This window comes from Acinetobacter pecorum, from assembly GCF_014837015.1.
Lineage (GTDB): Bacteria > Pseudomonadota > Gammaproteobacteria > Pseudomonadales > Moraxellaceae > Acinetobacter > Acinetobacter pecorum.
On record NZ_JACSPT010000007.1, the window covers coordinates 1 to 115343 of the forward strand.

Here is a 115343-nt window from a genome sequence, read left to right on the forward strand (position 1 = left end):
GGCACGCAATTATAAATCTATGATTCGTATAGCCTGTATATTTATTTGGTGCAAAGCCAAATGAGGACACACCCTAGTAACTTGCTCTCTATAGACTCACCCTTAATACGCTAGTTTTATAGGTAGATATTATGAGTTTGATATATGAATATTTGCGTAAAAAATAAACCAATAAATTCATGTCTTAAGACTAAGAAATAATCAGAAATCTTTATTTTTGTGCAATAAAATAGTATCTGCCCCCGTCCCAGACTTAAGTCTAATGAATTATTTTTAACCTTTGTGTCTAAATTTTACTCATTAATATTCTTTAATAAATTTATATAAAACAGTATTTTAATTTGTTGTTTTGAAACTTTACTAAGACTTTGATCTACTCATTTTTTAAATAAATACTGAAGATTCTTGCAGACTATTGGATTAATTTTCATAAGCCAACTAATCTTTAGTTATCCCAACGGATCGTCGAAAATCTAAACAAGTCATTGAGGGTGTGATTTGAGCGGTTCGTTGCAGAAAAATCCTAATATTATTACAGGAATATATCATGACTACATACCAAACAGCGATTGATGCAATCCGCGAATTAAAAGCGAAATTCGGTAACACTTGGGCAGACATCAGTCCTGAAGATGCTGCGCGTATGCAACTTCAAAACCGTTTCAAAACTGGTTTGGACATTGCGAAATATACAGCGGCAATTATGCGTCGTGATATGGCTGCTTATGATGCCGACTCTAGCAAATACACTCAATCATTAGGTTGCTGGCACGGTTTTATCGCGCAACAAAAAATGATTGCGAACAAAAAATACTTCGGTACAACTGAACGTCGCTACATCTACCTTTCTGGCTGGATGGTTGCAGCACTTCGTTCAGAGTTCGGTCCACTTCCTGACCAATCTATGCACGAAAAAACATCTGTTCCTGCATTGATCGAAGAAATCTACACATTCTTACGTCAAGCTGACGCGAAAGAACTGAATGATCTTTTCCGTGCGCTTAAAAAAGCTCAAGAAGCGGGCGATACTGCTAAAGCAGCTGAAATCACTTCACAAATCGACAACTTCCAAACTCACGTTGTGCCAATCATTGCTGACATCGACGCTGGTTTCGGTAACGAAGAAGCAACTTACTTGCTTGCCAAGAAAATGATCGAAGCGGGTGCTTGTGCACTACAAATCGAAAACCAGGTTTCTGATGCGAAACAATGTGGTCACCAAGCTGGTAAAGTAACTGTTCCACACGAAGATTTCATCGCGAAAATCCACGCACTTCGCTATGCATTCCTGGAAATGGGTCTGGACGATGGTATCATTGTTGCACGTACTGACTCTGAAGGCGCTGACTTGACTCAAAAAATCCCAGTGGTTAAAGAGCCAGGCGACATTGCTTCTCAATACATCAGCTACTTAGACACAACTGAAATCGACATTTCAGAAGCGCAAGAAGACGAAATCCTGATCAAGCGTGATGGTAAACTTCACCGTCCTAAACGTCTTGCTTCTGGTCTATACCAGTTCCGTGAAGGCACTCAAATCGACCGCGTTGTACTTGACTGTGTAACTAGCCTTCAAAACGGTGCTGACCTGCTTTGGATCGAAACTGCGACTCCAAACGTAGCTGAAATTGCTCACATGGTTAACCGTGTTAAAGAAGTTGTTCCAAATGCGAAACTTGTTTATAACAACTCTCCATCGTTCAACTGGACTTTAAACTTCCGTCAACAAGCTTACGACCGTTGGGTTGCTGAAGGTAAAGACGTATCTGCATACGACCGCGCTAAATTAATGAGCGCTGAGTACGATGCAACTGAATTGGCTGCTGAAGCTGATGAAAAAGTTCGTACCTTCCAGGCAGATGCTTCTCGTGAAGCAGGTGTATTCCACCACTTGATCACTCTTCCGACTTACCACACAGCTGCGCTTTCTACACATGAGCTTGCTCAAGGTTACTTCGGTTCTGAAGGTATGTTGGCTTATGTTGCTGGCGTACAACGTAAAGAAATCCGCGGCGGTATCGCATGTGTTAAACACCAGGCAATGGCTGGTTCTGACATCGGTGATGACCACAAAGAAATCTTCGCTGGTGATAACGCGCTTAAAGCGGGTGATGATTCTAAAAACACAATGAACCAGTTCAGCGCTTAATCCGCTCAATTGATTCACCAAAAAACCCTGCAGACGCAGGGTTTTTTGTTTGAAAAAATGCTATTAATTTAGGGATGCGCAACCTCAGGAACGTGTACAGCCAGGATTATCCATAATTTCTCCATGATTGGTTTTTATCGCAGTTTTATGTGTTTAATTCTTGCAATCTGCTGCTATGTCACTGAATATTCAAATATAGACTGCTTGTATTTTGCACGACCTCTATCCCCAATTAATTAAAAGTGACTCGGACTTATGCTGTCTAAATTTTTTATCCACCGCCCGATCTTTGCTGCAGTACTGGCGATTATGGTCATGGCAATTGGCATGTTCGCGGTAATGAACCTGCCAGTGGAACGTTATCCGGATATTGCACCGCCACGGATAACAGTGGCAGCAACCTATAGCGGTGCTTCTGCGGAAACTGTAGAAGAAAGCGTGACTCAGGTGCTGGAACAGCAGATTAAAGGTATCGATCATTTGCTGTATTTTAGTTCGAGTAGTGATTCTTCGGGGCGTAGCCGGGTCAGCATTAGCTTTGAAAATGGTACCGATCCGGATACTGCACAGGTGCAGGTACAAAATGCGATTAATGGCGTTCTGAACCGCTTGCCAGAAGATGTGCAACGCCAAGGCGTTAATGTCTTTAAGTCGCTTGGTGATACGCATATGGTGATCAGCCTGTACGATGAATCTGGACGCAGCAACAATATTGAACTTTCTGATTATCTGATGACCCATCTGGAACAGGATATTTCCCGAATCGAGGGAATTGGTGAGGTGGATGTCTTCGGATCACAGTATGCGATGCGGATCTGGCTGGACCCAAGGAAATTAAAACAATATAACCTGATGCCAAGTGATGTGCGTGCCGCAATCGAATCCCAGAATACCCAGGTCGCTGCAGGTGCAATCGGTGATTTGCCAACAGTGGAGGAGCAATACCTGAATGCCAAAGTCACTTCGGGTTCGCGACTGAAAACCGTGGAAGAATTCCAGAATATTATTGTCAAATCGGATCGTGCCGGCAGCTTTATTTATTTAAAAGATATTGCTCGGGTGGAACTGGGTGCTGAAAATTATCAGTCTTATAGTACCAATAATGGTTATCCATCAGCAGGTCTGGGTATTTCGCTGGCCTCAGGGGCCAATGCCATTGAAACCTCTAATCTGATTAAAGCTGAAATTGCCCGGATTTCTCAGCAATTGCCTGATGGCTACAAAATTGCCTATCCACGGGACAATACACCTTTTGTACAGGAATCAATTAAAGAGGTTGTAAAAACCCTGTTTGAAGCAGTGATTCTGGTGATCATTGTGATGTTTATTTTCTTGCAGAACTGGCGTGCGACTTTAATCCCAACTGTGACGGTTCCAGTGGTGATATTGGGGACGATGGCAGTCCTCTATACGCTTGGGATGAGTATCAATACGCTCACATTGTTCGCTCTGGTTTTGGCAATTGGCCTGCTGGTCGATGATGCAATTGTGGTAGTAGAAAATGTCGAACGTCTGATGCATGAACAGAATCTGTCTGCCCAGGAGGCAGCATTAGAGTCCATGCAGGAAATTAGCGGGGCACTGATCGGGATTACTTTGGTGCTGACCGCAGTATTTATTCCCATGGCTTTCTTTGGCGGTTCTACCGGGGTGATTTACCGTCAGTTCTCTATTACCCTGGTTGCAGCCATGTCTTTGTCCCTGATGGTGGCGCTTGTTCTGACTCCCGCACTGTGTGCCCTCATTCTCAAGCCAAATCCTGAACCAGCCAAATGGGCTGCATGGTTTAACCGGAAACTGGATCATCTGAAACAGCGCTATCTTAAACTGGCTCAGATGACGATCCGGCATCAGGCAGTGTGTCTGGTGATCTTTGCCGGATTGATCTGTGTATTCGGTCTGTTCTACCGGGCCTTGCCGACCAGTTTCTTGCCGGCTGAAGACCAGGGGATTTTAAGTCTGCAGATTAAATTGCAGGAGGGTGCCCCGCTGAAAAATACCATTCAGATCGGAGAGCAAGTCCGCCAATATTTTCTGGATCAGGAACAAGCCAATGTCAACCTGGTGATGATCCGTTATGGTCGAAATTTCTCTGGAACTGGTCAGAATCTGGCGACCGGTTTTGTGGCATTGAAACATTGGGATGAGCGTTCAGGTCAGGACAATACCGCACAAGCGATTCGTGAACGGGCCCTGAAGCACTTTCAAAACAATCGCAATGCACAAATTAACGTGTCCATGCCACCTTCAGTCAATGGTCTAGGACAAACTGATGGTCTGGATTTCTGGATTCGTGATATTAATGGCAAGGGGCGACAATATCTGGGACAGCAGTTTAAAGCACTGGAAGCTCAGACCGGCAATTACACCAGCTTTGAAAATCTGGGCAAACGTTCTAATCCGGACAAAGCAGAGTTACGCGTCAATATCGACCAAAAACAGGCCATGGCCAATGGTCTGACCCAATCGGCAATTAACAGTACTTTATCCAGTGCCTGGGGCGGCAGTTATATCAATGACTTTATTGATCGTGGCCGGATTAAACGGGTGATTATGCAGGGGGATGCAGAATTCCGTTCCAAGCCGGAAGATCTGGCGCAGTGGCATGTACGCAATGACCAGAATCAGATGGTACCTTTTAGCAACTTCTCGCAAGTGGACTGGAGTGGTGGCCCTGAAGTGGTGAACCGGTTTATGGGCTATACCGCGCTGCAAATGGAAGCCGACCGTGCCAAAGATAGCAGTTCCGGTCAGGCTATGCAGGATGTGGAAGCACTGATTGCCGAACAGGAGGGAGTCGATGTGGTCTGGAGCGGTCTTTCCTTTGAGGAGAAACAGTCGAGTAATCAGGCCATCTGGCTTTATCTGATTTCAATTGGTTTTATTTTTCTTTGTCTGGCGGCATTGTACGAAAGCTGGAGTATTCCTACTGCAGTCATGTCTGCGATTCCATTGGGTATTGGTGGTAATATCATTTTTAGTTATCTGGCTGGTTTCCCAAATGATATCTATTTCCAGATTGCCTTGCTGACCACTATTGGCCTGTCCTGTAAAAATGCCATTCTGATTGTAGAATTTGCTTCGCTGGCACAGCAACAAGGCAAATCTGTAGTGGAAGCGGCTCTTGAAGGTGCATCTTTGCGTTTGCGCCCAATTCTGATGACTTCTTTGGCATTTGGCGCAGGAATTTTACCTTTGGTCTTTGCTACTGGTGCCGGCGCGGTAAGCCGTCAGGAAATCGGGGTAAGTGTACTGGGCGGGGTGATTTTTGGAACTGTGCTGGTTCTAATTTTTATTCCCTTTATGTATGTTCTGATTCGTCGACTGATCATTAAAAAATCGCGTGCTTAATATACAGAAAAGACTGCAAAGCTAAAAAATCCCCGTATTGATGGGGATTTTTTATGGCCAATCATTTATCCGATGACTGGTTAATTTTGCAGCATGGTTTAAAAATTGCTATAGAAATCATCTATTGATAACAGAATGCATCGTGAGAATGCATCTGATGGGGATTTCTAGTTTATGTTGTCGCGTTTTTTTATTTACCGTCCCAAATTTGCAGCAGTTATTGCGATTTTCATGATGAGCCTGGGAATATTTGCCTTGCAAAAAATTCCCGTTGAGCATATGCCGAATATGGATGCGCCAGCATTAGGAGTTTATGCAGGCTATCGAGGAGCATCGGCAGAAACTGTTGAGCAATCGGTCACCCAGATTCTGGAACAGGCAGTCAAAGGGATTGAGGGTCTGGAAACCTTTCATTCCAGCAGTTCGGTAGGACGTGCTCAACTTGATTTGCAATTTGAACAAGGGGTCGATCTGGATCAAGCCCAGTTACAGGTGCAAAACGCCGTCAATGGTGTACTGGGTCGCTTGCCGGAAGAAACCCAGCAAGGCGGGGTCAATGTCTATAAGTCAGGTTATGATCAGTTTGCACTGTTAAGTTTATATGATGAGAGTGGTCAAAGTACTGTGACCGAACTTTCAGATTATTTGATGGTACATGTAGAACCTCGTCTGTCACGTATTGAGGGGATGGGGGAGATTGAGCTGTATGGTGCTGGTTATGCCATGCGGATCTGGCTCAATCCCCACAAGTTAAATCAATTTAACCTGATGCCCAGCGATATCCGTAATGCCATAGAAACCCAGAATGCACCATTGGCTTCAGGTGCGATAGGCGGTTTGCCAACCCTCGAAGGTCAATATCTCAATGCCAAGGTAAGTGGTGGTTCACGTTTAAGCAGTGTTCAGGAATTTGAAAAGATCATTGTGAAAACGACTGATTCCGGTTCATTGCTGTATTTAAAAGATGTTGCACGAGTGGAACTTGGTGCAGAAAGTTATAACCACATTAACTATACCAATGGTCAGTTATCTTCAGCTTTATCCATTACTTTGGCCCCTCGTAGTAATGCCCTTGCTGTCTCGGAGCAGATTCAGGCGGTATTAAAAAATGCGCAAGCCAATTTGCCGCCACACTATCAGTTGCGTATGACCATGGATAAAACGCCATTTATTACCGGTTCCATTGAACAGGTGGCCAAAACACTGGTTGAAGCCATTTTTCTGGTGATTATCGTGATGTTTATCTTTCTGCAGAACTGGCGGGCCACCATTATTCCTGCTGTCACCATTCCGATTGTGGTTCTGGCCACGTTTGCCGTGTTGTATGTTTTGGGGATGACCCTGAACAGTTTTACCTTATTCGCCCTGATTCTGGCAATTGGTCTATTAGTGGATGATGCCATTGTCGTGGTTGAAAATATTGAACGGCTGATGCATGAAGAAAATCTGGATGCCAAAGCTGCAGCTTTAAAGTCAATGCAGGAAATGAGCGGGGCACTGGTCGGCATTACATTGGTATTAACCGCAGTATTCATTCCCATGGCATTCTTTGGCAGTATCACCGGTGTGATTTATCGGCAATTTTCTATCACTTTGGTGGTGGCCATGTTGCTGTCATTATTCGTTGCCTTGATTATTACCCCGACATTTGCAGCACAACTGCTTAAACGCAAAACTCATCAAGCACGATGGGCGCGAAGTTTTAATCGTGGTATGGATCGGCTCAATGCAGGCTACCAGAAAGTGTCTGTAGGAAGCATGCGATTTAAATTCGGCATGTTGGCATTGTTCGGTATCTGTATCCTGGGGTTTGGATGGGTTTATAAAAATTTACCTGAAGGTTTAATACCTACTGAAGACATGGGCTTTGTGATGGGACAGATCGTAATGCCCGGTAATGCGCCACGCTCCGAGATTGAGAAAGTGGGACGTGAAGTGCAAGACTATTTAATGGAACATGAATCGGAACACATCAAGAGTATCGGCGTCTGGTATAGCGGAAATAACGTCGGTGTGGGGCCTTATCGTGGTCAGCTCTTTGTGGTATTGAAGGACTGGGCAGCACGTAAAAATCCCGAAGATTCGGTTTTTGCCATGGTAGATCGCGCCCAGAAACACTTTGCCAATCATGCCAATGCCCAGATTTTCTTTATGGCACCGTCCATGTCGAGTAATGGGCGAGTTGTAGATTTCTGGTTACAAGATTTGGATTATAAAGGGGCCGGGTTTTTACAGGAGGCATTTGGCCAGATTGAGTCACGCGCCCAAGGACAAGCATCCATTGAATTTTTACAGTTGGACCAGCCCAAAGAGAGTGCTGAGCTAAATATGCAACTCGATGTTGAGCGCGTATTGAAGCATGCTATTCCTCAGCAAAATGTCAACACTACTTTGGCTGCAGCGTGGGGCGGTACCTATATCAATGACTTTATTGATCGTGGGCAGATTAAGCGTGTCATTATGCAGGGTGAAGCTGAATACCGTTCCAAACCTGAAGACCTAGCCTATTGGCATGTCAGAAATAACCAAGGTGAAATGTTGTCTTTTAACCAGTTTAGCAGCCTTAACTGGCAGGGTGGTCCAAACAGTATTACCCGCTATATGGGTTATAATGCCGTTCCGGTCTATGCCGGTATTCCAAAAGACAAATTCTCCAGTCAGACCATGCGGGATGTTGAAACATTGGTCGATGAACAGGAAGGTGTGAACCTGGCCTGGAGCGGAGCCGCACTGGAAGAAAAGCGCAGCAGTGGTCAGGCCATTTTCCTTTACATTATTTCTATCGCATTTATTTTCCTGTGCTTAACGGCTTTATATGAAAGTTGGACTATTCCTGCGGCAGTCATCAGTGCCATTCCATTAGGGGTAGGTGGCAGTATCTTATTTTGCTGGGCTTTTGGTTTCGCCAATGACATCTTTTTTCACATTGCTTTACTGACGACCATTGGCCTGTCTTGTAAAAATGCCATTTTGATTGTGGAGTTTGCCGCACAGGCAGAGCAGACAGGCAAAACCACCATGGCTGCAGCTTTGGAGGGCGCAAGTTTGCGCTTACGTCCTATTTTGATGACTTCTATAGCCTTTGCTGCCGGTGTACTTCCTCTGATTTTTGCGACAGGGGTGAGTGCAATTAGCCGTCAGGAAATTGGTGCCAGTGTTTTTGGAGGGGTTATCTTTGCGACCATTCTGGTACTGTTCTTTATTCCATTTATGTTTGTCTTGATTCAAAATCTGTTTCGTGTCAAAGCAACAAATAAAGTTATACAAATCAATCAAGAAAATCAGGAATACTCACTCTAGGGCGGGTAGCTTTCATACCTGCAGCAAATAATGGTATGGGAATGCAGCATCAAGAAAAAATACAGCAGTTACATGAGACTCTGCTTACCGGGAACAATAATATTCACCAACTTCTACAGCAGTTAAACATTGCCGATCAGGCCAGAATTTTGTCGGAACTTGGACCTGCGGAACGCTATCTGCAATTTCAGCAACTAGAGCGGCAGGCCGAGGTGCTGGTGTTCTTGCCACTGGCCATGCAAATCCAGTTGGCTTACCAGTTTCCTCCAGATCAGCTGGCCAGTCTGATGGATGCCATGCATTCAGATGATTTTATTGATTTATATAAGCAGATGCCTTATGAAATACAGCAGCAATTACTGGGCAAGCTGTCTACCCAGTCGCTGCAGGTGCTGCGAGAGCTGCATGCCTATCCGGAGGAAACGGCTGGAGCCTTAATGAGTTCGGACTTTATCACACTGGCGCCGGAACTTAATATGCGTCAGGCGATCGAAGTACTACGTGATATTGCCGGAAATCATGACACCTTATATCTGATCTATATTGTAGATGCGCAGCAGCATCTACTGGGTGTAATTTCCTTGCGGCAGATTATCCAGGCAGCGCCGGATGCCACGATTGCCGAAGTCATGACTACGGATGTGGTGTATGCCACAGTCGATGAAGACCAGGAACAGGTCGCCCGTACCTTGGCCTATTATGATTTTATTGCCTTACCGGTAGTCGATGCTGCACAGAAGCTGGTCGGCATTATTACCTATGATGATGCCATGGATATTGCGGAGGCTGAAAGCACCGAGGATATTTTAAAATCTGGTGCCGTCACACCTTTGAATGAACTCAGTCTGAAAACTGCACCGATCTTTAGCCTGTATCAGAAACGGGTATTCTGGCTGGTGATACTGGTTTTCGGGAGTCTATTGTCTGGAATTGGGATTGCGCATTTTGAAGAGATTATCGCCTCCCATATTGTGCTGGTATTTTTCCTGCCTCTACTGGTCGGCAGTGGGGGAAATGCAGGTTCCCAGTCCGCTACCTTGATGGTGCGCGCCCTAGCCACAGGCGATGTGCAGTTTAAGGACTGGTTTAGTCTGCTTGGACGTGAATCTCTGGTTGCCTTATGTCTGGGAGGCACCATGGCGATTGCTGTATCCATCTTGGGGTATATAAGAGGTGACTGGATGGTCGCTGTGGTGCTGGCCTTAAGTATGCTTGGTATTGTACTGATGGGCTGTCTGATCGGCATGAGCTTGCCATTTATACTCAATAAATTAAAGCTGGATCCGGCCAGTGCCTCAGCACCACTGGTTACTTCAATCTGTGATGCCACTGGTGTGATCATCTATTTATTTATTGCATCTAAATTACTATTTTAATCTACAACTGGATACACCTTAAATTAAAAAATACTTTATGCTCAATTACATTGGATTCATTTCTGGAAAAATACATGTCTGATCCTCAACAAAAAACAAAACTAAGCCAGCAAGAAGTGATACGTCTGGAACGTGATCTGGCCAAGTTTGCCAATATGATGGATTCAGTGGTGCGTATTCCGTTTACCAAGCAAGGCGTGGGGGCAGATGCGGCTTTAAGTACGATTCCGGTTGCTGGAGATATTGCCGGTTTTGTGTTGACCTGTTATGCCATTCATAAGGCCAAACAGATCGGGGTACCGAGTGCCAAACTCAATCCGGTCATGAAGCTGGCAGTAATGGATGCAGTGGTTGGATTTATTCCTGTGGCTGGTACCGTCTTTGATATTTTTATCCGGCCGAGTCGCAAGGCGCTGGATGTCGTGCATCTGCATATTCGTGAGGAATATCAGATTAGCAGCGACCGGCATGTGGTACATCCATTTTTGCATGAAAGTCTGGAACGTAAACAGCAGCAATCTGCTTTCTGGCGGAATCGTGTCGTGGCCTGGATCTGGATTCATATCCCGGATATTTTGGGCACTTTATTCCTGATCCTGTTGGTCTTCGCGATCGGATGGGGAATTATGGCGCTGTATCAATGGATCAGCTGATTAAATCGAGTTAAAGAATACGCGAATGAATCCAATAAAAAAGCCTGCAATTACTGCAGGCTTTTTTGAATTAATATGGGTATTACTTGTGCATGTTTTAGATTAAGCACAATCAAGCTGTTGTAATGCAGCGACACGCTGTTCGATGCTTGGATGTGTCTGGAACAATGCAGCAAGGCTAAAACCTTCCTCTTTACCCGCAGAAATCGCAAATGCTTTCATTTCTTTCGGCATGGCATCTGGCATTTCAGATTCTGCCTGTAAGCGTAGTAATGCTGAAATCATGGCCTGTTTGCCAGCCAGACGTGCACCGGCTTCATCGGCACGGTACTCACGGTGGCGCGAGAACCACATCACAATAGACGATGCAAGAATACCGAACACGATATCCAGCACAATAGTAATCACGAAATAGGCAATACCCGGGGCTTCACCTTCTTCACGACCAAAGACATTGCGATCAATAAAATCACCTGCGACACGTGCGAAGAACATTACAAAGGCGTTCACCACACCCTGGATCAGGGCAAGAGTCACCATATCGCCATTGGCAACGTGACCGATTTCATGCGCCAATACAGCACGAAGTTCGTCTTTGTTCATACGCTCAAGCAAGCCGGTTGATACCGCAACTAGGGCATCGTTTTTATTCCAGCCAGTGGCAAAGGCATTGGACTGGTAAGAAGGGAAAATACCCACTTCCGGCATTTTAATGCCTGCACGCTGAGAAAGCTGTGCAACTTCATGGAGTAACCAGGCTTCAGCTTGGTTACGAGGAGCATTCGGGTCAATCAGTTCAGTACCCGTGGTTTTTTTCGCCATCCATTTAGACATGAACAGGGAAATGATTGAGCCGACCATACCGAACACAAAACAGATGACCAACAGGTTGCCTAGATTCAAGCCACCTGCGCCATGGTAACTACCGACACCGAAGAGTGACAAGATAATGCCAGCTACAACCAGTACCGCGAGGTTGGTTAGCAAGAACAAACCAATCCGCATCATTGAGAAATCCTCTTATTACAGAAAAATAATCTGATTATTAAATGTAAATCATTGAAATCAATATGAGGCGAAATCGAGAAGAATTCAAGGAAAAAATAGCATTTGGCTACAAAAAATACAGGGTATTTTTTGTTCGAATTAAAACATAGGTGTTTAAAAACAAAGCTGTTTAGAGATTATTCACTCAAATAGATCTTTGCTGATGCCGTTGCATTTGCAGTGGCATAAGAGCCTGCGGGTGCATCAGTGAAACTACCATCGGCCTGTGCGATGATCTGACGCTGATACTTGGCAGCCTGAATATTGGCAGCGGTGGTGGAGCCCGTGGAGTAATTGTCGGAGCTGGCAATAATACGCCCCTGACTCGACGCAGGGCTAGGTGAAATACTATTGGTGCTCAGGCCTTCGGTATACAGATTCTGATAGCGACTGGTCACACGGCGCACATAGTCCTGGGTTTCACGAAAGGGCGGAATACCACCGTATTTGCTGACATTGCCTTCACCGGCATTATAACCAGCCAGTGCCAGACTGGTATTGCCATTAAAACGTTTCAATAACCAGGCCAGATATTTGGCGCCCGCCATAATATTCTGCTGGGGATCATAGGCATTGCTGACATTAAAACGACGGGCAGTGGCCGGCATGAGTTGCATCAAGCCCTGTGCACCGACTGGTGAACGCGCATGTACATTGAAACCAGATTCAGTATGCATCACGGCTTTAATCAAGCCTTCAGAAACGCCATAAGTTTGGGATGCCTGACGGATAATCGAGTCATAGGCATTTTTATTTCTACTATAGCTCGGCAACACGGAAGCTTCACTAGAGCCCCAGTTGCTATAACTGTGAATATTGCTGTCTGGATAATAAGTCTTCTTTTCTACCTGTAAGTGATTATAGCGACTTTTCTTGTTGGTCAATAAAGTACTGCCATTACTGTCACGTAACTGGTAAATCGTTTGACCGGCATAAACAAAATGACAACAACCTGCCAATAACAAGCTGCTGATCCCATAACGCCCCAAAACATGTACATTTATTTTCATTGTTTATATTAAGTAAACACAATAGAGAAAAATTTAATCAAGAGTTTAACAAAAAATTACGGAATGAAAAGACTTGTGCGCTGCATTTATAAACGAGTTTGTAAATGCAAGTCATTTTTTACATTTTAGCAGTAGAAAAAAAAATATGATTTAATTTAAAACCTTAGGCTTGACAGGTTTAAGTTGTTGATTTTTATATATAATTAAATTGATCAAAAAATGATCAATTTAAAGAAAAGCCTTATCTTTTGAGCCGGACAAGTTGTCAAGCCTGTTTCAATCCACAAAGTTATCCACAGCTTTTGTGGACAACTGTGGAAAAGTCCAAAAGATAAGCATTTTGCCTAAAAATTGAACGCAATCGTTCAATATATCAATCTAAATAAAACATGAAAATGAAATTAATAAGACATTTTCATGAAAATAAATTCTTTTGATGCGATACGGGGCCGAATCGGATAAAATTGCGCGGTATTTTTATTTATGGGTTAATCTCGTCTATGTACTCGCCAGTTGAGTCCGAACAAGGATTTAATTTCAAGCCTGAATTGCCAACAAGCTCAGCCTACTACCGTTTGTTGAAGAAGCTTCGCCGCCAAGTCGGACATGCCATTCGTGACTTCAAGATGATTGAAGAAGGCGATAAGGTCATGGTGTGTATTTCTGGTGGTAAAGACAGTTATACCCTGCTAGATATCCTGCTGCAGTTCAAGCGTATCGCACCGATCAACTTCGATGTCGTGGCTGTCAATCTGGACCAGAAACAGCCAGGTTTTCCGGAAGATGTATTGCCGCGTTATTTAGAAGAAAATAACATTCCTTATTACATTCTGGAAAAAGACACATACAGCATCACCAAGAAGCTGACACCTGAAGGCAAAACCTATTGCGCCGTCTGTTCACGTTTGCGTCGTGGTTCTTTATACGGTTTTGCACAGGAAATTGGTGCGACCAAAGTTGCTTTAGGCCATCATCGTGATGATATCTTGGCGACTTTCTTCCTGAACCTGTTCCATGGTGGCAGCTTGAAGGCGATGCCACCGAAACTGCTGTCTTCGGACAAAAAGAATATTCTGATTCGTCCACTGGCGTATGTGGAAGAAAAAGACATCATCAAATATGCAGAAATGCGCCAATTTCCAATTATTCCATGTAATTTATGTGGCTCTCAGGATAATCTGCAGCGCGCAATTATCAATGACATGTTACGTGATTGGGATAAAGCACATCCAAAACGTCTACATAGTATTTTTGGCGCCTTGCAAAATGTCTCGCCATCGCAGCTGGTCGATCGTGAATTATTTGATTTTGAAGTGCTGGACAGCCAGCGTGAATTCGACTTCAAAAGCAGTGATTCGACTGAAGAAGCCGTAGAAGGAGAGAATCGCCGGATCAATATGGTCAATCTGGGCTTTGCTGCAGAATAGTTTGAGAATTTGCAGACATCGGCCTGCGGGTTGGTGTCTGTGCTGTAAATATAAATAAAACAGAACTACAAAAATTGAACGGCGCGTACAAAATTCGTTAGCCTTTGCGCTAATGATCATGATATAACAAAGCACAAGCAAAATAGCTTCAACATGATGTCGTCTGGATAGCCGACACAAATGAACAAATAATTTGAGGAAAGATCATGCCTGCTTTTTTAACTGATGATTGGTTTTCAACTGTAGAAACTCTAACAGCGCAAGCTGGCGATTTGAATCTGCCACCGGCTTTGGCGAACCTTGCGATTAATTTGGTTGTAGCAGACACTACAGGTAATACTGAACTCTCTTTAGATGGTGGGGCAATCAAAAAAGGTTTGTCTTCAAACGCCAAAACCACGTTGAATATGGATGGCGAAACCTTACGTAAAGTTTTCCTGGAATTTGACATGGCTGCTGCAATGCAGGCGTTCATGACTGGCAAAATCAAAGTACAGGGCGATATGTCACAATTGATGGCACTTCAAACTGCCAAGCCAAGTCAGGAACAGAAAGACTTGTTCAAGAAAGTGCTTGAAAATACTACGGCTTAATTCTTGCTTGGATTGGCTCGAATAAAGACGAAAAAAGCTTACCCTAAGGTAAGCTTTTTTTATGGCATGGTGTTCAATGCGCAGGGTTAACCTAGATATTCACCAATTGCGGTGTGGTCTTGATATGTTCCAGATAAGCACGAATACGGGTTACATATTGTACTGCTTGACGGTAACGACCATTATTGGCTTTATTCTGATCCAGATAGGCATATAGGTTGACCCAGTTATCCGGGTTCTTGCCTTGCGACTGGATACGTTTTTGCAACTGATTCACTGCACCTGGGCCCATATTATAAGCTACTAGTGCAAACCAGTTCCGATCTGGAAATGGAATATGATCATAGCGACTAAGCATTTGATCATAATACTTGGCACCACCCTGAATACTTTGAGCCGGATCAGTACGGTTACTCACGCCCATTGCTTTGGCTGTACTGTTGGTCAGCATCATCAAGCCGCGAACACCTGTTGGAGAAACCGAATTTGGTTTCAGATAAGATTCCTGATAACCAATGGCTGCCAGTAAATGCCAATCCAGATCATATTGCTGTGCGGTTTGTTTAAAGCTGGCTTTATACATCGGCAGTCGGTTGCTCAAGTCACGTTGAATGGTTGTCCAGGATTCCTCTTTCACCACATTCTGATTATAAAATGAAGCAAGCTGCTTGATGGCACCGCTTTGTTTGCCTTTACAGATAAACGCACTGGCAGTCTGGCTTAAAGGATCGGTGGCAGATTTAAATACCAGATTTAAATTGGTATTCAGGCCATTATTTACCAGAATTGACTGATCTCCACACGTGGCTGAAAATGAGGTCAATTTCTTATTTTCAATTGCACTTAAATCGGTCGTGGTCATGGCCAGGTTGGCTTTGCCCTGCGCAACCCACTGTAGGGCGGTCTGATTGTCAGGAACAATCTTAAAATCGAGCTTTACATTCAGGCTGTTGGCATAGTTGCGAACCAGATCATAACCAAAGCCATGCAGATGTTGCCCATCCTGAAATACAGTAGTCGGATTCGCAATCGCAACTACGGTTAACTTATTGCTGTTTACCACATGATCAAACTGGAGTGTGGTCTTACTTGCATTGATACTGTGTAGTGGAATAAATGCAGTGCTCAGTACAAGTACTTTCAAAGGGAGAGAGGAAATTACAGATCTTAGGCAAAGCCTCGACCCAGTGGATGAACTACTGTGCATGTTGTCTCCGCTACAAAGTAATTTATGCCCTAAAAATCACAGCTAAAACAGCCAGAGATTTTAACAGTTTGATAAATTCAATAAGGGTTGGGCAGTCATGACGTCATTCAAAATGACAAGAGATTTAAAGATAATTATGTAGAAAAACTACATAGTTTAAAAAGTAAGCATTTCCGGAAATTGTTGGCATATTAATGATCTGAAAAACGATTGTCAAATTTTGTACACAAATTATTTTTAAAAATAATTTTAAATTATTGAAATATAATAGTAATATTTTTTGAAATTTGGCATTGTTTTAAAATGGTAAATAAAATAAGCTGTTTGTGAGTTAAAACAGTGAAAATATGATCAGCAAGATGTATGAAATCTAACTTAATTACTCGTGGCGGACACGATAAATTGGTGGCAGAACTTAAGAATCTCTGGCATGAAGAACGTCCGGAAATTACCAAAAAAGTGAATTGGGCAGCCAGTCTCGGTGACCGTTCTGAAAATGCGGATTACCAGTACAACAAGCAACTTTTACGCAAAATTGACCGCCGGGTTCGCTATTTGGGAAAACGTCTGGAAGAGCTGAGAATTGTCGATTTTTCTCCAGAGCAGGCAGGCAAGGTCTATTTTGGCGCCTGGGTGGGCATTGAAAATGAAGAAGGTGAACAAAAGACTTTGCGCATTGTAGGAGTAGATGAAATTTATGATCATCATCCGCAGCATATTTCGATTGATTCGCCGATGGCACGCGCCTTACTGGGCAAGCAGATTGATGATGAGGCCGAGGTGCTGACACCCTCTGGAAAGAAGCTCTGGTTCATTAATTCAATTCGCTATGAAAAGCCAGAAAATTCAGAAGATTAATTGAATTGATTTTATTTTGTGCAGTTGATTCGGTAAAAGCATAAAAATATTTGCCAAGCATGATTTTTGTTTATATTATGTCGGCCATGGAAGCGTGGCAGAGCGGTTTAATGCACCGGTCTTGAAAACCGACGAGGGTGTGAGTCCTCCGTGAGTTCGAATCTCACCGCTTCCGCCAAATTTTAAAAACCCAGTCAATTTGACTGGGTTTTTTTATGTCTCAATATTTTTCGATTGTTGATCGGACTGGATGCCGAATGTGGTTATTTCTCTCATCATTCTCTACTGAGTTAAATTCAACTCAAGATCATTTCAAGATTCAAATCTTTGAATGGAAATACTCAGGTTGGCTTTGATTTCGGATGATTTTTAGCTGAATAAACTGCTTTTTATAGAAGTTTCGCTAAATTTTATTGCCAAAAATCTGATTTATTTATATGATGGCGGCCATGGAAGCGTGGCAGAGCGGTTTAATGCACCGGTCTTGAAAACCGACGAGGGTGTGAGTCCTCCGTGAGTTCGAATCTCACCGCTTCCGCCAAATTTTAAAACCCCAGTCGAAAGATTGGGGTTTTTCTTTTTAAGCTGCAAATACTGAATCTTAAATTCCTCAGTTCTGAAATCAAGCTACCAAATCTTGAAAATTGACACATCAGCCAAATATAGAGTCAGAAGCATCAACGCGCTATCATACGCCCAAGCATCATATGGATCTCATTATGAAAATTGTCGCAGATGAAAATCTGGCATTTACCGATTACTTTTTTTCCGAGTTTGGTGATATTCAACATCGTGCAGGACGAACCTTAAGCGCTGATGATGTCAAAGATGCTGATAGCTTGCTGGTACGTTCAGTGACTCAGGTCAATGAAGCACTGCTAAAGAATAGTACGATCAAATTTGTAGGAAGTGCCACCATCGGCACAGATCATTTGGATATTGCTGCATTAGAACAGCATGGGATTCAATGGAGTAATGCAGCCGGCTGTAATGCGCAAGCAGTGGCTGAATATGTGATTACCGCGTTATTGCAGGTGCGTCCTGAATTAATCGATGCCAATGCGACATTTACCTTGGGTATTGTCGGTTTGGGTAATGTTGGAATCCGACTGGCCTACATGGCGAAGCTCTTGAGCTGGCGCGTGATTGGCTATGATCCTTTGGTGCAAAGAGAGCAGGTTGATCAAGTTGAATTTCATGAATTATTGCAGCAGGCGGATGCAATTTCGATTCATGTCCCTTTAACCATAACAGGCGCATATCCAACCTATCATTTATTTAATGCTGCTTCGCTGGCGCACATGCGGCCTGATGCAATCCTGATTAATTCAGCACGTGGGCCAGTCATTGAAGAAGCCGCGCTGATCCAGGATATACAGGCGACACATCGCACCGTGGTTTTGGATGTTTTTGAGCATGAGCCGCTGATTTCAGCAGAACTTCTGGATCTGGTGACTTTGGTCACTCCGCATATTGCCGGCTATAGTCTGGAAGGCAAGGCACGTGGTACCCAGATGATCTACGAAGCTTTTTGTCACACTTTCGGTTTTGCGGCCAATAAACAGTTTGAATCCCAGCTGCCTGTCTGTGAGCAGTTTTTTCAGGGGCAGGATTTAAAAATGGCATTGCAACAGCATTTATCCCAAATTTATGACATTGCTCGTGATGATGCCAATCTACGTGCCTGTCTCAAAGAAGGTAAAGTCGATCAGCAGGCATTTGATCATTTACGTAAAACCTACCCACTACGTCGTGAGTGGGCAGCACATGGTGGGCCGAAGGCATGATGATGACATATCAACCCACTTGTGACCTTCAAGCCATGCATGCGCGTGCGAATTTATATCGTCAAATCCGTCAGTTTTTTGCTGAGCGCGATGTATTAGAAGTCGAAACACCGATTTTATCTCAAGCCGGTGTGACCGATGTGCATTTGACTTCGGTACAGGCCCAGCGTCATGTGCTGGGTAAAGCGCATACACATTATTTGCAGACCTCACCTGAATTTGCCATGAAGCGCTTATTGGCAAGTGGTTCTGGACCCATTTACCAGATCTGTAAAGTTTTCCGTGATGATGAGCATGGGCGTAAGCACAATAGCGAATTCACCATGCTGGAATGGTATCGTCCGGGGTTCAGTTTAAAAGATCTGATGTTTGAAGTATCTGATCTGTTGAATGTGACCTTGAAAGCACGTTTTGGCGAAATCCGTCCGACCATTCTGAGTTATAAGAATGCATTTATGGATCGTCTGGATCTCAATCCGCTTCAGGCAACTATACAAGAACTGAAAGACTGCTGCTGCCGCGTCGGTCTCAATCTGGATTTAGGCGAGGATCGTCTCGCTTATATCGACCTGTTATTTTCACATATGGTTGAACCTAGTCTGGGGTTTGATACCGCAGTATTCCTGACCGATTTTCCCCCTGAAATGGCTTCTTTGGCCAAAACCCGAATCGATGAAGATGGTGAACTGGTCGCCGCACGTTTTGAACTGTATATCGAAGGTTTAGAATTGGCCAATGCTTATGATGAGCTGATTGATGCCGAGGTATTGCGTTCGCGCTTTGAGGCAGATAATGCTGAACGAGCCAAACTTGGCTTGCATGTCATGCCCATCGATGAATATTTACTGGCGGCTTTACCGAAGATGCCGGAATGTTCAGGAATTGCTTTGGGAATTGACCGTTTGTTGATGATTGCAACTAATCAAATGAAACTGGAGCAAGTAATCAGCTTTCCGGCAGATATTTCCTGATGGTACTGATTCAATATTTCTTAATTTTTTTGTGATAAAGAGAAACTAAGCCATTAAAAAAGCACCCGAAGGTGCTTTTTTATTATTCAATCGCTACGGTTTGTTGCGCTTTGAGCTGACCAAGTGCCTGAATCCGTCGTTCAATCAGCATTTCGCCAATATCCGGACCCTGAATATCGGCAGGAAGGTCTTGTGCCTTGATGGCACGTACGGTCTGCATAGCATCAAGAATATACTGTGCTTGTGGATAAGCACGATCTTCCAGACCCAGGCGGCCACGTGAATCACATTCACAAGCCTGTACAAAAGCTTCAACACGTTCAGGGCGACGTAATACATCCAGGCGTTGTAATAATCGCCATAAAGTTCCCGGTTTAAGATTGAAGGCCTGATGACATTTCAGATGTTCTTTGCACACCGCCAAAGCCAGTTGCTTGGTATAAGTCGGCACTTTTAAACGCTCACACAGTTCATTCACTGGTTTAATGCCACGTTCTTCATGCATGATATGTCGCGGTAATTCTTCAAGCGGCGTTAAAGCCTTGCCTAAATCATGCACTAAAACGGCAAAACGTACATCCAGGCTGTAGTTTTGACGGCAAGCTTGCTGTAAGGACATCATGGTATGAATGCCACAGTCAATTTCCGGATGATATTCAGGACGTTGCGGAATGCCATAGAGTGCATCAATCTCAGGGAATAGCACCTTTAAAGCACCACATTGACGTAATACTTCAAAATACACATCAGCATGACGTTCCGATAATGCACGCGAAGTTTCTTTCCAGACACGTTCAGGTATGAGCGCATTTAATTCGCCAGATTCAGTCAAGCGCTGCATCAATGCCATGGTTTCATCGGCAATCACGAAACCTGCACTGGTATAGCGTGCAGCAAACCGGGCAATCCGCAGTACCCGTAATGGATCTTCAACAAAAGCATCGGAAACATGACGTAGAGTCCGGTTTTCCAGATCTTGCTGACCGCCATAAGGATCATAAATCTGACCAGCTTCATCCATGGCCATGGCATTAATGGTCAGATCACGCCGGATCAGATCCTGCTCTAGCGTAACGCTAACATCAGTATGAAACTCAAAACCATGGTAACCATGCCCAGATTTACGTTCAGTACGCGCCAGTGCATATTCTTCTTTTGTTTGGGGATGTAAAAAAACAGGAAAGTCTTTGCCTACCGGCTGATAGCCTAGCTCAAGCATTTGTGCGGGAGTTGCACCCACGACGACATAATCTTTTTCGTGATAGGGGTGTCCGAGCAAATGATCTCGAACGGCGCCGCCTACTAAATAAACTTGCATGAAAAAACCTCTATTCTTAGAAGCATCATGCTACAGAATAGAGGTTTTCTCAAGTTAAGAAACGAGGCGAATGCGTCGTTATCTTGTCATTGGCTTAAAGTGCATCTTGTTCCGCTTGCTGGATTTCTGCCACAGTGAGCGCAGTCATATTGATCACACGGCGCGTAGTTGCAGTCGGTGTCAAGATGTGTACAGGTTTTGCCGCACCCAGAAGAATTGGTCCAATGGTCACATTGTTGCCTGAAGTTGCTTTTAACAGGTTAAACGAGATATTGGCAGCATCCAGATTTGGCATGATCAGCAGGTTTGCAGAGCCTTTGAAACGTGAATTCGGGAATGCAAACTGACGAATGTTTTCATCCAGTGCTGCATCGCCATGCATTTCCCCTTCAACTTCCAGCTCAGGCGCGATTTCAGACAGAATGTCATACACTTTACGCATTTTTTGCGCGCTGGCATCATGCTGGTCTGAACCAAAGCTTGAATGAGAAAGCAGGGCAATACGTGGTGTCATACCAAAACGGCGAACTTCTTCAGCCGCCAGAATGGTCATTTCAGCCAGCTGCTCAGCCGTTGGATTGGTGTTGACATAGGTATCGGCAATGAACAGGTTGCGGTCTTCAAGCATCAAGGCATTCAAGGTAAAGAAAGTGTTATGACCATCTTTCTTTCCAATGATGTTGCTGACGAAATCCAGATGAATATCGTAGCTAGAATACGTACCACACAGCATACCGTCTGCCATGCCATGTTTTACCAACATCGCAGCGATCAGGGTAGAGCGGCGACGTGCTTCACGCTGTGCATATTCAGGCGTTACACCCTTGCGCTGCATGATATTGTAGTAATCATCCGCGAACATTTCATAGTTCGGGTTCTTTTCCTGATCAATGATAGTGATATTTACACCATCTTCAAGGCGTAAACCTAGTTTCTTGATATTGGCTTCGATGACTGCCGGACGGCCTACCAGAATCGGTTTTGCCAGACCTTCATCCACAGCAATTTGTGCAGCACGTAATACACGCAGGTCTTCACCTTCTGCATAGGCAATACGTTTAGGATCAGATTTCGCCTGTTCAAAAATCGGTTTCATGACGAATGCCGAGTTGTAGACAAACTCCGACAGACGTTGACGATACGCCGAGAAATCCTGAATTGGACGAGTCGCAACACCAGAATCCATTGCAGCTTGTGCCACAGCAGGTGCAATCTCCAGAATCAGACGTTGATCCAGTGGACCAGGAATCAGGTATTCGCGGCCAAATGAAGCTGATTTTTCACCATAAGTTGCCGCATCGGCTTCAATATGCGCCATACGTGCAATTGCATGGACACAGGCAATTTTCATGTCTTCATTAATAGTGGTTGCACCCACATCCAGCGCACCACGGAAGATATACGGGAAGCATAGCGCGTTATTAACCTGGTTCGGATAGTCAGAACGGCCAGTCGCCATGATGACATCATCACGAACTTCATGTGCATGTTCAGGCAGGATTTCTGGATCCGGGTTCGCCAATGCAAAGATGATCGGATCTTTTGCCATGACCTTGACCATTTCTTTGGTCAGAATACCGGCAGCAGAAAGACCGAGGAACATGTCTGCGCCTGCAATCACGTCACCTAGCTGAGTAGCTTCGATGTCTTGTACATAGGCTTTCTTGGATTCATCCAGACCTTCACGATGCGTAGTCAGCAGACCGCGTGAATCGGCAACAATGATGTTCTCTTTTTTAGCACCCAGAGCACAAAGCAGATTTAAGCAAGAGAGTGCTGCAGCACCGGCACCTGAAGCTACAATCTTGATCTCTTCAATTTTTTTGCCATTAATTTCCAGGGCGTTAAGTAAAGCAGAACCGACAATGATCGAAGTACCGTGCTGGTCATCATGGAATACAGGAATATTCATGCGTTCACGCAGTTTCTGCTCAATATAGAAGCACTCGGGCGCCTTGATATCTTCTAGGTTAATCCCGCCAAAAGTCGGTTCTAATGCCGCGACAATATCTACAATTTTGTCTGGATCATTTTCAGCAATTTCAATATCGAATACATCCACACCAGCAAATTTTTTGAATAATACGCCTTTACCTTCCATCACCGGTTTAGAAGCCAAAGGGCCAATATTACCCAAGCCCAGCACAGCAGTACCGTTGGTTACTACAGCAACCAGGTTACCCCGTGCTGTATACAATGCAGCAGTTGAAGGGTCGCGTTCAATCTCAAGGCAAGGTGCGGCTACGCCAGGCGAGTAAGCAAGGGCCAAGTCACGTTGGTTGACCAATTGTTTGCTTGGTGTAACGCTGATTTTCCCCGGGGTGGGAAATTCGTGATAGTAAAGGGCCTGTTGCTTTAAAGATTGTTCGTCCATCAGTCTCTCGATCGTTGTAAAGATTACCCAGTCAGTGGGCAAAAAATTTATTTATGTTCCTGAATATACCATTTGTTAACCAGTTCGGACAGACAAAGACGGCCGTTTTTCCAACAAACTTATTGTGGCCAAATATAGACTTAAACTTGATATGTATAAGATTGAGCTGTCTTGTCTCGCACTAAATAAGCGGTTGCTTCTCGTTCAGGTAGGGCTTTGGAAAATAAGAAGCCTTGGGCTATATCGCAGTCTAAATCCCGTAAATATTCTAATTGTTCTTCAGTCTCGATCCCTTCTGCAACCACGGTCATACCCATGGCTTTACCCATGGCCACCATAGCACTGACAATTGCTTCATGTTTGTTTTTTCCGATCTTAGAAACAAAACTGCGATCAATTTTTAAGGTATCAATTGGAAAATCAGCAAGATAGGAAAGGGATGAATAGCCTGTGCCAAAATCATCCAGCGCAATATGAATATGTCGCTGTTTGATCTCGTTCAGCAGGTTTTTGACTGCTTCTGAATTTTCAATTAACGAAGATTCCGTAATTTCCAGTTCGAGACTGTTGCCTGAAATCTGGTGGTCTGCAATGGCCTGATCCAGATCATCGAGCAACTGACCGCGACGCAACTGCTGGGCCACGACATTGACTGATACACAAATATGATTAAAGCCCAGATCATTCCATTGGCGAATCTGTTTAGCAGTCTGCTGAATGACCAGACGGCCAATATCTGAAATCAGGCTGGTTTGTTCGGCTAAAGGAATAAACAGATCGGGTGCAATAATCCCTTTTTCTGGATGGGCCCAGCGAATCAGCGCTTCAAAGCCATAAATGCTGTGATCACTGAAATTGATTTTTGGCTGATAATAGACAATCAGTTCATTATTCTGGATCGCTTTACGTAGATCCCGTTCCAGGAAGATTCCATTTTTCTGCAAGGCATCATTTTCACTTGAATAAAAATGAATGGTATTGCCGCCTAGGTTCTTGGCTTCTTTTAATGCCTGTTCAGCACAGTTATTTAAATAATCCAGCTGGCGGCCATGATCCGGATAAAATGCCACGCCCATAGACAGGGTAATTACATGATCCTGACCGTAAATATTAAATGCTTGGCTAAAGGCTTGAGCAATGCGTTCACAGTGGTGCTGAACGGAAGGGCGAATATGTGAAATTTCATAGAGAATGGCAAAATCATCACCATTCAGATGGGCAACAAACAATGCTTCTGCATTGCTCAAGCGCAGGCGCTGTGCCACCTGACGTAAAAGTTCATCACCGCCATTATTGGACAGGTATTCATTTAATGGCCGGAAACGGTCGATATTAAGTCGAATCACAGCCATCTGCTTAAGAGAGTCTTTTTGTGAAACCAGATATTGGTGCAGCTGATAGTTATAATAGAAACGGTTGGGCAAGTCGGTTAGGGTATCGTAATTTTCCAGATAGGACAGGCGCTGTTCCTGTAATTTGCGTTCAGTCAAATCCGATACGATGCCAATATAATGGGTAATCCGGCCTTCATCATCGGTAACGGCATTGATGTGCAGCCATAAGGTTGACTCCTTGCCAGACAGAAATTTTGTGTTGACCTCTCCATCATAAGAGCCAATTTTCTGGATCTGCTTGACGATGCTGGCCTGAAAAGCGCGTTGCTGGGATTTATTTTTCGCTACAATATCAAATAGGGATTTACCAATAATCTGATGCCGCTCAAAACCGCTCAGGTATTCGTAGTGAGGATTCACATCGATATAATCTAAATCAGGATTCAAAATGAAAATCCCTTCTGCGGCCTGTTCCAGTACACTGGCTACCAGCTTTAAACGCTCTTGAGACAGCCGTTCCTGTTGAATATCACGACGGATACCAACCATTCTTAAGGGTTTATTATTGTTAGGGTCGCGGCTGATTACCCGACCAATGTCATGTACCCAGCTCCATCCACCTTCACTAAGCCTGATCCGGTAGGTAGCATCGTAGCGTTCAGTCTGACCGCGTAGGTGCTGTTTCATATTGCGTTTAAAATGGTCCAGGTCGTCTGGGTGGATCAGATGCTGTAATTGCAGATGATGATCTTTGGAATCACGCAGAATCTTTTCATCTTTATGATTGGTGAGGGTGATATTGCGTGCTTGAATATTCCAGTCCCAAGGGCGGATACCGGCAATTTTATGTGCCAGTTCCAGATCTTGCTGCTTATTCTTCAGATCCTGATTGATCTGCTCGATATCATAGGTGCGTTCCCGTACTTTCTGTTCCAGTAACTGATTGCTGAGCTGTAATTGAAGTTCAATATCTTTAGATTTATTGACTTCTGTTTTGAGTTGTTGACAAAGTTCATCTGTCCAGTGAATCTGCTGTTCTGCATTTTTCACCAGAATATCATTTTCTACATACAGACGTGAGGTACGGCTATGGATGCGGTAACTGCTTGTTGCACATATTAAAATCACAATCATGGAAAAATTTAAAGCCAGTGCAAAGAAAGGATTGGAATCACCTGTCGGATAAATTTGCGACAGTAAAAAGGGCAGTAAAGACGGAAAAAATGCCAGACAGAAATAACTCAGTTTCTGGGTTAAATAGGTTAAACCGAAAGCCTGGCTCACAATCAGCAACAAGGCGGACAAGGTCAGTGCTTCAATATCATTAAAGGCTGGGTTGGCTTGAGGCAAATAATAATAAATGGTAAAAATACCTGCCGCGATACTGATCCCCACAGCCAGACTTTGAAACTGTAACCAGCGATGCGCATTCTTCTGGTTATAGTGCTCAGGTTTAAAGTACAGCGTACTCACCAGCCAGCACATGCTGACAAGGAGCTCTGTCAGAATAAACCAGATATTAAAATAGGTATTAGAAGGTCTGTATTGAATGTGATAAATACAAAAAATATAAAGACAGATCACCATTATGCTGAGCAAAAAATAGCGACTATGACGCAGCGTGTTCGCAATCTGAGCATCATGTAGGTGCTGCTGAATATAATCGTCTGGATTATCAACCATGTGAGTCAATGCCTGTATTCATCCTATACGGTTTTCGTCCTTGTGCATTGTTATTATAAAAACCCCCAGGAAATGTGTGAAAATCAATTAATAAGTAGTTGTTATTCTTTAGTCGAGATTAGTTGTCTTAAAAATAAAAATCAACAAAATTAAAGACAAAATTTTACCTACCCGATGAACTAAAGTACATAATTTAAAATAGACAGGGCTACAACAGGGGCAGTTTCAGTACGCAGTACACGCTCGCCTATACACCAGTTACGAAAACCTTTGTGGTTGGCGGCATTAATTTCCGCTTCACTCAGACCTCCTTCGGGACCAATCAATAAGGCAAGATCCAGGGTCGCATCTGCCAGTACATCTGTTTCATCTTTATTAGGTGCTAAAACCAGTTTGGTGTCTGGCAATTCATTTTCCAGCCATCTTTCAAGGGAAATGGGTGCTAAAATCTTGGGTACAATATTTAGACCACACTGTTCACACGCAGCAATAGCAACACCTTGCCAATGTTCCAGTTTTTTCTGGTCGCGATCATACTTTAAACGCATTTCGCAACGTTCCGAGGTCAACAGCTGAATCTCAGATACGCCCAGTTCGACAGCTTTCTGAATTGCATAATCCATACGGTCGCCTTTGCTCATGACCTGACCGAGCAAAGCCTGAAACTTGGGTGTGCGATTAGCGGGATTGAATGCATTGACCGAGACCGTAGCTGATTTTTTAGCAACTTCAGTAAGGGTCACTTCATATTCACCACCCTGTCCATTAAACAATGTTGCGGTTTCGCCCACTTGAGCGCGTAATACCTTCACCCAATGATGAAAAACGGTTTCTGTTAACTCGACCGCAGTATCAACATTTAAGTCTGCTTCAATATAAAAACGTGGCATGGGGTGATTACTCTCAGGTGGAACAAAACAGGACTGCATTGCTGTTTTCCCTCTTTGAATTTCTTCCAGAGAAAGAAAGAGTGGGGAAACTCAATGCAGCCTAGAAACTTATGCGAGACCTAAGTCTTTCACAAGCTGGCGTGTAGGATCAGTAGTATTCATGGTGTAAAAGTGCAGGCTTGGCGCCCCACCTGCAAGCAGACGCTCACAGAATTTAACCACAACTTCATGGCCAAAGGCTTTGATGCTGGCCGTATCATCACCATAAGTTGCCAGTTGTTTACGAATCCAGCGTGGAATCTCAGCACCGGTACCATCAGCAAAGCGAATCAGGTTGCTGGCATTGGTAATTGGCATGATGCCAGGGGCAACCGGAATATCGACGCCTGCTTTCTGGATACGATCTACAAAGTAAAAGTAAGCATCTGGATTGAAGAAGAACTGGGTTAATGCCGCATTGGCACCCGCATTGACTTTATCAACAAAGTGCTGAATGTCTTTGTCAAAGCTTTCAGCCTGTGGATGCATTTCCGGATAAGCTGCCACTTCAATCTTGAAATGATCACCTGAATGTTCACGAATAAAGCGGACCAGATCCTGTGCATAAGGTAATTCACCCAAACCGACCTGACCAGAAGGTAAGTCACCACGCAGGGCAACAATACGGTCAATACCTTGAGATTTGTACAGGTCTAGAAGTTCTGCAATACGTGCCTTATCATCGCCAATACAAGACAGGTGAGGGGCAACAGGTGCACCTTTGCCATTAAAGTCATTGATAGTAGACAGGGTGCGTTCACGGGTCGAACCACCAGCACCATAGGTCACAGAAAAGAATTCTGGATTTAAGAGTTGTAACTCTTGATGTACAAGCTTGAGTTTTTCCGCGCCTACATCAGTTTTGGTTGGGAAGAATTCAAATGAAATTGGAATCTGTTTAGACATGTTCAAATCCTTTTTATAAATACTTTTTATTCACCCTCTCCCTGACCTCTCTTGCGCTTCACTTTAAAGGAGTCCTTAAAGTTTACTCAAGAGAGGAGCATTCATTACTGAATGGCGCAGGGTTTGACTCATTTTTTACATACTAAGCATGAAACTTGGAATGCAAATAGCTTGAGAGATTCACCCTCTCCCTATGGGAGAGGGATGGGGTGAGGGTTGATTAATATTTATAAGCATCCGACTTGAATGGGCCTTCAACTTGAACGCCCAAGTAATCCGCTTGTTCTTGAGTCAATTGAGTCAAGACACCACCGAAACCAGCAACCATCGCAGCAGCCACTTCTTCATCGAGTTTCTTAGGTAGCAGTTCAACACGAATTTGTGCAGCTTTTTCAGATTCTGGAAGATCAGCAAATTTCTCAGCGAATAAATGCATTTGACCCAATACCTGGTTGGCAAATGAACCATCCATAATACGTGATGGGTGACCAGTCGCATTACCAAGGTTCACCAAACGGCCTTCAGAAAGCAGGATCAGGTAATCATTTTCATTTTCTGAACGATACACTTGGTGTACTTGAGGTTTAACTTCAACCCACTTATAGCCACGTAGGTAAGCTGTATCAATTTCAGTATCGAAGTGACCGATATTACATACAACAGCACCCGATTTTAATGAATCAAGCATTGCGGAATCACAAACGTGGTAGTTACCCGTAGTCGTTACGATCAGGTCAGTGTTTTGAAGAAGGTCAACATTGATGTCTTCTTTCTTGCCAGTTTGCACGCCATTTTTGTATGGAGATACAACTTCATAACCGTCCATACATGCTTGCATTGCACAGATTGGGTCAACTTCAGTTACGCGTACAATCATGCCTTCTTGACGAAGGGATTGAGCAGAACCTTTACCTACGTCACCGTAACCGATTACCAGCGCACGACGGCCAGATAAAAGCATATCTGTACCACGTTTGATTGCATCATTTAGTGAATGGCGGCAACCGTATTTGTTGTCGTTTTTAGACTTGGTTACTGAATCGTTTACGTTGATTGCAGGAACTTTTAAAGTACCGTCACGAAGCATTTCGTACAGACGTTGAACACCTGTCGTTGTTTCTTCAGTTACACCGTGAATTTTTGCAATCACTTCTGGGTATTTTTCGTGAACAAGTAGCGTTAAGTCACCGCCATCGTCAAGAATCATGTTGGCATCCCAAGGCGTGCCATTTACATTGATTTGTTGTTCAAGACACCACATGTATTCTTCTTCAGTTTCGCCTTTCCAAGCAAACACAGGAATGCCCGCAGCAGCGATAGCAGCAGCAGCATGGTCTTGAGTAGAGAAGATGTTACATGAAGTCCAACGAACTTCAGCACCCAATTCAACCAGTGTTTCAATAAGAACAGCAGTTTGAATGGTCATATGGATACAGCCGAGAATTTTCGCGCCTGCCAGTGGTTTTGCTGCCGAGTAGCGTTTACGCAGACCCATTAGGGCTGGCATTTCAGCTTCAGCAAGTTTGATTTCTTTACGGCCGTAATCAGCAAGTGAAATATCAGCAACTTTGTAATCTGTAAATGAAGCAGTAACCGCGTTCATCAGGATCTCCTAGGAAAAAATAGATTGGATCGTTCTGTTCGCGGATGCCGTTGTTGATCAGAACGAATGTCTGACCGATGGTCGAGCCTAGCGATTTTACATTTTTAGTGCCTGTAAAACGTCGCAGCATCCCTCGACTAGCGCCGTATTGTACTTGGAATCTAAACATGAGCCAAGTTGAAAAAGATAATATTATTTATTTTCTGTATTTTGAGCTTTTAATTGATCAAAAGCCTATCAATATAAATACGATAAATTGAATGTTTTCTTTTAAGATTCTTTTGATTCTTCTGCATCATGTAGAAGGGAGTATGAGAGTTAAATAAAAAGCCCATCATCTGACGGGCTTTTCGTTTTATTTAGCTTCTTGCTCAGCAGCATCCGCTTTTTGGGTCCAGAACTCAGCTAGTTCTTCATCGCCATCTACACCTAAACCATTGGCATAAATAAAAGCAAGATCGCGCATGGCCTGAACTTCACCCCATTCCGCAGCCTGTTTGACTAAAGAAATTGATTTCTCAACATCTTTTTCAATCACATCACCGCGACGGTAGAAACCGGCCAGCTCTAAAGTCGCAGCAGGGTGCTTCTCGATATTGGCCTTGCTTAACCAGTAATAGGCTAACTCAAAGTGAGTTTTGGATTCTTCCGGATCTTCTTCTGCTAATTTTTTGGCATAAACGGTATAACCTTCACCTAACCAGTACATCGCATCCACCAGACCGCCATTGGCAGCTTTCAATGCCCATTCTTCAGCAAGAATGATGTCATCATCATGCTCGCTTTGCATATACAGTTCAGCCAGTTCAAATTGTGCTTTAGCATTGCCTGATAAAGCAAGATTAGTCAGGGCAGCAGAGGGAGAAACACGCTGGGTCATATCAACATCTCAAAAATATTGTGCGTAGACTAAAAGGTTTAAAGAAAAAAAGCCAATCCGAAGATCAGCTTTTAAAAAGGTAGTGATGAATCAATCAACTAGATCAAGCAAAAAATCCCTGAGATCGAGGCGATGAATACACAGAACATTACGATCACTTTAATTTTACTTGCCAGATAACTCAGACTTAAACCGACCACCAGTGCTGCAAAAGTCAGACTGCCCAGCCAGTAACTGATCATATTGCTGACAGCTCCTGTCAACAGGCATAGAGTCAGGGCAATTATGAGCAATACCCAGCCGAGAATAGGCGCAAGTTGTGTTTTTGCAGGGTCAAGTTCTGTGTCAAAAATCTGTTTTTGATGTTTGGACATCGACATTGCAAGCGCAAAGAAACCCAGTGAAGTTAAAGCCCAAATCAGTAAGAAGAACATCATGCCTGCTTCTCCTTGAGAGCAACCTTGACTTTTTTAGACGGCAAACCTTTATGGTTTTTCACTTTTTTAAATGAAAACCAGAACAGGATCGCAAGCACCCACATCGCCAGATCAAAAGAAGCAATGACCCATTGACCATGCATGATGCTATTCCAGATCGCCTGACCGCCGGTCATGAAATTCACGATTGGCAGCAAGGCAAATGCAGCAGTGGCAAGCAGTAATAGTTCCAGCCAGGCCTGACGATGACTGCGAATCATGGCATACAGCAATGTCAGTAACCAGACAATAAAGAAGCTACGAATTTCCCAGTTCAAACGCATCTCCATGTCTGCCGGAATAAAACGGTTGGCATAGAAATAGGCAGCACAGGCAATCGGTAAGCCAATAATGGCAGCGATAGTGGTGACTTCCACAAGACGATATCCAAACGATTTATAGCCTTGTTTCTGTTGCTGCGGTGCACGTTTAACACACCATAGAATCAAGCCGGTCGCAATCATCAAGGTGCCGACCACACCTGACATGAACAATAACCAGCGTAAAGCCAGATCCACGCCACGTGCTTCATGCAATGTGGTGAATATATTATAAATACCATTTGCGACTGAAGGTATTTTCAGGGTGGTTTGATCCGGCTCTAAATCACCTGTTACGCCATTAAAAGCCAGACTTGGATAAACATTGCGATAAGCTACGCTGACTCCGTTTAAGGCACGAAGCTCAATTTCAGCTTTTACGGTATTCGGCTGGATAATGGTTATCGTGCCAACCGAGTTGTTTTTCCATTCTTTTTCGGCTGTTGCCAAGATCGGAGCCAGATCGGTTAATGGTGCAGGAGATGCAACTTGCATTTCATCACGAGAGCGGCGACTTTCACCACGTGCAGACATTTCACCGCGCTCGCCACGATTTTCTCTCTCAGCTTGCGGTCGACGTTCTTTACTTTCACTACGGCCATCACGGGATTCAGCTTGAATACTGGTGTTCTGAATCAAACTTTTACGTTGATCCTGAAGGAAAGCACCTCGATTTTCATAAATCTGGTTTACGCCCCAAGGCATCAGGGTAAAGAGTAATAGTAATAAGCCACTGAAGGTAATCATGATATGAAAGGGCAGGGCAAATACCGCAGTAGCATTATGTGCATCCAACCAGGAACGCTGACCTTTGCCGGGACGGAAAGTAAAAAAATCCTTGAAAATTTTCTTATGGGTAATGACACCGCTGATGATTGCCACCAGCATGAGCAGGGTTGCAATACCGACAATCCAGCGCGCCCAGATTCTTGGCAAACCATACAATTCAAAGTGGAAACGGTATAAGAATGAACCGCCGCGTGTTTCACGCGCTTGCAAAACTTCGCCCGTGGCGCTGTCAATTGTCACACGGGTACCACCACGACGGGCACGCGGATCTTCACCGGTACTACGAATAGTCAGGGTGGTGGTATTTTGGCGTGTGGTAGGAAGCTGAATCGCCCAGCTGCCGGCATCCGGATGGTGCTGTTGCAGATAAGCCAGTGCCACACGGGTTTGTTCGATTTGAGTCTTTGGTGGAACTGACTGATGAAATTCCGGTTTCATCCAGACGGTAATTTCGTTCTGGAAAAAACTCAAGGTTCCCGTTAAAAATATCGCATATAAAAGCCAGCCTAAAATCAGACTGGCCCAGGTATGCAACCATGCCATCGATTGGCGCGGACCTTCGGGTTTTGCATCTATTCTCATTTTAATTTCCTAAAAGCTTATAGGCGATATAGAGCAAAACACCGGGAATCGCGATCCCGAGCGTAGCTTTGAGCGTTTTATTCACCATAAATACCCAGATAAATGCAGCAGTATTCAAGCTAAAGCCACTCAGGGTCGCGGACATGGCAGCACTGCTTCCACTGTCGATAAAAAGCTGGGCAATCACGATCGTTGCCAGTGTAGCCAGTAGATAACCGCCCACACCCGCCAGAATAAAGCGATATAAAATCATCCCACGGTAAGCCAGCATATTGGCTTTGACTTTATTTTTGCTTGAGGGATTTGGTGCAGTAACTGTTCCAGTCGCTATGGTTTGCATATTCGGACTATTCATCATCGGAAATTCTATTTACAAATTTATGAAGTAATTAGTGAGAATGATAACAATTATTATTTATATTTAAAATAAGAAATATAAAGCTATTTAAGTGAAAAATATAAAGAACTATTGATAAGTCTAAAAAAAGGGGGGGAGGGGGAGCGTGGATTAAAATATATAGAATTTAAAAATAAAAACAGCGGCTTGAAAGCCGCTGTTTAAAAACAATCTATTACGAATTAGTCTTGCTGAATACCTGCAACCACCCAGTCCTGATTTGAAGCTGCTGGTTTGGTGAAATGCCAGATTTCTGCGAACGGTTGCGGCAAGCTGTTTAAGTCTTCGCTTACCGTACCGGTAAAGCGTACGCTGACAATATACTGGCCATTGTCAGTCGATGAGTCGACAACCATCGCATTCAGATTTAAAAACTCGGCAACATCCTGATCCTGATTACTCATGATGTCGTTATACATTGACTGATAAAGATCAGGAGTCAGATAACGCTGAATTTCAGAAATGTTGCTTGCTGTATTCATGGACTGAATATGGTTAAAACGCTGACGCGCTACACGCAAGAATGCAGCAGGTTCAGTACCATCCGGTAACTGGCTGCCACTTTGGGTATAAGCTGCACCAAAAGGCGCATTATTTACCGGAGCGGAACCAAGCGGAGCATTATTGCTTGACGTTTGACCACCCACGTTCTGGCCAAAAATATTGGTACTGTCACCACCGCGAGGTGCAGTCGGTGCCTGACCAAAAGGTGCTGTATTACCAGCACCGCTATTTGGTGCAAAAGGGTTAGAAGCTACTTTTTTTTTTGCGCTCATTTTACGGAAAATGAAGAAGGCAACAGCAGCAGCAAGAAGGATCCAGATCCAGCCCGGAATACCACCTTTTTCCTCTTCTGCTTGAGCAGCCTGAGCTTCAGATGCTGCTACACTTTGATCATCCGCCAAGGCATTGGCAGCAACTGCACCAATCGCAGCACCGGCTACACCCGCGGCCACCATACCGCCGACACCCGGACCAGATTTTTGCTGGGTTGCAGCACCGGCAACTGGCGCTTGTTGAGCAGGCGCAGTTTGACGAGGTTGTTGATAAGATTGAGTAGGTTGTGCAGAACGTTGCATGCCGTGACTTTTACCGCCACCGGCACGTTTTGCTTCAGCTGCAAAAGGCGCAACCAATAAAACTGCTGTCAAGAGACCTGTGATCAAACCGCGCTGTCGAACTTCCATTCATTTTTCCTATGAGAATAAAACCTGTTTGTACAGTCTATTTATATAGGCTTTGTGTGGAATTTCAATCAAAAATCTGTATTTTTTTGCTCTTTGTACCAAATAGGCCAGTTTACAGTTAGTTGAGTTCATCACTCAGCGCCATCGCCTCGCTTAAGGCTTCATGTAAACGCGCAACTGCAATAATTTGCACGCCTTCAATGGGTTTTTGCGGTGCATTGCCGCGAGGGACAATAATATATTTAAACCCATGTTTAATCGCTTCTTTTAGGCGTTCCTGGCCGTTCGGCACAGGACGAATCTCTCCAGACAGGCCGACTTCACCAAAAACCGCCAGCTGTTGCGGTAAGGCTTTGCCACGAATGCTGGAGGCGCAGGCGAGAAGTACCGCCAGATCCGAACCGGTTTCGGTGATTTTCAACCCACCGACGATATTGACATAAACATCCTGGCCGGAGGTTTGCACACCACCATGCCGATGCATGACTGCAAGGAGCATATTTAGACGGTTCTGATCCAGGCCAAGCGCTACACGTCTTGGTTGGCCATGTGCATCATCGACCAGTGCCTGAACTTCAACCAGGAGCGGGCGCGTACCTTCCCTGCTGATCATAACAATTGAGCCTGGAATGGCTTCATCATAACGGCTTAAAAAGATGGCTGAAGGATTAGATACTTCGCGCAGACCTTTGTCGGTCATGCCGAACACACCGAGTTCATTAACCGCACCAAAACGGTTTTTGACTGCTCGGATCATTCGGTAACGTGAATCCGACTGGCCTTCAAAATACAGCACACAGTCGACCATATGTTCCAGTACACGTGGGCCGGCCAGTGCGCCTTCTTTGGTCACATGACCGACCAGAAACAAAGACGTGCCGCTATTTTTGGCAAAACGGGTCAACAGAGCCGCTGATTCACGAATCTGTGAGACACCACCCGGTGCAGATTGCAGGGTTTCGGTATACAAGGTTTGGATCGAGTCCAGGATTGCCACCGCAGGACGTTGCTGGGCCAGCACTTCACAAATACGTTCGACGCAGGTTTCTGCCATGACTTTGAGCTGGTCGGTCGGCAGATCCAGACGCTGGGCACGTAAAGCCACCTGAGACAAGGATTCCTCACCGGTCACATACAGGGCCGGATTTTTGGCAGATGCCATGTGCGTGGCTGTTTGTAGCAAGATGGTAGATTTACCAATCCCGGGATCACCGCCGATCAGGACCACCGAACCGGTCACCAGTCCGCCACCCAAGACCCGGTCAAATTCGCTGATACCCGTCGGAAGACGGGTTTCATGAGAGACTGAGACCTGATTTAAGGTAGTAATGCTAGACGCCTGGCCGGCGTATCCACCACCAATTTTTGGCTGGGCGCGATGCGTCACTGCCGGTGCAATGGTCACCTCAACCAGGCTGTTCCATTCCCCGCATTCAGAACACTGCCCCGACCATTTGGGATGATCGGCACCACATTGTTCACAACGATACACACTTTTTGCTTTAGCCATATTTGAAGATGAAGCGATTGAAATTGAGTGACAGCATAGCGGTGAATGCTATCGAAAACCAAGCCTTTCACCTGAAAAATCATGGTTTTTACGACAAGGTTTGTCGCTTTTATTTATGCTGATTTGAATACTGTGCGGTAACGCCGTCTATAATGCCCGTCTTGTTATGCTGGAATGGAACAGATCTTGTCACAATTGCTGAAACATATTGATGCGATCGCACGTGAAAAAAACCGTGATGTGTTATTTGTGCATTTTGATCATTATATACATCCAGATCGGAACGCAGACTCGGTTCGCCAAATGTTGATCGGCTGGCTAGAGCAACAGGGGATTGCCTATATGCCGTGTTTAGGTCTGGATCAAACCGTCCATAGTGAAATCTACCTGGGTGGGCTTTATCTGGATGTACCTTTTGATCTGCATCATAAAACCTATCAAAAACTGAGTGGATATCTGGAAGATGAACAGGGCAATATGAAAATTGAAGGCATTCAGTTCTTTGTTTTATCTTTAGGACTGGCACTGGAGCTTGAATCTGAGCGGGACAAGCTCGCCTGTAGTGGTTTACGTTGCTAAAATTTCATAATGAAAAATGGGAAAACTGAAGTATAAAAAAGCCACGATTTACGTGGCTTTTTTATACTTGGATTGAGTATTTACAAAACTTATCTATTAATACAGCTCACCAGATTTACGTTTTGCAATGAAGTCTTTCGATTCTTTGGCAATGACACCAGACAGTAATAATAATGCGATTAAGTTCGGCACCGCCATGAGGCCGTTAAAGGTATCGGCGAATAGCCAGACCAGATCCAGTGTTGCAATGCAGCCGATAAACACTGAGGCAATATAAATAATGCGATAGGGCAAAACGAATTTTTCGCCAAGTAAATAGCTGGTACATTTTTCGCCATAGTAGCTCCAGCCCAAAATAGTGGAATAAGCGAAGAAAATGATTCCGAAAGTCACCACCCAGCCACCAATACCAGGTAGCAGCTTGTCGAATACACCGATGGTTAATACGGCACCGGTTTGGCCTCCGAATGAATTGCCTGCCATGATATAGCCCATGACCAGAACAATACCGGTGATTGAACAGACAATAATGGTATCAATGAAGGTACCGGTCATAGACACCAGACCTTGACGGGCCGGATGATCGGTTTTTGCCGCTGCGGCCGCAATGGGTGCAGAGCCCATACCCGCTTCGTTGGAGAATACGCCACGTGCTACACCATAACGAATCGCCGCACCAATTGCACCGCCCACTGCGGCCTCTCCAGTAAAGGCATAGGTGAAGATGATTTTAAGCGCAGGAACGACCAGTTCGAGATTATTAAAGATGATAATTAATCCCCCTGCCACATAGCCTATAGCCATAATAGGAACAATCAGTGACGCTGCTCTGGAAATTGATTTAATCCCGCCCAAAATCACCAGTGCCGAAAAAGCGGTGATAATGATACCCGTCATCCAGGTTTCGATGCCCAAGCTGTTTTGCACTGCCAATGCTACGGTATTGGACTGTACGGAGCTGCCGATTCCAAAAGAAGCCAGAGTTCCGAACAAGGCAAAAATCAGCGCCAGCCATTTCCATTTGAGGCCTCGTTCGATGTAGTACATCGGGCCACCGGACATTTCACCTTTCTCATTTTTAATTCGGTATTTGACTGCCAGAACACCTTCACCGTATTTGGTTGCCATACCAAAGAGGGCAGTCATCCACATCCAGAACACAGCCCCTGGACCACCAAGAACACAGGCAGTGGCCACGCCGGCAATATTACCGGTACCAATCGTGGCAGAAAGTGCGGTCATGAGTGAAGCAAATTGGGAAATATCACCTGCGTGGTCTGGGTGCTTGCCAAAGACCTGTTTAAAAGCCAGTGGCAACATGCGGAACTGCCAGAACAATAAACGGAAGGTGAGGAATACCCCGGTACCGACAATCAGTACCAACATATAAGGGCCCCAGACCCAGCCGCTTAAAGTTTCCATTAAACTTTGTAAATTTTGCATAAAATTCTTCTTATGGATCCATGTTTGCGTCGTTCGAGATATTGATTAAAAAGCAATTGCTATGCCAGATGCCTTCATCCTGAGTGCATAAAATGGCTGAATAGTGTTCCATTTTTTACATAATTTTAGGGGTTTTACAAGAAATTACTGAAATCTTGCAGGTCAAAAATAAGGCAGAAATGTGTTTGGAGAGCGATATAAGAAAAATAAATTAACTTCTTCAATTAATCAGGAAATACAAATGATGTGATTTTTATTTTTGTATTCAGCATTTTTTACGTTAATTTGTCGCAAGTAAAATTCGAAGTTGTAATTAATAATGTCAGAAAACTATAACAATTCGTCGGCGGAGCACGATGAATTAAAGCGGAGTCTATCCAACCGGCACCTACAGCTAATTGCCATTGGGGGTGCCATCGGAACCGGCCTGTTTATGGGATCGGGTAAAACCATCAGTCTCGCAGGACCTTCGATTCTGGTGATCTATATGATCATCGGTTTTATGGTCTTTCTGGTGATGCGTGCACTGGGCGAACTGTTACTTTCCAACTTGCAATATAAATCATTTATTGATTTTGCCACGGATCTGATTGGGCCTTGGGCCGGATACTTTGTTGGCTGGACCTACTGGCTGTGCTGGATCACCATCGGGATCGCAGATCTGTCCGCCATCATTTACTATCTGCAATTCTTCAATAATGGCTTGCCCTTTAGTCCTGAAGAGGGGGTAATGATCAGTATTGCCTCGATTGTGTTTATCATAGGCTTGAATCTGGTTACGGTAAAACTGTTTGGTGAAATGGAATTCTGGTTTGCCCTGGTCAAGATTATTGCCATTGTGGTGCTGATTGCCGTCGGCCTCTGGATGATCTTTACAGGATTCACTTCTGATGCTGGAACGGTCGCTTCATTTAGTCATATCTGGGATCATGGCGGGATATTCCCTACAGGTGCCATGGGCTTCCTTGCCGGTTTCCAGATTGCCATCTTTGCCTTTGTCGGGGTGGAGCTGGTGGGGACTACTGCGGCTGAAACCAAAGATCCAGAAAAGAACCTGCCAAAAGCAGTGAATTCTATTCCGATCCGTATCATTATTTTCTATGTTTTGGCATTGCTGATTGTGATGTCAGTGACACCCTGGAACCAGATTGACCCGAATGTTTCGCCCTTTGTAAACCTATTCAGTCAGGCTGGCATTGCAGCGGCTGCGATTATCATGAATCTGGTGGTGTTGTCCTCGGTAATGTCATCAATGAACAGTGGTGTATTCTCGACCAGCCGTATGCTGTTTGGCCTGTCACGTGAAAAGCAGGCACCGGTGGCTTTTGGTCGCCTGAACCGTCGTGCGGTTCCTGCCAACGCCCTGTATTTCTCAGCGGTATGTTTGTTGCTGGGAGCAGCACTGCAGTATTTTGTTCCAAATACTGTCCGGGCATTTACCTTGGCCACGACTTTGTCCACGATTCTGTTTATCTGTGTCTGGATCATTATTATCTGGAGCTATATCGTGTATTACAAAACACGTCCAGAACTGCATGCCAAATCAACCTTTAAGTTGCCGGGCGGTCTGGTGACATGCTGGATGGTAATTATCTTCTTTCTCAGCATGATTGTGGTCTTGGCACTGGAAGAAGATACCCGCCAGGCCCTGATGGTCAGCCCGATCTGGTTTATTTTGCTCATCATTGGCTATTTTGGCTTCTATAAACAGAAACATAAATAAACCTTATCAATAAAAACGTCAGCGATCTGCTGGCGTTTTTTTTTGTCTAAAGATACTCTCTAGCGTTTAACGCTTGGGTCATGCTGAATGATCGCGTTATACTTCATCGAAACTATTACATTAGGTGGTCAGATGCGCCAAGTCATTTGCTACATCAGTATCTTAGCGACAGGTCTCGTTCTTGCAGGTTGTGGACAGTCAGGTGCTTTGCACTTGCCAAATGATCCGAATTACGACAAGCGGGCCAAGTATCTGTTATACAAAAATACTGAAAATGAGTCCAAAGCGTCCGATGAAGAACGCGAGATACCCATGCCACAACAGTTTGCTGCACCTGCCGATTCAGACGTTAAAACCACACCATAACGCTTTCACAGAAAGGATACCTTCATGAGTTTCACCCGCATTAATGGGGTATTGCACGCTGAGCAATGTTCATTACAACAGCTCGCGGAGCAATTTGGCACACCACTTTATGTTTATTCCAAAGCCACTCTGGAAAAACATTTTTTAGATATGGACCGTGCTTTTAACTTTATCGATCATCAAATCTGTTTTGCGGTAAAGTCCAACTCTAATCTTGCGGTATTGAATGTATTGGCAAAGCAAGGTGCAGGTTTTGATATTGTGACCGGTGGTGAATTGGCCCGTGTGCTAAAAGCCGGTGGTGATGCATCGAAAATTGTATTTTCCGGTTTGGGTAAAACTGAAGCAGATATCAAAAAAGCTTTGGAAGTCGGGATTGCGTGTTTCAACGTGGAGTCTTATGCTGAGCTGGATCGTATTCAAAAGGTGGCGGCTGAATTGAATGTCAAAGCACCGATTTCATTGCGCGTGAATCCGGATGTAGATGCCAAAACCCATCCTTATATTTCAACCGGCTTAAAAGAAAATAAATTCGGTATTCCATCGGATAACGTGTTTGAAACATATCAATATGCGGCGTCATTGCCAAATCTGGATGTGGTCGGAATTGACTGCCATATCGGTTCACAGCTGACCGAAACCCAGCCATTTGTGGATGCACTGGATCGGGTTATTGTCATGATTGAGCAGTTAAAAGAGCTGGGCATCCATCTTAAACACATTGATATCGGTGGCGGTCTGGGCGTGACGTATAAAGATGAGACCCCGCCGTCGGTTGAAGAATATGCCAACGCACTGCGTCCAGCTTTAGAAAAACTGGGCTTGAAGGTGTATATGGAGCCGGGACGCAGTATTTCTGCCAATGCGGGGGTGCTACTGACCAAAGTGGATCTGCTGAAGCCAACCAGTCACCGCAACTTCGCGATTATTGATGCAGCGATGAATGACCTGATTCGTCCAGCTTTGTATGAAGCATGGATGGACATTCAACCTGTTAGGCCGCGTACTGATGTCGAAAGCAAAGAATGGGATGTCGTGGGTGCCATCTGTGAAACTGGTGATTTCCTGGGTAAAGAGCGCAAGCTTGCGATCAAGGAAAATGATGTGCTGGCAGTGCTTGGTGCGGGTGCATACGGCTTTGTCATGAGTTCAAACTATAACAGCCGTGGCCGTGCTGCTGAGGTGATGGTCGACGCCGATCAGGCGCATCTGATTCGTGAACGTGAAACGATTGAATCCCTCTGGGAACGTGAGCGTTTATTGCCTTAAGGAGTAAATCAGGATGTTATTAGAATTTACCAAGATGCATGGCTTGGGCAATGACTTTATGGTAGTGGACCTGATCAGCCAGCGTGCTTATCTGGATACCCTGACGATTCAACGCCTGGCCAACCGTCACTTTGGGGTTGGTTTTGATCAGTTATTGATCGTTGAGCCGCCTGATATTCCGAGTGCAGACTTTAAATACCGGATTTTTAATGCTGATGGTTCGGAAGTGGAACAATGTGGCAACGGTGTGCGCTGTTTTGCCAAGTTTGTGCATGATCGGCAGTTGACCGCCAAAACCAAAATCAAGGTACAAACCAAGTCAGGTATTGTAGTACCAGAATTGGGCGCGAATGGCTGGGTGCGTGTGAATATGGGCTATCCAAAATTCCTGCCTCAGGAAATTCCATTTGTGGCTGATGCGCCGGAGAGCCTGTATGACATCGATCTTGCTGGCGGTGAAAAGCTGACGATTGATGTGGTGAATATGGGCAATCCACATGCGGTAACGATTGTACCGGATGTGATTGCTGCCGATGTCGCACGTATTGGTCCGCAGGTCGAGTCGCATGCACGTTTCCCTGCACGGGTCAATGCGGGCTTTATGCAAATTATTGATGATAAACATGCGCGTTTACGTGTGTTTGAGCGTGGTGTAGGCGAGACCTTGGCCTGTGGTACAGGTGCCTGTGCAGCCGCAGTGTCTGGTATGCGCCGTGGTCTGCTGTCGAGCAAAGTCGAAATCGAACTTGCAGGTGGAAAGTTGCAGATTGAGTGGAAAGAAGGTGATGTGGTGTGGATGACCGGTCCAACGGCTACCGTGTATGAAGGTCGTCTGGATTTACGTTACTTCCAGAGCTAGATTTCGTGCCGCTTGAGAAAAAGCACTGTCTGATCGATGGTGCTTTTTTTTATGCTAGGATGGGAAAAACTGTAGAATTTGAATGAGATGAATAAGCTTGTTTTCCTGCCGGGTGCTTCAGGAAGCCAGCACTTTTGGCAGCCATTAAGAGCAGCATTAACCGAATATACAGATCAGCAAGTCATTGCCTATCCAGGCTTTGATGGTGTAGCACCAAATTTAGCTATTCAAAACCTGCATGATCTGCAAGAATTCGTGAAAAAGCAAATTGAAGATGATTCCATTCTAATTGCCCAGTCTATGGGCGGGGTCTTGGCCATTGGGTTGGCACTTAAGCATCCACAGAAAGTCAAAGGGTTGGTATTGTTGGCGACATCTGGTGGTCTGAATTTAAAAACATTTCATTGTGCAGACTGGCGAACAGATTATCGTGAACTGTTTAAAACAGCGCCGGACTGGTTTGAACAAGACCAAACTGAATTTAGCCGCCTTCAGCTCGCAAGTCTGGACGTTCCGATCTTGCTGATCTGGGGCGATCATGATCCTTTAAGCACTGTTCAGCTTGGACAATACTTGGCAGGAATTTTTAAAAATGCAAAATTGCATATTATTAAAGGTGGAGATCATTTCTTTGCTAGCACTCATGCAGATCAGGTTGCAATGCTGATTCAAGATTATCTGGAGCAACTCTAAATGGAGCAAGCAGTGATTGTCCCACCTCAACTCTTGCTCAACATGTGGCTGAAAGAACGTGAAATTCAAAACCAGTCCAAACATACCTTGCAAGCTTATGGGCGTGATGTCTCGGATTTTTTAGAGTTTTGCCAGCGTGAACAGCTCAATTTAAACGATGTGGAAGCCACCGATTTACGCCAGTTTCTGGCTGAGAAAGTCGAACAGCATCAACTGAGTCCCAGCAGCATGCAACGTATGCTTTCAGCCATTCGCCAGTTTATGAAATGGGCCGAGCAGGCTCAGCATATGGCTTTTAATCCTGCGGATGATTTTCAGTTAAAACGTCAATCGCGCCCTTTGCCGGGCATGGTGGATATTGAAACCGTCAACCAGATTATTGATCAGCCTGCGCCTGAAAATGAAATACAGCAGCAAATGTGGCTCCGGGACAAAGCGATGTTAGAGTTGCTTTATTCCAGTGGGCTGCGTCTGGCAGAACTGCAAAGCCTGAGAATTAAAGATATTGATTTCAACCGGCAGTTATTACGCATTACTGGTAAAGGTAATAAGACCCGGATTGTGCCTTTTGGCTCCAAGGCCAAAGACAGCGTGATGGCCTGGTTGCAAGTCTATCCCTTATGGAATGGTGATTTTGTGCCGGAGGCGAACGTATTTATTACCCAGAAAGGCAATCCGCTCGGTGCAAGACAGATTGAGAATCGGGTTAAATTTCAGGCGCAGCGTGCAGGCGTCAATGTAGATTTACATCCGCATTTGTTAAGACATTGTTTTGCGAGTCACATGTTATCCAATAGCCGGGACTTACGCGCCGTGCAGGAAATGCTGGGACACAGTAATTTAACCACTACGCAAATTTATACCCATGTCGATTTTGATCATCTGGCTCAAATTTATGATCAGGCTCATCCGCGTGCGCAACATAAAGAAGATTGATCATATGCCAGGTTTTAAGGAATAGAGATCATAAAAAATGTATTTTTGGCATAAAACTTTCATATATAAACCTTAAAATGGAATTCAACTGAACATTGGCGTTGGGATTGGCATTTCACTATTGTCTTATTCGTTAAATGCGCCATTTCAGGTATAACAATAAATACTATTTAATATTTAAAATGAAATATTACTGAGCAGAGTCTCAGTATTTGACCGATGGGAGGCAATATGGACACACTGGTAATTGCGGACATAGAACAAAAATATGCACAGTTAAGTGAGGCTCAAAAAGAAATGTTTGCCGGTTATGGTTTGCGGCAAATCAAGCATTTTGTGGACATTAGCTTACCCAATCTTGAAGCGACTTTGCCTGAAGGTGCCATTATTCAAGGCATTAATGCCGATGGTAAAGTTCAGGCATTTAACGCGAGCACCGGACAATACTATTTATGGATTTCTGACCTGCAATGGCAATTGTCGAATCGTGCGACACAGGCAGTCGACTTAAAAGAAGATGCAGTTGCGATTTGGCAAATTTTTGAGTTGGCAAACTATGAACTGGTGGATTTAAGCCATGTACATCGTGATTTTTTGGCACAAGAAACTCATTAAATGTTCCTACAGCTACCATAATATAAAAAATTAAGACTCGGGCTGTATTCTGGTTTTGCTCAAGAGGAGAGGGTTGTCTTTAAGCATATCAGCACAGGCAACCTCACTTTTATCTTTTAATAAAACTTGCAGCTTAGTTAATTTCAGTCCAGCTTCGGATTAAAGATACTGTTCAGAATTAAAATTAAACCTATGCCAGCGTCGCTACTTGTAATTCATTCTTTTATAGATCTTCTAAAGGCAGCTGGAAACTCTGTTTGATAATCTGGCTGGGTAAATCCGTTTTGACACTGGTAATGCCATTTTTTTTTGTCAGATGAGTCGACTGGAATTTCCGGTAACTTTCCAGATCAGGCACCACGACTTTCAGCATCGCATCACTTTCCCCCAGAATAATGTAGCACTCCATCACCTGCGGCAGTTCTTTCATTGCTTCAATAAAGGTGTCGATGGTTTCGGCATCCTGACCGACCAGCCAGATGCGCGAAAATAGGATCAACTGAAACCCAATTTTTTGTTGATCAACGATAGTGGTGTAATTCTGAATGACACCTGCATCTTCCAGTAATTTTACCCGGCGCAAACAGGATGATGGTGAAAGTCCGATTTCCCGTGCCAGATCATTATTCTGAATACGGCCGTTGGCTTGTAAGTAACGAATGATATTTTTATCAATCCGATCAAGTTTTACCCGCACAGACTTGGTGGATATTTTCATAAATTAGAATAATATTCGAAAAATGAAACTTATTATAGAATAAAAAGAAAGCCAATTTTATAAAAAATCACAGATACTTATTGCATTTTCTGGAGTTTGAAAGGAAAAGGAAATGTCTGTATTTGCACTCTTTGCACTGACCGTGCTTCCCCTGATTTTTACGCCTGGACCCGATATGTTGTTTATCCTGTCTCAAGTGATGGGTAAAGATGCAAAAGCAGGCATGATGGCAACCGTAGGAGTGTGTTGCGGTTATCTGGTGCATTCGATCCTGGTAGCGCTAGGTATTGCCGCCATCATTGTTTCTTTTCCTGTACTGTTTGAAACCATTCGCTGGCTCGGGATCGCGTATCTGTTGTATCTGGCTTTTGGTTTGCTTAAATCGGTATTCAGTAAAAATGCGCTAAATATTGAGAAAAAAACTTCGCCCAATCCGATTCAAAAAGGATTTTTTACTGCCCTGTTAAATCCAAAAGGTATGCTGATCTATTTTGCAATTTTACCGCAGTTTATTGATAAATCAGCCAATACAGTGAGCCAGGGTTTGATTCTTTCTTTTATTTTTATCAGTCTTATTTTTGTGGTGTATTGTGGCTTAAGTATTCTATTCAGCAAAATCAGCCAGAAAACTCAAATAGATGAACGTAAACAAAAATGGGTGGATGGAACTTCGGGTGGTTTACTGGCACTTGCCGCAAGCTGGCTCATCATCAATTAATCGGATCCCGAAAAAGTATACTGTTCGCAGTATGCTTTTTTATGATTGAGAAAATTTGAAAAGAAGTAATTACTTTGTCAGAGTCGGATGAATGTACTGGTTTATTATTTATTCAATTTGTCTATATATTGAGTTTAATTCGCTCTCAATATGATTTCTGTCTAAAATGACAAAAGCTGACATATCTATATTTCGTCTATTTTGCTTCAAGCGGCTTTAAATCAATTTAAATTTAAAGTCATCAATCAAAACTTCTGATGTGATTAATCAGATAAAAAAATAATATAAATCAATGGTTAAAATTTAAGTAAATATTGATAAATTTCATTGTAATAAAACGATAACAATTAATTGTGAACGCATCGTTCAGGGAAAATTACGCATTTTTACAGCTCTTTGTTGAATTGTGACTTGACCGAAATGCCGTACACATTGCAAGATAGGGCACCTAAAAAAATTTAAGTGAAGAGTTACACTAACTTTTCTCAACATTTACATTTGCTAAAACAGCCGAGGATTACATGAAGGCTCTTGTTGCTGTAAAACGTGTGGTTGATGCCAACGTTAAAGTTCGTGTTAAACCGGACAACAGTGGTGTTGACTTAACTAACGTTAAAATGTCAATTAATCCATTCTGTGAAATCGCAGTGGAAGAAGCGGTTCGTTTAAAAGAAAAAGGAACTGTTTCAGAAATCATTGTTGTTTCTATTGGTCCTAAAGAAGCTCAAGAACAAATCCGTTCTGCAATGGCGCTTGGTGCTGACCGCGGTATTCTGGTTGAAGCTGATGACAGCCAACTAGGTGCGCTGGAAGTCGCTAAAATTCTGAAAGGCGTTGTTGATGCTGAACAACCACAATTGATCCTTCTAGGCAAGCAAGCGATTGATGACGACTCTAATCAGGTTGGTCAGATGCTGGGTGCTTTATTGGGTGCAGGTCAGGGTACATTCGCTTCTGAAGTGAAAGTAGACGGCGATAAAGTACAAGTAACACGTGAAATTGACGGTGGTTTACAAACTGTTGAACTGACACTTCCTGCAATCATTACCACTGACTTGCGTTTGAACGAGCCACGTTATGCGGCACTTCCAAACATCATGAAAGCGCGTAAAAAACCGCTTGATACCAAGTCACCTGCAGATTTCGGTGTAACCACTACAACTAAACTGAAAACAGTAAAAGTTGAATCTCCTGCAGAGCGTAAAGCTGGCGTACAAGTGAAGTCTGTAGACGAACTTGTAGAAAAATTGAAAAACGAAGCGAAAGTGATCTAATACAGAAGGATAAAAATCATGAGTATTTTAGTTATCGCTGAGCACGACAACAAAGCATTAAACGCTGCTACTTTAAACGTTGTTGCTGCGGCGCAAAAAATCGGTGGTGATATCACTGTATTGGTGGCTGGTTCTGGCGCTCAGGCAGTTGCTGACCAGGCGGCTAAAGTTGCAGGCGTAAGCAAAGTATTGCTTGCTGATGATGCGGCTTATGCAAACCAGTTAGCGGAAAACGTAGCAAAACTGATTGCAGAATTGGGCAAAGATTATAGCCATATCCTTGCTGCTTCTACCACGACTGGTAAAAACATTTTGCCACGTGCAGCTGCGCTTCTTGACGTAAGCATGATCACTGACATCATTGCGGTAGATGGTCCTAAGACCTTCAAGCGCCCAATCTATGCCGGTAATGCGATTGCGACTGTAGAATCAGGCGAAAACATCGTATTGGCGACTGTTCGTGGTACGGCATTTGATGCTGTAGCTGCGGAAGGTGGTTCTGCTGCGGTTGAAGCTATTGCTTCTACTGGTGATGCCGGTATTTCTAAGTTTATTAACGAAGAAATCGTAAAATCTGAACGTCCTGAACTGACAGCTGCACGTATTGTTGTTTCTGGTGGTCGTGGTGTAGGTTCGGGCGAGAACTATCATAAAATCCTTGATCCGCTAGCTGACAAGCTTGGTGCTGCTCAAGGCGCGTCACGTGCTGCAGTAGATGCCGGCTTCGTACCAAACGATATGCAAGTGGGTCAAACTGGTAAAATCGTTGCACCTGACCTGTACATCGCTGTCGGTATTTCTGGTGCGATTCAGCATTTGGCTGGTATGAAAGAGTCTAAAGTGATCGTTGCGATCAACAAAGATGAAGAAGCGCCAATCAACGCAGTTGCTGACTACTGGTTAGTAGGTGACTTGAATGCTGTTATTCCTGAATTGGTTTCTAAAATCTAATTCCTGAATTAGCTTCAAAAAACGTTCTTGTGCGAATAGTGAAAGTAATCTTTTACTGTTTTGTGCAAGGGCGTTTTTTATTGATTTTTTAAAAATACTCGGTAGTCGAAACTAGAGTATGTCATTTGGAGGAAAAGTGATAAAATCCCGGTTTGATTTTTCTCCTGTTTCTCATCATGTCCTTTTCTAAAACCGCACATATCCTATTCATTAGTTTCCTGCTGATCGCGCTTTATCTGGGGATCTGTATTCATACCGCCCTGAATGCACCGATTCTGGTGACCCAGTATTTGTTTAGTGAATCAGGTGCTTTTGAAGTCATGAGCCCATGGCTCTGGTACTTGCTGGCAGTGCTATGTTTGCTGAATGTTGAAATTAAGCCTGATACCCGGGTGTTTGCAGCTTTAGCGGCAGTATTGCTGGGGTTACGGGAAATGGATTTTCACAAGCGCCTGTTCGACATCAGCTTCATCAAAACGAATTTCTATCGCAGTGCTGAAATTCCGCTCATGGATAAGCTGTTTGGATTTATTTTGTTGATCGGGATTATTTTTGTCTTTCTGGTGCTGGCAAAAAAACTGGTGCAAACCGTACGAAGTATGAAAGATTCCTTAAATATTGCACATTTTTTTATCTTTCTTACCATTGTCTGTGGTGGACTGAGCAAGGTGCTGGATCGCACGACCTCAACCCTGAAAGAAGAATTTGGAATCGAGTTGCTAAAACATAGTCAAGTCATGATTATGACGATCGAGGAAGGGGTAGAGATGTTGTTGCCAATTCTATTGATTGTTGCAGTTTTAAGCTACCGTAGAGTATTGAATCAGCCTCACTAAAAATATAAAAAAACCGTTAAAGATACGCCAGTAAATTGGCGTATCTTTTTTTGTATTATTCTATTTTTGCACAATTTAAAGATTAAAAAGAAGCGGATCGGACTGACTGATTTTTGCTTTTTTAATAATAAGAAAATGATCACTAAAATGAAGATAATTAACAAGGTTAAGCCGAATATTTCGACACAAAAATACAAGTGTGTATGCTATAATTTAGGGCTGTATTTTAGTTTTTAACTCAGTCGTTTGAGTTAATGATTTTGCTAGTTTTACGACATATAAATACAAGCCAAAATTGGCTTGTAGAATAAGGAGTATGCATGAGCGTATCGGAAATTAGACCGATTGCCATTGAGGATGAACTTAAAAGCTCATATCTCGATTATGCGATGAGCGTGATTGTGTCACGTGCATTGCCCGATGTACGAGATGGTTTGAAACCTGTTCATCGTCGTGTGCTTTTCGCAATGCACGAATTAGGCAATGACTATAACAAAGCTTATAAAAAGTCTGCACGTGTAGTCGGTGACGTCATCGGTAAATATCACCCGCATGGTGACTCTGCCGTATATGAAACGATTGTACGAATGGCGCAAGATTTCAGCTTGCGTTACCAGTTGGTAGATGGCCAGGGTAACTTCGGTTCGGTCGATGGCGACAGCGCAGCAGCAATGCGTTATACCGAAGTGCGTATGCGTAAACTGACCCACGAACTGTTAGCGGATCTTGAAAAAGATACCGTAGAGTGGGAAGACAACTACGATGGCTCTGAGCGTATTCCTCAGGTCATGCCAACCCGTGTTCCGAACTTGTTGATTAACGGTGTGACCGGTATTGCAGTCGGTATGGCGACCAATATGGCGCCGCATAACATGACTGAAGTGGTGAATGCATGTCTGGCCTATGCCAATGATCCCCAGATCAGTATTGAAGGGTTGATGGAACATATTTCTGGTCCGGATTTCCCGACAGGCGGCATCATTTACGGTAAATCAGGTATCGTCGATGCATACCGTACCGGTAAGGGCCGTTTGCATATCCGTGGGAAGTACCATTTCGAAGAAGACCCGAAGAATGGCCGCACCACGATTGTCTTCACTGAAATTCCGTATCAGGTCAATAAAGCAAAAACCATTGAGCGTATTGCTGAACTGGTCAAAGAGAAAAAGCTCGAAGGCATTTCAGAGCTTCGTGACGAGTCTGACAAAGACGGTATGCGTATCGCGATTGACCTGAAGCGCGGTGAAAACGCCGAAGTGATCGTGAACAACCTGTTCCAGAACACGCAACTTGAAAACTCTTTCAGCATCAACATGGTCTGTCTGGACAATGGCCAGCCGAAGCTGATGAACCTGAAAGACATCATTGCGGCATTTATCCGTCACCGTCAGGAAGTGGTCACCCGTCGTACCATGTACGAATTACGCAAAGCGCGTGAACGTGGTCATATCTTGGAAGGTTTGACAGTTGCACTTGCCAATATCGATCAGATTATTGAAACCATCAAAACATCTGCAAACCCGGCTGAGGCGCGTGAGCGTTTACAAGCGGGCGAGTGGGCAGCAGGTGGTGTAGCAGCTTTACTTGAAAAAGCCGGTGCTGTTTCTGTACGTCCTGACGAAATTGAAGGCGAAGATCCTAGCCGTCCATTCGGTATTGATGGCGATGTATATCGCTTATCGCCGACGCAAGTTAACGCGATTATGGAACTGCGTCTACATCGCTTGACTGGCCTTGAGCAAGATAAACTTCAAGCTGAATATTCTGAAATTCTTGCGCAGATTGCTGAATACACGGCTATCTTGAATGACTTCAACTTATTGATGAACGTGATTCGTGAAGAGCTGGCCTTGATTCTGCAGCAGTATGGCGATGCTCGTAAAACGTCAATTGTCGAGTCACGTATCGATTTCTCTCGTGAAGATCTGATTCCTGAAGAGCAAATGGTGCTGACGGTTTCAAAAACAGGTTATGCAAAAACTCAACCATTGTCTGATTATGCCGCACAGCGTCGTGGTGGGCGTGGCAAGTCTGCAACCAGCATGAAAGAAGATGATTACATCCAGCATATGGTGGTCACTTCGAATCATGCAACCGTGCTTTGCTTTACCAATGTGGGTAAGGTTTACCGTCTGAAAGTCTACGAAGTGCCACAAGCCTCACGTGGTGCCAAAGGCCGTCCAATGGTGAACTTGTTGCCACTAGACGAAAACGAAACGATTACAGCCATCTTGCCTGTGATTGATGCACCGAAGAAATTCAAGGAACGTCTGGCTGACTTCAAGGCATTTGTAAAAGCAAATGCAGCACAATTGCAAAGTAATGAAGTGATCAACAGTCATTTTGCTGCGCTTGAAGCTGCATTGGCTGAATCTGAAGATGGTGCAGATGATATTTATGATGCACTTCGTGCGCAGCTGAAAGAGTTAGGACAAGCACTTTCAACAACTGAGCTTGATGATGACATCATCAATGAGTTTGTACAGCAGGTGGAAGCTGTACGTAAGAACTTCTATGTGTTTATGGCAACCGAATACGGTACGATTAAACGTGTAGAGCTTGAACAGTTCTCGAATGTTCGTTCAAACGGTTTACGTGCGATTGAACTTAATGGTGATGACACCCTGATTGGTGTGGCGATTACTGATGGCGAACAGCAAATCATGTTGTTCTCAAACGAAGGTAAAGCCATTCGCTTCGCAGAAACGGACGTGCGTTCAATGGGTCGTTCGGCCAAAGGTGTACGTGGTATGCGCGTGACCATTGGTGCAGCAGCACAGCTTGAAGATCAGGACGATAATGACATTGATTCTGATGATGAAGATGGTTCAGATTCAGCAATTGTCAGCCGTATTGTGTCACTGGTAGTTGTGCCTGAAACAGGTGAAGTGCTGTGTGCTTCTGAACATGGTTATGGTAAACGTACCCCAGTAGATGACTTCCCAACCAAAAAACGTGGCGGTAAAGGTGTTATTGCACTAAAAACTTCTGAGCGTAATGGTCAGTTAGTCGGTGCAGTGGCAATTGATGCGACTAAAGAATTGATGCTGATCTCTAATGGCGGTACGCTGGTTCGTACACGTGCATCAGAGGTTGCGCAAACAGGTCGTAATGCACAAGGTGTTCGTCTGATCCGTTTAGGTAATGACGAATTGCTGGTCGGTGTAGTTTCTATTGAAGCTGTTGAAGAAGACGAGTTTGTTGAAGCGATTGAAGGTGAAGACGTTTTAGTGGCAGAAACAAATTTAGTGACTGAAGCTGAACAGCTTGAAAAAGACGGTGAAAATTCAGTAGAAAAATAATTTTCCTACTGATAAAAAGGGCGCTTCGGCGTCCTTTTTTATAAACCTTGACGAGATAGAGGTAAGCGATGAAAATCAAGTTAATGTTGTTAGCAGTAGCGCTGGCATTGAGTGGCTGTAATTCAATGGAAAATATTCCAAATCCGAGTCCTGAGCAGGAAAAGGCGGCACAGCTGGCTTATGAGGATTTACGTGACGGGAAGTATGATGAGTTTCTGGATCAACTCGAACCACAATTACAGGCTTATTTTAAGGACAATGAAAAGTTGATGAAACGCTTTTCACGTTCAATTCCTCAAGGTGAATACAAGTCTAAAACCTTAATGACCAAGCAGATTGAAGAAGCGACCAATCAGCCGAGCCAGTATAAGGTCAGCTATGAAATTGCTTATCCGAATAATCTGGTTCAGTATGATGTGAGTTTTGACAAGCCGAATGGCAGCGCCAAGATCCGTAATTTTAATATTCAAGTGTTTGGCGAATCCAATCCTTAAATCTGAACAGGCCTTAATGGTGATGCCGGTCAGTTTTTAGGAAGCTGAATCAGGCGTTGATAGCCCAGCAAGAAACACAAGCTACCGAATACTCCAAGATAAATTAGTTTTGATACCACTAGTGCGGTAGGAACTCCCATCTGGTTAAGCTGAATGAACATCTGCACAATTTGGGTAGAGGGCAGGATTTCGGCCAGGATTTGCATCCAGACTGGCATAGAAGAGTGGGGCCATGCGATACCCGAGAGTAAGAACAGAGGAATTGAAGTAAATACAATCACATGGCCTGCCCGTTCTGGCATATCCAGAAAGCTGGCGAGCAACCAGGTCATACCAATAATACAGTAGATAAATACTGGAACGGCAATGAGCATGCCGATAAAATTACCGCCACGCGGATAATCAAATAACCAGAATGTAAAACCGAATAAATAAAGACAGCCCAGACAACCGATCGTAAAGATTGCCAGACAGATCCCGATAAAAGCATTGCGGTTTAACTCTACTTTTCTTTCCCGGTACATCAAAATCAGCATGCTCAAACCTAATAAAATAGTTTGATGAATAATTAAGGGGGCAACTGCAGGAAATACATAACTGCCATAACCAGACAAAGTATTAAACAGGGGAATCTGATGTACGGAGAGTGCAGGAGAAAACTCCGATATATGTTCAAATTGTGCAATGTAGTCAGATAGGGTTTGCTCAACTGAAGCAGCCAGGCCCAGACCAATCTGTTTGGTCGCCAAAAAGTTTGCAGCATTTAAATAGAGACCAATTCCTCCAGATTCACCGTGGAGCACAGCTTCAGATAAATTGCCCGGCAGCAGTAAAATTCCGTCTGCCTGTTCAGATTCGACCCATTGCTTGGCTTCCGCGAAATTGCCTGTAATTGCTTTGACATTGACATTTGGGCTTTCCTGCACTTTTTGGATGATCCGCGTGCTTAAATTGCTTTGCTCTTCGTCGACAATAATAATGGGCAAGGATTCTGCTGTCTGAGCCTTATATGCAGTAGGATAAAAAAAACTGTAAAACAGTACAGAAAGAATCAGGGTGGTAAGAATACTTTCGTGCGAAACAATATCTTTAAAGCTGTGCAGATAATAAGACCAGCAGGATTTCATTGGACTATTCCTTTAGCAACTCTTTTTAAAAAAAGATAGGCTAGCAGGGCAAAGATCACGACAAACATGAGCAGGATAAATAAGGGCTGTAGTGAAATATTAACGGGACTACCCATCACCCACTGTTCGGTCTGTAACCTGGCATAGGAAGTATAGGGAATAATGTGAGCCCAGAAATGGGTAAATAAGGGTGCATTATTTAAGGGAAGGGTTACCCCTGCAAAACTTAAAGATGAGCCACCATATACCGCAATTAAACCGAACGATTTGGTTAAATCCTTGGTCACTAGTACGATAACACTACTCAAGAACGCATAGGCACTATAAAACAGCAACTGCGCCAATAAAATCAGACCAAGAGAGCCAGCTATAAACCAGCCGCGGATCTGAATCAGCCAGAACATCCATATCCAGGTCCATATGCTAAAAATAGCTACATAAACCAGATTTTTCGATAGTAAAGCCATCCAGAGTGACTGATGGCTAATCCAGTCTTGTAAGGTTCGCCGTTTGAGTTCCTGACCCACTGAAAATGCCACGCAACAACAGAGCAGTAAATGTAGAACTGCCGGAATGACAAAAGGTTCTAAATAAAATTCATAGTCAAGATCTGGATTATACAGCGGGGATAGTTTGATCTGGGGGATGGGGAAGTCGAGATAAGGCAGCCGATTTTCCAGATAATGCTTTCCTAAAAAATCAGCTATGGCTTCAATGGTGCTGATCAGCATGGCAGATGAAATAGTATTACCAATACTAAAATAACTCTGATTATAAACAATACTGATGCCCGCATCCTGAGCACGAACCAGACGTTGCTCGGCACCCTGCGGAATATGAATATAGCCCCAAATTTTATTTTTATTTAGCAGAAGTTCAGCTTCTTCAGTTTGTCCAGTGACAAGATCTACTTTAAGTGTCTGATTGACTGAAATATAGGTATTAATATTCTGGCTGAGTGCACTTTGGTCCTGATCAATAATTGCAATAGGTAAATGCTCAGGTTTACCCTGTAGAAACATGCTACTGAATATAATAATGACGAAGGCAGGCGCAAGCGTGACTAGGCAGAGATCCCATTTTTCCCGGAGCAGATAGCGCAGTTCGCGCCCTATCCCCCTCCACATCAGGAACCCTCTTTTAATTTAAACAAGACGCTCATGCCAACTTTAAGTCCAGGTATGGCAGGTACAGGCACAAGATGGACTTTAAAACTTCTGATATCGTATCCACCAGTCTGACGTGTCGTTTTAATGGTCGCAAATTCACCTTCGGCACTGATATTCTGGATTCGGAATTCAGATTTCTTATCCAAGGCTGGAATATAACCTTCAATTGTGGTCATGTGCTGGAATGGTGCATACTGGTCTTCGCGAATATTCAGACTCACACGCATATCATCTTTAATCAGGCTCACCACAGGGACCGCAGTTGCTACCAGCTCCGAGACTTCGCCATAGATTTTGGATACAGTTCCATCGATTGGAGCAAGCAGTTTTGTTTCTGCGACCAGTGAATTGGCTTCTTCCAGTGCAGCCCGGGCAATTTCAACCTGTGCATCCGCAGAGGTTTTCTGTTGCGGAGTGCTGCCCCGGTTAGCGCGTAGATACTGTTGATAGGCTGCTTCGGTCATTTGAGCAGCAGACTGACTGGCAGCATAAAGTTCATCACGCCGTTGACGGGAAATGACGCCTTCTTTAAACAGATTCTCACCACGTTGAAAGGAGACTTTGGCTAAATTCTGTTGGGCTTTCAACGCTTGCCAGTTGGCATACAGGCTGGCGATATTCTCCTCTTGAGAACCCCGATCAACAGTCGACTGTAAGGCCAATGCAGATTGCAGGGCAGCAGCAGCCTGCTGTTTTTTGGTTTCCACTTCCGGGCTATATAAGCGGACAAGAATCTGACCTTTCTTGACCTGCTGGCCTTCCTTTACATAAATTTCTTCAATCCGGCTAGGTACCTTGGTGGCGACCTGTATCGTTTCCGCTTCTACCTGTCCCTGTAATTCAAGTGTCGTCGGGTGATAGCTTTTCCATAGACCAAAGGCAATGATGGCCAGTAAAACAGGTATTGCCGCCAGTAACAGATATTTTATGGGTTTAGAAAGTCCAGAGGATGGTTCATGCTCTGCAGAAGTTGCAGCATTTTTTTCTTCTACCGATTCGGACTCAAGCTGTGAGGTGGAAGGGCTACTTTTATTGTTTGAGGAGACTGAGCCATTCACAGGATCATCTGGTTTTTGATCTTCGTTCATGTCTGTCTCCATTAGCGAATATAGTGGGTATTAGTTTGCTGGATATAATTAGAAAACTCGTTAATCGAGCCATAACTTTGTAAAAGGGTGGCGAGGGACATGACATATTTATAGGCATTCAAGGCAGTTTCTGCTTTTAATCCACTCAATATATTCTGTGCATCAATGACCTGTGTCGCCGTACCCATATCTTCTTTAAAGGATAATTGCTGGATACGTAGATTTTCCTGGGCCGCCTTTATATTTTTTGCCAAAAGCGTATCGCTCTGCTGCGCACTCACTGCTTCACTATAGGATTTGTAAATCAGGTTTTCAATTTCTTGCTGAGTACGTGCAGTGAGCAGTTCAGCAGCATAACGTTTAAGTTCAGCAGCCTGAATGTTTTTGTTTTTATCAATCCCGGAAAACAGGTTATAACGGGCAGCCACTCCTACAATCCAGTTTTCGTTACGATCCAGACTGTATTCTCCAAAAGCAAAGACACTCGGTTTTTTTGCCGCTTCCTGAATTTTTACATTGGTTTGTGCCAATTGAGTATCTAACCGCATTTTTTGAATCAATGGCGAGTTTTGGCTGAAAGTCTTCAGCAAATGATTTAAGTCCTCAGATTCGGTCTTATTCACAAATAAAGGAGTGGTCAGTTCAGTCAGGTTGCCTTGCTGAAGCAGGTTATTCAGCTGAAATAGACTCGCATTTAGATTGGCCTGAGTATTTTGCTGGGCACGTTCGGCATCATTGCGTGCCACTTCAAACTGCATGCGCTGGCCTTTGCTGATAAAGCCCTGCTGTTGCATTTTTAAGGCATTCTGATAATGCTGCTGCATGGCATTCAGGTTGAATACAGCCGCTGCATGAAGCTGTTTTTGAAGTTGAACATTAAAATAACTCTGAATGAGTTCAAAACGCTGTATATCTTGCTGTTCTTTGTTGTTTAGCGCACTACGGTTCGCCTGAATGTTGGCAACTTCCTTGGTATTGGCAGTCAGGCCTCCTGTATAAATAGGCATGATGACTGACACTGTAGGGCGAATGACCTGATCTTCAAGGACTACATTGGAGGTGTCCGGAATCAGGCCGACGCCGCTATGAATAGCATTGTTGACTCCTTCCTGAAGAGGGCCGGTAATGTCAGGAGGAAGTACGTTCCCAAGATTATCTTCCCACTGGTTGATCTGCCCCGTGACACCTTGGGACAGTACATTTTCCAGATTGTTTTTAAACTGCTTCAGGGGAATATCTACTTCACTGTGGAAAGCATAGGCACGAACATTGAGATCGACACGAGGCAATCCCAAACCTTTGCTGGCTTCAGCTTCAAGTTGCGAGGCCTGTTCCAGACTTTGATAGGCCTGACTACTATAAGAAGACTGTAATAATTGTTTTTCGGCTTCTTGAAAACTCAAGGCTTGGGCATATAAATTCAGACTCGTACACAACAGTCCTGAAAATAATCCGCACCCCAAAAATAATCTGCTTATATCGTTTATCGTATTCATGAAAGCAAGTTGCCAATTTGAATAAAGTGAAATTTATTTACTGACATTATAAATCAGTGCCTTATAGCTCAGTCAGTGGCATGGTTGTAATATTGTTTATTTTACAGTTGTCTAGGAAAAGTGCAGGTTAGTAGGACCTGAATTAATGTGTTGCTAAACTTTTTAAAATTACCATGATTGATATAAAACGCTCATTACTACTATTTGGCCAGTTTTGCTGAGTTACAGGTTTAACATGCGCAATAGCCAATCTGAAACGATGAACGAAATGATCCATTTTTATCTCACTCATGATTTTCTAATTATTGTGGTTTTATCATAATAGTTTTATTTTTAAACTCAAACATTTAATTAAAATATGCATCATCAGCAGGATTATTCTTATAAATGGTCAACTTATCTTATGAATCTACATTGTTTTTTTGACTGTAATTACAGTTTTGTATTGAAATAATTTTGTGCAAGACCCTGCCAGATATGGTTAAATGCCATCATTTGATTGTGTTTCACTCTGAAAGGAAAAATCATGCGCGCGTACAACTTCTGTGCTGGTCCTGCTGCATTACCGACTGCCGTACTTGAAAAAGCTCAAGCTGAAATGCTCGACTGGCATGGCAAAGGTCTTTCGATCATGGAAATGAGCCACCGTAGTGCAGACTATGTTGCTGTTGCTGAAAAAGCGGAAGCAGACCTACGTAAACTCATGAATATTCCTGAGAACTACAAAGTATTGTTCTTGCAGGGTGGTGCATCACTACAATTCTCGGCAATTCCATTAAACTTGCTCGGCAAAAATAACAAGGCAGACTATATCGATACTGGTATCTGGTCTGAAAAAGCCTTGAAAGAAGCGCAACGTTATGGCGATATCAATGTTGTAAAAGCCGGTATTAAAATTGAGGGCAAACATGCCATCAGTGCACAAAGTGAATGGAACCTGTCTGCAGATGCTGCCTATGTGCACTATGCGGATAACGAAACCATTGGCGGTTTGCAATTCGCATCTATTCCCGAAACAGACAAGCCTCTAGTTTGCGACTATTCATCTAGCATTTTATCTGCACCATTAGACGTATCTAAATTTGGTGTGATTTATGCAGGTGCACAAAAGAATATCGGGCCTGCCGGCTTAACACTTGTGATCATTCGCGAAGATTTACTTGATCAGGCCAAACCTGAAATTCCAAGCATCCTGAGATATGCAGATCAGGCAAAAAACGGTTCAATGGTGAATACACCATCAACCTATGCATGGTACTTATCGGGGCTGGTATTCGAGTGGCTGCTGGACAATGGCGGTGTAGAAGCCATCCACAAAGTGAACCTTGAAAAAGCTAACTTACTTTATGGTTACATTGATCAAAGTGATTTCTATGCTAATCCAATCGCAAAAGCGAACCGTTCGATCATGAACGTGCCATTTACCTTGGCCAATGCAGAGCTAGAGAAACAGTTCCTGAAAGAAGCCGAAGCACAGCATTTATTGAATCTTGCCGGTCACCGTTCAGTAGGTGGTATGCGTGCCAGTATTTATAACGCTGTTCCACTTGAAGGCGTACAGGCACTGGTGAATTTTATGGATGACTTTGCCAAACGCAATGGTTGATCCATGAAACGGAAAAACCCAGCATATGCTGGGTTTTTTATGAATTGAATTACTTTAGAAAATAAAAGTATGCAGGATGAATCCGCAGATGATCATCCCCAACATGAAAAAAAGGCACGACATCATATCAATATTGTAGCGAGAGCTAAGATGATGCTCGGCCTGTTGTAATGTTTCTTCTTGCACGATTTTCATAGATATTTATTGTCCGATCTATTTATCGTTAATACTATTTGTTGTGAGTATTTTTATCATAAAAAATTGATTAAATAAAGTACATTCTTGATTAAAGGTCATAAAGTTTCAATTTTTTTAAAATGTCAGATTTGCACGACAATAAATTATATTGATGATAAATCAATTGCTTATTTTTACGGAATTTTAAAGGTTATTTAAAGATTTAAAATAAGTTATTTGAATTTAAAAATGTGGATAACCGGATTTTTAATCAGTTTAAATACCAGACAGATAAACGAGTAAATCTGTATAAAAAATAGTCATAAATTAAAGTGACAAATAAAAATATAAATAGATTAAAAGAAGATACGCATCTAAATGAGTATCTCCCTTGTAGGCTGAATTCAGGTTGCTTTGCTGTAGATACTGGCCTGGATCCATAAGTTGCCACGGATATACTGGCCAATTTCAAAATTCTTATACTCTGCGTTGCGTGTTGCAATGCGGATCAGGGTTGCAGGCTGGCCTTCGTCATGAATCAGGGTGACATCATATAGGGTATAGTCCTGATCCATAAACTGCATGCTAGTTTTACCGACGATATTGCCTTGGAACCAGGCTTCATCTTCCTGTCCCAGGGTTTCGCCATAGAGATAGGCCACCATTTTAGAAAAATCTACAGTGACAGATTCTTTATCTTCTTCTGATTGCGGCTGCCAGGCATCAATCTGTTCCTGCAAATTATCAGGGGCTATGCCATTATTGCCAGCCAGAATAGCATTCAAGGCGCGGTGATGTTTGATTGAAGCTGGATCATCAACCACCAGATGCTCATGATCTGAGACTGTTTCAAGTTCATAGGCCCAGGCGTTCAGATTTACCACATAGAGCTGATCTTTTTCATAACAGAGATGATTAACGCTATACAGGTTATCGAAAGCATAAATAATGTTGTTAGCACCCAGATTCAAGCGTAATACAGCTTGAGTATTGGATTTACAGCTAATAATCCGGTCAATCGTGGCTTTCACCTGATAAGGGCTATCAAAACAGGGGAATGCAGTTTTTACGGCTTGAGGTTTATTATTTTCAACGGCAATCACTTGACTTAATTGTACTGGTGCTTTGCTCGGTCCCTGGATCAGCCAGGTCTCTGTATCCATATCACATTCTTGTGTACAAAGGCCCATCGGCATGATTGGTTCATCAAGAGCTTTGCCTAACCACTGTGGTACATCTGTGCCAGGATTGTCGGTGAGCAAGGTCCAGTGTTCGACATGACTACCGAAATTTTGATCATCAATGGTGATGATCTCTGGGCTATTCTGATTTTTCATATGCACAATTGATCTTGGATGATATATCTGTAGTTAATCGAGGGTCATTGCAATTTTTCAAGTCAATTGAATGAATTTTAAAATTAAAATAAGCATCTGGTGAATTCAAGCTTTTCCCATATGAATTACAATAGTTTTACCAATCATATACTTATTTAAAATATACAAGCCAGATCTCAGGAAAATGAAGTGATTTAATCATCAACCTGATCCTTCCAATTTGCTAGAATAACCATGATTTATACTTTAATGGAAAGCCCTGTGTTGCCATTTAAACTTTGGGTCGATGCCGATGCACTGCCCCGTATTCTGCGAGATGTAATTATTCGTGCTTCGGATCGCTATCAGCTTGAAGTCACTTTTGTGGCTAACCAGCCGGTAGGTATTACCCCTTCGGTGAGGATTAATTCGATTCAGGTGATGAGCGGAGCAGATGCTGCAGATAAGGAAATTATTTCGCGCATGAAAAAGCATGATATCGTCATGACCCAAGATATTCCCTTGGCTGCAGAAGTGATTGAAAAAGGCGGAATTGCGATTCATCCCCGGGGGGAAATTTATACCACCGACAATGTCAAAGCGCGTTTACATCTGCGTGATTTTATGGACAGCTTGCGCGGCGCTGGCGTGCAGACTGGCGGTCCGCCACCGATTTCAGAACGGGATAAACGCGAATTTTCCAGCGCACTCGATCAGACCATCCAAAAACAAAAACGCAAAACTTCTGCACTTTAAGCCTTATTCAGAGTGACTCACATGCCCACACAAACCAATATGATTGCCACCTATCTTCTATTGGTTTTTATCTGGGCAACGACGCCACTTGCGATTGTCTGGAGTGTGACAGACCTGCATCCGCTCTGGGCCTTGGCATTACGCTTTTTTCTGGCTTTGCCTTTTGCATTTGCTCTATTGTGGCTGTTTAAAACCCGTTTTCCCTTAGATAAATTATCCATGCACAGTTATCTGGCTGGTGCATGCAGTTTTATCGGATCACAGATTTTCACTTATCTTGCAACCGACTATTTGAGTTCAGGTATTATCGCCTTGATGTTCGGTCTGGCACCAATCATGACCGGATTAATTGGCCGCTTTGTGTTTCAGCTCAAGCTGTATGCTTCACAGTGGAGTGGTATGGCGATTGCCTTGCTGGGCCTGGGGATTATCTGTGTCGGCGGGAAGGATCAGCATATTCAGCCGATCGGGATTGGCCTGATGTTGCTCAGTGTTTTTATTTACTGTGCTTCTATGTTCTGGGTGAAAAAAGTCAATGCCCCTTTAGAGCCTATGGCGCAGGCTGCCGGCTCTATTGCGGTTTCAGCGGGCATGGCCTGTGCCATGTTGCCATTTATCTGGCAATTTGCACCGACCCAGATTCCGCAGGCTAAGTCGCTGATTGGACTTGGTTATGCTGTCATCATGGCTTCCTTAATTGCTATGTTCTGCTATTTTAAGCTGGTACAGAAAATCAAGGCGACGACTTTGTCATTGACCACCGTGTTGACGCCGATGCTGGCATTAGTTGTCGGCGTGATTTTAAATAGCGAGAAATTATCGGGTGGAGCGGCCTTGGGTATAGTCATCTTACTGGCTGGTTTGTTGCTATATTTTTCCAGAGAAATTAAAGCGAGCTATAATGCTCGCCTTACATCGTCTCATCGTACTGACTAAAGTAACTGACCTGATGATTTAAGCGAGGTGAGCTTTGACGCATTCGCCCAGCTTGACGCGGTCTTGCGGATGCATGGTAATAAAATAAGCACCGATCCGATATTTGCCATTTTCTTCTTCACGACTGTAAACCACCTGGGCAGTGGCAGCAATATGGAAGAAATTTTCCGGATGGCTTAAAGTCACATGCAGATAGGTGCCTTCAGCGATAGGGCGGTCATTAAAAAAGCTAAAACCGGTTTCCGAAAAATTCACCTGTTCTGGCACAGGTAACATGCTTTGTACAATTGCGTCATACAAAGACCCGGTAATAAGGTTTAATTTTTGATTAAATAAGGATAAGATTCGAGCAATTTGTTGATCTTTTTCAGATAATTGTTCTAATTCGTAGTTAACCGCATGATCAAATTGATCTAGTTCTGCAAGTAGTAGAAAATAGCGGGGCAAGACGAAATTAGGATCGTAAGGATCATTCAAGGCAACATCATCGGAAATAATCTGATAATTAATTCGTAAGGCAGCATCGATTCGAGACATGACGCGTCTTTCCGCAAATCCGTTTGGATGCTGTACATTTTCCATAATTTATTACCTCGGACTAGATGGTTATGTTCAAACCAATCTCGCTGTATATAGGGTTGAAATATACTCGCGCACGGCGTAGTAACCACTTCATTTCTTTTATCGCATTGGTCTCAATGATCGGCCTCACACTCGGTGTGGCAGTTCTCATTACAGTCTTGTCTGTGATGAATGGTTTTGACCGAGAATTAAAGAATCGTGTCTTAGGAATGATTCCCCAAGCGACTGTTTCCTCAACACAAATTTTAACAAATTGGCCAGAACTTGCAAAGCAAATTGAAGGACATAAACATGTCCAGGGGGTTGCACCTTTTACCCAGTTACAAGGAATGCTGACTGCCCAAGGCCAGGTTGCCGGCATTATGGTCAGCGGGATTGAGCCCGAGTATGAGAAAAAAGTATCAATCATACAAAACCATATGGTTGAGGGCAGTATTGACAGCCTGAAAAAAGGTGAATTCGGTATTGTTTTGGGCAAGCAAATGGCTGATGCCATGGGCGTCGGTTTAAACGACAATATTACCTTGGTTCTGCCAGAAGCGACTCCTTCACCAGCCGGTGTGGTCCCGCGTTTTAAACGTTTTAAAGTGGTGGGAATTTTCAGTATCGGGGCTGAAGTTGACTCGATGATGGGTTATATCGCTTTAAATGATGCGTCAACTTTACTGCGTCTGCCGGATGGTGCGCAGGGTGTGCGTCTGAAACTGGATGATATTTTCCTGGCACCACAAGTGTCTCAGGAAATCGTACGCGATTTACCGGCGAATTTCTATGCTTCGGACTGGACTTATACCCATGGTAATCTGTTCAGCGCGATTCAGATGGAAAAAGCCATGGTCAGCCTGCTTTTATTCCTGATTGTGCTGGTAGCGGCATTTAATATTGTGTCTTCACTGGTGATGGTAGTGACGGATAAAAAATCGGACATTGCTATTTTACGGACTTTGGGTGCTTCACCTGCCACGATTACCAAAATCTTTATGGTACAAGGTACCGTGATTGGGGTGATTGGAACTTGCGCAGGAGCGATCCTCGGAATTATTGCCGCAACCAGTATTAGTAGCTTTATTGGCTGGCTCAATAATACTTTCGGTCTGAATATGTTTGATGCTTATTTTATTAACTATCTACCTTCTTATCTGCGCTGGCAGGATGTTCTGGTGATTGTTGGTTTATCACTGGCCTTAAGTTTTGTCGCAACGATTTACCCCGCTTTACGTGCAGCAAAAATTCAACCGGCAGAGGCTTTGCGTTATGAGTAATCTGATTTTAGATGCCCAGAATATTCACAAGTCCTTTACCGATGGTAAAGCCACGGTTGAGGTGATTCGTGGCTTGTCGCTACAGGTAAAAGCAGGCGAGTTTGTCTCGATTGTTGGTTCCAGTGGATCCGGGAAAAGTACCTTATTACATGTTCTGGGTGGATTGGATCGTCCGACTTCGGGTCAGGTCATGGTGAATGGTCGCCGTTTTGATACCTTGTCTGAAGCAGAACGCGGTTATGTACGAAATGAGCATTTGGGTTTTGTTTACCAGTTTCATCACCTGTTGCCAGAATTTACGGCACTGGAAAATGTGGCCATGCCACTGATGTTACGCGACAGCATAAAGTTTAAGGAAGCCAAACAGCAGGCTGAATATTTGCTGGAACGTGTTGGTCTTTCGCATCGTCTCACCCACAAGCCAGGTGAATTATCTGGAGGTGAACGTCAGCGTGTAGCCTTGGCGCGCGCAGTAGTCGGTAAACCTAAACTGATGATGGCCGATGAGCCGACCGGTAATCTGGACCGTAAGACTGCAGCAAAAATTTTTGAACTGCTGACTGAATTACAACGTGAGTTTAATATGGCGATGCTGATTGTGACGCATGATGAACAGCTGGCCCATGCTGCAGACCGGATTTTGCACATGCAAGATGGTCTATGGGTTGCATCCTAAATAACGAGAATATTCGCATTTGATTGAAGCTCACTCTGGTGGGCTTTATTATTGGGCAAAATAATAATAAAGAATAAAATTCAATGTTGCAGTGGCTATGTATCGGCTGGATTTTAGGCCTTGCCTTTATGGGGAAAAATTTCCTGTCTGTCCAACTGAGCGGGACGGCAGTTTTGATCGCTGCGCTGCTCTGGTATCTGTGTTGCCATAAATTAAAGCTCATCTTGAATACACCGCTGCGAAGCCTGTTGATCACTGGGTCCGGCCTGCTTTTAGGACTGTTTTTAGGCCATGCTTATGCCAATCTGCAACTGGCTGAACGTTTATCCAAGCGGGAGCACGAGGTCTCTGAAGAAGAAATCGTGGTGTATATCAAAGAGCTGAATAAACTGGGTGATCAAAATATCCAGCAAGCCCTGCATGTGCTTAATCCTGATGGTACTACAGTTAAGTGGATGGGTTTTCTGCCAGTTTCAGATCCTGCCACTTCATCTAGTTTAATTTCTGCTGAGACCAGGCAGCGAACCTTTAAGTTAGGACATTATTATCTATTACAAGGCCAGATTCGTCCGCATCACAGTTATGCCACACCAGGTACTTTTGATGCAGAAAAGTGGGCATTACAGCAAAATGTCATGGCCGGGTTTAGGATTAAACATATCCAAGAGTTGCAACCGCAAAAACTCTATGCACTAGGTCATGCTAAGTATCTACGTCAGCAGCAAAATTTGAATCAGAGATTTTTGCTATGGGTAGAACAGCAGCGACTGGCCTTAAGAGAGTTTGTGGCCAGACAACCCGTACAGCAGAAAGGCTTGTTACTGGCTCTATTAAGTGGTGATGAAAGTCTACTGGATCAAGCGACGGAACAGCAATTCCAGCGTTTTGGTATGAGTCATTTACTGGCGATTTCCGGACCGCATGTACTGATCTTTGCTTTTATCGTTTGTGGCACGTTGCAATATCTGATTTCAAGGTACGCACCGCAGATTTATCTGAAATGGCCAAGGCAGTATTTTTTGAGTCTGCCTTTTTTATTATGTGTACTGCTGTATTGTGCCTTCGTCGGCTTTGAAATTCCCGCACTACGCACTTTACTGATTTGTGTGATTGTGACTTTTACATTATTGCTCAGGCAAAGCGTGCAGCCATTAAAGCTGTTGATTCTAAGTGCTGCCTTATTGTTGCTCTTTGATCCTTTTAGCATTTTGTCGGCTGCATTCTGGCTGTCTTATGGGGCCTGTTTTGTCTTGCTGCGAATCTACCAGACCATTCAGCAACAGCCTCGTCAGATAGTACACACAGCATTACAACGGCTGTATTTTGCAATGAAAGTTTTGGTAGAGTCGCAGTGGAAAATTTTTCTGGCCCTGTTTCCCTTAATGATGCTGTTTTTTAAGCAGGTGGCCTGGATTACCCCACTAAGCAACCTGGTGGCCATCCCCTGGATTGGCCTGCTGATTGTTCCAGTAGATATTCTGGCGGCTTTACTGTTTTTCATTTCTGAGCCATTGTCGAGTCTGTTGTTTCAGCTCAATGATATTTTTATTCATATGCTGCTGGCATTTCTAGATCTGCTTGATCGGCTGTTTGCACCGCAACTGATTCCGGTGGCCATGAATGTCTGGATGATTGCTCTATGCATATTGGGCTTATTAATTGTCTTTTTGCCGCGGGGCTTAGTACCCAAAAGCTGGACAGTACTTGCCTGTATACCGCTGTGTATTCCTCAGCTCAATCAGCATGCATTTCAGCTGTCTATTCTGGATGTCGGGCAGGGACAGGCAATTTTTATTCGTGACGGACAACACAGCATGATGATCGACATGGGTGGTTATTATAATGAGGAAAAATTCAGTATTGGCCGGCAAGTGATTATGCCATTTTTATCTGTGCAAGGCGTGAGAGAGCTGGATCAACTGATTTTGACCCATCTGGATCAGGATCATAGCGGTGCTTATTTCAGCATTAAAGATCTATTGAATATCAAACAAGTATCATCTAATCAGATGCCTGAGACAGCCGGAACTTCTCGTTTTCAGTTTTGCTATGAAGGACAGCAATGGCAATGGTCTGAAGAGATTAACTTTAGAATTCTGGCACCCCGGCGGCAGCAGTTAAACACGTCAAACTTCAATAAAAACGACCGCTCTTGTGTGGTATATCTGCAAATCAAAAATGCCGGACCGTATCAAAACTTTTTATTGATGGGGGATGCGGGCTGGGAGACTGAATATCAGCTGCTTCAAGACTATCCCGAACTTCAGGTCGATGTGCTGGTACTCGGCCATCATGGTAGTCAGCACAGTTCAGCCTATCAATTTTTACAGGTTTTGCAGCCTAAACTGGCGATTGCCTCGGCTGGGAAATTTAATCGCTATGGCCACCCAAGCCAACTGACTCAGCAACGGTTAAAAGCTCTTAATATTCCTTTATTGACCACGGCAGAACAGGGCAGCGTGCACTTTCAGCAACAAAGCTCAAAGCTGGTACTTTCTGCCGAACGACATGGATGGCAATGGCTGTATCGTCAGCCTTTAAGTGAATGATTCTATTACAGATGAAGCTTCATGAGCATCAGTATCTTGTGTTCTTAAGGCATTTACTTTGCTCAAGGCCTGTTCATGTTCAAGTTTATAAAGATTGCCTAAATCTTGATGTGCGTTAAAGCGTTTATAACTCCAATGGTAATGTTCTGGATGGCGACGAATTAAATTTTCAATACTATTAATAATAACTTGGGTACCCTGATTGGCATTACCACTATAAATTTTTTCATCAACCGTTTCGATAAAGATATCAAATCCATCATCAGTATTACGTAAGGCATATAAAAACAGGGCACGGGCTTTGGTCTTTTGGATCAGCTTGGCACTCAAATTACTCGTAGCCAAGGGCACGCCGAAATAGGGAATATATTCACCGCCAATATTCGGAGTATGATCAGGCAGGATCACAGTCGTACCTCCCTGTTTTAAGGCTTTAAAAATCTGACGGACGCCTGATTCATCGGTTGGTACCAAATGTGCTTTTTCCCGGCTACGGGCGGCACGTACAAATTGATCCGCAGCCTGATTTTTCACAGGTTTGTACATGATGGTCATCGAAGTAAACTGGGCAACATAGGCATTCATAATTTCCCAGGTGCCAAAATGCGGCACAATTAACACCAGGCCTTTATTTTGTGCCAGTGCATCATGAAGTAAATCTTCACCAATCACGCGATGAATGCGTTTAATATTTTTTTGATTGCTTGAGCCCCAAATGGTAAAGAACTCGAAATATGACATTAATTCATTACGCACTGCAGCACGGTTAATCTGTTCACGTTCCTGATCGGGCAGGTCGGAGAGACTGATTTCAAGGTTCAGGCGAATAACTTCCGAAGTTTTAGTGACTTTAAAACTGTTCACAATAAAGGCCAGCATACGGGCCATCCATCGAGAAACCGGAAGCGGTTGGCGGCTAATATACTTGAGTAAACCGTAAGCTGAATTCCGTGAGCCCTGTTTCGTCATTGATTTAGTCTAAGTACAAAAAAAGAGAACAAAATTTATTATAGGCGAAAACGTTTTGTTTAGACAGAATTACCCGATTCAGTGTATATAATGGGTTCAATATAAATCAATTTATTGGATTATTTATGTCCGATTGGCCACCAAAACCTGAAAATCAAATACAAAATACGCAACAGCCAGTTCAGCCGACTGGTCCCGAGTGGAAACTACTGGAAAAAGCAGTTTTAGCTTCGGTTGAAGAACAGCGTCGTGCACGTCGTTGGGGAATTTTCTTTAAATTTCTGACGTTTGCGTATCTACTTGTTGTTATTCTGGCATTAGGTAAAAGCTGTAGTTCTGTTTCTTCAGATGCCAGCGCTGGTGCAGGTTCTCATATCGCAGTCGTGGACATTGTGGGTACGATTGCAGCCGACAAACAGAGTGTGAACAGTAGCAATACCATTAAATCACTGAAAAAAGCCTTTGAAAATAAACAAAGTAAAGCGGTGGTGCTGAATATCAACTCACCTGGCGGTTCACCGGTACAGTCCGATGAAATCTGGCAGGAAATTCAGTATCTTAAAAAACAGCATCCCGGTAAAAAGCTTTATGCTGTGATCGGTGATACCGGTGCATCAGGTGCCTATTATATTGCCTCGGCTGCAGATGAAATTATTGTTAATCCTTCCAGTTTGGTGGGTTCTATCGGTGTCATCATGCCGAATTATGGCGTGAGCAATTTAATGAAAAAACTTGGTGTTGAAGACCGCACCATGACTTCGGGTGAGAATAAAGCTTTATTGTCGATGACCCAGCCTATTGATCCTGCGCAAAAAGCACATGTACAGGGTGTTCTGGATGATGTACATCGTCACTTTATTAATGCCGTGAAAGAGGGCCGTGGCAATAAGTTGAAATCAAACGACCCTGCGATTTTCTCTGGCTTGTTCTGGACGGGCGATCAGGCAGTAAAACTTGGCATTGCTGACCGAATCGGAAGTTTAAATACCTTGAAGCGTGAACTAAAAACGGATAAAGCCTTGAATTACACGATTGAATATAGTCCATTCGACTCAGTACTGGGCCGTATGGGAGCATCGATTGGTAATGGAATTGCTACTTCGGTTGCACAGAAACTTCAGTCAGAAAACAGTACGACACTGCAATGAAACCATTGATTCATTTCGCGCACGCCAATGGCGTGCCATCAAAAGTCTATCAAAAACTATTTGATGGACTGCAAGAGAATTACGATATTATCTATGTGCCGTTATTAGGGCCTGATAAGCGCTATCCAATTGATAATCATTGGAAAAGCCTGACCCAGCAAGTGATTGATAGTATTGTACGACAGTCTCAAGGCCGCCCTGTGATCGGTTTGGGGCATTCATTGGGCTCCGTATTAACGTTTCAGGCTGCTTTACAGCGCCCGGAACTGTTTTCACAAATGATCATGCTGGACCCGCCGATGATTATGGGCAAAGAAGCCTTTGCCTTGCATATTGCAAAGACTTTTCGCTTAAAAGCATTGGATAAAATGTCCCCGGCCGGTCTGTCCAAACGCCGTCGTGATCATTGGGACTCACGTGAACAGGCAGCGGAATTGTTGCGTCCTAAAGGTTTTTATCAGGATTTTGATGCAGATTGCTTCCAGGCTTATATTGATTATGCCTTGCAGGAGGATCCCATCCGGGGTGGAGTAGAACTCACTATCCCTAAAAGGGATGAGGTCGCAGTCTTTAGAACCAATCCGTCACTCTGGTGGTTGCCTCAGGCCAAACCACAAGTCCCGGTGCATCTAGTCGTTGCCGATAAAGGTCCATTTCTGGCTCGCAAGTTCCCGCAGCAAGTACAAAAGAAATTTGGTATTCCTTTTACTGTGGTCGATGGTGGTCATATGTTCCCATTAGAACAACCCAATCAAGTAGCGGACTTGGTCAAACAGTTGATTCAGCAACAGTCTGCCTGAGTCATTGGGAATTTTGGAAATAAAAAACGCATCCGAGGATGCGTTTTTTATATCTAAATTTTTTTAGAACTTGCAGAATTGAACAGGCTCTTGCATTTTCTCATTTCGATACAGCACACCATCTTCGGTATGTTGGATCGTACCGCTACAAATCCATTCTACAACTTGTGGATAGATCACATGCTCGAGACTATGCACACGCATTGCCAAACTTTCTACCGTATCATGGTGAGAAACCTTGAGAACACCTTGAGCAAGCGCTTGCCCTGCATCCAGCTCAGCCGTGACATAATGCACCGTACAACCGTGCAGAACATCACCGGTATTGAGTACACGCTGATGCGTATGCATGCCTTTATAATGAGGCAATAGGGAAGGATGAATATTCAGCATTTTCCCTTCCCAAGCTTTCACAAACTTTTCACTTAAAATTCGCATAAAGCCGGCGAGTACCACCAGATCCACATTCCAGTCCAAAAGCTGTTGATGCATCACATCATCAAAAGCCTCACGGTTTGGATATTGCTTGTGTTCAATAACTGCAGTTTGAATGCCTGCATGCTGTGCACGCGTTAAAGCAAAGGCTTCAGGTTTGTTGGAAATCACGCCCACAATTTGCCCCGAAAGATTGGCATCAATCAAGGCTTGCAGATTTGATCCGCTACCTGAAACAAGTACAGCAATTTTAATCATGCGCAATTACGCGAAGATCACACGAATTTTTTCGTCTGCACCTGCAACCGATTCAGCATTGTCTTGAATCTGACCCATTGCCCATGCTTTTTCGCCAAGCTTGTTGAGTAATTCAACGGTTTTGTCTGCATCAGCTGCATCAACAACCAGCACCATACCGACGCCACAGTTGAAAGTACGATACATTTCAAACTGTTCTACACCGCCTTCACGTTGTAGAAGCTTGAATAGCTCAGGCCATTCCCAAGAAGATTCATTCACAAGTGCTTGAGCGCCATTAGGAAGTACGCGCGGTAAGTTACCCGGCAAACCACCACCGGTGATGTGTGCCATCGCATGCACATCAACGTGTTTTAACAGCTCAAGAATTGGTTTTACATAAATGCGTGTCGGTTCCATTGCAACATCTGCAAGTGGGCGACCATCCACGATTTGATTTAGATTAACGTTTTTTACGTCCAGGATTTTACGAAGCAGTGAGTAGCCATTTGAGTGTGCACCTGAAGAGGCCACACCAATTAAAACGTCACCCGCTTTGACTTTAGAGCCATCAATAATTTTGCTTTGCTCAACAACACCGACACAGAAACCTGCAAGATCGTAATCTTCGCCTTCATACATGCCTGGCATTTCAGCAGTTTCACCACCGACCAATGCACAGCCTGCAAGCTCACAACCAGCGCCAATACCAGTAACTACATTGGCAGCAACCTCAACATTTAAATGACCAGTTGCGTAATAGTCGAGGAAGAACAGTGGTTCAGCACCACAAACAAGAAGGTCATTCACACACATTGCAACCAGGTCTTGACCAATCGTGTCATGACGGTTCAAATTCAGTGCCAGACGTAATTTTGTACCAACACCATCTGTGCCAGATACGAGAACAGGTTCTTCATAACCTTTAGGAATTTTACAAAGTGCACCAAAGCCACCTAGACCGCCCATGACTTCAGGACGTGAGGTACGCTTGGCGACAGATTTGATACGATCGACTAACGCGTCGCCCGCCTCAATGTCGACACCTGCATCTTTGTAGCTTAAACCAGTGTTTGGGGTAGAAGTTGAGTTGCTCATAATGAAGTCTCCGCATTCGCGGGTGCGATTATAACCTGAATATGAAAAACTCTTATGGTATTTGTGGCCTAAAATGCTATCTTTATTAAAATATTTTAATTTTTATAATGATTAATAGAGAAAAGGCGAAACTTTATGGTAGATCGCACATTGCGTCGCGTGTTTATCCTGGCTGGGATAGCTTTATTGCTATGGATTTTATATTTACTAAAACCCGTTGTAATTCCATTTGTTGCAGCATTTTTAATGGCGTATCTATTCAGTCCTCTGGTAGATAAACTGCATGATATGGGTTTGCCGCGCTGGCTCTCTATTAGTATTGTTTTTATCGGGATCGGGGTTATCCTGATCCTGGCGACCTGGTATCTGATTCCGCTAATCTGGCAGCAGCTGGTGTATGCACGTGACAATATACCCGCGATAATTGGATGGATTAATTCAACCTTTTTGCCTTGGTTGTCTCATACTTTTAATGTCGTCGAAATGGAAATTGATACCAATCAGATTTCTGATGTGGTCATGGATTATGTACAAACCAATTATAGTGCAGACAGTATCCAGACATTCTTGCTACGTCTTGCGCAATCTGGCATCAACTTTCTCCAGATTGGCGGTACAATTGTCTTAATTCCGATCATTGCCTTCTATTTTCTGCTGGATTGGGATCGTATGCTGGAAAGCTTGCGTCGCCTGATTCCACGTCCTTATGAAGACAGCACCTTAAGAATCGTAGGTGAATGCCACAGTGTGCTGGGCGCCTTTGTTAAAGGACAGTTTCTGGTGATGATTCTATTGGGAATTGTTTATGCAGTGGGCTTACAACTGATTGGTCTTGAAGTCGGTTTGATTATCGGTATGGTGGCAGGCCTGGCCAGTATTATTCCTTATCTGGGCTTTGCTGTCGGTATTGTTGCGGCTGTGATTGCAACTTTCCTTCAGTTTGGGATTGACTGGTGGCAACTGGTTCTGGTTGGTGTGGTCTTTATGGTCGGTCAGGCTGTAGAAGGTTATGTACTGCAGCCATTTCTGCTTGGCGATAAAATTGGCTTATCACCAGTAGCGGTTGTATTTGCGGTACTGGCGGGTGCTCAACTGGCGGGTTTCATGGGGATGCTGATTGCATTGCCGGTTGCAGCAGTCATTGTGGTTCTATTGCGACATGCACGTGAATATTACGAACACACACACTTTTATGGAAATCAGGCTGTCATTATGAATGATCCGGCAACGGGTTCGATCAGTGTAGAAACAGAAGACTTAGATGTTGATATTGAAATGAAAAGGCCAAGAGTAAAACCCCTGCAAGAGGAAGAAAAATCCAGTAAGATTCATGATCCTCATCGTAAAGACTGATAAGGTCCAAAAAATCATATGCGTCAATTACAGTTAGATATAGAACCTCAGCTTGATGCCCGAATCAGTGATTTTTCAGGGCCGGGCTGGGGACATGTGATTGATGCTGTCCGTCAATTACATGCAGGGCTGATCAGCCGTTTTTATGTCTATGGAGGAGCCGGTACAGGTAAGAGTCATTTGTTGTCTGCCATTTGTGACTCTTATTTGGAAGTAGGTAAATCTGCAATTCAGGTATCCTTGCTTGAACTTCTAGATGCACCGACCGAGGCGATTACTTCGCTGGATCGTTTTGATCTGGTCGCACTTGATGATATTGAGGCAATTAGTGGGGTACCACATTGGCAACGCGCCGTCTTTCACCTGATTAATTATAATAATGAAGGGGGTGGCCAGTTGGTATTTTCCTCACGCTTTGCCCCTATCGAACTGAAGCTTGAATTACCTGACTTGCAATCCCGCCTCACTCAGGCGGTTAGTACCCGGGTTCCGAGCGGCAGTCTGTATGCTGATCGTTATGCCTTGATTTCATCAGTTTTAGATCGTCGTGGTATTCATCTAGATCCTCAAATTTTTGATTATTTACTGAATCATGGACCACATCAAACTTCGGTACTTTTACAGAGATTAGAGCAGATTATTCAATTGCTTAAAGGGGAAAAACTGAAGGTCAGCAATGCCAATTTGCGACAGATTTATGCCTTGATTGACGAATATCGGTAAACTATAAAAAATCTTGAGTAATTACTCAGTCTATGCCACAGTAAGGCAAAATAATTCGTTGTTGCAAGGATTCTGCAACTTTAGAAGAAAAAGAAAGAGATAAAAATTAAGGAGAAGGTTATGCTCAAGAAGAGCATAGGCATAGCTTTGCTATGTATAGCGGGGCAGGCATATAGTGCAGATATTATTGTAACTACTACAGAAGATATTGAAAAAGATGACAAGGAATGTTCACTTCGAGAAGCGATTGAATATGTTAATCGTGGCTTAGCCAAAGCCGGTTTTATGGGGTGCGGCGGGGAAAACTCATCCAGTACTATTATTTTAAAAGAAAAAAATACCTATGTGCTAAACAAGCATATTGCGATTAAAAAATCTCTTACAATCCGTGCGCTCGCAGAAGTTGATGGGGAATTCAGTACGGAAGAAAAAGCATTAGGCTTACATAATGCTCATATTCAAATGAAAGGGACTGATAACCTATTTAGGGTCAACAGTACAGACACACTGATTCAGTTAAACTTGAAAGAACTGGATCTTGAAGGTTGTGGGAAGGCCAGTTGTACTGAACAAGGCGGCTTGATTTATAATAAAGGACAGTTAATTTTAGAACATAGCCGTCTTTTTAATGCAGCTGCCAATTTGGGTGGCGCAATTTATAATGCTGGAAAGTTTGGCCAGAACCTAACCAGCCGTGTAGAAATTAAAAACAGCCTGATCGAAAATAATAAAGCGCAACGAGGCGCGATCCTGTATAGCGAACTACCGGCATTCCTTATTTCTCAAAGTGTACTTAAAAATAACCAGACACTAGATAATTCAGCGACCAATATTTTTAGTGCTGGACAATTTGCTAACACCAGTAAAGAGCAAAGTATTAGTGGAGAAGTATTAAGTAGCACCATACTCAAAAATAAAGGGATACTCATCAATGTCATGGATGGAATGGGGCTAAATAATCTCACCATGGTTGACAATGAAGATACTGCTTTGCGTATCCATGCTCCGAATGGCAGGGCTTATGTGGCTAACAGCATTATTTTAAGAAATGGTACACAGGATTGCCAAATTATCACTGGTGACAAGACTTTGTCGCAAAATAATCTGCTGACTACATCTTGTGGTGCGGGAGATACAATTGCACCGAATCAATTCTGGAATAATACACAATTATTTGCTGAATCTTCAGATAAAAGTGAAGGTATGTGTCAAACCCTGAATGAAAATAGTACAGCTATCCTTTGTCCATATAGCGTGCCTAAAGGACAGTTTCTCGGATATATGCGTCCCCGAATTTTATTAAACTATATTCTTGTGAACGAATCACCGATCGTAAATAGAGGCACAGCACTGAATCTGGCAAATCCTACCGTTGCCTGTGAGGCTGCTGATCAACGCGGGATCAACCGTTTGATGGATAATTTATTTTGTGATCGTGGAGCTATTGAAATCACGATTCCAACCTCGGGCAGTCTGGTTGGACAAGACCTGTTAAAGGGAGAAATTGCCAAGTTTTCAATTGAACCTTATCTGGGAGATAGTGATTTAATTCCAAAACAGTACTGTAATGCGATTGTGGGGCAGAATCCTGATGATCAATCTTGGCAAGACGGCTGTTTGAAAGTAGTGCAAACCAAAACAGCCTCAAAGGGTAAAACAGTCATCGATATTCATGGCAATGTTGTTTATACCCCGAATTCTACCTGGCATGGAGCAGATATTTTTGAACTACAAGTGGTGACCTCCTCGACACGGTTTAATAAAACAAAACCTTATCTGACCATTACTACTCAAGTTGTTCAGGCGCCAAAAAATGAAATGGAAGACAAAGCAGTCAAAACGTCAGGCGGCTCATGGGGGGGTGGTGGACTGTTGATATTACTCGGCTTAATGGGTTTACGCCGTAAACTAAAAGATTAAGGAAAAATCATGAAAAATTATAAAAAAGGACTGCTTGCGGCCATGATTTTATCTGCCATGAGTTTGATGGCAGCCGAAGATAAAACAATATATGTCACTACTTTTGTCGATGAAGACGGCGAGAATAATGAAGCCTGTTCTTTACGAGAAGCAATTAAAACTGCAAAACTGGATAAATCTTATGGTGGCTGTAACGTAGGACGTACGCTTCGACTGGACGGTTCGGCCCCAGATGTAATTCAGCTTGAAGCAGGTGAGTACAAACTGGAACGAGAGCTTATCGTAGAGTCTGCCCTCAAAATTTATGGAAAAACACCATTTAGCTATACCCGTCGTAGTCCGATTACGAATTTATACCCAACTCGAGAAGCTTTAAAAACTACAATTTCAGGCCAGAAAAAAACCCGATTATTTAATAGTATGGCCAGTCAGTCTAGCTTGGAGATTCATCATCTGATTTTAAAAGATGGCTATGCAGCAATAAATGGATTGGATAAAGGCAATGGTGGTACTTTCTATGTAGCGGGACCTCTAAGCATTAATACCAGTGAAATAGTGAATTCCCGAGCAGCCGCAGAAGGGGGAGCTATTTATAGTGTGGCAATGAATACAGAAAAAAATATTACCATTCAGGATTCTTTGATTCACCAAAATCAGGCGAATTCATATGGTAGTGTTCTGGCGATGGACTGTCAGGCAAATTTAGGTGCGACTCAAACCAATGTGAAAATCAATTCTAGTAGTATTACTCGAAACGGTTCAAGTCTTACGAACAGTATTCTTGATTTTTGTGGCTATGCGACAGTAGAAATGGTGAACTCAACTATTGCGAAAAATACTGCGAGTGCCACTGGACATATTGTGCGTATGACGAATCAGGTTAATCGTCCGCTCAGTGCCTTTTCCAGTTTAACAGCCGCGAGTAATACCATTGTCGAAAATACAGCCAAATCTACGCTATTGTATGACAATGTAGGCTCTAAAGTTTTTGGGTTTAATGTCCTGGCATTCAATCAGGGCTTATCTTGCGAATATGGCTTGAATCAGGGGAATCCAACCAAAGAACAACAAGTCAAATTTTACACAACACAAAATGCAATTCAAAGCACTGGCCCTTCGCGTTGTGTACTACCTCCCTTAGAAGAAAATGCCACTTCAAATAATCTGGATGTCTCGAGTAGTACGTTCAGCAGTTTATTAACCGATTATCTTGAGCCTGCGATTGATAATCGCTATTTGGGGCTGTATTACCCGCGGGATAATAAGACGGCAACAGATTTGGTAGATATTGGTGAAAGTGGCTGTATCGAACAAGACCAGCGTGGTGTTGATCGTGTGATTGGTTCCACATTAACATTTGATCCAGATGCAAAAAATACCTGTGAGATCGGCTCAGTTGAAATCCGACGTTTGACGGCCGCAGATATTACCGATTTGAAAAATACAAATTTGGTGGGACTTAATGATTTTTATCAAACAAATATAGATGATATTAAGAAGATTATTGCGGATAAAAATACACCGGCAGATGAGTTGCCCGGTTTAAAGGAAGAATTAAAAGAGTACGAAGACCTGCTTAAATATACCAAGCAATATCAGAAATATCGTGCAATTTATATCAATCCATTTGTTTTGGCTATGCCGCAGGAAACCTTATCTGGCAATATCATTCAAACTAAAATATTTAACTCAAAAAATTACGATATTAGTGTGAGAGCTCTGGGTGTGGGTAAATTAACTGGTACTGGTAATTCGGCCAGTGTAGAGGGAAACCCCAATGATCCAAATCTTAAATGTGAATGGAAACCAGATTTGAACCGCATCATGATGTATCGTACTGATGCTAAGGACACCAGCTCGGTGGATATGGAGTTCTGTAGTTATACTATTAAAGACCGAGCAACGGGTGCGAGCAGTACAGGTCTTTTAAGAGCAGCTTTTACCAATATTGCACCTATTGCAAAGAATGATGAATACCGGATTAGCCCAGAGAATAATCTTACGGTGACTGTAAATCCGCTTGAAAATGATAGTGATGACGGGGACGGACCATTACCATCAGGAAAGTCGGCTTTTTATCATGATAAAGATGGCAAAGAGATTCCGATTCGTATTCTCAAGCTTCCTGCAGGAGTTTCACTTAAAGCTGAGCGACAAGGAGCTTGTCCGGATCCCTATCAGAACCAGACTTGTTATGGTGGAAAGCTGACATTTAGCGTGAGGAATAACTTAAGCCAGGCAAATTACAGCATGGAGTATGCAATTTTTGACGCAGATGCAAAAATCTCAGAAACAGCCACGATCTTGTTACGTAATACAGTTAAAAATACCAATACTTCCTCCAGTGGTGGGGGAGCAAGCGGTATTTGGGCGCTACTGGGATTATTGGGACTGGCAGCTTATCGTCGTTTAAGAAAATAAAATACGATTGAAGTTATAAAAAAGCCTCTATTCTATATGGAGGCTTTTTTTATCTATATCGCTTAATGTGAGGGAGGTTGTTGAGTCACTTGCTGATATTTGAGAATGTATTCTTCCCGAATGGCGAGACGCTCTTCCGGTGTCGCTTTTTGCATACGTGTACCCAGTTCCTTACGCTCTTGGCTGCTCATCATTTGCCAAGTTTCACGCATTTTTTGTTTTTCTGCATCAGGAAGTTGGGTAAACCAGTCCATACGCTGCTGTAAGCTGACACGTTGTTGTTCTGGGATTTCTTTTAGGGATTGATAACGTTTAATGAGTGCCAGTTGTTCGGCATCAGAAAGATTATCCCAAGTATCGGTAACTTGGGAATTAGCATCTTTGGAAAATAGCCAAAAACGTTCAAATCCTGCAAAGCTAGTTTGTAGAAAGCCGAGTGCACAAAAAACAATTGCCAACTTTTTAGCTGCCATGTGGAACTTTGTCCTCACCTAAAACCATTAACATTTCTAAATCTTCAAGCATTTGCGGAGACAGTTTTGGTACTGAAACCATTTGAGTTTGCGGCTCGTTGTGGTCCGAAAGATTCGGTAACACTACCACGCCTGCAATCGCAGCTGCCAACGCAAATCCGGACATTTTTAGAAAGGCAAAGCGTGAATGTTTTGCATCCTGAATTTCTTCAAGAACATGATGCATGACCACAGGTTTATCTTTATGTTGCTGTGCCAGCCCGTCAAGTTTGGAAGTTACTTGTTTTAAGAAATCATCTTGATTCATTCTGATGACCCTCCCAGATATGGATTTAAATGTGCTAAAGAGGCACGTAAGCCTTGAATGGCACGGTGATAATGGGTTTTTACACTGCCTTCGGTGCAGTTCATAATTTGTGCGGTGGTATGGGTGTCGAATCCTTCCCAGGCTCTTAGCATAAATGCCTGTTGCTGACGCACTGGCAATTTTGCAATCGCTTCCTGGATTTCTTCAGCAGTCACTGCCTGATCGAGAAATTCCAGAGGTGTAGGTGTTGATTCATCGACAACATCATCAAATTCAATTTCGTCATCATCGAGGCTGACTTTTTTGAAAAATGAAAACATTTGACCACGTCGTGCTTCTTTGCGACGCCAATCCTGTAACTTGTTGTGCAGGATAGTATAAAAAAGCGGATACCATTCTTCAGTCGTCTTTTCTGCATAGGATTTATGCAAGGAAATGAAGGCTTCCTGAACCAGATCCATGGCAATACCATGCTGACCTTGGGTTGCACTTTCCATCATCACCAAAGCCCGTCCCGTCACATCCTGCATGAAATTCTTCAGACGTGCTTCGGCCGTACTCTTTAGAATACTTACATCCTGTGACTGCAACTGTTTTGGTGCTAAATCCATAGAGATGGAAAATCCTGTCATTGGACACCCACCATTATTCCCAAGTTCATGATCACATAACGTTGGGAGTAATGGTTTGGTTGACAATTAAGTTTATTATTTTTGTAGTTTAATCTATTTTATACATGGGCAGGGTCGTATTAAAACACTGTAACCTAAATCCCTAATTAGATACGTTGACGAACCATTTCAAAGAAGCAGATCGAACCCGCAACAGCGACATTAAGCGATTCCTGGCCCCCTGGTTGCGGAATCGTCACAGCTTCAGCATGCTGCATGGCATAATCCGATACACCTTGGCCTTCATTACCTAGGATCCATACGCAAGGTTTACGTAAGTCTTTTGAATACAGGCTTTCAGCGCGATGTGAGCTGGTGACATAAACCGGGATCTGAAATTGCTCAAGAATTTGTTCAAGGGCAATATTTTCAAAAGTTTGCAGTGTGAAGTGCGCACCCATGCCGGCACGTAAGACTCGTGGAGACCAGAGAGACGCAGAACCTTTGGTACAAACAATCTGTTCAATACCGGCTGCTGCTGCAGAACGAAGCAGCGTTCCGACATTTCCTGGATCCTGTACATTTTCCAGAATCAAGGTATCTGCCTTGAAATCAAGAGCGTAGTTTGCTGTCGGTAGAGTCACCACAGCCAAACAGGCCAATGATGTTCCTAAGGTACTTAAATCTTTGTACAAGGATTCGCCCAGAACAAAGACTGTACCTGTATATTTTGTAAGAATTTTCTCGAAATCTGGGTGGGAAAGGGCTTGTTCAGTGGTGAAAATCGAATCAATTTTACGGTTTTCATGCAGCCAGGCGAGAGACAGATGTGTGCCTTCCAGGACAGTCTGGCCCTGTTTTTTACGATAGGTATTCTGTTCAATCAAACCACGTAAGTGTTTAATCTTCGGGTTGTCTTTAGAGTCAAGAAAAAAAGTTGCCATGGGAGATATAATCCACGGCAGCCGATTCAATATCGGCCGCCGCTATAAAAAATTAGTTGTGGTAGCTGGTCACAAGATCAACTTCGTTTTTAGAACCAATGATCACAGGAACACGCTGATGTAAATCAGTCGGTTCGATCTCAAGAATACGTACGCGACCTGTAGTCGATGCACCGCCAGCCTGTTCCATCAACATACTCATTGGGTTGGCTTCATACATTAAACGCAGACGGCCTGCTTTAGCCGGATCTTTAAGATCATATGGATACATGAAGATACCGCTACGGCAAAGAATACGGTGAATATCGCCCACCATACAGGCAACCCAGCGCATATTGAAGTCTTTTTCACGAGGACCGGTTTTGCCAGCTAACAATTCATCGATATAACGCTGTACTGGTGCTTCCCAATGACGTTGATTTGAGGCATTGATGGCATATTCTTTGGTGTCGGCAGCAACCTGAATACCTTCAGAAGTCAGCAGGAATTCTTTTGTTTCAGGATCAAAGGTAAAGAACACTACGCCTGCACCTACTGTTAATGCCAGCATGGTAGATGGACCATAAAGCACATAACCGGCAGCCACTTGGTTTACACCAGCCTGCATGAAATCTTCTGCCTGAGTCACAGCATTTTTCGCAGGAAGAATCGAGAAAATAGTGCCGACACACATATTGATGTCGATATTGCTAGAGCCGTCTAGTGGATCGAACAATACCAGAAACTGGCCATTTTCTTGTGCCGGGGTGAATTCATCCAGTTCTTCTGAGGCTAGACCGCCCACATTTGGATGTTGCTGCAGGGCATCAATCAGATAATCATTAGAAATGACATCCAGTTTCTTTTGCTCTTCGCCTTGAACGTTTTCATGCTGTGCACTTCCCAATACACCAGCCAAAGCACCTTTTTGCAATAACTGATCGATATCTTTGCAAGTATTTGCAATCGTTTCAATAACTTGTGAAAGTTCTGGGGTGAGGTTTCCGCTTTGTTGTTGTAGAAACTGGGATAAAGTGCGGTATGACATAGGGGGGAAACTCCAAGACTTAAAATCGGGAAAAAATGATCAAAACGATATGCGGCTATATTTTAGATGAGAACGTCTGAAAAGGACAATTAAACTGGGTTATTTGTTGTGATTTTGCCCTTGCAACTCCTGTGGAAAGTGCTATGTTGAATGCAATGGAACAGTAAAAATAGGAGCACAGAGATGACAACATTGAAGTTTGATGCGACTCCAACCCCAAGTGAAGCAATTAATCTCGATGAAATTTCTGAAGACAAGATGAAAGAAGCGTGGAAGGGTTACGAATCTAAACCTGAATACAAGAAATTCAATAAACATGACATGATTGAGTCGATGCAAGCTCATGAGGAAGGCGAAGAGAAGGAATAGATTATTCCTTGCACTTTCAAAATTTCTTTCAATAAAAAAGCACTCATTTGAGTGCTTTTTTATTGAGCAGTTTATTGTTTAAGCAATTCTTTATTTCAACAATGGCGGAACCGCTTCATAATTGATTTCTACACGACGATTTTCTTTCCACGCGTTTTCATCGTGGCCCGGGTTAATCGGCATTTCTTTACCATAGCTGACAGCTTCCAGCTGACCTGCATTGACCCCTGAAGTGGTCAGGAAACTTTCAACTGCTTTGGCACGACGTTCGCCAAGTGCCATGTTGTATTCGCGTGTACCACGTTCATCCGTATGACCAGTTAAGGCTACCCGTGAATTGGCATTGGCCATCAGGAACTGGGCATGTGCCTGCAAAGTACGAATATCATCATTGCTCAATTCGCTACTGTCATAGTCAAAATGAACCACACGTTTTGCCAGATAGGCCTTATTTTCTGCAGTAACACCTTTGGCTGATGCGCCCGCCAGGTTTTGTGCATTTAATGCTGCATCTTCGCTCAGACCCTGAGTGTTAACCGTAGTCGTACCGGTCGTATCCAGATTACCCGTCTGAACTTCAGCAGCAGGTTTACGGCTGGCGCAACCTGTCATGACCACAGCGGCTGCAAGCAAAGGCAATGCAAATAATTTTACTTTGTTCATTCTTCATCTCCATGAAGTTGATTATGGGTTAAAGCGGTTTTAAGTATTCAACTATTATTTTGGTGCCCAGGCGGGTTCACGAACTTCACCAGTTTCGCTTGGCAGATTCATACGGAAACGACCATCTAACGACATAATGGATAATAATCCACGATTACCTTCGCGTGTGGCATAGACCACCATCTGACCATTTGGCGAGAAGCTTGGTGATTCATCCAGGCTGGTCGGAGTCAGGATGTTGGTCACACCTGAGCTGATATCCTGTACGGCCACTTTATAATTACTGCCACTTGGGCGATGAACCAGTGCAAGTTTCTTGCCATCTGCGCTTAGAGTCGCACGGGCATTGAAGGCACCGCGGAACGTCAGACGTTTGGTACTTTCACCATTAAAATCATAACGGTAGATCTGTGGAGAACCACCACGATCTGACGTAAAAATAAAGGATTTGCCATCTGGTGAATAACGTGCTTCGGTGTCAATGGCACTGTCATTGGTCATGCGTTTTAACTGGCGTGTCTCCAGATTCATCTGGTAGATCTCCGGGTTGCCGTGCATTGAAGCAGTAAACAGCATGCTCTTGCCATCTGGCGAGAAACTCGGTGCGCCGTTTAAGCCACGGAAACTGGCCAGCTTTTCACGTTGACCGGTCGCCAGATCCTGTACATAAATGGCTGGACGTTTGGTTTCAAAAGATACATAGGCAATCTTTTTCGCATCCGGTGTCCAAGCTGGTGATAAAATCGGATCACGGGAAGTCAAAATTGTTTTTGGCTGTTCACCATCCGTATCGGCAATCTGTAGGGTATAACGTTGCTCAGGGGTTGCCGGGTTACGCAGCACATAAGCAATCCGACCGCTAAAATCTCCAGGAATACCGGTTAATGCCTGATAAATGGCATCACTGATCATATGTGCTGCCTGACGGGTGCGCGACGCCGGCACAGTCAACAGTTCATTGAGCAGATACTGCCTTTTTTCCACATCATACAGTTGATACTGAATACTAAAAGAGCCATCGGGATTGGTCTTGGAAGAACCGGTCACTACATAGGGAACACCTGCGCTTGCCCATGCTTCTGCATTCGGAGTATTCATTGCGGCAGTAGCAGGCAGATTTTTTGAAGCGCTGGTAAATCTGCCGGAACGATTCAGGTCATTTTCTACAATAGGGTAAATACTCTGGTCCTGGCTAAAAGGCACAATGGCAATTTTCGGCGCAGCTTCCGGCGCTTTGGTAATTTCCAGATGTAGCTGAGCCTGTGACTGGGTAGTAATGATTGTGCCCAAGCTTGTCAGGACTGCAAGGCAGAGCAGGTGTTTGCGAGTTTTTTCCATCATTCGTTATTTACTCAAATCAACGGAGTTATTCTATAAGTGATCGGGCTCCATCATCGCATGAATTGATACGAACAAAACCCAGAATTTTTCACTCAACTGTTATCACACTGTGAAAAGTGAATATTGTTTAAGCTATTTCAATTGAAGTTTAACTTAAAAAATCAGCCATAACACCTGTTCTTGATGACGGCTGGTTTTTTTATTGAGCTGTAAAGGTTGAAGTAAAACTTCGTGCTTCACGGCGGGCATCCGGATCGGAAGGCATTGGATAAGGAGCAGCAGCACGTACTGCAGCTTCTACACTGGCCTTCATGTCCGGGTCACTCGAATTCACGATTACAGAAACCACAGAACCGCTATCGCTTAGGGTGACACGAGCAGTCGCTTTTTGACCTGAAGAACCTACTGGCGTATCCCAGGCACGTTTGATTTTATTTTCAAAATCACGTTTTGCGGTGGATGCAATCCGTTTCGATTCCGCTTTTTTCTGTGCCGCTTCTTCAGCAGCCTGTTTGGCAGCGGATGCTTTGGCCTCTGCATCTGCCTTGGCTCGCGCATCGGCATCCGCTTTAGCTTTGGCTTCTGCATCTGCCTTACGTCTGGCATCCGCGTCAGCTTTGGCTTTAGCTGCTGCATCGGCTTTGGCTTTGACTACTGCATCTGCTTTGGCTTTCGCATCAGCGTCCGCTTTGCGTTTCGCCTCTGCATCATTTTTAGCCTTAGCTGCCGCGTCAGCTTTGGCTTTAGCTGCTGCATCGGCTTTAGCTTTAGCGGCTGCATCCGCTTTGGCTTTGGCATCAGCGTCCGCTTTGCGTTTCGCCGCTGCATCATTATTGGCTTTTGCTGCAGCATCGGCCTTACGTTTGGCCTCAGCCTCTGCTTTGGCTTTCGATGCAGCCTCTGCTTTTTGCTTGGCAGCTAAATCGGCTTTTTTCTGTGCTTCCAGTTTTGCTTTTTGTGCAGCATCGGCTTTGCGCTGTGCATCCAGTTCAGCTTGGCGTGCAGCTTCGGCTTCCGCCTTGGATTTTTGCGCTGCCTCTGCTTTAGCTTTGGCTGCTGCCTGTTTGGCCTGTTTAGCGGCTTGGGCACGTTTTGCTGCTTCAGCTGCTTGCTGTGCAGCCTTGGCTTGTGCTGCCTCTGCGGCTTTCAGTTCCTGCTTGGCTTTTTGTGTATCGACTTTTGGCGCAGGTGGAGTAACAGGTACAGCAGGGGCTGCAGTTGGAATGACAGGAGCGGGTTCTATACTAGGTTCTGCCGTTTGAGTGATTTCTTCTGCAACATTGTTATGTGCAGTCTCCTCAAATTCAGTTTCTTCACGAGTGACCGGCTTGAGCTCCTCTGGCTTGATCAGAACAGTTTTAATCTGTTTCGGTGGTTCAGGGGGTTTACTCATCCCTAGAAAAAGCAGGCCCACCAAAGCCACTGCATGGATGCCGAGCGTAAATCCAATCGCAATTGCTTTTTTTTGAAAGGGCGGTTTCTGATAATTTTTCATACTTTATTCTAGGGGTTTGGTCAGTAAACCGACCTGAGAAAGGCCAGCATCTTGCAGGCTCGACATCAAGGCCATGACCTCACCATAAGGACGGGTATTATGGCCATTGATCACGACATTCAGCACCTTGTTTTCATTTTGTGCCTGGGTTTGGGCATCAACAAGCGTACGGGTTAATTCTTCCAGTGTGACCGGACCAGTCGCCTGATTTTTATATTCTAGATAATATGAACCATCTTCTTTGAGTGTGACAATTGTCGGCGCATCCTTGGATTCGATCGGCAAACCGTTGGCCTGAGGCAAATCGACCTTGATGCCGCTGGTAATCATCGGGGCGGTGACCATAAAGATCACCAGAAGTACCAGCATGACATCGATATACGGCACCACATTCATGTCACTTTTCAGTGGCTTTTTAATACGCTGAAAGCGTCCTGAACCTTGAATCGCCATTAGTCTTTGTCCTGAGTTACGCCCACAGACTGACGTTGCAATAGCGCTACCATTTCTTCGGCAAACAGCGCACGGTCAGAGTAGACCGTTTCACCTTTGGCCGTAAAATGGTTGAAAGCCAATACCGCTGGAATAGCTGCGAACAGACCGATCGCTGTTGCAATTAGTGCTTCGGCAATACCGGGTGCGACTGTGGCTAGCGTTACCTGATCGACATCTGCCAGGCCAATAAAGGCATTCATAATGCCCCAGACTGTACCGAACAGACCGACATAAGGCGCGACCGAACCAATACTCGCCAATGCGCCCAGACCTTGTTCCAGATGACCTTGGTCACGGCTTAAACCGACACGCAGAATACGCTCTGTTCCTTCAATCGACTGGGCAGTTGGCGCATGGCGTTTTTTCAGTTTCAGGAATTCGCCCAGACCCTGATAGAAAATATCTTCAAGGCCGGTACGTTTAGAATTGAGTTGTGCATTGTTATACAGAGTATTCAGCTCAGCACCAGACCAAAAGATTTTCTGAAAATGTTCATCATCGGCCTGGGCTTTCTTATAACTCATGTAGAGCCTGGCAATCAGATACCAGCTATATATTGAGGCTAACAGCAGAGAAAGCATCACCAGTTGTACGACAGGGCTTGCTTGTAAAATAAGATCTGAAACTTGAAGAGATGATTCTAACTGAGTCGCCATAGTTGTTACGTGTGCCAATAAATTTTTTTAGTCTTGTTCCAATTCTTTTTGAATTAGTTCGCGGATTTCATCCGGGAGTCGACGTGGTCGCATCTCTGCACTGATACATGCCAACTCAACCTCACCTGATGCAAGCATGATTTCACCACGATAAATATTTTGTTGCAATACAAATGATGAAGCTTTACATGAAATAACACGTGCTGTAACAGTAATTAAGTCATCCATCAGGATCGGACGCATGTATTTAACATTAATTTTATGCACCACAAAGTTGTAGTCTGTCTGATGCCAGTAATGACTCACTCCAGCGGCACGTAACCACTCGGTACGGGTACGTTCCATATAGCGAATATGATTGGCGTGATAGACAATGCCACCCGCATCAGTATCTTCAATATAAACGCGGATATTGAATTCAAAGTGATTCGCCATAGTTTTGTTCCATGCAGATTTTCGAAATTTTTGCTTGTTTTTTTGAGGCAGGAGGAGGCTTAGAATTTGCCGGATTCCTGCCAAAAGTCAAGCAATTTAGCGGCTCAAAGTTTAGCATTGTGAGTTTTGAGACCAATGGCACAAGATGTCAAATCTGGATGAAAGTGGGTAAGTTAGGATAGAGGACAATTAACAGCTCATTTATGAAACAGCAGCAGCTACTAAAATGCGCGAGTCTATTGAGTCGCGCATTTTTTGTAGCAGATGATTAACTTTTATCTTTCTGTTTCCAGTTGGCCTGAACCTGCTCAGCCACTTTTGGATAGTCCAGAATAAAACGAACATGGCTTTCGACTCCGGTTTTCAAGGTCGCATCATCGACAATGAAATTCGGGTTGTGGTTCGGTGCGGCTTTTGCCGGGTCCTGATCTGCCGGTGTGGCACCGACAAAGACAAATAAGGATGGCATAAGCTGGCCATAGTAAGCAAAGTCTTCACTGGCGCTGGCATTGTTATCTAAAACATGCAATTTATCTTCACCATGCACGCTCGCCAATGTCGGGCGCATTAATTCAGTCAAGGTTTTATCATTGGTGGTTACCGGGGCATAAGGTGCAATTTCGACTTTCACCTTAACGTCATTGGCTGCGGCATTGTGTTCCAGCATTTTCGGCAAGTCTTTTAAAATGCCCTGACGTACATCTTCACTATTGGAGCGAATAGTTCCGACCATATTGACCTGATCTGGAATGACGTTACCGGTGGTGCCGCCCTGAATACTGCTGATACTCACCACACCCATCCCTTTAGTCAGGTCAGCTTTACGGCTGATCAGACTTTGTAAATTGGTCACCATCTGGGCAGAAGCATAGATCGGGTCTTTACCTGCCCAAGGCATGGAACCATGTACCTGACTGCCATTGACCTGAATACGTAGATGATCGGCACTGTTTAAAATTGCACCATCTTTATAGAAAATATTGCCACTTGGCATGCCTGCCATTACATGCATCCCGAAAATCACTTCAGGTTTCGGACTGTTCAACGCACCATCGGCAATCATTTTGCGGGAGCCAATCTGATCTCCATGAGTGAAGTTATCGATATCTGCACCGCCTTCTTCGGCCGGCTGGAATACGAACACCACTGTGCCTGCAATTTTATCTTTATTGGCGGCCAGAACTTTGGCTGCCCCCAGGAGCATGGCAGTATGTGCGTCATGACCACAGGCATGCATCACATAGGCTTCTTTGCCTTGATAAATGGCTTTTTGTTTGCTTGCAAAAGACACCGGTGCAGTTTCCTTGATTGGCAATGCATCCATATCTGCGCGTAAGGCCATCACAGGGCCGGGTTTTGCACCTTTTAATACACCGATTACACCGGTTTTGGCATAGCCTTTACGTACTTCAATACCGTAGGATTTTAATTCTTTTTGGACCAGTTCCTAGGTTTTGAATTCCATGTTGCCCAGTTCAGGATGCTGGTGGATATGCTGGCGTAATTTGATGGTGTGTGCTTCAGCAGCTTGTACAGAATCATCAATCCAGTCGGCCAGGCTGAACTGGCTACAGAAAAGAAGAGGGAGACAAAGGGAGATCTGCTTATACATGTTCATACTTCGGGAGAACCTTAAGAATTTTAAACGGTTAAAGTGATTCTTTAGGATGGCATACTGATCTAAATTCGACCAAAACCCTCTAAGTATTTTTTGATACTTTAAAGGTATTCTAGGTGTTAATAGCTGTTCTCAAAGAGCTTTATTTTCTCTTTTACATTGTAAAAATATGTATCTATATTAATTTTTTATATTTATAAGGTATGGGAATGATAAAAATAACCACATGAAAAATGATTAGGAAAAAGAAAAAATGATTCCATTTATATCTATAGCCTGGATGAAGTGAAGATTTTTTTTAAACCTCTTAAAATAATTTTGGCACTTAGATTGCATTCACTCTTCCGTAATATTTTTTATGACGGAAATTGAACACATGTTAAAACCTTTGGCTTTATCTCTGGCAGTGGCTTCAAGCTTAAGTTTTATTTCGACAAGCATATGGGCTGAAGACTTTAAAATACTGAAACAGCTGGAAAATAAACCGACATTACTCAAAAGTGGTGAATATAAAGGTCATTATTATGTGCCGAGTACCTTGAATACGATTACGTGGGGTTATCTGCCAAATAAAGATGCAAAACCTGTTTTGACTGTCCCTTCAGGTAGCACAGTTACTTTCGATACGGTTTCCCATGAAGGGCTGCTAGAAGATCAGGGCCGCAATGCAGAGAAATATTTCACCTCAAAAGGTGTCAAGCCTGAGCATGTTTTAGATGAAGCCAAGCTGATCACGAATTCCACATTAAAACATGATTTCCATAAAGATGGGCCACACATTATTACCGGGCCTGTCTATGTAGAAGGGGCAATGCCGGGCGATATTCTAAAGGTGGAGATTCTAAAAGTTGAACCGCGTGTGCCTTATGGCGTGATTTCAAACCGTCATGGCAAAGGGACCTTACCCGAATTCCCGAAACGTCAGAAACATGAGCATGCATCTCCAACCAATCCGGAGACTTATGGCAACGTGTCCATTTTTACCCCAATTGAGAAAAATGCGGATGGCGTATGGGAAGGCGTTTTAAAAACTGAATCTGGCAAAGCGATACGTTTCCCGCTGAATCCGTTTATGGGCACGATGGGCGTTGCACCGAATACCAGTGAGCCTGTGCATTCTGTGCCACCATCATTTTATGGCGGAAATATCGACATCAATGAATTAGGAGCAGGCGCAACGGCTTATTATCCTGTACAAGTGCCAGGTGCTTTATTCTATACAGGCGATAGTCACTTTGTACAAGGCGATGGCGAGGTGGCTTTAACTGCCTTGGAAGGATCAGCACGTGCGACTTTAAAATTCACTTTGCTTAAATCTGGAAAAGACAAAATTCCGGGTGCAGAGATTAAACAGCCGCTGGCTGAAAATGCTGAATTCTGGATCACACCGGGTCTGGATGAAGATTTAGATGAAGCTATGCGTAAATCTACCCGTGAAGCGATTCGTTTTCTGGTCAATGAATATGGCATTTCTGAAGAAATTGCCTATGCCTACTTAAGTGCTGCCACTGACTTTGAAGTATCACAAGTGGTCGATAAAACCAAAGGTATTCATGCCATGATTCGCAAGGCGGATTTTAAGGAGTTTAAGAAAGAAGAGAAGTAATTTTTTTTATTTAGTTTTTTTATTTTGTGCTTTTACCAACTGATTAGACATGGTCAGTTGGCTTTTTAATTTTTGATACCTTGAAAATGTTTAGAATGCGAGAAATAAACAATCAAATAAAATATATGGGGAAACGTGGAAGAACAACAAAATCAAGCTGTGGTTTTACAGCAGCCAAAAGATTCAATGTTAGTTGTTAAAGTTGAACAAGATACAGACTTGGTTGCTATAGGTGCTTTAGTAGTATCGGTTTTGGCATTCTTAGTAACAATTCACATTGTGAGGCAATCTACGAAGAGTCAAATAGAATCTAATAAGCTATTAATTGAAAAACAAAATGAATTAAAATTAGCAGAGCTAAGAATCATTAATAGAAAAGCAGAAGTCGATAAATTAAGAGATAGTATTTATGAATATATTAGCGTTATCCAGAATTTCAAATATTACTATATTCAAGTTTTTTACTTCAAAGAAGATGGGAGTTTTTTCCACAAAGAATTTAAAAAATTCAAAAAGTTATTTTTAGAAAATAAAGAAAAAATAGGCGAAGTTACATATAAGGTATTTCTTAATTTCAATCCAATAGATTCCAATCAATATGAGCTACAGCAAGAGATGATGGAGCTATTAATACTGTCAAACAAAATGTTATCTGATGAACGAGATGAAAACATTATTCGCTTAAAAAATGATGAATTTATTAAAAAATTTGAGACAATCCTTTTTAAACTAAGATTGATGATTCAGTTATAGAAAAGGGAGAATAAACCTCCCTTATAAATCACTTGTCTTTCGGCTCAGGCGGTGTCATCCCAAACTGCAAATACGCCATATTGGTGGCAATACGACCACGCGCAGTTCGCATCACATAACCTTGCTGAATCAGGTAAGGCTCAATGACATCTTCCAACGTACCAGAATCTTCTGCCATGGCTGCTGCGAGCGCTTCTACGCCAGCAGGGCCGCCATCAAAACGTTCAAGCAACATTGATAAATAACGGCGGTCTAAAGTATCTAGACCATCTTTATCGACTTTGAGCATGTCCAAAGCACGTTGTGCCATATCCTGATTGATTTCACCAGTACCTTTGACCTGAGCATAGTCACGCACACGACGCAATAAACGGTTAGCAATACGTGGTGTACCTCGTGAACGACGGGCAATTTCTTTTGCACCATCTCCCGTCATCGGTACATCCATCAAATTGGCTGAACGTTTGACAATGTGGGTTAAATCTTCAACCGAATAAAACTCTAAACGTTGCACGATTCCAAAACGGTCACGCAGTGGTGAAGTCAATAAACCGGCACGTGTAGTTGCAGCTACCAAGGTAAATGGCGGTAAATCCAGTTTAATCGAACGGGCAGCCGGGCCTTCACCAATCATGATGTCGAGTTGATAATCTTCCATCGCCGGATACAGGATTTCTTCAATGACCGGTGAAAGACGGTGAATCTCGTCAATAAACAGGACATCGCCTTCTTCCAGATTCGTTAGCATGGCTGCTAAATCACCGGCACGTTCTAGTACCGGGCCAGAGGTTGACTTGAGATTGCCCCCCATTTCACGGGCAATAATATTGGCCAATGTCGTTTTACCCAGACCTGGCGGGCCAAAGATCAGCGTGTGATCGAGAGCTTCTTCACGGCCACGGGCTGCGCCAATGAAAATTTCCATTTGCTCACGGACCACCGGCTGACCGATATAGTCATCTAGGGAAGTCGGACGGATGGCACGATCAAAGTGATCTTCGGGTTTTTCAGAACCACTGATGAGACGGTCTTGCATCTTTTGAGTTAATCTCTATGGTTTATTTGAGGTGAATAAAGTCATAGCCTCAAAATGCTCTTGGAATTTCTATGCCATTAAGTCGGCATGCTCTTACTTTTGACTGGGCAAAAGTAACAAAACCCATTTGTTAAACTGATGCTACATCCTGATCGCACAGTTTAGCAGGCGACATCCATGTCGCTAGGCAGATTCTGATACTGGCATAAATTCTATATCCAGTATCTGTGCTATTACTTATTCATCGACTTTAATGCAGCGCGGATAATATCGCTGGCTTCAGTAAATTCACCTTTGGCAGCATTCACCAGTTTTTGTGCTTCAGCAGGTTTATAGCCCAACGACTGTAATGCTGCTTCCGCTTCAGCCACGGCTGAATTACTCATAAACTGAATTTGTGGTGCAGTTGAATTACTTGGTGCAGCACCTGAAGCCATGGCTTTAAAGCGGTCACGTAATTCAATCATCAGGCGTTCTGCAGTCTTTTTACCCACCCCCGGAACCTTGACCAGAGTATTGATATCTTCATGTTCAACGGTGTGGATCAGCATTTCCACACTTAAAGTGGAAAGGATACCAAGCGCCATTTTCGGACCAACGCCGTTCACCTTTAATAAGGTACGGAAAATGGTTTTTTCTTGCGCATTGATAAAGCCATAAAGTAACTGGGCATCTTCACGAACAGCCAGATGGGTCCACAGGGTAATTTTCTGGCCTTTTTGCAACTGACAGAAAGTGGTTAAAGGGGTGTCAATCTCATAACCTACGCCGTTCACATTTAATAAAACAGTCGGTGCTTCCAGCGCCAGCACTTCCCCAATCAGGCATCCAATCATTTTTTATATACTCAAATTTAATACAGGCATAGTAGTCAGCATTTTTGATAAAGGCAAAACTCTATCAGTTAAAAGCAGTGATTTTGCTGAGATTTTCATCAGGTCTTCACTGCTTAAAGCAAGCCGGCTTTATTGCCATGCAGTTCCTGCGCCAGATTATAAGCCTGATGATCAGAAAACTTGGAGACAATATCCAGCACCTGCATGATATTGGCATAGTGATCATTTGCAAAATATGCACCTGAGCGTTTTAAAATAGCCATTAAACGTTGTTCCTTAAAGCTTAAGGTTTTGTGTGGCGTGGTCAAAGGAATAAAGGCATCCAGAATGGTTTGCAGACTTTGATGCGCGATAATTTCCAGACCTGCTTTTTGCGGATGTTCAAAGATTTTGTCTCGCGCCAGTTCTTTGGCCCGGTTAATACCCATTTCAATATCAGCACTACAATAACCCAGCAATGAGCCTTGCAATTGGCCCATCAGAATTTCCTGCTGATGTCGTGCAAATGCTGTAGTAACTTCTTCTACCAGACGTTTCATTACCCGGCCACGCAGCGCGGCAATTTTTTGTTGCCAGGTGGTATAAGGCATATTGATTTCTTCAGGTATACCATAATCACCCAGCAAGTTCAGAAAGACTGGTTCAACTTCCGCATAGCTGAGCATATTCAGGCTGATACCATCCTCCAGATCAATCAGGGCATAGCAGATATCATCCGCAGCTTCTAAAAGATAGGTCAGGGGATGTCGGCAATAATGATAGTCACCTAGCTGGATCAGGCCCAAATGTTCAGCAATTTCCTGCAAAACCTCTTTTTCAGACTGGTAGCAGCCGAATTTCGGACGACGGCTGGCTGGCGTGTTGCCGGTCGGGTCAATGGTCTGCGAGAGCCACGGATATTTGAGATAAGCACCCAGAGTGGCATAGGTCAGACGCATACCGCCATCATTAGGATGATAGTCAATCTTGGTCAGCAGACGCAGGCCTTGGGCATTACCTTCAAACTGACGGACATCCGCTTCCTGTTCGGGACTCAGGTTGTTTAAGAAGTCGGTATGTGATGCATCGTCAAACCACTCCCGAATGGCATATTCGCCGGCATGGCCAAAAGGTGGATTACCAATATCATGTGCCAGACAGGCGGCCTGAATGATGGCACCAACATCAGCCGGAGAAATCCAGGCAGGTAAATTATCTTTGATTTTTTCGGCAGCCAGCATACCCAATGAACGGCCAATACAGGAGACCTCAAGCGAATGGGTCAAACGGGTATGAATCCCGTCATGCTGAGTCAGTGGATGGACCTGGGTTTTGCGGTTTAACTGACGGAAACTGTGTGAAAAAATAATACGGTCATAGTCTTTATGGAACGGGCTGCGTGCCAGTTCAGTTTTTTGCTTTTTACTACCCATCCGAACTGTCGAGAGCAGTTCTAACCAACGCATTTGAGTCATTTATCATTATTCAGTTATTAACTGTTTGCATCATGCCAAAAAACTGGTTCGGGGACTAGGGCAGTGCGACATGAATTGTCATGCTGCATATGGTTATTTTAGCCAGCTGTAAAAGACTGAGAATTAAAAATCAAAATTATCAAATGAACAATAAAAAAGCAGGCTATTAAACCTGCTTTATACGGTAAAGAATCAGATTAGCTCTTTACCATTTTTCTTGGCCTGTTGTGTGTCTTTATAGACATTCAGGCAAATCGTGAACAGGACCAGGCTTGCCACTAATGGCCAAAAAAGTACATATAGGGTCAATAATTGACTTGTCATCTGAACTCTCCTTATTTACTTTTCTCAGATAGCTGGTGAAATTCAATCACCATCTTATTGATTTGTTTAAAATCAAATCGTTCTTTACTGTAGATCAGCGTCAACACAGTACATACCAGCGCACTACTGCCATACGCTGTCAGTGAGCTTAACAAGGTGCCGTATTCACGCAAAAAGCCGGTGGTCCATGGCATGAAGCCAATACTGGCCAATATACCAACGACCATACCCACTTTCTTGCCAAAGAAACCAAAGGTCATCAGACCCAGCACCACACCAATCCCCAGGGTCGCAATGAGTTCAAAGCCAAGTGCGATCATTCCCTGAATCGGAAGCCATTCAAAACGTACAATCAGAAAGCTTAAAAATGCCAGGCCCACTGACCAGTTAAAGGCCCGGGCATTCACCTTGTCCCAATACAGGCTGACAATCACCGGGAACACAATAGAGCCCCAAAGCGCACCCACAAAAATCAGCATCGACAAAATGTCAAATTTCAAGGTGGCAATCAAAATTCCAAGCATGGTGGCAACGATCATGGTCATACGGCCAATAAATAGCATTTTCTTTGGATCAGGGCGGTTTTTCGCAATCTGTTTGCCATAAATGTCCGTCATGACAATCGCAGACAGAGCAGACAGATCCGAGTCAGCGGTAGAAGACAGGGCTCCAATCACCATGATGAATAACAGCGCGACCATAAATGGCGAAAGATAAGTCGCTGCCATTTGTGGAATCAGGTTATTCAGGTTGCCATCAATGGGTTGAATACCTGCAAATAGTGCCAGTAATCCAAGCATGCCTAGACCAATGACAATTGCAGCATAACCAATGGTTGCAGTGATAAAACTCGGTTTGATCAGGTCTTCACGGACTGCAAACAGGCGCTGGGCAATGGTCTGATTACCAATCGCATAGGCCAATACGGCAACAAAAAATGGTGCGCCTTGTTCCAAAAAGGCTGTTTTAGAGAAAAAATCCAGCTGTTCCGGTTGCAGGTGATGAATTCCGCTTTGAAACAGGGATGGCCCACCTAAGGTAAAGAATAAGGTTGGAATAATGATCACAGCCGCGACAATCATTGCCACCAGTTGACCAAAATCGGTAAAGACTGAGGAACGGAACCCCGACCAGAGGGTATAGGACAGTACACCGATACCAGTAATCAGCACGCCATGGATAAAGCTTAAAGGAGATAAAATTTCAACCAGTGCCCCGGCAGCGGTAAAGTTCACCATCAGGCTGATCACGCTACCCACAATATTGGAACCTGCCAGAATCATCTGACTTTGATTGCCATGCCGGGCATGCATGATTTCTGCCAAAGTATGTGCATTAGGTGCCAGTTCACGAAAGCGCTTGCCAAAGGGATAGATAAATAAAATCATCAGCGCACCCCACAAACCATAGTGGAGGGCACCAGACACGCCGTATGTATATCCGGATGAAGCTGCTGCATAAAACGAGGCAGCCCAGATCCAGGTGGCGGTCATACTGGCAGCAGACATTCCAAATCCGATGGAGCCATTCGAAACCATGTAGCCATCGACATTTTCATTTTTCTGTTTAATGCGTAACGATAGTAGAAAGGTGATGCCATAGAAAAGCACCATCAATAGTACAGTTGCTGTACTAGTGAACTGAAACATACATACTCCTTAAGCGGGTCACCTTTTGTTTTTGAAAGTTAAATCATTGGTGACAGATTAAGGCTCTAAAATAGACAGAGCAGTGAAGCTATAGAACATCAAAAAGTGAGTGTCCGAATATAGAATTTATATTCATCTCTACAGCAGAAAGGAAAAACCATTGCCAGGCCCGGAATTTGGACGTTTTCTCAGCAATGGAGCAAGAGCCTAACATAAAATCATCAAATTTACTGATGAAGTATCTATTTTGTAAGATTTCTGGCTGATATAGAGATGTAAGCTCGTTACTCTTACCTTTGAATAAAAAAATATTTTTTTGTCATTTTTTTAGCAATTACAAATATTTATTTTAAAATTTTTGAGTTAAATAAAAACTGAGAATACGGATTAAATAAAAAAGGTAACAAAATTTTATTATTAATCATTTCTTCATTATTTTTTTAGATAGTCCTCATAATTACTGGTAAATTTTTTCATAAATACGAGTGGTGTTTTGCTATTTATATTGTGCTTTTTACGCATAATAGAACTAATGAATAAGTGATGAAATTTCAAAATATTGGATATGATGGGGTAATTTTATCGATATAATCTTTGGTCTTTTAGATCAGTAAATTTTACTTAATTATGATCTAAGAAGATAAACATCAAATATGAAAAAATAAAAGGATCAAATAAGGAATTTTATTTTTATTCTTTTAGAAGATGAGAATAGATGTTCGGTTTTTGTTCTGAAGATTATGTTAAATTAAAATACCACTCAGTATTAATTATTCGTTTATAGAGGGTGGTAATTTGCCTCTAGTGCCCTAATGGAGGAGATGGGCAGAGAACTGTTCCTTGTAGTGCAGAACGGCAGAAGACCTTTAACCAATTTTCTAATCTTGAGGGTGAAAGGTGAGAGTCAATCAAAATAATTAAAAACAGCGTGCAAAAATAGAACTTCATGAAAAACCTGGTTCTTAAGTATTTTATTCTGTTTTATACAGGAGTTTTGGCAAGTTATAGCCATACAATCTGAACAAGAATTTGTCATGATTGTTGTTGAAAAATAATACAATTTTTATATATAAAATTATTCTGAACTGGTTTTGATTTTTCTTTAAAAAAATGTGATAACCTGTGCGACTACATTCAATTTTCCTGACTGAAAATAAACAAAATTTTTTAAAAGTCCAGGGTATTTCAGCTATAGTTTTCTGATTTGGCATCTAGCCGATTTCCTTATTTCACAGTAGAATATGCGCTCTCTCAAGTCACATTGTGGCATGGTTGTTCAGACCATCCCGTGGAGCCAAAATCAGCATGTTTATCGTTGCCGGTGCACCCGCACATTCTTCTTTTAAGAAAACTCAACTATTATCGCGTTTGACGTCAATTAGTTCTGTTCAATCAATTGAAAGTCAATGGGTCTACCTCTTTGACCAAGCGCTCAGCGAGCAACAACAGCAATCAGCTTTACAGCTTCTCAACGATGGTCAATCTTTTGAATTGCACCAGGCTGCAAGTGATGAAATTCAGATTTTAGTCACACCGCGCGTCGGAACCATCTCTCCTTGGTCCTCTAAAGCGACGGATATTTTCAAAAACTGTAATACGCCGGTTCATCGTTTAGAACGCGGCGTTTTATTTACTTTGAAAGGCACAAAAGAGCTTTCCAAAGAGGCTCTACAGGTCCTGCACGACCGTATGACCGAAAGCGTATTCAATGCGATTGAAGATGCTGCGGTATTATTTGTGGAAACGGCGCCCAAACCATTGAACTCCATTGATATTCTGGGGGAAGGTAAAGAAGCGCTGGTTAAAGCCAATAATGAATTTGGTTTCGCATTATCAATGGACGAAATTGATTACCTGACTGAAGCTTTCATCAAGCTGGGTCGTAATCCGAATGACATTGAACTGATGATGTTTGCACAAGCCAACTCTGAGCATTGCCGTCATAAAATCTTCGGTTCAGAATGGACAATTGATGGTGAAGTTCAGCCATTGTCATTGTTCCAGATGATCAAAAATACGTATAAAGAATCACCAACAGACGTATTGTCAGCTTATAAAGACAACGCTTCAGTGATTGTGGGTTTTGATACGCAACGTTTCTATCCAACCCTGGAAAATAGTGGACAACACGTTTATAAGTACAAGAGTCAGGCTGCACATATCCTGATGAAGGTAGAGACGCATAATCACCCGACTGCGATTGCACCATTTGCCGGTGCTGCGACAGGTTCAGGCGGTGAAATCCGTGATGAAGGCGCAACTGGTCGGGGTGGTAAACCAAAAGCAGGTTTAACAGGTTTCACTGTTTCTAACCTGAATATTCCAGGCTTTGAACAGCCTTGGGAAGAAAACTACGGCAAACCATCTCGTATGGCATCTCCACTTCAAATCATGATTGAAGGCCCATTGGGTGGTGCAGCGTTTAACAACGAATTTGGTCGTCCTGCATTAAACGGTTACTTCCGTACCTTTGAACAAAACGTCAATGGCGATGTTAAAGGTTTCCATAAGCCAATCATGATTGCCGGTGGTTACGGGAATATCCGTCCGGATCACGTTGAAAAAGATCCGATTCAGCCGGGCGATTTATTGATCGTTCTTGGTGGTCCAGCCATGCTTATTGGTTTAGGCGGTGGTGCAGCGTCTTCTGTAGACAGCGGTAAATTGGGCGAGAACCTGGACTTTGCTTCGGTACAACGTGAAAATCCGGAAATGGAACGCCGTTGCCAAGAAGTGATTGATACCTGCTGGCGCATGGAAGATCACAACCCAATCGTGTCGGTGCATGATGTAGGCGCGGGTGGTATTTCCAATGCCATGCCTGAACTGGTGAATGACCACGAGCTTGGTGCAGTGCTGGATCTGCGTAAGATTCCATCGCTTGAGCCAGGTATGTCTCCAATGGAAATCTGGTCAAACGAAGCGCAAGAACGTTATGTTTTGGCGATTCGTCCATCTTCTTTAGAATTATTTGAATCGATCTGTGCGCGTGAACGTTGTCCGTTTGCAGTACTGGGTGAAGCGACTGAAGCACGTCATTTAACCGTTGAAGATCCATTGTTCGGCAACAAGCCGGTGGATATGCCAATGCAGGTGATGCTTGGTGGTACGCCACGTATGAGTCGTTCATATGAAACGATTGAACGCAAAGGCGATGACTTTGACGCGGCTAAAGTCACTGATCTGAAAGATGCAATCTACCGTGTTATCAAGAATCCAACTGTTGCTTCTAAATCGTTCCTGATCACCATTGGTGACCGTTCAATTACCGGTATGGTTGCGCGTGACCAGATGGTTGGTCGCTGGCAGGTTCCTGTCGCGGATGCTGCTGTGACTACAACAAGCTTGGTGGGTTACACCGGTGAAGCAATGGCAATGGGTGAACGTCCACCAGTAGCCTTGTTGAATCCTGCTGCGTCTGCACGTTTATCAGTTGCTGAATCGATCTCGAACATCATGTCTGCGAAGATTGAAAAAATCAGCGATATCAAACTGTCTGCAAACTGGATGGCGGCTGCCGGTCAACAAGGTGAAGACCAGGCATTATTCGAAGGCGTAAAAGCTATCGGTATGGAAATGTGTCCGGCTCTGGGTATTGCAATTCCGGTGGGTAAAGACTCATTGTCTATGCGTACCACCTGGAATGACGAAGGTGAAGACAAATCTGTTACTTCTCCAATGTCAGGCGTAATCACCGCATTTGCACCAGTGACTGATGTGCGCAAGACATTGACGCCTGAAATGAAAGATATTGAATCTGTACTGGTTCGTATTGATCTGTCTAAAGGTCAGTTCCGTTTAGGTGGTTCGATTCTGGCGCAGGTATACAAAGCGATTGGTTCGGTTACTCCTGATGTTGATAGCTTTGATGACTTCAAAACATTCTTCACATTGATTCAAGAATGGAACAACCGTGGCTTGATCAAGGCGTACCATGACATCGGTGATGGTGGCTTATTGGCAACTGTTGCAGAAATGATGTTCGCTTCACGTCTTGGTGTCGCACTTGAAGAGCAATCGGTTGCAAGCCTGTTCGCTGAAGAAATTGGTGCAGTGCTGCAAATCTCGAAAGCAGATTGGGAGGTATTACAGGCTGAAGTTGCAGCATCTACGCTTAAAGATGCAATTACAGTGGTGGGTACTGTCAACAATACAGATACTTTAACTGTAAATGGCTTGAGCTTAGATCGTGCTGATCTACAAGTGGCCTGGACTGAAGTATCACATCAAATCCAGCGCCTGCGTGACAACGTGGAAACGGCGGATCAGGAATTTGCGTTAATTACTGATAAAGCACACCAAGGTATTATTGCTCAACCGACATTTGACCTGAACGAACCTGTTGAAGCGCCTTTCATTAACTTGCGTCGTCCAAATATGGCAATTCTGCGTGAGCAGGGTGTCAATGGTCATGTAGAAATGGCTGCAGCATTTGATAAAGTCGGCTTCAATACGGTTGACGTACATATGAGTGACTTGCTGGCAGGTCGTATCAGCCTGGATGATTTTGAAGGCTTGGTAACTTGTGGTGGTTTCTCGTATGGTGACGTGCTGGGTGCAGGCGGCGGCTGGGCAAAATCAGTCTTATTCAATGCCAAGTTACGTGACCAGTTTGAGAAATTCTTTAACCGTCAGGAAACTTTCTCATTAGGTATCTGTAATGGTTGCCAGATGTTGTCCCAATTGGCTCCACTGATTCCGGGTGCTGAACACTGGCCTCGTTTCTACCGTAATAAGTCAGAAGTATTTGAAGCACGTGCAGTGAACGTACGTGTAGAAAAATCGAATTCTGTCTTGTTGCAAGATATGCAGGGTTCGATTCTACCGATCGCTGTAGCGCATGGTGAAGGTCGTGCGGTTGCAACTGCGGAAAACTTTGCTGCACTGAATGCATCGAATCAGGTCGTTTTACGTTATGTCGATAGCCATGGCAATGCAACTGAACAGTATCCATTGAACCCGAACGGTTCACCAGAAGGTATTACTGGTGTAACGTCGCAGGATGGTCGTGCAACGATTATGATGCCACATCCGGAACGTAACTTCCGAGCGATTCAGCATTCTTGGAAACCGGAAGACTGGGATCAGGATGGTGCCTGGTTACGTATGTTCCGTAATGCACGTAAGTTTATTGGTTAATCCATTTTAAATTTCAAGAAAGGGTCGCAAAAGCGGCCCTTTTTATTGGAATATCCGCTTTCAGAGAAAGCTGAATGATTTATTAATTATTCTACTGAATTTATATAGATAGGTTACAAATTAACCATAAGAATATCAAAAATCATAAATATAAAAAGGCATGAGAAGAGTAAGCTATTTGTTAAAACTCGAAAAATTAAAAACCCCGAGGGTCCACAAGATGAAAAGAATAAATCTGTTTTGTTTAACAGCGACTTGTGTATTTCTAGCTGCTTGTGCGATGACACCCGAGCAAAAAGCGGAGCGTGCACAAGAAAAAGCGAAAAAACGTTTAGCCTTACAAGTACAGATGGCTCAGCAATGTGATCCTGTAGCAGCTAAACTTATGTCTCAGCTACCTACCATTAGCCAGCTACCTCCAGCACAACGTACCCAATTTGACCAGCAATATGAGGCGCGTGTAAATAATCCAACTTTCCAGTCATGTTATAACATGGCGTTTAAGGCATATAACGAGCAGCAGCAACTGAATCTGGCAGAATTAGAATGGGATACTGATGCCGGCTGGTTTAATAATTCACCATTTAACTGTGAATTCCCGCGTCCAGAAGGACCATTTTGGCGGGCCTGCTAATACTTAACTTAGGTAAGATGATCTAGTAGAAATACTTATAACTGGATAATATAAAGATTTTTATTTAGACTAGCTTCATGAATTGCCACCTTTGGGTGGCTTTTGTTTTTTAAATATTTTGATTTTTTAATTTTATTTCTCCTGCTGATCTGGTTTGAATTTTGCTTTCATATGATAGATAAAGTGTTAAGGTATATTTTATGCACAACTTTATTGCACTATAAAAGAAAGATGGAATAGATCGATTCAGTATCAATTCTCAAGTATGAGGTGATGACATGATAAAGACATTTAGAATAATGGATAGGGCGACAATGCGTCAGAAAGGTTGGTGGTTGTTTGGCTTTGTTGTTAGCCTACAAATATTGTTTGTACTCGGCAGTTGTTTGATGCAGGGTTCTTGATATTTAGATTTAGAAAAAGCCACCGAGAGGTGGCTTTTTACGTATGGTGTGTAGATAGAATTGTTACTTTGAAGGATGAGAAATATATTCCGTAAAGTAACCAAAATTCTTTGTCAGACTGATGGAACGTCCATGTCTTACAGTCTGACGGGCGATATCCATATCGTAATGTAGGTAATTAGATTTAATCTTTGAAAATAAGGTATATTTATAATTTGTTATAAGTGTTTGAACTAAAATAAATTTAGGTTGATTAAATTGAAGAAAAATATCGTTTGGGGACTTATTGTTGCCATTTTGGGTATGGGGAGTAGTTTGTGGCTTCTTATCGATCTTGAGAAACTTTCAGGAGCTGAGTTTGTTACTTTATCTCTAGGATTTGCCGTAATAGGATTAATAATAGCTTTTGCTGCTGAGGTCCAGGAGTTCTCAATTGTAGGGAATGGAGTTAAGTTAAAAGAATTAAGATCAGAAGCTGAGAAAACAATTGAAGAATTAAGAAAAGGTCGTACAGAGTTATTTCGCATTTTAATTCAAACAAGCACTGAATTGTCAGGAGGGTTAGCAGGTCCTTCAAAGGTAGAAAGTAGAGCTAAAAAGTTTATTCATATCTTTAAAGAAGTTGAAAAATTTGATTGTATAAAAGAATTAAAAGCTGATTTAGAAAAATCTTTACAAGTAATAGTGATTGCTCAGTATAATAAATTAAGCTTTATTCATAAAAAACAAAAAGAATTTAATAATGAGTTTACTGATTGTGAAAAAGCGACTTACTTATATATTGCCTTGAGTGATGATGTAATTAGAGATAGTTACACAAATAGAAGACCAGAGCCAGATTTTCAAACTGAGAAAGATGACATTATCAAAGCGATAGATGTATATGCTGAACTTTATGAGATAAAACTTAAGTTAGATGAGGCTTGAATATAAAAAAGACCATCTTTCGATGGTCTTTTTTATCAAATTAAACAGTTAATTGAACCAGCTTTAATACCGCTTTCAACGTATGTTCATAATCAAAAGCATCATTAGTATTGTCCTGATAACGCCAAGCTACATAACCATCTGGACGAACCAGGATTGCACCAGATTCATGAATTTCAGACTTTGCATTCCAGGTGCCATACACATCACGATAGTCACGTGAACCAATCTGAATCACATCCAGATATGGCAGTTTCAATGCTTCAGCCGCCTGTTTCCAGCCTTTGCCAGATAAACCCGTCAGGAGAGTAAAACGACCTTTACCAGTAATATCTAGCGTGGACTGCTTTTGACCTTTGGCATTGATCAGCCAGGTATGCGGCACTTTGGCACCCGGGCGCGTTGTTGCTTGCAAATAAAGCTGCTCATCTTTTTCAAAAGCTTCAGGCTCAGATTCTGCAATCACCGCATTTGAATTATAGCGCTGGTTCAGCTCTACACCTTGGGCATTAAATTCGAAGTTTTTAATTTCCAAAGCTTCAAACAGTTTTTTGCGGATTTCAGCACCTTGCTCAGTTTCAGCAAAAATACGTTCCAGCATTTGTTTTTGTGTAGTTACACCATTGTCAAAACCAAAGACTTCTTTCAGGTATTTATAATCAAAACGTGACTGGTTCGCTCGCGCCACAATCTGCTTACCCACCGGTGCACGTTCAGCCGTATAGGAATCCAGCAGGGCAGGCACAGCCCAGCCTTTCACAGCATATGCCAGTTTCCAGCCCAGATTAAAGGCATCCTGCATACAGGTATTTGAACCTAATCCGCTTGAAGGTGGATGACGGTGCACTGCATCACCTCCGCAGAATACACGGCCTTTAGAATATTCAGTTGCCCAGGTCTGGTTCACATACCAGTATGACAGTTTCTGAATCTCGACTTCTTCAACTTCAGTACCGACGAAGGCATTCAGGCGGGCACGTACCTGTTCCTCAGTCACTTGTGGTTCGCCTTTGGAAATGTCAAAGCCCCAACCCATAATCCATTCATTCCATGGCGTAATAGCACGTAACAATCCCATACCGAGGTCGCCAAAGCTGGCTTCAGGATTGACAATCCATTGCAGAATAGCAGGGCGGTGTTGCACGTATTGAGAAAGATCAGCTTTAAAGGTCACATACACTGTGCCGGCTCGTGCCATTATACCTTCAAGAGGTAAATCAAGCTGTTCCAGCACACGGGATTTTGCCCCATCCATTCCCACCAGATATTTCGCTCTCAAGCTAAATTCAGTGTTGGTAATCCGGTTGAGGAAAGTGGCTGTCACGCCAGCTTCGTCCTGCACATGCGACAGATATTCAGTATTAAAATTATAAATCGCACCACGCTCAGCAGCATTCTTAACCAGCAAGGCTTCCATTTTGGGCTGGATCAAATCAACTAAAGGACATGGGCTACCTTTTATATAATCGCCATGACGTTCATCGCCCGTACCCCAGGCACTTAAACGGGCAATTTCTTCACCGACCAGACTGGTGGTAATCAGGCTTTCACCCATCTGCTCCCAAGGTGTAGCGATCTCTTTGACCTGCTCTTCAATACCTAAATCACGTAATACCTCCATGGCACGTTGATTGGTAATATGTGCACGTGGGCTATTGGCCAACCAGCTAAACTGGGTAAATAGCTGTACTTTGATGCCATAATTGGCCAGGGCCAGACCTAATGTTGAACCTGCAGGACCGGTACCAATCACCAAAACATCGGTGTCATATTGCTGTGCCATTACATACTCCATGAATGTCGCTATTACATGAACAATCTATCTGTTAGCTGAGGAGTCTAGGCAAAATTCAGCGCAGGCTATAGAGCTATTCATATAAACTATCTGCCTATAGATATTTTCACTGCATATACGAATATGACGTGGTGTTTTGGATAGAGCAAGATATGGAACTTCGACATTTACGCTATTTTATTACTGTAGCGCAGCAACAAAGTTTTACCAAGGCTGCCGAAAAACTGTTTACCGCCCAGCCGTCATTAAGCCAGCAAATTAAGGATCTGGAGCAGGAAGTAGGCGTCATGCTGTTTGATCGTTCATCCAGAAAGGTCAAACTCACCGATGAAGGACAGGCTTTTCAGATTTATGCCGAAAAAGCACTGGAAAATGCCAAACTGGCAGTAGCAGCAGCGCGTCAGGTTGCGCAGCAGAAAAATAATCAGATTCATATTGGTTTTCTGAATGTGGCAGAAATCAAAGTCATGCCTCAGATATTGGTGCAGCTTAAAAAAAACATGCCGGACTTAAAAATCCATCTGCATAGCCTGACCTGTATGGAACAGATTCAGCGGCTGAAAAATGCGGAACTGGATTTGTGTATTACCCGCTTTCATCTGGACCATCCAGATTTTGAGAATATTCATTTATTAACCGAGCAAATTTATCTGATAGCCGCTCAGCACTTACATTCTACAGATCGAATCCTGAAATTACAGGAACTAAAAAACCATAATGTAATTATGTGTGAGCAGAATGCTTCACCCGTATTTTATGAAAAGCTGGATAAATTACTCTGTATTGATCAGCTTGAGCATGAACAGGTTTTATGGGTGACTAATGTGTTGCAACATATCAATCTGACCAATATGGGGATGGGCTTTAGTTTTGCACCTGAATATTTACTTCGTTTTATGAATGATCATGTAAAAGTGATCCAGACTGACCAGGTGCTACCAAAACTGGATTTATATGCAACATTTAACAAGAACTCTCAAAATCCTGCATTGAAGATGATTGCCCAAGCCCTTAACAATATGAGTAATATCTGAATTTCAGGAAAGAATACATGTTAAAGCTGATTTATTACGTACCAGACGAAAACCTGGAAGATACCAAGAATGCGATATTTGCAGCAGGAGGCGGCGGTATTGGGGAATATACGAATTGTGCCTGGCAGGTTTTAGGAACCGGACAGTTTAAGCCGCAGAAAGGTGCAGATCCTCATATTGGTGAAGTCGGCCAACTGGAACAGGTAGAAGAATGGCGGGTAGAAATTCTGGTGCCGGATGAAAAGGCGGTGGAAGTGGCCAAAGCGCTGAAAGAAAGCCATCCTTATGAAGAGCCGGCCTTTGAATTTATTCAGCTTTTGGATATCAAAGTCTAAAGTTACATTATTTCTGCTTTATCGGTGTGTTCGACTTGACGCACCGTTAGTCCAAATTCAAAAAATGGCCAAACTGCTTTTGTTATTATAATTTCTGCCAGAATAATCCATAGAAAAAATATAATTAAGGAAAATAATAATGTCATGGCTTAAACCGCTGAGCAGCGTCTGGAAAAATACGCTCAGTAAATCCATTCAATACGGTGCAGAAATCCTGCACAGCCGTATTCCGTATTCGCCGGATAATCCCTATCTGGAAGGTATATTTGCACCCGAGCGGCAGGAACATTTTTCTATAAACTTGAAAGTTGAAGGGCAGATTCCTGCAGAACTGGATGGCGCACTGATGCGGATTGGTCCGAATCCTATTAACGTCAAAAACCCATGCAACTATCATTGGTTCACCGGCGATGGCATGCTACATGCGCTCAGGCTTAAGGACGGTGAGGCACACTGGTATAAAAACAGTTATATCGGGTCAGCCAGTGTGCAGGAAAAACTTCACCGGCCACAGATTCCCGGCAAAACGCGAGGTGTCGCGGATGCTGTCAATACCAATGTCATCAGCTTCGCCGGGAAAATCTGGGCACTGGTTGAAGCAGGAGCATACCCAGTTGAATTGAATGCTGCACTGGAATCAAGACGGCATCATTTATTTGAAGATGATCAGGATATGCCATTTACTGCCCATCCGCATATTGATCCTGAAACCGGCGATATTCATGCGATTTGTTATGATGCTTTAAGTCAGAACAAAGTTTTTTACTTGCAGATAGATTCAAAAGGTAAGTTGAAACATCAGGTCGAAATTCCAGTGAAACATGGCCCGATGATTCATGATTGTGCCATTACCAAATCTCAGGTGCTGATTCTGGACCTGAATGTAAATTTCTCTGTACGTAGTGCTTTAAAAGGTTCAATGCTGCCATATCAATGGAATCCAAAACGGCAGGCGCGTATTGGCATATTGCCATTTGGTGGTCAGGTGGCCGACATCCGCTGGTATGAGATTGATTCCTGTTTTATTTTCCATACCGTGAATGCTTATGATCTGGATTCCGGTAATGTGGTGATGGATGCAGTCGTGCATTCCAAAGCTTTGGTTAGTTCGAGTCAGTGTCCAATTGAAGATCAGGATATACGCCTGGAGCGTTTTATATTTGAGCATGGCACGGGAAAAGTGTTTCGGACAGTATTATCCGGGACGAAACAGGAGTTTCCACGGATCAATGACGCTTATACGGGGCGGAAGCATCAGTATATTTATAGTATTTCCTTTGGCGAGTTTGATGATCCTTATCATGTCAGCAGTAATATGCTCTTGGGGCATGATCTGGAAACTGGCCATTCAGAAAGCTATTCCTTTGGTGAGAACTGGGTGACAGGTGAAGTGATATTTGTCGCGCGGGGAGGTGCTCAAGCCGAAAATGATGGCTGGCTCATGTCTTATATCCATGCTCTAGATGGAAATCCATCCAGAGTGGTGATTCTAGATGCACAGCAGATGACGGCAGGACCGATTGCAACGATTCATTTACCGGTTCGGGTACCTGTCGGATTTCATTGTAACTGGATTGATTATCGGAAACTAAGAATTAACTATTCTTAGGTTTGAGCTTAAAAACTTGAAACTTTGTCTTGGTGATTAAAAGGCATTAACTTAGAAAGCTCGAATAAGATTCATATCTGATGGTAGGCGGATATTACTTTGAGGAATGAGAAATATATTCGCTAAGGCAATCAAAATCTGTTGTTAGGCAGAAGACTCGTCCCTGAATCTCAGCCTAACATTGACATCTATACCGCTAATCATAGAGCAGATGAAAGATTTAAATTTGAGATACTGCTTACATCTTCTGAATAAACAGTTCACGATCAAAACGATACTGCGGGAAGAATACGCCATCTTTGGCACGTTCACCTGCACCAATCACCATGACCGGATACTGTTCGCCATTTAATTCAAGAATTTCACGAACCATCGGCTCATCAAAACCTTCCATCATACAGCTATCAAAACCGTAAGCACGTAAAGCCAAGACCAGATTTTCACAAGCCAGTGCCGTAGTTTTGGTTGCCCACAGTTTTGCATCAGCCGGACTGAAAGCAGAGACTGGCATTTGCTTGTCCAGTGTACGTGCAACTTTGAAAGCGACTTTCTTAAAGTTGCCGAAGGCATTCAGATAGCCCGTTTTATAGTTGTATGGAATATATTTATAGTATTTTCTAATCGCTGGTGGTGCTTCTGGGAATGGAAATTCATTCACATTACGCTTTGCCATTTCATCAATACGGTCGGTACGTGCCACGCAAACAATCAGCTCGGAAGCAGTTTTTGCTGCCAGTTGACCCATGCAGGCTTTAACCAGACGTTTTTTCCTGCCCGGATTTTGTACCACATAAAAAGTCCAGGGCTGCAGATTGGACGAGTTCGGTGCCAATAGTGCCAGATCCAGACAGGCATCCAGAACCTCATCAGGAATTGGTTTCTTGGTAAATTTACGTACTGAACGGCGGCTTTCAATGACTTTGCGAAAATTTTCTACATCTATATCCTGAGGAGCTGGTTCGTAATAGCGTTTTTTGTCAGGATTGACGCTATCAGACGTTTGATGAGATTTATCATTCAAATTTTCAGTAGACATATTCTTTATTCTGGCAAGTAAAGGTATCAAGAAGGCAGTTTAAACTACCTCATTGACATCCTGAGTTTGAAAATTAGTTGAATTGTGTGAAATCAGGTTTCCGTTTTTGCATAAAAGCCTGAACTGCTTCCATCATTTCGGCTGAACCAACACGGTTCATAAAGATTTCTGCCTCATGATCAATCCATTCAACAATTTCATCCAGATTATGTTTCATCAAAGCTTTGCTCTGCTTCAGAGAGGCCAATGGTAAAGCTGCCAGAGTTTGTGCCTGTTTTTGTGCAGTAGCATAGGCATCTTCTTCGATACTGTTCACCAGACCTGCGCTCAGTGCTTTTTCACTATTGAATTTTTGTGCAGTCAGCAATAATTCAGCTGCTTTATGATAGCCTGCCTGTTGAATCAGTAATTTGCTTGACGCGCCTTCAGGCGATAGACCCAGACTGACAAATGGAATCTGGAACAGGGCTGTATGGTCACTATAAACCAGATCACAATGCAGTAAGATCGTCACCCCAATCCCGATCGCAACTCCACGCACAGCAGCAATTAAAGGCTTGGAAAATTTTGCGGCAGCTTTTAATAAAACAAATGGAGGGCCATCTTGCGGACGAATCTGGTCCTTATTGGCTGCAGATTTCATAAAATCCTGCATATCATTGCCTGCACTAAAGTCAGCGTTCTGACCGCGTAAAACAACTACACGCACTTCAGGTGCCTGATCAGCTTCATCCAAGGCTTTCGCAATCCATAAATAAAGCTCGCTGTATAATGCATTTTTAGCTTCCGGGCGATTGATTGCCAAAGTGAGTACACCATGTTCTAAATTCGCATTCAAATGCTCATGAGGTTGTTGAATACAGCTCAGTGTCATCGTACTATCCTTGCTTTAAACTTGATTTGATTTTATGGGAATTATTATGTCGCATATTTATTGGAGCGGCACAACTCATGAGTCATAAAAAAACTGATCCCTTATGAACTATACATTTGATTATCTGGTTTTCATTGGCCGCTTTCAGCCTTTTCATCTGGCGCACATGCAAACCATTAAGATCGCCTTGCAGCACAGTCAGAATGTGATTTTGGCTCTTGGTTCTGCACAAAATGAACGTAATATCAAGAATCCATTTTTGGCTTCGGAGCGTGAAGCCATGATCCTGTCAAATTTTAGTGCTGAAGATCAGGCGCGCATCAAATTTGTAGAAGTCATAGATGTTTATAATGATGAAAAATGGCAAAAACTGGTGAAATCGCTGGTGAATCAGGTCATTGAACCGGATGCCAAAGTCGGGCTGATTGGGCATTTTAAAGATGATTCTTCCTATTATTTAAAATTTTTCCCAGAATGGGAAATGGTCGAACTTGATAGTCTTGAAGGAGCCCTATCTGCCACGCCGATGCGTGAAGCTTATTATCGTGGCGAAATTCAACGGGATAAATTCCCACAAGGCACGATTGAATTTTTAGAGCGTTTCCAGCATACAGCGACCTATCAACAGCTCAGTGAAAAATTCGCCCGGAATGATAAAACCAATCTGGTTTAAAACTACAAGTTCAATACTGGTTGATTCATGGCAGCTTGAGCATGCTGCCTTAAACATTCACCTAAAATCTCCAGAGCAGGAGACTGTTCTTTCCAGTGATGCCAATACAGGGGGACTTCGATGCGTAATTCCCTTGAAAGCTCAAGCAGTTGACCTGATGCCAGCAAATCTCGGACCTGATAGTCCGGTAACCAGCCATAGCCCAGTCCCATCACAATTGCATCAAAAAATGCATGGGTCGATGGGATGAAAAAGTGAGGGTATTGAGCAGGATTCAGGCCAAACTCTTGCTGGATAAACTGGGTATGCAACTGGTCTTTTTCATTAAAAAGAATAGCAGGAGCAAGACGTAGCGTATTCCGATGTACGCCTTGATGAAACCAGTTTCGGGAAAATTCAGGGGTGGCAACGAGACGGTATTGCATCTCTCCGATCAATTCGGCCCGGCAACCTTTCATTGCCTTGGCTTCCGTACTCAAACAGGCATTGACGAGGCCTGCTTCTAACAGATGATGAGTCTGTGATTGGTCATCTACCTGAAAATGCAACACAATTTTGTGCCGAATCAGCTGGTCTTGTAAGGTCGGTAACAGCCAGGTCGCGAGCGAATCAGCATTGGTGGCAATATTCAGACAATAGAAACCTTCTTGTTGCAGCTGTCCCCCCAGATCCTGCATTAGATTCTGTTCTAGCAAGCGTTGATGCTGTAAATAATGCAATAAAGTTTGCCCAGATTGAGTCACGCGGCAAGGCCGATCTCTGACCAACAGCAGATGTCCCAATTGTTTTTCCAGACTTTGAACACGAAGAGTAACTGCTGAGGCAGTAATGTTTAACTGCTCCGCTGCAAGATCAAAACTTCCGGTTTTTGCAACTGCATAAAAAGCATCACATTGTTTCGCATTCAGCATCTTTCTTATCTAAATAATATTTAGTTAATCTGATATTAACTTAGTTTTAATTAATCTTGCCGATTTTATTGAATAATGCCTTTCTTTAAAAAAGGGGGAAGATGATGTTCAGTTATATGGTGAGTGGCTTTGCTGTAGGAATGAGCCTGATTGTGAGTATTGGTGCACAAAATGCCTTTGTTCTAAAACAAGGTTTAAAACAGCAGCATGTGTTCTGGGTCTGTGTAATTTGTGCTTTATCTGATTCTATTTTAATTTTGCTGGGTGTCTTTGGATTCGCGCGTGTCATCGAGCATTACCCGCATATTGTTATGTTTTCTAAATATATTGGTGCAGGATTTCTGTTTTATTATGGTTTGCAACATGCGATTAGTGCATTTAAATCTACAGAGGTATTGGCATTGAGTGATCAGGCAACAGAGCATTTTGTACAGGTGCTGATGATCTGTTTGGCTTTTACCTGGCTGAATCCGCATGTTTATTTAGACACCGTAATCCTGATCGGATCTATTTCAACCCAATACAGTCTGGGGAAAGAATGGTTTATGCTAGGCGCAGTCCTTGCTTCTTGGTTTTTCTTTTTTTGTTTGGGATATGGCGCAAAAATATTGACGCCGTGGTTTCAACATCCAAAAGCATGGAAAATTCTGGATGCTATTATTGCCTGTACCATGTGGGCGATCGCCTTGTCATTAATAGTCAGCATTTGATTTACTTATAACCTTGAGAAACTGTTTCAGAATAAAGCCAGCGTATTATTTAAGATATTTATCAATGATTTTTAATATTTTATTCAGCTGGAAACAGCAAATTCTTTGTTCTATAAAAGGTAGCGAGAACAGAAAGTTGTAAGATCAAAACAGTTCTCTGCTGGACAGACACGATTCCTGAAGAAAGAAATCAGGACGATTATTCTGTCCATTAGTCATGAATGATTTTACAAAAACTTCAAAAAACTGATATAAAAATAACGAAACCATGTGGGAACACACAACAAGAAAATTTAATTTCAGATTAAGCCGTTGACTTAAATCCGATTAATAAGAAATTAAACAAGGTGGATTTAAAATTGAAAACAATAATAAAAACCGGGCTTCTTAGCTTGGCGATCTGTCTAGCTTTAATCAGTCAGTCTTTTGCAAGATCATGGACCCTAACCCCCAAAAGCGATGTAGGGTTTGAGATCAAGTCCATGGGACTTACTATGGTTAAAGCCAAGTTTAATCAGGTTCAATCCACGATGCAGTTTGATGCCAATGCACCGCAAAACGCCTCAACCCATCTGGTCATGGATGTAGAAAGTTTAAGTTTTAGTAAACCTGTATTTAAAAATATGATTTTGGGCGAAGACCTGTTTTATGTAGCAAAATACAAGACTGTAATTTTTAAAAGTATTCAGTTTAAAGACTTGGGCAATGGCAAATACAAGGTATTAGGACATTTAACCTTGCGTGGTGTAACAAAGCCCGTAATTTTTGAGACAACTTTTAAGCCCAGTATGTCGGATGCCAATCTGTTGGATGTTCAGGCATCTGCCGTGATTAATCGCAGTGATTTTGGTATGAAAAAGGGAATTGCAGGTATAGGGGACAAAGTGAATCTTCATCTTTCAGGTCAATGTGAAGTCAATTAAGAAAGTACTCACTTATATCTCATCATGCCTGATGATCCTGCATCATAAATTTTTTAGAATGCTGGGTGCTTATTATTTTCAGGTTTAAATCTTTATCAGGTAAATATAAAATATATGCTGCTATATAAAACCATTAAAAAAGCTCGAATATTCGAGCTTTTATGCCTGGGTCTTAGCAGTTAATCAGGCCGCTTGTAAGGCTTTTAAATCTTCCAGAACTTGTTCTGCATGGCCGGCTGCCTTGACCTTACGGTATTCTTTGACCAGTTGGCCGTTATGGAAAATAAAAGTTGAACGCTCAACTCCCATTACCTGTTTACCATACATATTCTTTTCTTTGATTACATCAAAGTGATGACACAATACTTCTTCTTTATCACTGATCAGGTTAATGCTCAGGTTTTGCTTTTCAGTAAAATTCTGATGGGCTTTTACCGAATCACGGGATACCCCGAGAACTGTAGTATTTAAAGCCTCGAACTGGTCTTTTAAACAGGAAAAGCCAACAGCCTGAGTGGTGCAGCCCGGCGTAGAATCTTTAGGATAAAAGTAGATGACTAGCCATTCTGTATCTAGCTTGGTTAAATTGATCTCGCCTGTGGTCGCAGGAAAATTCTGGTCAATTAAACTAATTTCAGACATAAAAACTCCTGTTTTATTTAAATTTTTTCAAAAAAATAAGCCACATTATAGTGGCTTATTTCATTAAAGAATAAGAAAAATTAGATCTTATTTCTTTGGTGCAGCTTGAGCTGATTTCATTGCTTCTTCAGTCAAAGTTTTCAGTTTACCGGTTAACTGTGGACCAAAACACGCTTGAAGATCTTTATTCTGCTTTTGTACAAAAGCTAAACTACCTGGGCTTTTTTTCTGGTTAATGGTACTTTGAATTTCCCATTTTTGCGCATTGGTTAATTTACCATCTGCTTCAACCGCACAAGTACAATATTTACTGACTTCAGCAGAAGTTAATTTCTTGCTTTTGCCAGTTTCATCTTTACAAACATTGATCAATGCAGCTTTCACATTGGTGCTTTTATAAGCTTGTTGTAATTTGTCATCAGCTGCTTGAGCTGTAGTGGTGAACATCGCAGCAGCTGAAACAATTGCTGAAAGTACAATGCCTGATTTTAAATTCTTCATAAACTCTACCTTGTTATTACGGTATATAACGTGTCGGGTCTTCAACACCTGCGTCCGCAAAACCCTGTTTACGTAAACGACAACTGTCACATTTACCACAGGCACGTCCTTGGTCATCTGCTTGATAGCATGACACCGTTTGACTGTAGTCTACGCCATGTTCCATACCTAAGCGAATAATATTTGCTTTGGATAAATGTAACAAAGGTGTTTCAAACTTGAGAGCTTGGCCCTCTACACCAACCTTGGTTGCAAGACGGGCCATGTTGGCAAATGCCTCGATAAATTCCGGACGGCAATCCGGATAACCGGAGTAATCGACCGCATTAATCCCGATCACAATTGCTTCAGCTTTGAAGACTTCTGCTGCAGCTAAAGCATATGACAAGAAGATGGTATTACGTGCAGGAACGTAAGTAATCGGAATGCCGGCCTGTTCGTGATCAGGTACCTCAATGCTATGATCG

98 protein-coding genes, 2 tRNA genes and 1 pseudogene (1 of these 101 running past the window's edge) are annotated in these 115343 nt (G+C 43.3%); 51 read left to right on the top strand and 50 right to left on the bottom strand.

Annotation, left to right across the window (positions count from 1 at the left end; all coding sequences use genetic code 11):
- Nucleotides 1–547 precede the first annotated feature (547 nt).
- The 5 genes from H9629_RS06725 to H9629_RS06745 all read left to right on the top strand — a co-directional run bounded on the left by H9629_RS06725 (nucleotide 548) and on the right by H9629_RS06745 (nucleotide 10829).
- Nucleotides 548–2149 carry an isocitrate lyase gene (locus tag H9629_RS06725; protein WP_064102852.1) on the top strand — a complete coding sequence of 534 codons (1602 nt, stop codon included), beginning with the start codon at nucleotides 548–550 and terminating at the stop codon, nucleotides 2147–2149.
- A 255-nt stretch (nucleotides 2150–2404) separates the two neighbouring features.
- On the top strand, nucleotides 2405–5500 hold the full coding sequence (locus H9629_RS06730) for a multidrug efflux RND transporter permease subunit (protein ID WP_191730770.1): 3096 nt from the start codon (nucleotides 2405–2407) through the stop codon (nucleotides 5498–5500).
- Between the two features lie 174 nt (nucleotides 5501–5674).
- Nucleotides 5675–8800 carry an efflux RND transporter permease subunit gene (locus tag H9629_RS06735; RefSeq protein ID WP_191730771.1) on the top strand — a complete coding sequence of 1042 codons (3126 nt, stop codon included), beginning with the start codon at nucleotides 5675–5677 and terminating at the stop codon, nucleotides 8798–8800.
- 41 nt (nucleotides 8801–8841) lie between these two features.
- Nucleotides 8842–10176 carry a magnesium transporter gene (mgtE, locus tag H9629_RS06740; protein ID WP_191730772.1) on the top strand — a complete coding sequence of 445 codons (1335 nt, stop codon included), beginning with the start codon at nucleotides 8842–8844 and terminating at the stop codon, nucleotides 10174–10176.
- A gap of 74 nt (nucleotides 10177–10250) precedes the next feature.
- A complete protein-coding gene (locus H9629_RS06745; RefSeq protein ID WP_191730773.1) occupies nucleotides 10251–10829 on the top strand; it encodes a DUF4112 domain-containing protein in 579 nt (192 codons plus the stop codon).
- A gap of 102 nt (nucleotides 10830–10931) precedes the next feature.
- Here the strand turns inward: H9629_RS06745 and htpX are convergent, their stop codons facing one another.
- A complete protein-coding gene (gene htpX, locus H9629_RS06750) occupies nucleotides 10932–11837 on the bottom strand; it encodes a protease HtpX (protein WP_191730774.1) in 906 nt (301 codons plus the stop codon).
- 176 nt (nucleotides 11838–12013) lie between these two features.
- Complete coding sequence (locus H9629_RS06755; protein WP_064096312.1) at nucleotides 12014–12886, bottom strand: lytic transglycosylase domain-containing protein; 873 nt, start codon at nucleotides 12884–12886, stop codon at nucleotides 12014–12016.
- 500 nt (nucleotides 12887–13386) lie between these two features.
- On the opposite strand from H9629_RS06755, the gene ttcA reads away from it, so the two are divergent.
- Together ttcA and H9629_RS06765 are read left to right on the top strand one after the other, a co-directional pair.
- Nucleotides 13387–14313 (top strand): tRNA 2-thiocytidine(32) synthetase TtcA, encoded by a 927-nt coding sequence (gene ttcA, locus H9629_RS06760; protein WP_191730775.1) that lies wholly within the window; start codon nucleotides 13387–13389, stop codon nucleotides 14311–14313.
- A gap of 206 nt (nucleotides 14314–14519) precedes the next feature.
- Nucleotides 14520–14906, top strand: a complete 387-nt coding sequence (locus H9629_RS06765; protein ID WP_004280536.1) for an SCP2 sterol-binding domain-containing protein — start codon at nucleotides 14520–14522, stop codon at nucleotides 14904–14906.
- 91 nt (nucleotides 14907–14997) lie between these two features.
- On the opposite strand, the gene H9629_RS06770 is transcribed toward H9629_RS06765, so the two are convergent.
- A complete protein-coding gene (locus H9629_RS06770) occupies nucleotides 14998–16113 on the bottom strand; it encodes an MltF family protein (RefSeq protein ID WP_191730776.1) in 1116 nt (371 codons plus the stop codon).
- Nucleotides 16114–16476: 363 nt separating this feature from the next.
- Between H9629_RS06770 and greB the strand changes: the two genes are divergently transcribed.
- The 5 genes from greB to epmA all read left to right on the top strand — a co-directional run bounded on the left by greB (nucleotide 16477) and on the right by epmA (nucleotide 19729).
- The gene (gene greB / locus H9629_RS06775) at nucleotides 16477–16971 is read left to right on the top strand and encodes a transcription elongation factor GreB (RefSeq protein WP_064096309.1); all 495 of its coding nucleotides are present in this window, start codon (nucleotides 16477–16479) and stop codon (nucleotides 16969–16971) included.
- Between the two features lie 88 nt (nucleotides 16972–17059).
- Nucleotides 17060–17149 (top strand) — tRNA-Ser (locus H9629_RS06780).
- 273 nt (nucleotides 17150–17422) lie between these two features.
- Nucleotides 17423–17512, top strand: a tRNA-Ser gene (locus H9629_RS06785).
- Nucleotides 17513–17690: 178 nt separating this feature from the next.
- Nucleotides 17691–18758 (top strand): 4-phosphoerythronate dehydrogenase, encoded by a 1068-nt coding sequence (locus tag H9629_RS06790; protein ID WP_191730777.1) that lies wholly within the window; start codon nucleotides 17691–17693, stop codon nucleotides 18756–18758.
- Nucleotides 18755–19729, top strand: a complete 975-nt coding sequence (epmA, locus tag H9629_RS06795) for an EF-P lysine aminoacylase EpmA (RefSeq protein WP_191730778.1) — start codon at nucleotides 18755–18757, stop codon at nucleotides 19727–19729. Before H9629_RS06790 ends, epmA begins: the two co-directional genes overlap by 4 nt.
- Nucleotides 19730–19811: 82 nt before the next feature.
- Here epmA and H9629_RS06800 read toward each other — a convergent pair whose 3' ends face one another.
- From H9629_RS06800 to radA, 12 genes are all read right to left on the bottom strand, one after another.
- Nucleotides 19812–21047 carry a multifunctional CCA addition/repair protein gene (locus H9629_RS06800; RefSeq protein ID WP_191730779.1) on the bottom strand — a complete coding sequence of 412 codons (1236 nt, stop codon included), beginning with the start codon at nucleotides 21045–21047 and terminating at the stop codon, nucleotides 19812–19814.
- Between the two features lie 94 nt (nucleotides 21048–21141).
- Nucleotides 21142–23421, bottom strand: a complete 2280-nt coding sequence (locus H9629_RS06805; RefSeq protein ID WP_064096305.1) for an NADP-dependent malic enzyme — start codon at nucleotides 23419–23421, stop codon at nucleotides 21142–21144.
- A gap of 140 nt (nucleotides 23422–23561) precedes the next feature.
- On the bottom strand, nucleotides 23562–26438 hold the full coding sequence (locus H9629_RS06810) for an EAL domain-containing protein (protein ID WP_191730780.1): 2877 nt from the start codon (nucleotides 26436–26438) through the stop codon (nucleotides 23562–23564).
- Nucleotides 26439–26617: 179 nt separating this feature from the next.
- The gene (locus H9629_RS06815) at nucleotides 26618–27328 is read right to left on the bottom strand and encodes a 16S rRNA (uracil(1498)-N(3))-methyltransferase (protein ID WP_191730781.1); all 711 of its coding nucleotides are present in this window, start codon (nucleotides 27326–27328) and stop codon (nucleotides 26618–26620) included.
- A 108-nt stretch (nucleotides 27329–27436) separates the two neighbouring features.
- Entirely contained in the window at nucleotides 27437–28273 is an 837-nt protein-coding gene (metF, locus tag H9629_RS06820) for a methylenetetrahydrofolate reductase [NAD(P)H] (protein ID WP_074383388.1), read from the bottom strand.
- 220 nt (nucleotides 28274–28493) lie between these two features.
- A complete protein-coding gene (gene ahcY, locus H9629_RS06825) occupies nucleotides 28494–29876 on the bottom strand; it encodes an adenosylhomocysteinase (RefSeq protein ID WP_064102835.1) in 1383 nt (460 codons plus the stop codon).
- A 355-nt stretch (nucleotides 29877–30231) separates the two neighbouring features.
- Nucleotides 30232–30756, bottom strand: coding sequence for a tetratricopeptide repeat protein (locus H9629_RS06830; RefSeq protein WP_191730782.1), 525 nt, complete (start codon nucleotides 30754–30756; stop codon nucleotides 30232–30234).
- Between the two features lie 98 nt (nucleotides 30757–30854).
- Nucleotides 30855–31193: a DUF3325 domain-containing protein gene (locus H9629_RS06835; protein WP_064096299.1), complete on the bottom strand. Its 339-nt coding sequence runs from the start codon at nucleotides 31191–31193 to the stop codon at nucleotides 30855–30857.
- Nucleotides 31190–32923: a PepSY-associated TM helix domain-containing protein gene (locus tag H9629_RS06840; protein WP_064096298.1), complete on the bottom strand. Its 1734-nt coding sequence runs from the start codon at nucleotides 32921–32923 to the stop codon at nucleotides 31190–31192. The genes H9629_RS06835 and H9629_RS06840 overlap by 4 nt, the downstream gene beginning before the upstream one ends.
- Nucleotide 32924: 1 nt before the next feature.
- Nucleotides 32925–33281 (bottom strand): hypothetical protein, encoded by a 357-nt coding sequence (locus tag H9629_RS06845; protein WP_064096297.1) that lies wholly within the window; start codon nucleotides 33279–33281, stop codon nucleotides 32925–32927.
- Between the two features lie 221 nt (nucleotides 33282–33502).
- The gene (locus H9629_RS06850) at nucleotides 33503–34507 is read right to left on the bottom strand and encodes a Tim44 domain-containing protein (protein ID WP_064096296.1); all 1005 of its coding nucleotides are present in this window, start codon (nucleotides 34505–34507) and stop codon (nucleotides 33503–33505) included.
- A 118-nt stretch (nucleotides 34508–34625) separates the two neighbouring features.
- Nucleotides 34626–36017, bottom strand: a complete 1392-nt coding sequence (gene radA, locus H9629_RS06855; RefSeq protein WP_004645722.1) for a DNA repair protein RadA — start codon at nucleotides 36015–36017, stop codon at nucleotides 34626–34628.
- 174 nt (nucleotides 36018–36191) lie between these two features.
- Between radA and H9629_RS06860 the strand changes: the two genes are divergently transcribed.
- Entirely contained in the window at nucleotides 36192–36596 is a 405-nt protein-coding gene (locus H9629_RS06860) for a hypothetical protein (protein ID WP_064096295.1), read from the top strand.
- A 96-nt stretch (nucleotides 36597–36692) separates the two neighbouring features.
- Here the strand turns inward: H9629_RS06860 and H9629_RS06865 are convergent, their stop codons facing one another.
- Nucleotides 36693–38039 carry an alanine/glycine:cation symporter family protein gene (locus H9629_RS06865; protein WP_064096294.1) on the bottom strand — a complete coding sequence of 449 codons (1347 nt, stop codon included), beginning with the start codon at nucleotides 38037–38039 and terminating at the stop codon, nucleotides 36693–36695.
- A 319-nt stretch (nucleotides 38040–38358) separates the two neighbouring features.
- On the opposite strand from H9629_RS06865, the gene H9629_RS06870 reads away from it, so the two are divergent.
- The 7 genes from H9629_RS06870 to H9629_RS06900 all read left to right on the top strand — a co-directional run bounded on the left by H9629_RS06870 (nucleotide 38359) and on the right by H9629_RS06900 (nucleotide 44500).
- Nucleotides 38359–39762, top strand: a complete 1404-nt coding sequence (locus H9629_RS06870) for an amino acid permease (RefSeq protein ID WP_064096293.1) — start codon at nucleotides 38359–38361, stop codon at nucleotides 39760–39762.
- A gap of 132 nt (nucleotides 39763–39894) precedes the next feature.
- Nucleotides 39895–40128, top strand: a complete 234-nt coding sequence (lptM, locus tag H9629_RS06875) for an LPS translocon maturation chaperone LptM (protein ID WP_064096473.1) — start codon at nucleotides 39895–39897, stop codon at nucleotides 40126–40128.
- 24 nt (nucleotides 40129–40152) lie between these two features.
- Nucleotides 40153–41397, top strand: coding sequence for a diaminopimelate decarboxylase (lysA, locus tag H9629_RS06880; RefSeq protein WP_191730783.1), 1245 nt, complete (start codon nucleotides 40153–40155; stop codon nucleotides 41395–41397).
- Nucleotides 41398–41410: 13 nt separating this feature from the next.
- Nucleotides 41411–42256, top strand: a complete 846-nt coding sequence (dapF, locus tag H9629_RS06885) for a diaminopimelate epimerase (protein WP_064102827.1) — start codon at nucleotides 41411–41413, stop codon at nucleotides 42254–42256.
- Nucleotides 42257–42343: 87 nt separating this feature from the next.
- Complete coding sequence (locus H9629_RS06890) at nucleotides 42344–42949, top strand: alpha/beta fold hydrolase (protein WP_064096290.1); 606 nt, start codon at nucleotides 42344–42346, stop codon at nucleotides 42947–42949.
- Complete coding sequence (gene xerA, locus H9629_RS06895; protein ID WP_191730784.1) at nucleotides 42950–43885, top strand: site-specific tyrosine recombinase/integron integrase; 936 nt, start codon at nucleotides 42950–42952, stop codon at nucleotides 43883–43885.
- 231 nt (nucleotides 43886–44116) lie between these two features.
- The gene (locus H9629_RS06900; protein ID WP_064096288.1) at nucleotides 44117–44500 is read left to right on the top strand and encodes a hypothetical protein; all 384 of its coding nucleotides are present in this window, start codon (nucleotides 44117–44119) and stop codon (nucleotides 44498–44500) included.
- A gap of 223 nt (nucleotides 44501–44723) precedes the next feature.
- Here H9629_RS06900 and H9629_RS06905 read toward each other — a convergent pair whose 3' ends face one another.
- Nucleotides 44724–45218 carry an Lrp/AsnC family transcriptional regulator gene (locus tag H9629_RS06905; protein WP_064096287.1) on the bottom strand — a complete coding sequence of 165 codons (495 nt, stop codon included), beginning with the start codon at nucleotides 45216–45218 and terminating at the stop codon, nucleotides 44724–44726.
- Between the two features lie 112 nt (nucleotides 45219–45330).
- Between H9629_RS06905 and H9629_RS06910 the strand changes: the two genes are divergently transcribed.
- The 6 genes from H9629_RS06910 (at nucleotide 45331) to H9629_RS06935 (ending at nucleotide 52793) form a co-directional block, all read left to right on the top strand.
- The gene (locus tag H9629_RS06910; RefSeq protein ID WP_064096286.1) at nucleotides 45331–45936 is read left to right on the top strand and encodes a LysE family translocator; all 606 of its coding nucleotides are present in this window, start codon (nucleotides 45331–45333) and stop codon (nucleotides 45934–45936) included.
- Between the two features lie 521 nt (nucleotides 45937–46457).
- Nucleotides 46458–47210: an electron transfer flavoprotein subunit beta/FixA family protein gene (locus H9629_RS06915; protein ID WP_064096285.1), complete on the top strand. Its 753-nt coding sequence runs from the start codon at nucleotides 46458–46460 to the stop codon at nucleotides 47208–47210.
- A gap of 18 nt (nucleotides 47211–47228) precedes the next feature.
- Nucleotides 47229–48161, top strand: a complete 933-nt coding sequence (locus H9629_RS06920; RefSeq protein WP_064096284.1) for an FAD-binding protein — start codon at nucleotides 47229–47231, stop codon at nucleotides 48159–48161.
- 176 nt (nucleotides 48162–48337) lie between these two features.
- A complete protein-coding gene (locus tag H9629_RS06925; RefSeq protein WP_191730785.1) occupies nucleotides 48338–48997 on the top strand; it encodes a hypothetical protein in 660 nt (219 codons plus the stop codon).
- A 320-nt stretch (nucleotides 48998–49317) separates the two neighbouring features.
- Nucleotides 49318–52299: a DNA gyrase subunit A gene (gene gyrA, locus H9629_RS06930; RefSeq protein WP_191730786.1), complete on the top strand. Its 2982-nt coding sequence runs from the start codon at nucleotides 49318–49320 to the stop codon at nucleotides 52297–52299.
- A 68-nt stretch (nucleotides 52300–52367) separates the two neighbouring features.
- Nucleotides 52368–52793 carry a DUF3887 domain-containing protein gene (locus H9629_RS06935; protein WP_191730787.1) on the top strand — a complete coding sequence of 142 codons (426 nt, stop codon included), beginning with the start codon at nucleotides 52368–52370 and terminating at the stop codon, nucleotides 52791–52793.
- 29 nt (nucleotides 52794–52822) lie between these two features.
- Here the strand turns inward: H9629_RS06935 and H9629_RS06940 are convergent, their stop codons facing one another.
- Genes H9629_RS06940 through H9629_RS06955 form a run of 4 tightly spaced genes read right to left on the bottom strand, consistent with a single transcriptional unit; the run spans nucleotide 52823 to nucleotide 57673 of the window.
- Nucleotides 52823–53920: an ABC transporter permease gene (locus H9629_RS06940; protein ID WP_191730788.1), complete on the bottom strand. Its 1098-nt coding sequence runs from the start codon at nucleotides 53918–53920 to the stop codon at nucleotides 52823–52825.
- Nucleotides 53917–55047, bottom strand: coding sequence for an ABC transporter permease (locus H9629_RS06945; RefSeq protein ID WP_064102819.1), 1131 nt, complete (start codon nucleotides 55045–55047; stop codon nucleotides 53917–53919). Before H9629_RS06945 ends, H9629_RS06940 begins: the two co-directional genes overlap by 4 nt.
- Entirely contained in the window at nucleotides 55047–56177 is a 1131-nt protein-coding gene (locus H9629_RS06950; protein WP_191730789.1) for an HlyD family secretion protein, read from the bottom strand. Before H9629_RS06950 ends, H9629_RS06945 begins: the two co-directional genes overlap by 1 nt.
- An 11-nt stretch (nucleotides 56178–56188) precedes the next feature.
- The gene (locus H9629_RS06955) at nucleotides 56189–57673 is read right to left on the bottom strand and encodes a TolC family protein (RefSeq protein ID WP_191730790.1); all 1485 of its coding nucleotides are present in this window, start codon (nucleotides 57671–57673) and stop codon (nucleotides 56189–56191) included.
- 526 nt (nucleotides 57674–58199) lie between these two features.
- On the opposite strand from H9629_RS06955, the gene serC reads away from it, so the two are divergent.
- Complete coding sequence (gene serC / locus H9629_RS06960) at nucleotides 58200–59279, top strand: 3-phosphoserine/phosphohydroxythreonine transaminase (RefSeq protein WP_144724610.1); 1080 nt, start codon at nucleotides 58200–58202, stop codon at nucleotides 59277–59279.
- A gap of 581 nt (nucleotides 59280–59860) precedes the next feature.
- Here serC and H9629_RS06965 read toward each other — a convergent pair.
- The gene (locus H9629_RS06965) at nucleotides 59861–60793 is read right to left on the bottom strand and encodes a hypothetical protein (RefSeq protein ID WP_191730791.1); all 933 of its coding nucleotides are present in this window, start codon (nucleotides 60791–60793) and stop codon (nucleotides 59861–59863) included.
- Nucleotides 60794–61042: 249 nt separating this feature from the next.
- On the opposite strand from H9629_RS06965, the gene H9629_RS06970 reads away from it, so the two are divergent.
- Both H9629_RS06970 and H9629_RS06975 read left to right on the top strand, forming a co-directional pair.
- A complete protein-coding gene (locus H9629_RS06970) occupies nucleotides 61043–61528 on the top strand; it encodes a YaiI/YqxD family protein (protein WP_171254960.1) in 486 nt (161 codons plus the stop codon).
- Nucleotides 61529–61549: 21 nt separating this feature from the next.
- Entirely contained in the window at nucleotides 61550–62464 is a 915-nt protein-coding gene (locus H9629_RS06975) for a DMT family transporter (protein ID WP_191730792.1), read from the top strand.
- 18 nt (nucleotides 62465–62482) lie between these two features.
- On the opposite strand, the gene H9629_RS06980 is transcribed toward H9629_RS06975, so the two are convergent.
- The gene (locus H9629_RS06980) at nucleotides 62483–63046 is read right to left on the bottom strand and encodes a PilZ domain-containing protein (protein WP_064096272.1); all 564 of its coding nucleotides are present in this window, start codon (nucleotides 63044–63046) and stop codon (nucleotides 62483–62485) included.
- Between the two features lie 26 nt (nucleotides 63047–63072).
- Here H9629_RS06980 and H9629_RS06985 point away from each other — a divergent pair, with 26 nt between their 5' ends.
- From H9629_RS06985 to H9629_RS06995, 3 genes are all read left to right on the top strand, one after another.
- Nucleotides 63073–64308, top strand: coding sequence for a lipoprotein-releasing ABC transporter permease subunit (locus H9629_RS06985; RefSeq protein WP_064096271.1), 1236 nt, complete (start codon nucleotides 63073–63075; stop codon nucleotides 64306–64308).
- Nucleotides 64301–64984 (top strand): lipoprotein-releasing ABC transporter ATP-binding protein LolD, encoded by a 684-nt coding sequence (lolD, locus tag H9629_RS06990; protein ID WP_064096270.1) that lies wholly within the window; start codon nucleotides 64301–64303, stop codon nucleotides 64982–64984. The genes H9629_RS06985 and lolD overlap by 8 nt, the downstream gene beginning before the upstream one ends.
- An 83-nt stretch (nucleotides 64985–65067) precedes the next feature.
- Complete coding sequence (locus tag H9629_RS06995) at nucleotides 65068–67533, top strand: DNA internalization-related competence protein ComEC/Rec2 (RefSeq protein WP_191730793.1); 2466 nt, start codon at nucleotides 65068–65070, stop codon at nucleotides 67531–67533.
- Here the strand turns inward: H9629_RS06995 and H9629_RS07000 are convergent.
- Nucleotides 67522–68502: a lysophospholipid acyltransferase family protein gene (locus H9629_RS07000; RefSeq protein WP_191730794.1), complete on the bottom strand. Its 981-nt coding sequence runs from the start codon at nucleotides 68500–68502 to the stop codon at nucleotides 67522–67524. The genes H9629_RS06995 and H9629_RS07000 overlap by 12 nt on opposite strands.
- Nucleotides 68503–68627: 125 nt before the next feature.
- Between H9629_RS07000 and sppA the strand changes: the two genes are divergently transcribed.
- Both sppA and H9629_RS07010 read left to right on the top strand, forming a co-directional pair.
- Entirely contained in the window at nucleotides 68628–69650 is a 1023-nt protein-coding gene (gene sppA / locus H9629_RS07005) for a signal peptide peptidase SppA (protein WP_064096267.1), read from the top strand.
- Nucleotides 69647–70450 (top strand): alpha/beta fold hydrolase, encoded by an 804-nt coding sequence (locus H9629_RS07010; protein ID WP_191730795.1) that lies wholly within the window; start codon nucleotides 69647–69649, stop codon nucleotides 70448–70450. Before sppA ends, H9629_RS07010 begins: the two co-directional genes overlap by 4 nt.
- Nucleotides 70451–70513: 63 nt before the next feature.
- On the opposite strand, the gene purN is transcribed toward H9629_RS07010, so the two are convergent.
- On the bottom strand, nucleotides 70514–71143 hold the full coding sequence (gene purN / locus H9629_RS07015) for a phosphoribosylglycinamide formyltransferase (RefSeq protein WP_144724615.1): 630 nt from the start codon (nucleotides 71141–71143) through the stop codon (nucleotides 70514–70516).
- Between the two features lie 6 nt (nucleotides 71144–71149).
- Nucleotides 71150–72220: a phosphoribosylformylglycinamidine cyclo-ligase gene (gene purM / locus H9629_RS07020; RefSeq protein WP_191730796.1), complete on the bottom strand. Its 1071-nt coding sequence runs from the start codon at nucleotides 72218–72220 to the stop codon at nucleotides 71150–71152.
- A 135-nt stretch (nucleotides 72221–72355) separates the two neighbouring features.
- Between purM and cxpE the strand changes: the two genes are divergently transcribed.
- The 4 genes from cxpE (at nucleotide 72356) to H9629_RS07040 (ending at nucleotide 78637) form a co-directional block, all read left to right on the top strand.
- Nucleotides 72356–73573 (top strand): chloramphenicol efflux transporter CxpE, encoded by a 1218-nt coding sequence (cxpE, locus tag H9629_RS07025; RefSeq protein WP_144724617.1) that lies wholly within the window; start codon nucleotides 72356–72358, stop codon nucleotides 73571–73573.
- An 18-nt stretch (nucleotides 73574–73591) separates the two neighbouring features.
- Complete coding sequence (gene hda, locus H9629_RS07030) at nucleotides 73592–74296, top strand: DnaA regulatory inactivator Hda (RefSeq protein WP_064096262.1); 705 nt, start codon at nucleotides 73592–73594, stop codon at nucleotides 74294–74296.
- Nucleotides 74297–74416: 120 nt separating this feature from the next.
- Nucleotides 74417–76216, top strand: a complete 1800-nt coding sequence (gene rbtA / locus H9629_RS07035) for a rhombotarget A (RefSeq protein ID WP_064096261.1) — start codon at nucleotides 74417–74419, stop codon at nucleotides 76214–76216.
- 9 nt (nucleotides 76217–76225) lie between these two features.
- Nucleotides 76226–78637 (top strand): CSLREA domain-containing protein, encoded by a 2412-nt coding sequence (locus H9629_RS07040; RefSeq protein ID WP_064096260.1) that lies wholly within the window; start codon nucleotides 76226–76228, stop codon nucleotides 78635–78637.
- 62 nt (nucleotides 78638–78699) lie between these two features.
- On the opposite strand, the gene H9629_RS07045 is transcribed toward H9629_RS07040, so the two are convergent.
- The 5 genes from H9629_RS07045 to H9629_RS07065 form a co-directional block, all read right to left on the bottom strand.
- On the bottom strand, nucleotides 78700–79110 hold the full coding sequence (locus H9629_RS07045) for a DUF3106 domain-containing protein (RefSeq protein ID WP_064096259.1): 411 nt from the start codon (nucleotides 79108–79110) through the stop codon (nucleotides 78700–78702).
- On the bottom strand, nucleotides 79100–79417 hold the full coding sequence (locus H9629_RS07050) for a hypothetical protein (protein ID WP_064096258.1): 318 nt from the start codon (nucleotides 79415–79417) through the stop codon (nucleotides 79100–79102). The genes H9629_RS07045 and H9629_RS07050 overlap by 11 nt, the downstream gene beginning before the upstream one ends.
- Nucleotides 79414–80028, bottom strand: a complete 615-nt coding sequence (locus H9629_RS07055; RefSeq protein WP_191730797.1) for an RNA polymerase sigma factor — start codon at nucleotides 80026–80028, stop codon at nucleotides 79414–79416. The genes H9629_RS07050 and H9629_RS07055 overlap by 4 nt, the downstream gene beginning before the upstream one ends.
- Before the next feature lie 167 nt (nucleotides 80029–80195).
- Nucleotides 80196–80972 carry a TrmH family RNA methyltransferase gene (locus tag H9629_RS07060; protein ID WP_064096256.1) on the bottom strand — a complete coding sequence of 259 codons (777 nt, stop codon included), beginning with the start codon at nucleotides 80970–80972 and terminating at the stop codon, nucleotides 80196–80198.
- A gap of 52 nt (nucleotides 80973–81024) precedes the next feature.
- The gene (locus H9629_RS07065) at nucleotides 81025–81999 is read right to left on the bottom strand and encodes a class 1 fructose-bisphosphatase (protein WP_064096255.1); all 975 of its coding nucleotides are present in this window, start codon (nucleotides 81997–81999) and stop codon (nucleotides 81025–81027) included.
- Between the two features lie 183 nt (nucleotides 82000–82182).
- Here H9629_RS07065 and H9629_RS07070 point away from each other — a divergent pair, with 183 nt between their 5' ends.
- The gene (locus H9629_RS07070) at nucleotides 82183–82368 is read left to right on the top strand and encodes an NF038105 family protein (protein WP_064096254.1); all 186 of its coding nucleotides are present in this window, start codon (nucleotides 82183–82185) and stop codon (nucleotides 82366–82368) included.
- A 90-nt stretch (nucleotides 82369–82458) separates the two neighbouring features.
- Here H9629_RS07070 and pal read toward each other — a convergent pair whose 3' ends face one another.
- The 7 genes and pseudogenes from pal to H9629_RS07105 form a co-directional block, all read right to left on the bottom strand.
- On the bottom strand, nucleotides 82459–83031 hold the full coding sequence (gene pal / locus H9629_RS07075; RefSeq protein ID WP_064096253.1) for a peptidoglycan-associated lipoprotein Pal: 573 nt from the start codon (nucleotides 83029–83031) through the stop codon (nucleotides 82459–82461).
- Nucleotides 83032–83085: 54 nt separating this feature from the next.
- On the bottom strand, nucleotides 83086–84369 hold the full coding sequence (tolB, locus tag H9629_RS07080; protein ID WP_171254959.1) for a Tol-Pal system beta propeller repeat protein TolB: 1284 nt from the start codon (nucleotides 84367–84369) through the stop codon (nucleotides 83086–83088).
- Between the two features lie 202 nt (nucleotides 84370–84571).
- On the bottom strand, nucleotides 84572–85867 hold the full coding sequence (gene tolA / locus H9629_RS07085) for a cell envelope integrity protein TolA (RefSeq protein ID WP_191730798.1): 1296 nt from the start codon (nucleotides 85865–85867) through the stop codon (nucleotides 84572–84574).
- A gap of 3 nt (nucleotides 85868–85870) precedes the next feature.
- Entirely contained in the window at nucleotides 85871–86320 is a 450-nt protein-coding gene (tolR, locus tag H9629_RS07090) for a protein TolR (RefSeq protein WP_064096250.1), read from the bottom strand.
- On the bottom strand, nucleotides 86320–87018 hold the full coding sequence (gene tolQ, locus H9629_RS07095; RefSeq protein WP_004645669.1) for a protein TolQ: 699 nt from the start codon (nucleotides 87016–87018) through the stop codon (nucleotides 86320–86322). Before tolQ ends, tolR begins: the two co-directional genes overlap by 1 nt.
- 27 nt (nucleotides 87019–87045) lie before the next feature.
- Nucleotides 87046–87453, bottom strand: a complete 408-nt coding sequence (gene ybgC / locus H9629_RS07100) for a tol-pal system-associated acyl-CoA thioesterase (protein ID WP_004645668.1) — start codon at nucleotides 87451–87453, stop codon at nucleotides 87046–87048.
- Nucleotides 87454–87721: 268 nt separating this feature from the next.
- Nucleotides 87722–89065 (bottom strand): annotated as a pseudogene (locus tag H9629_RS07105) (amidohydrolase).
- Between the two features lie 382 nt (nucleotides 89066–89447).
- Here H9629_RS07105 and H9629_RS07110 point away from each other — a divergent pair.
- Both H9629_RS07110 and H9629_RS07115 read left to right on the top strand, forming a co-directional pair.
- A complete protein-coding gene (locus H9629_RS07110; RefSeq protein ID WP_064102864.1) occupies nucleotides 89448–90677 on the top strand; it encodes an acetamidase/formamidase family protein in 1230 nt (409 codons plus the stop codon).
- Nucleotides 90678–90812: 135 nt separating this feature from the next.
- A complete protein-coding gene (locus H9629_RS07115; RefSeq protein WP_191730799.1) occupies nucleotides 90813–91430 on the top strand; it encodes a hypothetical protein in 618 nt (205 codons plus the stop codon).
- 28 nt (nucleotides 91431–91458) lie between these two features.
- Here the strand turns inward: H9629_RS07115 and ruvB are convergent, their stop codons facing one another.
- The 5 genes from ruvB to H9629_RS07135 all read right to left on the bottom strand — a co-directional run bounded on the left by ruvB (nucleotide 91459) and on the right by H9629_RS07135 (nucleotide 96729).
- Nucleotides 91459–92466, bottom strand: a complete 1008-nt coding sequence (gene ruvB, locus H9629_RS07120; RefSeq protein WP_064096247.1) for a Holliday junction branch migration DNA helicase RuvB — start codon at nucleotides 92464–92466, stop codon at nucleotides 91459–91461.
- Nucleotides 92467–92699: 233 nt separating this feature from the next.
- Entirely contained in the window at nucleotides 92700–93302 is a 603-nt protein-coding gene (gene ruvA / locus H9629_RS07125) for a Holliday junction branch migration protein RuvA (protein WP_064096246.1), read from the bottom strand.
- A gap of 113 nt (nucleotides 93303–93415) precedes the next feature.
- A complete protein-coding gene (locus tag H9629_RS07130; protein ID WP_064096245.1) occupies nucleotides 93416–94756 on the bottom strand; it encodes a deoxyguanosinetriphosphate triphosphohydrolase in 1341 nt (446 codons plus the stop codon).
- A 192-nt stretch (nucleotides 94757–94948) separates the two neighbouring features.
- Entirely contained in the window at nucleotides 94949–95080 is a 132-nt protein-coding gene (locus H9629_RS15340; RefSeq protein ID WP_212839209.1) for a putative transporter small subunit, read from the bottom strand.
- Between the two features lie 11 nt (nucleotides 95081–95091).
- Nucleotides 95092–96729 (bottom strand): sodium:solute symporter family transporter, encoded by a 1638-nt coding sequence (locus H9629_RS07135; protein WP_064096244.1) that lies wholly within the window; start codon nucleotides 96727–96729, stop codon nucleotides 95092–95094.
- 1305 nt (nucleotides 96730–98034) lie between these two features.
- On the opposite strand from H9629_RS07135, the gene purL reads away from it, so the two are divergent.
- The 4 genes from purL to H9629_RS07150 all read left to right on the top strand — a co-directional run bounded on the left by purL (nucleotide 98035) and on the right by H9629_RS07150 (nucleotide 103833).
- Nucleotides 98035–101868 carry a phosphoribosylformylglycinamidine synthase gene (gene purL, locus H9629_RS07140; protein WP_064102799.1) on the top strand — a complete coding sequence of 1278 codons (3834 nt, stop codon included), beginning with the start codon at nucleotides 98035–98037 and terminating at the stop codon, nucleotides 101866–101868.
- A 220-nt stretch (nucleotides 101869–102088) separates the two neighbouring features.
- On the top strand, nucleotides 102089–102502 hold the full coding sequence (locus H9629_RS07145) for a hypothetical protein (protein WP_064096241.1): 414 nt from the start codon (nucleotides 102089–102091) through the stop codon (nucleotides 102500–102502).
- Nucleotides 102503–102780: 278 nt separating this feature from the next.
- The gene (locus H9629_RS15465; RefSeq protein WP_263600637.1) at nucleotides 102781–102906 is read left to right on the top strand and encodes a KGW motif small protein; all 126 of its coding nucleotides are present in this window, start codon (nucleotides 102781–102783) and stop codon (nucleotides 102904–102906) included.
- A 258-nt stretch (nucleotides 102907–103164) separates the two neighbouring features.
- On the top strand, nucleotides 103165–103833 hold the full coding sequence (locus H9629_RS07150) for a hypothetical protein (protein WP_081408823.1): 669 nt from the start codon (nucleotides 103165–103167) through the stop codon (nucleotides 103831–103833).
- A 40-nt stretch (nucleotides 103834–103873) separates the two neighbouring features.
- Here H9629_RS07150 and H9629_RS07155 read toward each other — a convergent pair whose 3' ends face one another.
- Nucleotides 103874–105616 (bottom strand): FAD-dependent oxidoreductase, encoded by a 1743-nt coding sequence (locus H9629_RS07155; RefSeq protein ID WP_191730800.1) that lies wholly within the window; start codon nucleotides 105614–105616, stop codon nucleotides 103874–103876.
- A 164-nt stretch (nucleotides 105617–105780) separates the two neighbouring features.
- On the opposite strand from H9629_RS07155, the gene H9629_RS07160 reads away from it, so the two are divergent.
- The 3 genes from H9629_RS07160 to H9629_RS07170 all read left to right on the top strand — a co-directional run bounded on the left by H9629_RS07160 (nucleotide 105781) and on the right by H9629_RS07170 (nucleotide 108606).
- Nucleotides 105781–106662: a LysR substrate-binding domain-containing protein gene (locus tag H9629_RS07160; RefSeq protein WP_064102796.1), complete on the top strand. Its 882-nt coding sequence runs from the start codon at nucleotides 105781–105783 to the stop codon at nucleotides 106660–106662.
- Between the two features lie 17 nt (nucleotides 106663–106679).
- Complete coding sequence (locus H9629_RS07165) at nucleotides 106680–106997, top strand: hypothetical protein (RefSeq protein WP_064102795.1); 318 nt, start codon at nucleotides 106680–106682, stop codon at nucleotides 106995–106997.
- A gap of 139 nt (nucleotides 106998–107136) precedes the next feature.
- Nucleotides 107137–108606, top strand: a complete 1470-nt coding sequence (locus H9629_RS07170) for a carotenoid oxygenase family protein (protein ID WP_191730801.1) — start codon at nucleotides 107137–107139, stop codon at nucleotides 108604–108606.
- A 238-nt stretch (nucleotides 108607–108844) separates the two neighbouring features.
- Here the strand turns inward: H9629_RS07170 and H9629_RS07175 are convergent, their stop codons facing one another.
- Together H9629_RS07175 and H9629_RS07180 are read right to left on the bottom strand one after the other, a co-directional pair.
- Nucleotides 108845–109642 (bottom strand): nitroreductase family protein, encoded by a 798-nt coding sequence (locus H9629_RS07175; protein WP_064102793.1) that lies wholly within the window; start codon nucleotides 109640–109642, stop codon nucleotides 108845–108847.
- 73 nt (nucleotides 109643–109715) lie between these two features.
- Nucleotides 109716–110516: an enoyl-CoA hydratase-related protein gene (locus tag H9629_RS07180; RefSeq protein ID WP_064102792.1), complete on the bottom strand. Its 801-nt coding sequence runs from the start codon at nucleotides 110514–110516 to the stop codon at nucleotides 109716–109718.
- Between the two features lie 103 nt (nucleotides 110517–110619).
- Here H9629_RS07180 and H9629_RS07185 point away from each other — a divergent pair, with 103 nt between their 5' ends.
- Nucleotides 110620–111189, top strand: a complete 570-nt coding sequence (locus H9629_RS07185) for a nicotinate-nicotinamide nucleotide adenylyltransferase (protein ID WP_064096230.1) — start codon at nucleotides 110620–110622, stop codon at nucleotides 111187–111189.
- Nucleotides 111190–111191: 2 nt separating this feature from the next.
- Here H9629_RS07185 and H9629_RS07190 read toward each other — a convergent pair whose 3' ends face one another.
- Nucleotides 111192–112100 (bottom strand): LysR family transcriptional regulator ArgP, encoded by a 909-nt coding sequence (locus tag H9629_RS07190; RefSeq protein WP_191730802.1) that lies wholly within the window; start codon nucleotides 112098–112100, stop codon nucleotides 111192–111194.
- A 104-nt stretch (nucleotides 112101–112204) separates the two neighbouring features.
- On the opposite strand from H9629_RS07190, the gene H9629_RS07195 reads away from it, so the two are divergent.
- Entirely contained in the window at nucleotides 112205–112810 is a 606-nt protein-coding gene (locus H9629_RS07195) for a LysE/ArgO family amino acid transporter (protein ID WP_191730822.1), read from the top strand.
- 359 nt (nucleotides 112811–113169) lie between these two features.
- Complete coding sequence (locus H9629_RS07200) at nucleotides 113170–113733, top strand: YceI family protein (protein WP_081406365.1); 564 nt, start codon at nucleotides 113170–113172, stop codon at nucleotides 113731–113733.
- A 183-nt stretch (nucleotides 113734–113916) separates the two neighbouring features.
- On the opposite strand, the gene H9629_RS07205 is transcribed toward H9629_RS07200, so the two are convergent.
- The 3 genes from H9629_RS07205 to queC form a co-directional block, all read right to left on the bottom strand.
- A complete protein-coding gene (locus H9629_RS07205) occupies nucleotides 113917–114375 on the bottom strand; it encodes a peroxiredoxin (RefSeq protein WP_191730803.1) in 459 nt (152 codons plus the stop codon).
- Between the two features lie 87 nt (nucleotides 114376–114462).
- On the bottom strand, nucleotides 114463–114876 hold the full coding sequence (locus H9629_RS07210; protein WP_064096226.1) for a hypothetical protein: 414 nt from the start codon (nucleotides 114874–114876) through the stop codon (nucleotides 114463–114465).
- A gap of 16 nt (nucleotides 114877–114892) precedes the next feature.
- A protein-coding gene (gene queC / locus H9629_RS07215) for a 7-cyano-7-deazaguanine synthase QueC (protein WP_064102789.1) crosses the window boundary here: on the bottom strand, nucleotides 114893–115343 show its 3' portion. It continues 218 nt past the right edge of the window; only the last 451 of its 669 coding nucleotides appear in the window; its start codon lies beyond the right edge, outside the window; it ends in the stop codon at nucleotides 114893–114895.

What these genes read in the sequence shown, in the direction of transcription:
- H9629_RS06865 (WP_064096294.1), bottom strand. Translation starts at nt 38,039, where the DNA reads ATGCAAAATTTACAAAGTTTAATGGAAACTTTAAGCGGCTGGGTCTGG.
- H9629_RS06900 (WP_064096288.1), top strand. Translation starts at nt 44,117, where the DNA reads ATGGACACACTGGTAATTGCGGACATAGAACAAAAATATGCACAGTTA.
- H9629_RS06770 (WP_191730776.1), bottom strand. Translation starts at nt 16,113, where the DNA reads ATGCACAGTAGTTCATCCACTGGGTCGAGGCTTTGCCTAAGATCTGTA.
- H9629_RS07190 (WP_191730802.1), bottom strand. Translation starts at nt 112,100, where the DNA reads ATGCTGAATGCGAAACAATGTGATGCTTTTTATGCAGTTGCAAAAACC.
- H9629_RS06925 (WP_191730785.1), top strand. Translation starts at nt 48,338, where the DNA reads ATGTCCTTTTCTAAAACCGCACATATCCTATTCATTAGTTTCCTGCTG.
- H9629_RS06970 (WP_171254960.1), top strand. Translation starts at nt 61,043, where the DNA reads ATGGAAAGCCCTGTGTTGCCATTTAAACTTTGGGTCGATGCCGATGCA.
- H9629_RS07110 (WP_064102864.1), top strand. Translation starts at nt 89,448, where the DNA reads ATGTTAAAACCTTTGGCTTTATCTCTGGCAGTGGCTTCAAGCTTAAGT.
- mgtE (WP_191730772.1), top strand. Translation starts at nt 8,842, where the DNA reads ATGCAGCATCAAGAAAAAATACAGCAGTTACATGAGACTCTGCTTACC.
- ruvB (WP_064096247.1), bottom strand. Translation starts at nt 92,466, where the DNA reads ATGCAAGACCGTCTCATCAGTGGTTCTGAAAAACCCGAAGATCACTTT.
- H9629_RS06765 (WP_004280536.1), top strand. Translation starts at nt 14,520, where the DNA reads ATGCCTGCTTTTTTAACTGATGATTGGTTTTCAACTGTAGAAACTCTA.
- H9629_RS06910 (WP_064096286.1), top strand. Translation starts at nt 45,331, where the DNA reads ATGTCTGTATTTGCACTCTTTGCACTGACCGTGCTTCCCCTGATTTTT.
- H9629_RS06840 (WP_064096298.1), bottom strand. Translation starts at nt 32,923, where the DNA reads ATGAGAATAGATGCAAAACCCGAAGGTCCGCGCCAATCGATGGCATGG.
- sppA (WP_064096267.1), top strand. Translation starts at nt 68,628, where the DNA reads ATGTCCGATTGGCCACCAAAACCTGAAAATCAAATACAAAATACGCAA.
- H9629_RS06730 (WP_191730770.1), top strand. Translation starts at nt 2,405, where the DNA reads ATGCTGTCTAAATTTTTTATCCACCGCCCGATCTTTGCTGCAGTACTG.
- H9629_RS06870 (WP_064096293.1), top strand. Translation starts at nt 38,359, where the DNA reads ATGTCAGAAAACTATAACAATTCGTCGGCGGAGCACGATGAATTAAAG.
- H9629_RS07050 (WP_064096258.1), bottom strand. Translation starts at nt 79,417, where the DNA reads ATGAATCAAGATGATTTCTTAAAACAAGTAACTTCCAAACTTGACGGG.
- H9629_RS07205 (WP_191730803.1), bottom strand. Translation starts at nt 114,375, where the DNA reads ATGTCTGAAATTAGTTTAATTGACCAGAATTTTCCTGCGACCACAGGC.
- ruvA (WP_064096246.1), bottom strand. Translation starts at nt 93,302, where the DNA reads ATGATTGGATGCCTGATTGGGGAAGTGCTGGCGCTGGAAGCACCGACT.
- H9629_RS07060 (WP_064096256.1), bottom strand. Translation starts at nt 80,972, where the DNA reads ATGGCAACTTTTTTTCTTGACTCTAAAGACAACCCGAAGATTAAACAC.
- tolA (WP_191730798.1), bottom strand. Translation starts at nt 85,867, where the DNA reads ATGAAAAATTATCAGAAACCGCCCTTTCAAAAAAAAGCAATTGCGATT.
- H9629_RS06945 (WP_064102819.1), bottom strand. Translation starts at nt 55,047, where the DNA reads ATGTGGAGGGGGATAGGGCGCGAACTGCGCTATCTGCTCCGGGAAAAA.
- tolR (WP_064096250.1), bottom strand. Translation starts at nt 86,320, where the DNA reads ATGGCGATTCAAGGTTCAGGACGCTTTCAGCGTATTAAAAAGCCACTG.
- H9629_RS06985 (WP_064096271.1), top strand. Translation starts at nt 63,073, where the DNA reads ATGTTCAAACCAATCTCGCTGTATATAGGGTTGAAATATACTCGCGCA.
- htpX (WP_191730774.1), bottom strand. Translation starts at nt 11,837, where the DNA reads ATGATGCGGATTGGTTTGTTCTTGCTAACCAACCTCGCGGTACTGGTT.
- H9629_RS07055 (WP_191730797.1), bottom strand. Translation starts at nt 80,028, where the DNA reads ATGGATTTAGCACCAAAACAGTTGCAGTCACAGGATGTAAGTATTCTA.
- H9629_RS06835 (WP_064096299.1), bottom strand. Translation starts at nt 31,193, where the DNA reads ATGATGTTCTTCTTACTGATTTGGGCTTTAACTTCACTGGGTTTCTTT.
- metF (WP_074383388.1), bottom strand. Translation starts at nt 28,273, where the DNA reads ATGTCTAAACAGATTCCAATTTCATTTGAATTCTTCCCAACCAAAACT.
- hda (WP_064096262.1), top strand. Translation starts at nt 73,592, where the DNA reads ATGCGTCAATTACAGTTAGATATAGAACCTCAGCTTGATGCCCGAATC.
- H9629_RS07045 (WP_064096259.1), bottom strand. Translation starts at nt 79,110, where the DNA reads ATGGCAGCTAAAAAGTTGGCAATTGTTTTTTGTGCACTCGGCTTTCTA.
- H9629_RS07185 (WP_064096230.1), top strand. Translation starts at nt 110,620, where the DNA reads ATGAACTATACATTTGATTATCTGGTTTTCATTGGCCGCTTTCAGCCT.
- H9629_RS06935 (WP_191730787.1), top strand. Translation starts at nt 52,368, where the DNA reads ATGAAAATCAAGTTAATGTTGTTAGCAGTAGCGCTGGCATTGAGTGGC.
- H9629_RS07010 (WP_191730795.1), top strand. Translation starts at nt 69,647, where the DNA reads ATGAAACCATTGATTCATTTCGCGCACGCCAATGGCGTGCCATCAAAA.
- pal (WP_064096253.1), bottom strand. Translation starts at nt 83,031, where the DNA reads ATGAACAAAGTAAAATTATTTGCATTGCCTTTGCTTGCAGCCGCTGTG.
- purL (WP_064102799.1), top strand. Translation starts at nt 98,035, where the DNA reads ATGTTTATCGTTGCCGGTGCACCCGCACATTCTTCTTTTAAGAAAACT.
- H9629_RS06975 (WP_191730792.1), top strand. Translation starts at nt 61,550, where the DNA reads ATGCCCACACAAACCAATATGATTGCCACCTATCTTCTATTGGTTTTT.
- H9629_RS06995 (WP_191730793.1), top strand. Translation starts at nt 65,068, where the DNA reads ATGTTGCAGTGGCTATGTATCGGCTGGATTTTAGGCCTTGCCTTTATG.
- H9629_RS07145 (WP_064096241.1), top strand. Translation starts at nt 102,089, where the DNA reads ATGAAAAGAATAAATCTGTTTTGTTTAACAGCGACTTGTGTATTTCTA.
- H9629_RS06915 (WP_064096285.1), top strand. Translation starts at nt 46,458, where the DNA reads ATGAAGGCTCTTGTTGCTGTAAAACGTGTGGTTGATGCCAACGTTAAA.
- serC (WP_144724610.1), top strand. Translation starts at nt 58,200, where the DNA reads ATGCGCGCGTACAACTTCTGTGCTGGTCCTGCTGCATTACCGACTGCC.
- H9629_RS06965 (WP_191730791.1), bottom strand. Translation starts at nt 60,793, where the DNA reads ATGAAAAATCAGAATAGCCCAGAGATCATCACCATTGATGATCAAAAT.
- purM (WP_191730796.1), bottom strand. Translation starts at nt 72,220, where the DNA reads ATGAGCAACTCAACTTCTACCCCAAACACTGGTTTAAGCTACAAAGAT.
- cxpE (WP_144724617.1), top strand. Translation starts at nt 72,356, where the DNA reads ATGGTAGATCGCACATTGCGTCGCGTGTTTATCCTGGCTGGGATAGCT.
- H9629_RS06815 (WP_191730781.1), bottom strand. Translation starts at nt 27,328, where the DNA reads ATGCCACGTTTTTATATTGAAGCAGACTTAAATGTTGATACTGCGGTC.
- H9629_RS06905 (WP_064096287.1), bottom strand. Translation starts at nt 45,218, where the DNA reads ATGAAAATATCCACCAAGTCTGTGCGGGTAAAACTTGATCGGATTGAT.
- H9629_RS07180 (WP_064102792.1), bottom strand. Translation starts at nt 110,516, where the DNA reads ATGACACTGAGCTGTATTCAACAACCTCATGAGCATTTGAATGCGAAT.
- H9629_RS06845 (WP_064096297.1), bottom strand. Translation starts at nt 33,281, where the DNA reads ATGATGAATAGTCCGAATATGCAAACCATAGCGACTGGAACAGTTACT.
- H9629_RS07210 (WP_064096226.1), bottom strand. Translation starts at nt 114,876, where the DNA reads ATGAAGAATTTAAAATCAGGCATTGTACTTTCAGCAATTGTTTCAGCT.
- lptM (WP_064096473.1), top strand. Translation starts at nt 39,895, where the DNA reads ATGCGCCAAGTCATTTGCTACATCAGTATCTTAGCGACAGGTCTCGTT.
- H9629_RS06745 (WP_191730773.1), top strand. Translation starts at nt 10,251, where the DNA reads ATGTCTGATCCTCAACAAAAAACAAAACTAAGCCAGCAAGAAGTGATA.
- gyrA (WP_191730786.1), top strand. Translation starts at nt 49,318, where the DNA reads ATGAGCGTATCGGAAATTAGACCGATTGCCATTGAGGATGAACTTAAA.
- H9629_RS06980 (WP_064096272.1), bottom strand. Translation starts at nt 63,046, where the DNA reads ATGGAAAATGTACAGCATCCAAACGGATTTGCGGAAAGACGCGTCATG.
- greB (WP_064096309.1), top strand. Translation starts at nt 16,477, where the DNA reads ATGAAATCTAACTTAATTACTCGTGGCGGACACGATAAATTGGTGGCA.
- H9629_RS06955 (WP_191730790.1), bottom strand. Translation starts at nt 57,673, where the DNA reads ATGAATACGATAAACGATATAAGCAGATTATTTTTGGGGTGCGGATTA.
- H9629_RS15340 (WP_212839209.1), bottom strand. Translation starts at nt 95,080, where the DNA reads ATGACAAGTCAATTATTGACCCTATATGTACTTTTTTGGCCATTAGTG.
- epmA (WP_191730778.1), top strand. Translation starts at nt 18,755, where the DNA reads ATGATGATGACATATCAACCCACTTGTGACCTTCAAGCCATGCATGCG.
- H9629_RS06790 (WP_191730777.1), top strand. Translation starts at nt 17,691, where the DNA reads ATGAAAATTGTCGCAGATGAAAATCTGGCATTTACCGATTACTTTTTT.
- lysA (WP_191730783.1), top strand. Translation starts at nt 40,153, where the DNA reads ATGAGTTTCACCCGCATTAATGGGGTATTGCACGCTGAGCAATGTTCA.
- H9629_RS07135 (WP_064096244.1), bottom strand. Translation starts at nt 96,729, where the DNA reads ATGTTTCAGTTCACTAGTACAGCAACTGTACTATTGATGGTGCTTTTC.
- H9629_RS07070 (WP_064096254.1), top strand. Translation starts at nt 82,183, where the DNA reads ATGACAACATTGAAGTTTGATGCGACTCCAACCCCAAGTGAAGCAATT.
- H9629_RS06860 (WP_064096295.1), top strand. Translation starts at nt 36,192, where the DNA reads ATGGAACAGATCTTGTCACAATTGCTGAAACATATTGATGCGATCGCA.
- H9629_RS07130 (WP_064096245.1), bottom strand. Translation starts at nt 94,756, where the DNA reads ATGACTCAAATGCGTTGGTTAGAACTGCTCTCGACAGTTCGGATGGGT.
- H9629_RS07040 (WP_064096260.1), top strand. Translation starts at nt 76,226, where the DNA reads ATGAAAAATTATAAAAAAGGACTGCTTGCGGCCATGATTTTATCTGCC.
- H9629_RS06890 (WP_064096290.1), top strand. Translation starts at nt 42,344, where the DNA reads ATGAATAAGCTTGTTTTCCTGCCGGGTGCTTCAGGAAGCCAGCACTTT.
- H9629_RS06830 (WP_191730782.1), bottom strand. Translation starts at nt 30,756, where the DNA reads ATGACCCAGCGTGTTTCTCCCTCTGCTGCCCTGACTAATCTTGCTTTA.
- H9629_RS07160 (WP_064102796.1), top strand. Translation starts at nt 105,781, where the DNA reads ATGGAACTTCGACATTTACGCTATTTTATTACTGTAGCGCAGCAACAA.
- H9629_RS06940 (WP_191730788.1), bottom strand. Translation starts at nt 53,920, where the DNA reads ATGAAATCCTGCTGGTCTTATTATCTGCACAGCTTTAAAGATATTGTT.
- ttcA (WP_191730775.1), top strand. Translation starts at nt 13,387, where the DNA reads ATGTACTCGCCAGTTGAGTCCGAACAAGGATTTAATTTCAAGCCTGAA.
- lolD (WP_064096270.1), top strand. Translation starts at nt 64,301, where the DNA reads ATGAGTAATCTGATTTTAGATGCCCAGAATATTCACAAGTCCTTTACC.
- tolQ (WP_004645669.1), bottom strand. Translation starts at nt 87,018, where the DNA reads ATGGCGACTCAGTTAGAATCATCTCTTCAAGTTTCAGATCTTATTTTA.
- H9629_RS06755 (WP_064096312.1), bottom strand. Translation starts at nt 12,886, where the DNA reads ATGAAAATAAATGTACATGTTTTGGGGCGTTATGGGATCAGCAGCTTG.
- H9629_RS07175 (WP_064102793.1), bottom strand. Translation starts at nt 109,642, where the DNA reads ATGTCTACTGAAAATTTGAATGATAAATCTCATCAAACGTCTGATAGC.
- H9629_RS06800 (WP_191730779.1), bottom strand. Translation starts at nt 21,047, where the DNA reads ATGCAAGTTTATTTAGTAGGCGGCGCCGTTCGAGATCATTTGCTCGGA.
- ahcY (WP_064102835.1), bottom strand. Translation starts at nt 29,876, where the DNA reads ATGAACGCGGTTACTGCTTCATTTACAGATTACAAAGTTGCTGATATT.
- radA (WP_004645722.1), bottom strand. Translation starts at nt 36,017, where the DNA reads ATGGCTAAAGCAAAAAGTGTGTATCGTTGTGAACAATGTGGTGCCGAT.
- H9629_RS07170 (WP_191730801.1), top strand. Translation starts at nt 107,137, where the DNA reads ATGTCATGGCTTAAACCGCTGAGCAGCGTCTGGAAAAATACGCTCAGT.
- tolB (WP_171254959.1), bottom strand. Translation starts at nt 84,369, where the DNA reads ATGGAAAAAACTCGCAAACACCTGCTCTGCCTTGCAGTCCTGACAAGC.
- H9629_RS07065 (WP_064096255.1), bottom strand. Translation starts at nt 81,999, where the DNA reads ATGTCATACCGCACTTTATCCCAGTTTCTACAACAACAAAGCGGAAAC.
- H9629_RS06735 (WP_191730771.1), top strand. Translation starts at nt 5,675, where the DNA reads ATGTTGTCGCGTTTTTTTATTTACCGTCCCAAATTTGCAGCAGTTATT.
- H9629_RS06850 (WP_064096296.1), bottom strand. Translation starts at nt 34,507, where the DNA reads ATGGAAGTTCGACAGCGCGGTTTGATCACAGGTCTCTTGACAGCAGTT.
- H9629_RS07195 (WP_191730822.1), top strand. Translation starts at nt 112,205, where the DNA reads ATGTTCAGTTATATGGTGAGTGGCTTTGCTGTAGGAATGAGCCTGATT.
- H9629_RS07000 (WP_191730794.1), bottom strand. Translation starts at nt 68,502, where the DNA reads ATGACGAAACAGGGCTCACGGAATTCAGCTTACGGTTTACTCAAGTAT.
- ybgC (WP_004645668.1), bottom strand. Translation starts at nt 87,453, where the DNA reads ATGGCGAATCACTTTGAATTCAATATCCGCGTTTATATTGAAGATACT.
- H9629_RS15465 (WP_263600637.1), top strand. Translation starts at nt 102,781, where the DNA reads ATGATAAAGACATTTAGAATAATGGATAGGGCGACAATGCGTCAGAAA.
- H9629_RS06725 (WP_064102852.1), top strand. Translation starts at nt 548, where the DNA reads ATGACTACATACCAAACAGCGATTGATGCAATCCGCGAATTAAAAGCG.
- H9629_RS06920 (WP_064096284.1), top strand. Translation starts at nt 47,229, where the DNA reads ATGAGTATTTTAGTTATCGCTGAGCACGACAACAAAGCATTAAACGCT.
- H9629_RS06805 (WP_064096305.1), bottom strand. Translation starts at nt 23,421, where the DNA reads ATGGACGAACAATCTTTAAAGCAACAGGCCCTTTACTATCACGAATTT.
- rbtA (WP_064096261.1), top strand. Translation starts at nt 74,417, where the DNA reads ATGCTCAAGAAGAGCATAGGCATAGCTTTGCTATGTATAGCGGGGCAG.
- H9629_RS07165 (WP_064102795.1), top strand. Translation starts at nt 106,680, where the DNA reads ATGTTAAAGCTGATTTATTACGTACCAGACGAAAACCTGGAAGATACC.
- H9629_RS06810 (WP_191730780.1), bottom strand. Translation starts at nt 26,438, where the DNA reads ATGGTTGATAATCCAGACGATTATATTCAGCAGCACCTACATGATGCT.
- xerA (WP_191730784.1), top strand. Translation starts at nt 42,950, where the DNA reads ATGGAGCAAGCAGTGATTGTCCCACCTCAACTCTTGCTCAACATGTGG.
- H9629_RS06950 (WP_191730789.1), bottom strand. Translation starts at nt 56,177, where the DNA reads ATGAACGAAGATCAAAAACCAGATGATCCTGTGAATGGCTCAGTCTCC.
- purN (WP_144724615.1), bottom strand. Translation starts at nt 71,143, where the DNA reads ATGATTAAAATTGCTGTACTTGTTTCAGGTAGCGGATCAAATCTGCAA.
- H9629_RS07155 (WP_191730800.1), bottom strand. Translation starts at nt 105,616, where the DNA reads ATGGCACAGCAATATGACACCGATGTTTTGGTGATTGGTACCGGTCCT.
- dapF (WP_064102827.1), top strand. Translation starts at nt 41,411, where the DNA reads ATGTTATTAGAATTTACCAAGATGCATGGCTTGGGCAATGACTTTATG.